101 protein-coding genes, 3 tRNA genes and 2 pseudogenes (1 of these 106 running past the window's edge) are annotated in these 115,343 nt (G+C 73.1%); 68 read left to right on the top strand and 38 right to left on the bottom strand.

Annotated features, from left to right (window positions below):
* Positions 1–1,092, top strand: the 3' portion of a protein-coding gene (locus Aru02nite_RS26450) for an MFS transporter (protein WP_203662257.1). Its footprint begins 117 nt before the window's first position; only the last 1,092 of its 1,209 coding nucleotides appear in the window; its start codon lies beyond the left edge, outside the window; it ends in the stop codon at positions 1,090–1,092.
* Between the two features lie 43 nt (positions 1,093–1,135).
* The gene (locus Aru02nite_RS26445) at positions 1,136–1,918 is read left to right on the top strand and encodes a GNAT family N-acetyltransferase (protein WP_203662256.1); all 783 of its coding nucleotides are present in this window, start codon (positions 1,136–1,138) and stop codon (positions 1,916–1,918) included.
* Positions 1,919–2,024: 106 nt separating this feature from the next.
* On the opposite strand, the gene Aru02nite_RS26440 is transcribed toward Aru02nite_RS26445, so the two are convergent.
* Together Aru02nite_RS26440 and Aru02nite_RS26435 are read right to left on the bottom strand one after the other, a co-directional pair.
* Positions 2,025–2,360, bottom strand: coding sequence for a VOC family protein (locus tag Aru02nite_RS26440; RefSeq protein WP_203662255.1), 336 nt, complete (start codon positions 2,358–2,360; stop codon positions 2,025–2,027).
* Between the two features lie 35 nt (positions 2,361–2,395).
* Positions 2,396–3,769, bottom strand: coding sequence for an NADP-dependent succinic semialdehyde dehydrogenase (locus tag Aru02nite_RS26435; protein ID WP_203662254.1), 1,374 nt, complete (start codon positions 3,767–3,769; stop codon positions 2,396–2,398).
* A gap of 63 nt (positions 3,770–3,832) precedes the next feature.
* On the opposite strand from Aru02nite_RS26435, the gene Aru02nite_RS26430 reads away from it, so the two are divergent.
* A complete protein-coding gene (locus Aru02nite_RS26430; protein ID WP_203662253.1) occupies positions 3,833–4,849 on the top strand; it encodes a uroporphyrinogen decarboxylase/cobalamine-independent methonine synthase family protein in 1,017 nt (338 codons plus the stop codon).
* A 47-nt stretch (positions 4,850–4,896) separates the two neighbouring features.
* Positions 4,897–5,448, top strand: coding sequence for a ferritin (locus tag Aru02nite_RS26425; protein ID WP_203662252.1), 552 nt, complete (start codon positions 4,897–4,899; stop codon positions 5,446–5,448).
* Here the strand turns inward: Aru02nite_RS26425 and Aru02nite_RS26420 are convergent.
* Positions 5,445–5,972 (bottom strand): type II toxin-antitoxin system PemK/MazF family toxin, encoded by a 528-nt coding sequence (locus Aru02nite_RS26420; RefSeq protein ID WP_203662251.1) that lies wholly within the window; start codon positions 5,970–5,972, stop codon positions 5,445–5,447. The two genes, Aru02nite_RS26425 and Aru02nite_RS26420, sit on opposite strands and share 4 nt — an antisense overlap.
* Before the next feature lie 129 nt (positions 5,973–6,101).
* Here Aru02nite_RS26420 and ligA point away from each other — a divergent pair, with 129 nt between their 5' ends.
* Entirely contained in the window at positions 6,102–8,267 is a 2,166-nt protein-coding gene (ligA, locus tag Aru02nite_RS26415; RefSeq protein ID WP_239076965.1) for an NAD-dependent DNA ligase LigA, read from the top strand.
* A gap of 252 nt (positions 8,268–8,519) precedes the next feature.
* Entirely contained in the window at positions 8,520–10,604 is a 2,085-nt protein-coding gene (locus tag Aru02nite_RS26410; RefSeq protein ID WP_203662250.1) for a putative bifunctional diguanylate cyclase/phosphodiesterase, read from the top strand.
* 1 nt (position 10,605) lies between these two features.
* On the opposite strand, the gene Aru02nite_RS26405 is transcribed toward Aru02nite_RS26410, so the two are convergent.
* Positions 10,606–11,334, bottom strand: a complete 729-nt coding sequence (locus Aru02nite_RS26405; RefSeq protein ID WP_239076964.1) for an alpha/beta fold hydrolase — start codon at positions 11,332–11,334, stop codon at positions 10,606–10,608.
* Positions 11,331–12,113 carry an alpha/beta fold hydrolase gene (locus Aru02nite_RS26400; protein WP_203662249.1) on the bottom strand — a complete coding sequence of 261 codons (783 nt, stop codon included), beginning with the start codon at positions 12,111–12,113 and terminating at the stop codon, positions 11,331–11,333. The genes Aru02nite_RS26405 and Aru02nite_RS26400 overlap by 4 nt, the downstream gene beginning before the upstream one ends.
* A 116-nt stretch (positions 12,114–12,229) precedes the next feature.
* Between Aru02nite_RS26400 and Aru02nite_RS26395 the strand changes: the two genes are divergently transcribed.
* The 5 genes from Aru02nite_RS26395 (at position 12,230) to Aru02nite_RS26375 (ending at position 17,346) form a co-directional block, all read left to right on the top strand.
* A complete protein-coding gene (locus Aru02nite_RS26395) occupies positions 12,230–12,772 on the top strand; it encodes a PadR family transcriptional regulator (RefSeq protein ID WP_203662248.1) in 543 nt (180 codons plus the stop codon).
* A gap of 197 nt (positions 12,773–12,969) precedes the next feature.
* Positions 12,970–13,269: an Asp-tRNA(Asn)/Glu-tRNA(Gln) amidotransferase subunit GatC gene (gatC, locus tag Aru02nite_RS26390; RefSeq protein WP_203662247.1), complete on the top strand. Its 300-nt coding sequence runs from the start codon at positions 12,970–12,972 to the stop codon at positions 13,267–13,269.
* Positions 13,269–14,771, top strand: coding sequence for an Asp-tRNA(Asn)/Glu-tRNA(Gln) amidotransferase subunit GatA (gene gatA, locus Aru02nite_RS26385; protein WP_203662246.1), 1,503 nt, complete (start codon positions 13,269–13,271; stop codon positions 14,769–14,771). The genes gatC and gatA overlap by 1 nt, the downstream gene beginning before the upstream one ends.
* 64 nt (positions 14,772–14,835) lie before the next feature.
* Positions 14,836–16,344 carry an Asp-tRNA(Asn)/Glu-tRNA(Gln) amidotransferase subunit GatB gene (gene gatB / locus Aru02nite_RS26380; protein ID WP_203662245.1) on the top strand — a complete coding sequence of 503 codons (1,509 nt, stop codon included), beginning with the start codon at positions 14,836–14,838 and terminating at the stop codon, positions 16,342–16,344.
* Positions 16,345–16,452: 108 nt separating this feature from the next.
* Positions 16,453–17,346, top strand: coding sequence for an SMP-30/gluconolactonase/LRE family protein (locus tag Aru02nite_RS26375; RefSeq protein ID WP_203662244.1), 894 nt, complete (start codon positions 16,453–16,455; stop codon positions 17,344–17,346).
* Between the two features lie 4 nt (positions 17,347–17,350).
* On the opposite strand, the gene Aru02nite_RS26370 is transcribed toward Aru02nite_RS26375, so the two are convergent.
* The 4 genes from Aru02nite_RS26370 to Aru02nite_RS37315 all read right to left on the bottom strand — a co-directional run bounded on the left by Aru02nite_RS26370 (position 17,351) and on the right by Aru02nite_RS37315 (position 21,920).
* On the bottom strand, positions 17,351–18,997 hold the full coding sequence (locus tag Aru02nite_RS26370; RefSeq protein WP_239076963.1) for a metallophosphoesterase: 1,647 nt from the start codon (positions 18,995–18,997) through the stop codon (positions 17,351–17,353).
* A 97-nt stretch (positions 18,998–19,094) separates the two neighbouring features.
* The gene (locus tag Aru02nite_RS26365) at positions 19,095–20,243 is read right to left on the bottom strand and encodes a PQQ-dependent sugar dehydrogenase (protein WP_239076962.1); all 1,149 of its coding nucleotides are present in this window, start codon (positions 20,241–20,243) and stop codon (positions 19,095–19,097) included.
* 114 nt (positions 20,244–20,357) lie between these two features.
* A complete protein-coding gene (locus tag Aru02nite_RS26360) occupies positions 20,358–20,819 on the bottom strand; it encodes a PH domain-containing protein (RefSeq protein ID WP_203662243.1) in 462 nt (153 codons plus the stop codon).
* 390 nt (positions 20,820–21,209) lie between these two features.
* The gene (locus tag Aru02nite_RS37315) at positions 21,210–21,920 is read right to left on the bottom strand and encodes a PadR family transcriptional regulator (RefSeq protein WP_275408719.1); all 711 of its coding nucleotides are present in this window, start codon (positions 21,918–21,920) and stop codon (positions 21,210–21,212) included.
* 631 nt (positions 21,921–22,551) lie between these two features.
* Here Aru02nite_RS37315 and Aru02nite_RS37310 point away from each other — a divergent pair.
* Both Aru02nite_RS37310 and Aru02nite_RS26345 read left to right on the top strand, forming a co-directional pair.
* Positions 22,552–25,242 carry a putative bifunctional diguanylate cyclase/phosphodiesterase gene (locus Aru02nite_RS37310; RefSeq protein ID WP_203662242.1) on the top strand — a complete coding sequence of 897 codons (2,691 nt, stop codon included), beginning with the start codon at positions 22,552–22,554 and terminating at the stop codon, positions 25,240–25,242.
* A gap of 44 nt (positions 25,243–25,286) precedes the next feature.
* On the top strand, positions 25,287–25,883 hold the full coding sequence (locus Aru02nite_RS26345; RefSeq protein WP_203662241.1) for a Pr6Pr family membrane protein: 597 nt from the start codon (positions 25,287–25,289) through the stop codon (positions 25,881–25,883).
* 46 nt (positions 25,884–25,929) lie between these two features.
* Here the strand turns inward: Aru02nite_RS26345 and Aru02nite_RS26340 are convergent, their stop codons facing one another.
* Positions 25,930–26,865 carry a LuxR C-terminal-related transcriptional regulator gene (locus Aru02nite_RS26340; protein ID WP_203662240.1) on the bottom strand — a complete coding sequence of 312 codons (936 nt, stop codon included), beginning with the start codon at positions 26,863–26,865 and terminating at the stop codon, positions 25,930–25,932.
* A 166-nt stretch (positions 26,866–27,031) separates the two neighbouring features.
* Here Aru02nite_RS26340 and Aru02nite_RS26335 point away from each other — a divergent pair, with 166 nt between their 5' ends.
* The 3 genes from Aru02nite_RS26335 (at position 27,032) to Aru02nite_RS26325 (ending at position 29,336) form a co-directional block, all read left to right on the top strand.
* Complete coding sequence (locus Aru02nite_RS26335) at positions 27,032–27,760, top strand: G1 family glutamic endopeptidase (RefSeq protein ID WP_203662239.1); 729 nt, start codon at positions 27,032–27,034, stop codon at positions 27,758–27,760.
* Positions 27,761–27,935: 175 nt separating this feature from the next.
* Positions 27,936–29,045, top strand: a complete 1,110-nt coding sequence (locus Aru02nite_RS26330) for a WD40/YVTN/BNR-like repeat-containing protein (RefSeq protein ID WP_203662238.1) — start codon at positions 27,936–27,938, stop codon at positions 29,043–29,045.
* A gap of 6 nt (positions 29,046–29,051) precedes the next feature.
* Complete coding sequence (locus Aru02nite_RS26325; RefSeq protein WP_203662237.1) at positions 29,052–29,336, top strand: MoaD/ThiS family protein; 285 nt, start codon at positions 29,052–29,054, stop codon at positions 29,334–29,336.
* A 42-nt stretch (positions 29,337–29,378) separates the two neighbouring features.
* Here the strand turns inward: Aru02nite_RS26325 and ilvD are convergent, their stop codons facing one another.
* The gene (ilvD, locus tag Aru02nite_RS26320) at positions 29,379–31,247 is read right to left on the bottom strand and encodes a dihydroxy-acid dehydratase (protein WP_203662236.1); all 1,869 of its coding nucleotides are present in this window, start codon (positions 31,245–31,247) and stop codon (positions 29,379–29,381) included.
* A gap of 390 nt (positions 31,248–31,637) precedes the next feature.
* Between ilvD and Aru02nite_RS26315 the strand changes: the two genes are divergently transcribed.
* From Aru02nite_RS26315 to ilvC, 3 genes are all read left to right on the top strand, one after another.
* Positions 31,638–33,467 carry an acetolactate synthase large subunit gene (locus Aru02nite_RS26315; RefSeq protein WP_203662235.1) on the top strand — a complete coding sequence of 610 codons (1,830 nt, stop codon included), beginning with the start codon at positions 31,638–31,640 and terminating at the stop codon, positions 33,465–33,467.
* Between the two features lie 79 nt (positions 33,468–33,546).
* Entirely contained in the window at positions 33,547–34,062 is a 516-nt protein-coding gene (gene ilvN, locus Aru02nite_RS26310) for an acetolactate synthase small subunit (protein ID WP_203662234.1), read from the top strand.
* A 17-nt stretch (positions 34,063–34,079) separates the two neighbouring features.
* On the top strand, positions 34,080–35,129 hold the full coding sequence (gene ilvC, locus Aru02nite_RS26305) for a ketol-acid reductoisomerase (protein WP_275408718.1): 1,050 nt from the start codon (positions 34,080–34,082) through the stop codon (positions 35,127–35,129).
* Positions 35,130–35,195: 66 nt separating this feature from the next.
* Here the strand turns inward: ilvC and Aru02nite_RS26300 are convergent, their stop codons facing one another.
* The gene (locus Aru02nite_RS26300; RefSeq protein WP_203662232.1) at positions 35,196–36,353 is read right to left on the bottom strand and encodes a hypothetical protein; all 1,158 of its coding nucleotides are present in this window, start codon (positions 36,351–36,353) and stop codon (positions 35,196–35,198) included.
* A gap of 1,040 nt (positions 36,354–37,393) precedes the next feature.
* On the opposite strand from Aru02nite_RS26300, the gene Aru02nite_RS26295 reads away from it, so the two are divergent.
* Both Aru02nite_RS26295 and Aru02nite_RS26290 read left to right on the top strand, forming a co-directional pair.
* A complete protein-coding gene (locus Aru02nite_RS26295; protein WP_373324981.1) occupies positions 37,394–38,428 on the top strand; it encodes a 3-isopropylmalate dehydrogenase in 1,035 nt (344 codons plus the stop codon).
* A 401-nt stretch (positions 38,429–38,829) separates the two neighbouring features.
* A complete protein-coding gene (locus Aru02nite_RS26290) occupies positions 38,830–39,957 on the top strand; it encodes a branched-chain amino acid aminotransferase (protein ID WP_203662230.1) in 1,128 nt (375 codons plus the stop codon).
* A 91-nt stretch (positions 39,958–40,048) separates the two neighbouring features.
* Here Aru02nite_RS26290 and ahpD read toward each other — a convergent pair whose 3' ends face one another.
* On the bottom strand, positions 40,049–40,591 hold the full coding sequence (gene ahpD / locus Aru02nite_RS26285; protein ID WP_239076961.1) for an alkylhydroperoxidase, AhpD family: 543 nt from the start codon (positions 40,589–40,591) through the stop codon (positions 40,049–40,051).
* Positions 40,584–41,138: a peroxiredoxin gene (locus Aru02nite_RS26280; protein ID WP_203662229.1), complete on the bottom strand. Its 555-nt coding sequence runs from the start codon at positions 41,136–41,138 to the stop codon at positions 40,584–40,586. The genes ahpD and Aru02nite_RS26280 overlap by 8 nt, the downstream gene beginning before the upstream one ends.
* A 322-nt stretch (positions 41,139–41,460) precedes the next feature.
* On the opposite strand from Aru02nite_RS26280, the gene cimA reads away from it, so the two are divergent.
* Positions 41,461–43,062, top strand: coding sequence for a citramalate synthase (gene cimA, locus Aru02nite_RS26275; protein ID WP_203662228.1), 1,602 nt, complete (start codon positions 41,461–41,463; stop codon positions 43,060–43,062).
* A gap of 46 nt (positions 43,063–43,108) precedes the next feature.
* Here cimA and Aru02nite_RS26270 read toward each other — a convergent pair whose 3' ends face one another.
* Positions 43,109–43,996 (bottom strand): 3-methyladenine DNA glycosylase, encoded by an 888-nt coding sequence (locus Aru02nite_RS26270; protein ID WP_203662227.1) that lies wholly within the window; start codon positions 43,994–43,996, stop codon positions 43,109–43,111.
* 155 nt (positions 43,997–44,151) lie between these two features.
* Between Aru02nite_RS26270 and Aru02nite_RS26265 the strand changes: the two genes are divergently transcribed.
* On the top strand, positions 44,152–44,940 hold the full coding sequence (locus Aru02nite_RS26265) for a fumarylacetoacetate hydrolase family protein (RefSeq protein WP_203662226.1): 789 nt from the start codon (positions 44,152–44,154) through the stop codon (positions 44,938–44,940).
* A complete protein-coding gene (gene gltX, locus Aru02nite_RS26260) occupies positions 44,933–46,420 on the top strand; it encodes a glutamate--tRNA ligase (protein ID WP_203662225.1) in 1,488 nt (495 codons plus the stop codon). Before Aru02nite_RS26265 ends, gltX begins: the two co-directional genes overlap by 8 nt.
* 884 nt (positions 46,421–47,304) lie before the next feature.
* Here gltX and Aru02nite_RS26255 read toward each other — a convergent pair.
* On the bottom strand, positions 47,305–47,784 hold the full coding sequence (locus Aru02nite_RS26255) for a hypothetical protein (RefSeq protein ID WP_203662224.1): 480 nt from the start codon (positions 47,782–47,784) through the stop codon (positions 47,305–47,307).
* 239 nt (positions 47,785–48,023) lie between these two features.
* On the opposite strand from Aru02nite_RS26255, the gene Aru02nite_RS26250 reads away from it, so the two are divergent.
* Positions 48,024–48,095, top strand: a tRNA-Gln gene (locus Aru02nite_RS26250).
* Positions 48,096–48,118: 23 nt separating this feature from the next.
* Positions 48,119–48,191, top strand: a tRNA-Glu gene (locus Aru02nite_RS26245).
* Between the two features lie 1,007 nt (positions 48,192–49,198).
* On the opposite strand, the gene Aru02nite_RS26240 is transcribed toward Aru02nite_RS26245, so the two are convergent.
* The 3 genes from Aru02nite_RS26240 to Aru02nite_RS26230 all read right to left on the bottom strand — a co-directional run bounded on the left by Aru02nite_RS26240 (position 49,199) and on the right by Aru02nite_RS26230 (position 51,882).
* A complete protein-coding gene (locus Aru02nite_RS26240; RefSeq protein WP_203662223.1) occupies positions 49,199–50,434 on the bottom strand; it encodes an RNA polymerase sigma factor in 1,236 nt (411 codons plus the stop codon).
* Positions 50,431–50,763 carry a YciI family protein gene (locus Aru02nite_RS26235; RefSeq protein ID WP_239076960.1) on the bottom strand — a complete coding sequence of 111 codons (333 nt, stop codon included), beginning with the start codon at positions 50,761–50,763 and terminating at the stop codon, positions 50,431–50,433. Before Aru02nite_RS26235 ends, Aru02nite_RS26240 begins: the two co-directional genes overlap by 4 nt.
* A gap of 111 nt (positions 50,764–50,874) precedes the next feature.
* On the bottom strand, positions 50,875–51,882 hold the full coding sequence (locus Aru02nite_RS26230; protein WP_203662222.1) for a LacI family DNA-binding transcriptional regulator: 1,008 nt from the start codon (positions 51,880–51,882) through the stop codon (positions 50,875–50,877).
* Positions 51,883–52,008: 126 nt separating this feature from the next.
* On the opposite strand from Aru02nite_RS26230, the gene Aru02nite_RS26225 reads away from it, so the two are divergent.
* Entirely contained in the window at positions 52,009–53,778 is a 1,770-nt protein-coding gene (locus Aru02nite_RS26225) for a glycoside hydrolase family 2 protein (protein ID WP_203662221.1), read from the top strand.
* An 89-nt stretch (positions 53,779–53,867) separates the two neighbouring features.
* Here the strand turns inward: Aru02nite_RS26225 and Aru02nite_RS26220 are convergent, their stop codons facing one another.
* The 4 genes from Aru02nite_RS26220 to Aru02nite_RS26205 form a co-directional block, all read right to left on the bottom strand.
* Positions 53,868–54,749, bottom strand: a complete 882-nt coding sequence (locus Aru02nite_RS26220; RefSeq protein WP_203662220.1) for a carbohydrate ABC transporter permease — start codon at positions 54,747–54,749, stop codon at positions 53,868–53,870.
* 1 nt (position 54,750) lies between these two features.
* On the bottom strand, positions 54,751–55,671 hold the full coding sequence (locus Aru02nite_RS26215) for a carbohydrate ABC transporter permease (RefSeq protein WP_203662219.1): 921 nt from the start codon (positions 55,669–55,671) through the stop codon (positions 54,751–54,753).
* Positions 55,672–55,741: 70 nt separating this feature from the next.
* Complete coding sequence (locus Aru02nite_RS26210; protein ID WP_203662218.1) at positions 55,742–57,136, bottom strand: extracellular solute-binding protein; 1,395 nt, start codon at positions 57,134–57,136, stop codon at positions 55,742–55,744.
* Positions 57,137–57,206: 70 nt separating this feature from the next.
* Positions 57,207–58,898, bottom strand: a complete 1,692-nt coding sequence (locus Aru02nite_RS26205; RefSeq protein WP_203662217.1) for a glycoside hydrolase family 43 protein — start codon at positions 58,896–58,898, stop codon at positions 57,207–57,209.
* Positions 58,899–59,235: 337 nt separating this feature from the next.
* Here Aru02nite_RS26205 and Aru02nite_RS26200 point away from each other — a divergent pair, with 337 nt between their 5' ends.
* Together Aru02nite_RS26200 and Aru02nite_RS26195 are read left to right on the top strand one after the other, a co-directional pair.
* A complete protein-coding gene (locus Aru02nite_RS26200) occupies positions 59,236–59,565 on the top strand; it encodes a hypothetical protein (protein ID WP_203662216.1) in 330 nt (109 codons plus the stop codon).
* A 121-nt stretch (positions 59,566–59,686) separates the two neighbouring features.
* Positions 59,687–59,759 (top strand) — tRNA-Glu (locus Aru02nite_RS26195).
* A 734-nt stretch (positions 59,760–60,493) separates the two neighbouring features.
* Here Aru02nite_RS26195 and Aru02nite_RS26190 read toward each other — a convergent pair.
* Together Aru02nite_RS26190 and Aru02nite_RS26185 are read right to left on the bottom strand one after the other, a co-directional pair.
* The gene (locus tag Aru02nite_RS26190) at positions 60,494–61,348 is read right to left on the bottom strand and encodes a S1 family peptidase (RefSeq protein ID WP_203662215.1); all 855 of its coding nucleotides are present in this window, start codon (positions 61,346–61,348) and stop codon (positions 60,494–60,496) included.
* A gap of 268 nt (positions 61,349–61,616) precedes the next feature.
* Positions 61,617–62,303 (bottom strand): IclR family transcriptional regulator, encoded by a 687-nt coding sequence (locus tag Aru02nite_RS26185; protein ID WP_203662351.1) that lies wholly within the window; start codon positions 62,301–62,303, stop codon positions 61,617–61,619.
* A gap of 66 nt (positions 62,304–62,369) precedes the next feature.
* On the opposite strand from Aru02nite_RS26185, the gene leuC reads away from it, so the two are divergent.
* From leuC to Aru02nite_RS26170, 3 genes and pseudogenes are all read left to right on the top strand, one after another.
* A complete protein-coding gene (gene leuC, locus Aru02nite_RS26180) occupies positions 62,370–63,764 on the top strand; it encodes a 3-isopropylmalate dehydratase large subunit (RefSeq protein ID WP_203662214.1) in 1,395 nt (464 codons plus the stop codon).
* Between the two features lie 14 nt (positions 63,765–63,778).
* Entirely contained in the window at positions 63,779–64,375 is a 597-nt protein-coding gene (gene leuD, locus Aru02nite_RS26175; RefSeq protein WP_203662213.1) for a 3-isopropylmalate dehydratase small subunit, read from the top strand.
* Positions 64,376–64,651: 276 nt separating this feature from the next.
* Positions 64,652–65,143, top strand: a pseudogene (locus tag Aru02nite_RS26170) (HU family DNA-binding protein); the annotation flags it as partial.
* Positions 65,144–65,281: 138 nt separating this feature from the next.
* Here Aru02nite_RS26170 and Aru02nite_RS26165 read toward each other — a convergent pair.
* From Aru02nite_RS26165 to cofC, 4 genes are read right to left on the bottom strand one after another with little or no spacing between them, the layout of a single operon-like run.
* A complete protein-coding gene (locus Aru02nite_RS26165) occupies positions 65,282–66,172 on the bottom strand; it encodes an NUDIX hydrolase (protein ID WP_203662211.1) in 891 nt (296 codons plus the stop codon).
* A 15-nt stretch (positions 66,173–66,187) separates the two neighbouring features.
* Positions 66,188–68,374, bottom strand: coding sequence for an RNA degradosome polyphosphate kinase (locus tag Aru02nite_RS26160; protein WP_239076959.1), 2,187 nt, complete (start codon positions 68,372–68,374; stop codon positions 66,188–66,190).
* Between the two features lie 60 nt (positions 68,375–68,434).
* A complete protein-coding gene (locus tag Aru02nite_RS36915) occupies positions 68,435–68,632 on the bottom strand; it encodes a cold-shock protein (RefSeq protein WP_239076958.1) in 198 nt (65 codons plus the stop codon).
* Positions 68,633–68,661: 29 nt separating this feature from the next.
* Complete coding sequence (cofC, locus tag Aru02nite_RS26155) at positions 68,662–69,294, bottom strand: 2-phospho-L-lactate guanylyltransferase (RefSeq protein ID WP_239076957.1); 633 nt, start codon at positions 69,292–69,294, stop codon at positions 68,662–68,664.
* Between the two features lie 140 nt (positions 69,295–69,434).
* Here cofC and Aru02nite_RS26150 point away from each other — a divergent pair, with 140 nt between their 5' ends.
* From Aru02nite_RS26150 to Aru02nite_RS26135, 4 genes are read left to right on the top strand one after another with little or no spacing between them, the layout of a single operon-like run.
* Positions 69,435–70,112, top strand: a complete 678-nt coding sequence (locus Aru02nite_RS26150) for a lysophospholipid acyltransferase family protein (protein WP_373324987.1) — start codon at positions 69,435–69,437, stop codon at positions 70,110–70,112.
* Positions 70,113–70,141: 29 nt separating this feature from the next.
* A complete protein-coding gene (locus Aru02nite_RS26145; protein ID WP_203662208.1) occupies positions 70,142–71,146 on the top strand; it encodes an NAD(P)H-dependent glycerol-3-phosphate dehydrogenase in 1,005 nt (334 codons plus the stop codon).
* A gap of 9 nt (positions 71,147–71,155) precedes the next feature.
* The gene (locus Aru02nite_RS26140) at positions 71,156–72,286 is read left to right on the top strand and encodes a cystathionine gamma-lyase (RefSeq protein ID WP_203662207.1); all 1,131 of its coding nucleotides are present in this window, start codon (positions 71,156–71,158) and stop codon (positions 72,284–72,286) included.
* Positions 72,287–72,291: 5 nt separating this feature from the next.
* A complete protein-coding gene (locus Aru02nite_RS26135; RefSeq protein WP_203662206.1) occupies positions 72,292–73,989 on the top strand; it encodes a sensor histidine kinase in 1,698 nt (565 codons plus the stop codon).
* Positions 73,990–73,993: 4 nt separating this feature from the next.
* Here the strand turns inward: Aru02nite_RS26135 and Aru02nite_RS26130 are convergent, their stop codons facing one another.
* Complete coding sequence (locus tag Aru02nite_RS26130) at positions 73,994–74,641, bottom strand: response regulator (RefSeq protein WP_203662205.1); 648 nt, start codon at positions 74,639–74,641, stop codon at positions 73,994–73,996.
* A 217-nt stretch (positions 74,642–74,858) separates the two neighbouring features.
* Here Aru02nite_RS26130 and Aru02nite_RS26125 point away from each other — a divergent pair, with 217 nt between their 5' ends.
* Complete coding sequence (locus Aru02nite_RS26125) at positions 74,859–75,950, top strand: D-alanine--D-alanine ligase family protein (RefSeq protein ID WP_239076956.1); 1,092 nt, start codon at positions 74,859–74,861, stop codon at positions 75,948–75,950.
* 12 nt (positions 75,951–75,962) lie between these two features.
* Here Aru02nite_RS26125 and Aru02nite_RS26120 read toward each other — a convergent pair whose 3' ends face one another.
* Together Aru02nite_RS26120 and Aru02nite_RS26115 are read right to left on the bottom strand one after the other, a co-directional pair.
* Positions 75,963–76,520: a DUF3515 domain-containing protein gene (locus Aru02nite_RS26120; RefSeq protein ID WP_203662203.1), complete on the bottom strand. Its 558-nt coding sequence runs from the start codon at positions 76,518–76,520 to the stop codon at positions 75,963–75,965.
* 85 nt (positions 76,521–76,605) lie between these two features.
* A complete protein-coding gene (locus Aru02nite_RS26115; RefSeq protein WP_203662202.1) occupies positions 76,606–76,839 on the bottom strand; it encodes an Lrp/AsnC ligand binding domain-containing protein in 234 nt (77 codons plus the stop codon).
* A 207-nt stretch (positions 76,840–77,046) separates the two neighbouring features.
* Between Aru02nite_RS26115 and Aru02nite_RS26110 the strand changes: the two genes are divergently transcribed.
* From Aru02nite_RS26110 to recG, 4 genes are all read left to right on the top strand, one after another.
* Entirely contained in the window at positions 77,047–77,988 is a 942-nt protein-coding gene (locus tag Aru02nite_RS26110) for a thiamine-phosphate kinase (protein WP_203662201.1), read from the top strand.
* Between the two features lie 90 nt (positions 77,989–78,078).
* Positions 78,079–78,522, top strand: coding sequence for a GNAT family N-acetyltransferase (locus Aru02nite_RS26105; RefSeq protein WP_203662349.1), 444 nt, complete (start codon positions 78,079–78,081; stop codon positions 78,520–78,522).
* 66 nt (positions 78,523–78,588) lie between these two features.
* Positions 78,589–79,650: a hypothetical protein gene (locus tag Aru02nite_RS26100; protein WP_203662200.1), complete on the top strand. Its 1,062-nt coding sequence runs from the start codon at positions 78,589–78,591 to the stop codon at positions 79,648–79,650.
* Positions 79,651–79,730: 80 nt separating this feature from the next.
* Complete coding sequence (gene recG / locus Aru02nite_RS26095) at positions 79,731–81,914, top strand: ATP-dependent DNA helicase RecG (protein ID WP_203662199.1); 2,184 nt, start codon at positions 79,731–79,733, stop codon at positions 81,912–81,914.
* Here recG and Aru02nite_RS26090 read toward each other — a convergent pair.
* Both Aru02nite_RS26090 and Aru02nite_RS26085 read right to left on the bottom strand, forming a co-directional pair.
* Complete coding sequence (locus Aru02nite_RS26090) at positions 81,877–82,530, bottom strand: nucleoside/nucleotide kinase family protein (protein WP_203662198.1); 654 nt, start codon at positions 82,528–82,530, stop codon at positions 81,877–81,879. The two genes, recG and Aru02nite_RS26090, sit on opposite strands and share 38 nt — an antisense overlap.
* A 138-nt stretch (positions 82,531–82,668) precedes the next feature.
* Complete coding sequence (locus Aru02nite_RS26085) at positions 82,669–83,700, bottom strand: LPXTG cell wall anchor domain-containing protein (protein ID WP_203662197.1); 1,032 nt, start codon at positions 83,698–83,700, stop codon at positions 82,669–82,671.
* Positions 83,701–83,981: 281 nt separating this feature from the next.
* Here Aru02nite_RS26085 and rsmD point away from each other — a divergent pair, with 281 nt between their 5' ends.
* The 9 genes from rsmD to mutM all read left to right on the top strand — a co-directional run bounded on the left by rsmD (position 83,982) and on the right by mutM (position 90,406).
* A complete protein-coding gene (rsmD, locus tag Aru02nite_RS26080) occupies positions 83,982–84,539 on the top strand; it encodes a 16S rRNA (guanine(966)-N(2))-methyltransferase RsmD (protein ID WP_203662196.1) in 558 nt (185 codons plus the stop codon).
* On the top strand, positions 84,536–85,021 hold the full coding sequence (coaD, locus tag Aru02nite_RS26075) for a pantetheine-phosphate adenylyltransferase (protein ID WP_203662195.1): 486 nt from the start codon (positions 84,536–84,538) through the stop codon (positions 85,019–85,021). Before rsmD ends, coaD begins: the two co-directional genes overlap by 4 nt.
* Before the next feature lie 79 nt (positions 85,022–85,100).
* On the top strand, positions 85,101–85,604 hold the full coding sequence (locus Aru02nite_RS26070; RefSeq protein ID WP_203662348.1) for a hypothetical protein: 504 nt from the start codon (positions 85,101–85,103) through the stop codon (positions 85,602–85,604).
* Between the two features lie 95 nt (positions 85,605–85,699).
* The gene (locus tag Aru02nite_RS26065) at positions 85,700–86,299 is read left to right on the top strand and encodes a YceD family protein (protein ID WP_308446280.1); all 600 of its coding nucleotides are present in this window, start codon (positions 85,700–85,702) and stop codon (positions 86,297–86,299) included.
* A gap of 130 nt (positions 86,300–86,429) precedes the next feature.
* A complete protein-coding gene (rpmF, locus tag Aru02nite_RS26060; RefSeq protein ID WP_203662194.1) occupies positions 86,430–86,603 on the top strand; it encodes a 50S ribosomal protein L32 in 174 nt (57 codons plus the stop codon).
* Positions 86,604–86,616: 13 nt separating this feature from the next.
* The gene (locus Aru02nite_RS26055) at positions 86,617–87,585 is read left to right on the top strand and encodes a phosphate acyltransferase (protein WP_203662193.1); all 969 of its coding nucleotides are present in this window, start codon (positions 86,617–86,619) and stop codon (positions 87,583–87,585) included.
* On the top strand, positions 87,582–88,331 hold the full coding sequence (rnc, locus tag Aru02nite_RS26050) for a ribonuclease III (RefSeq protein ID WP_203662192.1): 750 nt from the start codon (positions 87,582–87,584) through the stop codon (positions 88,329–88,331). Before Aru02nite_RS26055 ends, rnc begins: the two co-directional genes overlap by 4 nt.
* Before the next feature lie 19 nt (positions 88,332–88,350).
* On the top strand, positions 88,351–89,532 hold the full coding sequence (locus tag Aru02nite_RS26045; RefSeq protein ID WP_203662191.1) for a mannosyltransferase family protein: 1,182 nt from the start codon (positions 88,351–88,353) through the stop codon (positions 89,530–89,532).
* Between the two features lie 7 nt (positions 89,533–89,539).
* Complete coding sequence (gene mutM, locus Aru02nite_RS26040) at positions 89,540–90,406, top strand: bifunctional DNA-formamidopyrimidine glycosylase/DNA-(apurinic or apyrimidinic site) lyase (RefSeq protein WP_203662190.1); 867 nt, start codon at positions 89,540–89,542, stop codon at positions 90,404–90,406.
* Positions 90,407–90,408: 2 nt separating this feature from the next.
* On the opposite strand, the gene Aru02nite_RS26035 is transcribed toward mutM, so the two are convergent.
* Positions 90,409–91,125 (bottom strand): SDR family oxidoreductase, encoded by a 717-nt coding sequence (locus Aru02nite_RS26035; RefSeq protein ID WP_239076955.1) that lies wholly within the window; start codon positions 91,123–91,125, stop codon positions 90,409–90,411.
* 86 nt (positions 91,126–91,211) lie between these two features.
* Here Aru02nite_RS26035 and Aru02nite_RS26030 point away from each other — a divergent pair, with 86 nt between their 5' ends.
* The 6 genes from Aru02nite_RS26030 to Aru02nite_RS26005 all read left to right on the top strand — a co-directional run bounded on the left by Aru02nite_RS26030 (position 91,212) and on the right by Aru02nite_RS26005 (position 97,923).
* On the top strand, positions 91,212–91,829 hold the full coding sequence (locus tag Aru02nite_RS26030) for a TetR/AcrR family transcriptional regulator (RefSeq protein ID WP_203662189.1): 618 nt from the start codon (positions 91,212–91,214) through the stop codon (positions 91,827–91,829).
* Positions 91,830–91,957: 128 nt separating this feature from the next.
* On the top strand, positions 91,958–92,245 hold the full coding sequence (locus tag Aru02nite_RS26025) for an acylphosphatase (protein WP_203662188.1): 288 nt from the start codon (positions 91,958–91,960) through the stop codon (positions 92,243–92,245).
* A gap of 153 nt (positions 92,246–92,398) precedes the next feature.
* Positions 92,399–92,593: a hypothetical protein gene (locus Aru02nite_RS26020; RefSeq protein WP_203662187.1), complete on the top strand. Its 195-nt coding sequence runs from the start codon at positions 92,399–92,401 to the stop codon at positions 92,591–92,593.
* Positions 92,594–92,922: 329 nt separating this feature from the next.
* A complete protein-coding gene (gene smc / locus Aru02nite_RS26015) occupies positions 92,923–96,486 on the top strand; it encodes a chromosome segregation protein SMC (RefSeq protein ID WP_203662345.1) in 3,564 nt (1,187 codons plus the stop codon).
* Positions 96,483–97,112 (top strand): HAD-IA family hydrolase, encoded by a 630-nt coding sequence (locus Aru02nite_RS26010; protein ID WP_203662186.1) that lies wholly within the window; start codon positions 96,483–96,485, stop codon positions 97,110–97,112. Before smc ends, Aru02nite_RS26010 begins: the two co-directional genes overlap by 4 nt.
* Before the next feature lie 43 nt (positions 97,113–97,155).
* Positions 97,156–97,923: an SDR family NAD(P)-dependent oxidoreductase gene (locus Aru02nite_RS26005; RefSeq protein ID WP_203662185.1), complete on the top strand. Its 768-nt coding sequence runs from the start codon at positions 97,156–97,158 to the stop codon at positions 97,921–97,923.
* A gap of 139 nt (positions 97,924–98,062) precedes the next feature.
* Here Aru02nite_RS26005 and Aru02nite_RS26000 read toward each other — a convergent pair whose 3' ends face one another.
* Complete coding sequence (locus Aru02nite_RS26000) at positions 98,063–98,644, bottom strand: AAA family ATPase (protein ID WP_203662184.1); 582 nt, start codon at positions 98,642–98,644, stop codon at positions 98,063–98,065.
* Between the two features lie 257 nt (positions 98,645–98,901).
* Between Aru02nite_RS26000 and Aru02nite_RS25995 the strand changes: the two genes are divergently transcribed.
* On the top strand, positions 98,902–100,926 hold the full coding sequence (locus Aru02nite_RS25995) for a DEAD/DEAH box helicase (protein WP_239076954.1): 2,025 nt from the start codon (positions 98,902–98,904) through the stop codon (positions 100,924–100,926).
* A gap of 116 nt (positions 100,927–101,042) precedes the next feature.
* Here Aru02nite_RS25995 and Aru02nite_RS25990 read toward each other — a convergent pair whose 3' ends face one another.
* On the bottom strand, positions 101,043–102,095 hold the full coding sequence (locus Aru02nite_RS25990) for an alpha-hydroxy acid oxidase (protein ID WP_239076953.1): 1,053 nt from the start codon (positions 102,093–102,095) through the stop codon (positions 101,043–101,045).
* Positions 102,096–102,223: 128 nt separating this feature from the next.
* Here Aru02nite_RS25990 and ftsY point away from each other — a divergent pair, with 128 nt between their 5' ends.
* Both ftsY and Aru02nite_RS25980 read left to right on the top strand, forming a co-directional pair.
* Positions 102,224–103,405: a signal recognition particle-docking protein FtsY gene (gene ftsY, locus Aru02nite_RS25985; RefSeq protein ID WP_203662183.1), complete on the top strand. Its 1,182-nt coding sequence runs from the start codon at positions 102,224–102,226 to the stop codon at positions 103,403–103,405.
* Between the two features lie 23 nt (positions 103,406–103,428).
* Positions 103,429–104,217: a phosphotransferase enzyme family protein gene (locus tag Aru02nite_RS25980; protein ID WP_203662182.1), complete on the top strand. Its 789-nt coding sequence runs from the start codon at positions 103,429–103,431 to the stop codon at positions 104,215–104,217.
* A 15-nt stretch (positions 104,218–104,232) separates the two neighbouring features.
* Here the strand turns inward: Aru02nite_RS25980 and Aru02nite_RS25975 are convergent, their stop codons facing one another.
* Positions 104,233–104,688, bottom strand: coding sequence for an Lrp/AsnC family transcriptional regulator (locus Aru02nite_RS25975; RefSeq protein WP_203662181.1), 456 nt, complete (start codon positions 104,686–104,688; stop codon positions 104,233–104,235).
* A gap of 349 nt (positions 104,689–105,037) precedes the next feature.
* Between Aru02nite_RS25975 and Aru02nite_RS25970 the strand changes: the two genes are divergently transcribed.
* The 9 genes and pseudogenes from Aru02nite_RS25970 to Aru02nite_RS25930 all read left to right on the top strand — a co-directional run.
* On the top strand, positions 105,038–106,312 hold the full coding sequence (locus tag Aru02nite_RS25970; protein WP_373324986.1) for an ammonium transporter: 1,275 nt from the start codon (positions 105,038–105,040) through the stop codon (positions 106,310–106,312).
* 3 nt (positions 106,313–106,315) lie between these two features.
* A complete protein-coding gene (locus tag Aru02nite_RS25965) occupies positions 106,316–106,654 on the top strand; it encodes a P-II family nitrogen regulator (RefSeq protein WP_203662179.1) in 339 nt (112 codons plus the stop codon).
* The gene (locus tag Aru02nite_RS25960; protein ID WP_203662178.1) at positions 106,644–109,040 is read left to right on the top strand and encodes a [protein-PII] uridylyltransferase; all 2,397 of its coding nucleotides are present in this window, start codon (positions 106,644–106,646) and stop codon (positions 109,038–109,040) included. The genes Aru02nite_RS25965 and Aru02nite_RS25960 overlap by 11 nt, the downstream gene beginning before the upstream one ends.
* Before the next feature lie 106 nt (positions 109,041–109,146).
* Positions 109,147–110,697, top strand: coding sequence for a signal recognition particle protein (gene ffh / locus Aru02nite_RS25955; protein WP_203662177.1), 1,551 nt, complete (start codon positions 109,147–109,149; stop codon positions 110,695–110,697).
* Positions 110,698–110,830: 133 nt separating this feature from the next.
* Complete coding sequence (locus tag Aru02nite_RS25950) at positions 110,831–111,718, top strand: SGNH/GDSL hydrolase family protein (RefSeq protein ID WP_203662176.1); 888 nt, start codon at positions 110,831–110,833, stop codon at positions 111,716–111,718.
* A gap of 21 nt (positions 111,719–111,739) precedes the next feature.
* The gene (locus Aru02nite_RS25945) at positions 111,740–112,819 is read left to right on the top strand and encodes an amidohydrolase family protein (protein WP_203662175.1); all 1,080 of its coding nucleotides are present in this window, start codon (positions 111,740–111,742) and stop codon (positions 112,817–112,819) included.
* A 162-nt stretch (positions 112,820–112,981) separates the two neighbouring features.
* The gene (locus tag Aru02nite_RS25940; RefSeq protein ID WP_203662174.1) at positions 112,982–113,536 is read left to right on the top strand and encodes a P-loop nucleotide/nucleoside kinase family protein; all 555 of its coding nucleotides are present in this window, start codon (positions 112,982–112,984) and stop codon (positions 113,534–113,536) included.
* 11 nt (positions 113,537–113,547) lie between these two features.
* Complete coding sequence (gene proS / locus Aru02nite_RS25935; RefSeq protein WP_203662173.1) at positions 113,548–114,954, top strand: proline--tRNA ligase; 1,407 nt, start codon at positions 113,548–113,550, stop codon at positions 114,952–114,954.
* 144 nt (positions 114,955–115,098) lie between these two features.
* Positions 115,099–115,343 (top strand): annotated as a pseudogene (locus Aru02nite_RS25930) (ribonuclease FAU-1 family protein); the annotation flags it as partial.

Below are 115,343 nucleotides of genomic sequence, written 5' to 3'. Positions count from 1 at the left end.
CCGCTCTACTCGATCTACCAGCAGCGCTACGGCTTCGGCAGCCTGCTCACCACCGTCATCTACGCCGTGTACGCGGTCGGCGTGATCGCGGCGCTTCTGTTGCTGGGCAAGGCATCCGACGTGTACGGCCGGCGCCGGCTGCTGCTCGCCGGGCTCGCCGCGAGCGTCGCGTCCGGCGTACTGTTCCTGACCGACGCGGGGCTGCCGGCGCTGTTCCTCGGCCGGGTACTGTCCGGCGTGTCGGCCGGCATCTTCACGACCACCGCCACCGTCGCGCTGCTCGACCTTGCTCCGGCCCGGCTCCAGCGGCGCGCGGCCCTGGTCGCGACCGCCGTCAACATGCTCGGGCTCGGCTGCGGGCCGCTGCTCGCCGGCCTGCTCGCCCGGTACACGGCGGCGCCGTTGGCCTGGCCGTTCGTGGCGAACCTGGCGCTGCTGGTGCCGGCGGTGCTCGGCGTACTGCGGATGCCGGAGCCGGTGCGGCTGGTACCCGGGGCGCGGTTCCGGCCGCAACGGCCGGTGGTGGCGGCCGAGGCGCGGTCGGTGTTCGTGCCGGCGGCGGTGGCGGTGTTCGCGGCGTTCGCGGTGTTCGGGCTGCTCACGGCGGTCGAGCCGGGGTTCCTGGCCACGGTGCTCGGGATGCCGGACCGGGCGCTGGCGGGGCTCGTCGTGTTCACCATGTTCGCCGGGTCCGCGGCCGGCCAGGTCGGACTCGCCCGCGTGCCGACGCGCGTCGCGCTGCCCGCCGGCAGCCTGGTGCTCGTACTCGGGTTGGCGGGGATCGCGGTGGGGCTGGTCGGCCGGCTGTTCGTACCGATGCTGGTCGGGACGGTCGTGATCGGTGTCGGGCAGGCGCTGAGCTTCCGGTCCGGCATCGCGGCGATCACGGCCGCCGCACCGGAACCGACCCGCGCCGGTACGGTCGCGAGCTTCTTCGTCGTCGCGTACGTGGGGATCTCGATCCCGGTGATCGCCGTCGGCGTCGCCGCCACCGCGTACGGGCTGCGTACCGCGGGGATCGCGTTCACGGCGGTGGTGGCGTTCGTCGCACTGGCCGCGTGCGTCGCGGTGCTGCGTCTCGACCGGCGGTAAACGCGCTGGACACCCGGCTGCGGCGACACCGATCATCGGCGCCGTGGAGATTCGCGTACTGACCGCGGCCGACGTGCCGGCCTGCCTGCGCCTGTCCGCCGACCGCGGCTGGTCCGACTCCGACGTACGGTGGGCGCTGCTGGTCGAGGTGTCCGAGGTGTTCGGCATCGACGCGCCGGACGGCGGGCTCGCCGGCGCCGTCGTCCTCACCCGCTACGACACGTACGCCGCGATCGGCATGATGCTCGTCGCGCAACGGTACGAGCGGCGCGGGCTCGGCGGTCGGCTGATGCGGCACGCCATCGCCGCGGCCGACGGCGTCGTCGCGCTCACCGCCACCGAGTTCGGCCGCCCGCTGTACGAGCGGCTCGGGTTCGTCGGGCACGGCACGTCGGTCACGTACACCGGCGAGCTGCCCACCGCGCCGGCGACGACCCGGCCGACCGACCACGTCACCGACCTCCTCGCGTACGACCGGGCGGTGTTCGGGGCGGACCGGGCCCGGCTGCTCACCTCGCTGCCGGCCGGCGCCCGGATCCGCACCGCGCCCGCCGGGTACGGCGTGGCCTGGCAGAACGGCGGGACCACCGTGCTCGGGCCGATCGTCGCCGACGACCTCGGTACGGCGACGGCGCTCGCCACCGATCTCGCCGCCGACACCACCACTCCGGTACGGCTCGACGTCACGTCCGCGCAGCCGGCGTTCGCCGCGTGGGCCGCCGCGCGTCTCACCCGCCGCGAGTCCACCACCGTCATGTCGTACGGCGGCGCGGTGCCGGGCGACGCGACCCGCCTGTACACCCCGTTCTCCGTCGCGACCGGCTGACCGTCCGGCCGGCGCCGCGCGTCGGGCCAGGCGTGGCGGTCGCCCGTCCGCCGGGCCCGTGCGGCGCCGTGCCGCGCGTCGGGGCGGCGACCGCACGGGGCACGCGTCAGAGTTCGACGCAGAGTTCGTTGCCGTCGGGGTCGAGCAGGACGGTGTGGTCCGGGAAGGTGCGGTCGACCGTCGCGCCGAGCGCGACCAGCCGGGCCACCTCGTCGGCGACGGTGCCCGGCGCGCGCAGGTCGTAGTGCATCCGGTTCTTCGCGGTCTTCGGCTCCGGCACCCGGACGAACCACATGTTCGGCCCGCCCCAGCCCGGCGCCTCGACGTACGCCCGGTCGGCGGTGGCGTCCTCGTCCACGGTGGAGCCGAGGGCCGCCGCCCAGAACCGGGCCGCGACGAGCGCGTCGGCGCAGTCCACGGTGACGCTCTTGATGTAGCTCACCGGCCGACCGTACCGGGTCGCGGAACCGTTGCGGGTCAAGCGATCCACACCGTCTTGACGTTGCAGAACTCGCGGATGCCGTGCGCCGACAGCTCCCGGCCGTACCCGGAGCGCTTGACGCCGCCGAACGGCAGCTGCGGGTACGAGGTGGTCATGCCGTTGACGAAGACGGCGCCGGCCTCCAGCTCGTCGACGAAGCGGTCCCGCTCGACCGGGTCGGTGGTCCAGGCGTTCGAGCCGAGGCCGAAGCCGGTGGCGTTCGCGATGCGGATGGCGTCGTCCAGGTCGGCGGCCCGGTAGAGCGCGGCGACCGGGCCGAAGACCTCCTCGTGGTACAGCTTCATGTCCGGCGTGACGTCGGCGACCACGGTCGGCGGGTACCACCAGCCCTTGCGGTCCGGGCTGACGCCGCCGGCGAGTACGGTCGCGCCGCGGCCGACGGCGTCGGCGACGAGTTCCTCGACGTCGTCGCGGCCCTGCTCGGTGGCGAGCGGTCCGATGTCGGTCGACTCGGCCATCGGATCGCCCGTACGCAGCGCCTTCATCCGCGTCACGAACCGCGCGGCGAAGTCGTCGTACACGTCGGTGTGCACGATGAAGCGCTTGGCGGCGATGCAGGACTGGCCGTTGTTCTGCACCCGGGCCGTGACGGCGGTGGCGGCCGCGGCGTCCAGGTCGGCCGACGGCATCACCACGTACGCGTCGGAGCCGCCCAGCTCCAGTACGGTCTTCTTGATCTCGTCGCCGGCGATCGCGGCGACGGACCGGCCGGCGGGTTCGCTGCCGGTGAGGGTGGCCGCGACGACCCGGTGGTCGCGCAGGACGGCCTCGACCTGCTTGCTACCGATCAGCAGCGTCTGGAAGCAGCCGGCCGGGAAACCGGCCCGGGTGAACAGGTTCCCCAGGTACAGCGCGGTCTGCGGGACGTTCGACGCGTGCTTGAGCAGGCCCACGTTGCCGGCCATCAGCGCCGGCGCGGCGAACCGCACCACCTGCCAGAGCGGGAAGTTCCAGGGCATCACCGCGAGCACCACGCCCAGCGGCTGGTACCGGGTGTACGCGCGCCCCGCACCGACCGCCGCCGCGTCGCCCGGCTCGTCGGCGAGGAACCCGGCCGCGTGGTCGGCGTAGAAGCGCATCGCGGCAGCGCACTTGGTGGCCTCGGCCCGCGCCGACACGAGCGTCTTGCCCATCTCGGTCGTCATCGTAGCGGCGATGTGGTCGGCCTCGGCGTCGAGCAGGTCGGCCGCGGCGCGCATCCACTCCGCCCGCTGCGCGAACCCGGTTCCCCGGTACGCCCGGAACGTCTCGTACGCGCGGGCGATCCGTTCCGCCACCTCGTCCTCGTCGTACGCCTCGAACGTCTGCAGAGTCTCGCCCGTCGCCGGGTTCACCGTCGCGATCGCCATACGTACCTTCTTACCCGCCCGCGGTGCGGGGCCACACGTCGAACGGCGGTAGTGTCCGCGGTCGTGGGTGACGAGCGGTGGGTGTGGCCGGCCGGCGCGGCGACCGGGGTGGGTTCCCTGCCCGGTACCGACCCGGCCGAGGCATTGCGGACGGTCTTCGGCGAGCTGCCCGACCTGCCGTTCCTGACCGAGTTGCCGGGGCGCGGGCCGGGCGCCGAGCTGCTCGGGCGTACCGCCGGGCTGCTGGTCGAACTCCCCGTCGAGCTGTACGCCGCGCGTTGGAAGCTGACCGGCCGCCCCGGCCGCGACCTGCGCCGTACCCGGGATCTGCTGGCGCGCGACCTGGACGAGCTGGTCGAGGTCGCCGACGGGTACTCGGGGGTCCTGAAGGTCGCCGCCGGCGGACCGTGGACGCTCGCCGCCGGGCTCGACCTGCCGACCGGCGGCGCCGTCCTCCGCGACCGCGGCGCGCTGCGCGACCTGGCCGCGTCGCTGGGGGAGGGCGTCGCCCGGCTCGTCGCCGACGTGGCCGCCCGCGTACCGGGTGCGAGCGTCCTGCTCCAGCTCGACGAGCCGTCCCTCCCCGCCGTACTCGCGGGCCGGGTCGCCACCGAGAGCGGCTTCGGCACGTACCCGGCGGTCCCGGAGCCGGACGCCGCCGACGTCCTGCGCGGCGTACTGTCCGCCGCCGGCGTGCCGGCGGTCGTGCACTGCTGTGCCCCCGACGTACCGGTCGGGCTGGTGCGGTCGGCGGGCGCGGTCGGTGTCGCGGTCGACACCGCTCTGCTGCCGTCCGACGCGGCCGGGATGGACCGCTGGGGCGAGGCGCTCGACGCCGGACTGGGCCTGTTCGCCGGCGCGGTACCGGTCGCGCCGCGGCGCGGGGCGGACGCCACCGCCGCCGACACGGTCCGCACGTACTGGCACCGGCTCGGGCTGCCGGCCGCGACCCTGCCCGCGCAGGTGGTCGTCACCCAGTCCTGCGGCCTCGCCGGCGCCACCCCCGACGACGCCAGAGCCGCCCTCCGGTACGCCCGGGACGCCGCCCGCCGCCTCGCCGACGACCCCGGTACGGGCTGATCCGCCAAACCGGCCCCGGCGACGCGACCCCGCGGTACGGTCCGGGCATGGCCGTGCCCAAGAAGCTGCCTCGCAAGGGCTTCCACAACCTGCTGCGCGAACAGGTACGCAACGAGTTCACCGCGGCGCAGCAGTACGTCGCGGTCGCGGTGTGGTTCGACAATCGGGACCTGCCGCGGCTCGCCGCGCACTTCTACCGGCAGGCGCTGGAGGAACGCAACCACGCGATGATGATGGTCCAGTACCTGATGGACCTGGGGCAGCCGGTGACCGTGCCGGGCGTCGACGAGGTACGCAACGACTTCGACAACGCCGAGGAACTCATCGCTCTCGCGCTCCAGCAGGAACGCGACGTGGCCGACGAGATCGACGGGCTGATGGCCGCCGCCCGCGCCGAGGGCGACTTCAAGGGCGAGGAGTTCGTGCACTGGTTCCTGCGCGAGCAGGTCGAGGAGATCGCGCAGATGTCCACGCTGCTCAACGTGGTACGCCGGTCGTCGGGCAACCTGTTCGACGTGGAGGCGTTCGTGGCCCGCGAACGGGTCGGCGCCCAGACGGTCGACCCGGGCGCGCCGCGCGTCGCCGGCGGCGCCCTCTAGCGGTACCAGCCGGTCGGGTGGCTGCGGTTCACGAGCTGCCAGGTGCCGCCGTCGACGGTGCCGGCATGCCGGTCGAACGCACCGTCGGCCAGGGTGAACACCTGCCGCAGGTCGAGCCAGCTGTCGTGGTCGGCCTTCCGGTCCCAGCCCCGGGTCGGGATGCGGACGTGGTCGCGGCGGGCGCTCTTGTCCTGGCTGGTGATCTTGAGCGCCTCGATCCGGCCGGGCCCGGTCCGGACCACCAGGCACGGCCGTACCTTCGAGCCGGAGCCGTCGGTGAACGGCACGTCGGCCCACCAGATCTGGCCGGGCGCCGGCCGGTTGCGCCACTCCGGCGGCGCGACGGTGAGCAGCGCCGGGCGCCGGGTCGGTGGCCGGCCCGCCCCGCCCGGCCGCCGGTTCCGCAGCAGCCACCAGGCCAGTACGCCGCCGCCGGCGAGCGCCACGACCACCGCGACGCAGCACAGTACGGCGAGGGTGCCGTCGTACGACGGGACGGCCTCAGCGGCGAGAACTGACAGCACGGCCGCTCCTGTGGCTCGGGGACGTGCCACGCAGGTTATCGATCTTGGTCAAGCCGGCCGGGGAACCGCCGGTCCACGCCGGAACGTCGGCCGCGGCGGCTACGGTGTGGCCGAACGAGGAGGTCTTGCGTGGGTACCAGCGGGGACGAGTTGGACACGACGCCGACTGCCGAGCAGGAGGCCAGGGCGGGCGCCGAGCCGACGGCCGAGGCGCGCGAGCGGGCCCGCGCGCTCGCCGAGGAGATCGACGACCACCAGTACCGCTACTACGTGCTCGACGCGCCGACCGCCTCGGACGCGGAGTACGACGGGCTGATGCGGGAGCTGGAGGCGCTGGAGGAGCGCTACCCGGCGCTCCGTACGCCGAACTCGCCCACCCAGCGCGTCGGCGGGACGTACTCGACGCAGTTCACCGCGGTGGAGCACGCCGAGCGGATGCTCAGCCTGGACAACGCGTTCAACGCCGAGGAGATCGCCGCCTGGGCGGAGCGGGTCGAGCGGGAGGCCGGCGGCGCGCACGTGTCGTACCTGTGCGAGCTGAAGGTGGACGGCCTCGCGGTCAACCTGACGTACCGGCAGGGGAAGCTGGTGCGCGGGGCGACCCGCGGCGACGGCCGCACCGGTGAGGACATCACGCCGAACGTACGGTCCGTGGCGGGCATCCCGGACCAGCTGGCCGGCACCGACGAGTTCCCGCTGCCGGACCTGGTCGAGGTGCGCGGCGAGATCTACTTCCCGGTCGAGAGCTTCGGCGAGCTGAACGCGTCGCTCGTCGAGCAGGGCAAGCCGCCGTTCGCCAACCCGCGCAACGCGGCGGCCGGCAGCCTGCGGCAGAAGGACCCGCGGATCACCGCGCAGCGCCCGCTCCGCCTGGTCGTGCACGGGATCGGCGCCCGCAGCGGGTTCGAGCCGGCCCGCCAGTCCGAGGCGTACGCGGCGCTTGCGGCGTGGGGTCTGCCCACGTCGCCGCGCTGGCGGGTGGTCGACTCGCTGGCCGGCGTGCAGGAGTTCATCGACCACTACGGCGAGCACCGGCACGACGTCGAGCACGAGATCGACGGCGTCGTGGTGAAGGTCGACGAGGTGAGCGTGCAGCGCCGGCTCGGCTCGACCAGCCGGGCACCGCGCTGGGCCATCGCGTACAAGTACCCGCCGGAGGAGGTCAACACCAAGCTCACCGACATCCGGGTGAACGTGGGCCGCACCGGCCGCGTCACGCCGTACGCGGTGCTGGAGCCGGTGCGGGTGGCCGGCTCGACGGTGGCGTTCGCGACGCTGCACAACGCGTCCGAGGTGACCCGCAAGGGCGTCCTGATCGGCGACACCGTGGTGGTACGCAAGGCCGGCGACGTGATCCCCGAGGTCGTCGGCCCGGTGGCGGACCTGCGCCCGGCGGACGCGTACGCGTTCGAGATGCCGACGCGGTGCCCGGAGTGCGGCACGGAGCTGCGCCCGGAGAAGGAGGGCGACGCCGACATCCGGTGCCCCAACGCCCGGTCCTGCCCGGCGCAGCTGCGCGAGCGGGTGTTCCACCTGGCCGGTCGCGGCGCGTTCGACATCGAGGCCCTCGGGTACGAGGCGGCCACCGCGCTGCTCGCCTCCGGGGTGATCGCCGACGAGGGCGACCTGTTCGCGCTGGACACCGACGCGCTGGCGCGCTGCGAGTTCTTCGTCAACAAGGACGGCACGCTCGGCAGCAACGCGCACCGGTTCCTGGCGCACCTGGCGGAGGCGAAGACGCGTCCGCTGTGGCGGGTACTGGTCGGGTTGTCGATCCGGCACGTGGGACCGACGGCGGCGCAGGCGCTGGCCCGCGAGTTCGGCTCGATCGACCGGATCGAGGCGGCGGGGCAGGAGGAGCTGGTCGCGGTCGACGGGGTCGGGCCGACGATCGCCGAGGCGGTGCGCGACTGGTTCACCGTCGACTGGCACCGCGAGGTGGTGGCGAAGTGGCGGGCCGCCGGGGTGCGGATGCGGGAGGAGCGGGTCGACACGGGTCCGCGCCCGCTGGAGGGCGTCACCGTCGTGGTCACCGGCTCCCTCGACCGGTACTCCCGGGACGAGGCGACCGAGGAGATCCAGCGGCGCGGCGGCAAGGTGACCGGGTCGGTGTCGAAGAAGACCGGTTTCGTGGTGGTCGGCGAGAGCCCGGGCAGCAAGTACGACAAGGCGGTGTCGTTGCGGGTGCCGGTGCTGGACGAGCCGGGCTTCGAGGTACTGCTCGCGGACGGGCCGGAGGCGGCGCGGGCGGTGGCTCGGGTGGGCGACCCGGAGGTGTCAGAAGACGACAAGTGAGTACCTGTCGGTAGGTCACTCGAAGGTAACATTAAGGCCGAGTTTCTCCCTTTCTCGGCCGCCACCATGGGGCTCCCCAGATGACCGGTTCATACTTCGGCAGGACGCGTCACCGTCCCTGACCGACCTCGTTGCTCACCACAAGGCGTTCGGTGCGCGGAGTCCGGGACACGGCGCGGAGTCGGTGCCCGGTACACAGCGTGCGGGGGGCGCGCGTCGGCCCGGCGTCCTTCTCCCGTTTCGGAGGGGTGGATGGAGTCGACCGCACTGCGCAACTCGGCACCACTCAGGCACAAGCGGGTCTTCGTCGCGTATGTCGTGGTCACCATCGTCGCTGGCGTCGCCGTCACCGTGGCGAGCATCCCGAGCCTGGTCACCGCCGTCCCGTCGGCGCCGGTCGACTGCTGGCTGCTGATCCTGCTGGCCGCGGTCGCCGACTCGCGGCCGTTCACCCCGTCCCGGCGTTCGCGGCAGGCGTCCGGCGTGTTCCCGTCGGTGTGCTTCGGTTTCACCGTACTGCTGCTGTGGGGCATCGGGCCGGCGGTGCTGCTGAGCGCCGTCGCGGTGGCCGCCTCGTCGTGGCGGCTGCGGGCCGCGCTGTGGCGCGCCGCGTTCAACACCAGTCAGTACGTGTTGTCGTTCGGTTCGGCGTACCTGGTGCTGCGGGCGGCGCAAGCGAGCGCGCCGGGCGCCGCGTTCCGTACCACGGTGGGCAGTGCGGTCGCGGTCGTGCTGGCCGCGGCGACCTGGTTCGTGGTCAGCCACCTGCTCGTCAACAGCGCGGTGTGGCTGCGGTTCGGCGGCCACTGGTGGTCCAACGTCTCCGCCACCATGGGGTACGAGCTGCTCACCACCGGCGCGCTGCTCCTCCTCGCCCCCGTACTCGCGGGTGCGATCCGGACCAGCCCGTGGCTGCTCGGCCTGATCCTGGTGCCGCTGTTCGCGATGTACCGCAGCGGCCGGGTCGCCGCGGACCGGGAGCGCGAGGCGCTGCACGACCCGCTGACCGGGCTGGCGAACCGTAAGGGCGTGCAGGTCCGGATCGAGGACGACATCGCGGCGCGGGACCAGGGGGAGGCCCGGCTCGGGCCGTTGCTGCTGGTGCTGGATCTGGACCGGTTCAAGGAGGTCAACGACGCGCTCGGGCACGGCGTCGGTGACCGGCTGCTGGTCGAGGCGGGGCGGCGGCTGCGCGCCCGGCTGCCGGAGGACGTACTCGTGGCCCGGCTGGGCGGCGACGAGTTCGCGGTGGTCAGTTCGCGGGTGTCGGACATCGAGGTGGCGCGGGCGTTCGCGGAGAAGGTCGCGGCGGTGCTGGCCGGCCCGGTGCACCTGGACGGGATGCCGCTGGAGGTGGCCGGCTCGATCGGCGCCGCGGTGTACCCGAACCACGGCGTCGACTTCGACGAGCTGCTCCAGCACGCCGACGTCGCCATGTACGAGGCGAAGTCCCGCAACGACGCCGTCGCGGTGTACGCGCCGGAGGCCGACCACAACTCGGCGGCGCGGCTCGGCCTGCTCGGCGACCTCCGCCGTACGTTGGAGCGCCCGGACCGGCCCGACCTCGGCGAGCTGGGCGTGTTCTACCAACCGCAGGTGGCGGTGGACTCCGGCGAGGTGGTCGGGGTGGAGGCGCTGCTGCGCTGGCGCCATCCGGAGCACGGCATGGTCGGACCGGAGGAGGTCATCCGCGCCGTCGAGCACACCGCGGTGATGCGGCTGCTGACGTACCGGGTGATCGACGAGGTGGTGGGCCAGGTCGCCGCGTGGCGGGCGGACGGGGTGCGGCTGCGCGCCGCGATCAACGTCAGCGTCCGCGACCTGCACACGTCCGATCTGGTGGAGCACCTGTCCGCGCAGCTGGCCAGGCACGACGTGACGCCGGACCAGATCGAGCTGGAGATCACCGAGGGTGCGTTGATGGCCGACCCGCGCCGGGTACTCGCCACGCTGCGCCAGCTGGACCGGCTGGGCGTGGCGCTGTCCCTCGACGACTTCGGCACCGGGTACTCGTCGATGCTGCACCTGCGCCGCCTGCCGCTGTCCGAGGTGAAGATCGACCGGTCGTTCGTACTGGGTATGGGGTCGGACGACGACGATGCCGCGATCGTCCGTTCCATCATCGAACTGGCCGGTGCGCTCGGGCTGCGGGTGGTCGCCGAGGGCGTCGAGGACGAGCGGACCTGGCGCCGGCTGTCCACGCTCGGCTGCCAGGTCGCGCAGGGCTGGTTCTACGCGCGCCCGATGCCGGCCGCGGAGCTGACCAACTGGCTCGCCCGGTACCGTCCGCCGCGCGCGCTGCGCGGTGCGCTCGCCCAGGGCGCCGCGAACGCCTGAGTCAGGCGACCGCCGCGGCGAAGCCGTCCGGGTTGTCGAGCATGACGTTGTGCCCGGCGCCGTCGACCACGCGTACGTCGACGCCGGCGGCGGTCAGCCCGGCGTGCCCGGCCAGCGGACCGCTGCGCGCGCCCTGGACGTACACGGTGGGCATGGGCAGGGTGGTGAGGACGGCGCGCAGGTCGGCGGCGCCGAGCGACCGTTCGCTGCGGTGTACGGCGACGGGGTCGGCGAGCCGCATGGTGGCCGCCCAGTCGGGGCCGGCCGCGTCGAGCGCCGCGGCGAACCCGTCGGCGGCGAACGTGGTTTCGTCCGGCCAGTCGGCGATGCGGGGCCGCGGGGTCGGGTCGAGGTTCGCCTCGATCGCGACGAGCCGCGCCACCAGGTCGGGTCGCCGCGCGGCCAGCAGGATCGCGACCGAGCCGCCCATGCTGTGCGCCACGACCTCGGCCCCGCGTACGCCGGCGGTGTCGAGCGCGGCGGCGAGCACGTCGGCCTGCTCGGCGAGCGTGTACCCGAAGGTGGCGGGGCGGTCGCTGATGCCGTGCCCGAGCAGGTCGACGAGCAGCGAGCGCCGTCCGGCGAGCGCGGGATGCGTTGCCACGCCGGCAAAGTACGCGGGGGAGGTGGAGCCGAGGCCGTGCACGTACACCCGGGCGGGGTCGGTGCCGGGCAGCTCCACCCACCGCATCCGGGCGTCGGGCCGTACCTGCGCGTGGTGGATGGTCACAGCGTCTCCAGGAAGTCGGCCACCGCGTCGTGGAACTGCTCGCGGTGGGAGAGGTAGAAGTCGTGGCCGCCGCCGTCGACGGTGACCAGCCGCGTGTCGGGGCGGGCGGCGACCATCCGGTCGGCCACGTCCGCGTCGACGATGACGCTGGCGCCGCCGCGCACCAGCAGCGCCGGCTGGGTGCTGGCGGTCCAGTCGGCCCAGTACTCGCCGAAGATGTGCCGCTTGGTCTCGCGGATGTCGTCCGGGTGCCAGCGCATCCGCCAGCCGTCGTCGGTCTCGACCGCGCTCTCCAGGAAGTGCCGGGGGTCGCCGATCGTGACCCGGTCGGCGAGCACCCGGCGCATCTCGTCGAGGCTCGCGTACGTCGCGGGCAGGGTGTCGAGCCAGTCGCTGCTGTGCGGCGGCAGTTCGGCGGGGGCGTCGAGGACGACGAACGCGGCGACCAGGTCGGGCCGGCGCGCGGCGAGCTGGAACGCGTTGACGCCGCCGAGCGAGTGCCCGACGAGTACGCAGGGGGCGAGGTCGAGCTGCTCGATGACCGCCGCCGTGTCCTCGACGTACGCGTCGCGGCCGTAGTCGCCGGCGCGGTCGGAGTTGCCGTGTCCGCGCTGGTCGGGTGCGATGACCCGCCAGCCGGGGCCGAGCCGGTCGGCGAGCGGCAGGAACGGCCGGCCGCGGCCGAACGCGCCGTGCAGGGCGAGCACCGGCCGCCCGGTCCCGCCGCTCTGTTCGTACGCGAGGCGCACGCCGCTCGGGGTGGTCAGGTACGAGGTCATGGGGTTCCTCCGTTGCCTCGAATCGAGGTGCCTGTGTGCGAGGTGACTCTAATCGAGAGTCCTCGTATCGAGTCAACTCGTTACGATGCTGATGTGAGCCGACCGACAGGAGCGACATGCTGAGCCTGTGCATCCTCGGGTTCCTCGCCGAGGAGCCGCTGCACGCGTACGAGCTGAAGTCCCGGATCTCCGGGCTGTCCGGGCACATCCGCCCGGTCAGCGACGGCGCGCTCTACCCGGCCATCAACCGGCTGCGCGCCGCCGGGTACCTCGACCGGCGGGAGGAGAAGGGCGCCGGCGCCACACCCCGGCAGGTACTGTCGCTGACCGAGGCCGGCCGCCAGGAGCTGCTGCGCCGGCTGCGCGAGCCGGCCGAGGTGGAGATCACCGACCGCAACTCGTTCCTGATCCTGCTGGCGTTCCTGTCGCAGCTGCCCGACGTGGCCGACCAGCTCGCCGTACTCCGCCGCCGGCTCGACTTCTACACCCAGCCGGCCAGCTACTTCTACGATCACGGCCGCCCGCAGCGCGCCGCCGAGATGACCGACCGGTACCGGAAGGGGATGCTCACGATGGGCGCCGCGACCCGCAAGGCGGACAAGGAGTGGCTGCGGGCGACGATCGCCGAGCTGACGGCGGAGGAGTCCGGGACCGACTGAGCCGCGGGAGCGTCCGGGCTGGTGAGCGCGCGGGTACCGGCTGCGAGGCGGTGGCGGCCCGCGCAATAGACTCGCGGAATCGCCGAGATCGGTGGTCTGATCTCTCTCGCCCGGGAAACCCCGCGCCGAAACGAGAGGTTTCCCCGGCTCGGATCGGTGATCCACACGTCGAAGCCAGATACCCGGAGGAGCCAGTGATGGCCGCCATCTCCCGCGAGGAGGTCGCGCACCTCGCGCGCCTCGCGCGGCTCGCCGTGACCGAGGACGAGCTGGACACGTTCGCCGGCCAGCTGGACCAGATCCTGCACTCGGTCGCCCGCGTCGGCGAGGTCGCCGCCGACGACATCCCGCCCACCTCGCACGCGGTACCGCTGACCAACGTGATGCGGCCCGACGAGCCGCGCCCCGGGCTGTCCCGCGAGGCGGCGCTGGCGGGTGCCCCGGCGGCCGAGGACCACCGGTTCCGGGTTCCGCGGATCCTGTCCGAGGAGGGCTGATGAGCGAGCGTCAGCGAGCGACCCATCGTACGGCGGCGGAGCTGGGCGCCGCGATCGCGACCGGCGAGACGACCTCGGCCGAGGTGACCCGGGCGTACCTGGACCGGATCGGTGCGGTGGACGGCGCGGTGCACGCGTTCCTGCACGTGGCGGGGGACGCCGCGGTGGCGCAGGCGGAGGAGGTGGACCGGCGGATCGCCGCGGGCGAGAAGCTGGGCCCGCTGGCCGGCGTACCGGTGGCGGTGAAGGACATCCTCACCACGAAGGGCATGCCGACCACGGCGGCGTCGAAGATCCTCTCCGGCTGGCTCCCGCCGTACGACGCGACCGTGGTGCTGCGGCTGCGCGACGCCGGCCTCGTCGTACTGGGCAAGACGAACATGGACGAGTTCGCGATGGGCTCGTCCACCGAGTACAGCGCCTACGGGCCGACGCGCAACCCCTGGGACCTGGGGCGGATCCCGGGCGGTTCGGGCGGCGGCAGCGCGGCGGCGGTCGCGGCCCGCGAGGCGCCGCTGGCCATCGGTACGGACACCGGCGGCTCGATCCGCCAGCCGGGCGCGGTCACCGGCACCGTCGGCGCGAAGCCCACGTACGGCGGGGTCTCCCGGTACGGGCTGATCGCGTTCTCGTCGTCGCTGGACCAGGCCGGCCCGGTGACCCGGACCGTACTGGACGCGGCGCTGCTGCACGAGGTCATCGGCGGGCACGACCCGTGCGACTCGACCAGCATCGACGCGCCGGTACCGGCGGTCGCGGAGGCCGCCCGGCGCGGCGCGTCCGGGGACCTGACCGGCGTGAAGGTCGGCGTGGTGCGGGAGTTCGCGGCCGCCGAGGGCGCCGAGCCCGGCGTGGTCGCGGCGTTCGACGCGGCGGTCGCCACGCTGACGAAGCTGGGCGCCGAGGTCGTCGAGGTCAGCTGCCCGCACTTCGAGTACGCGCTGCCGGCGTACTACCTGATCGCGCCGAGCGAGTGCTCGTCCAACCTGGCCCGCTTCGACGGCGTCCGGTACGGGCTGCGCTCCGGTGACGACGGGACGCGGGCGCTGGAGGAGGTCATGTCGCTGACCCGGGAGGCCGGCTTCGGCCCCGAGGTCAAGCGCCGCATCATGCTCGGCACGTACGCGCTGTCCGCCGGCTACTACGACGCCTACTACGGGCAGGCGCAGAAGGTCCGCACGCTGGTGACGCGCGACTTCACCGCGGCGTTCGAGCAGGTGGACGTGCTGGCCGCGCCGACGACGCCGTTCGTGGCGTTCCCGTTCGGCTCGCGGACCGCCGACCCGACCGCCATGTACCTGGCGGACCTGTACACGATCCCGTCGAACCTGTACGGCGGGCCGGCCATCTCCGTCCCTTGTGGACTGTCGGAGGGCCTGCCGGTCGGGCTGCAGATCATGGCGCCGACGATGGCCGACGACCGGATGTACCGGGTCGCCGCCGCGCTGGAGTCCACCCAGGAGCCGCGCCTCGCGGACCAGACCCCGGAGGTGACCGCGTGAGCGGGGTCCGGAGGCAGCGGTCCGTACGAGTGAGCACGGTGATCGCCGGAGGATGGAGCGAATCATGAGTACAGCGTCCACGGCGACGGGCGAGCTTGCCGACGTGCTGAGCCGGTACGAGGTGGTGCTCGGCCTGGAGGTGCACGTCGAGCTGGGCACGCGGACGAAGATGTTCTGCTCGTGCCCGACGGTGTTCGGCGCGGAGCCGAACACGCAGATCTGCCCGGTGTGCCTGGGTCTGCCGGGCGCGTTGCCGGTGGTCAACGCGGTCGGGGTGGAGTCGGCGATCAGGATCGGCCTGGCGCTCGACTGCTCCATCGCCGAGTGGTGCCGGTTCGCCCGGAAGAACTACTTCTACCCGGACATGCCGAAGAACTTCCAGACCTCGCAGTACGACGAGCCGATCTGCTTCGACGGCGCGCTCGACGTCGACGTGGACGGGAAGACGGTCCGGATCGGCATCGAGCGGGCGCACATGGAGGAGGACACCGGCAAGTCGACGCACGTCGGCGGCGCGACGGGCCGGATCCACGGCGCGACGCACTCGCTGGTCGACTTCAACCGTGCCGGCATCCCGCTGGTCGAGATCGTCACCAAGCCCATCGTCGGTACGGGCGCGGACGCGCCGGCCGTCGCCCGGGCGTACGTGGCGGCGATCCGGGACATCGTGCGGGCGCTGGGCGTCTCCGACGCGCGGATGGACCAGGGTTCGGTCCGGGCCGACGTGAACGTGTCGCTGATGCCGATCGGCGCGTCCGAGTTCGGTACGCGGACCGAGACGAAGAACGTCAACTCGTTGCGCAGCGTCGAGCGCACCGTCCGGTACGAGATGGTGCGGCAGGCGCAGATCCTCGACGACGGTGGCGTGATCGTGCAGGAGACGCGGCACTTCAACGAGGCGACCGGCGAGACGGTCGGCGGGCGTACCAAGGAGACCGCCACCGACTACCGGTACTTCCCGGAGCCGGACCTGGTGCCCGTGGCGCCGGATCCGGCCTGGGTGGCGGAGCTGCGGGCCGCGCTGCCGGAGTTGCCGGCGGCGAAGCGGACCCGGCTGCGCGCCGAGTGGGGCCTGTCGGAGCTGGACATGCAGGCGATCGACAACGCCGGCGCGTTCGAGCTGATCGAGGCGACGGTGGCGGCGGGCGCGGGCCCGGAGTCGGCGCGCAAGTGGTGGCTGGGCGAGCTGTCCCGGCACGCCAACGAGGCGGGCGTGGAGCTGTCCGAGCTGTCGGTCACCCCGGCGCACGTGGCCGAACTTCAGTCCCTTGTGGACGGTGGCCGGCTCAACGACAAGCTGGCCCGTGGCGTCCTCGCCGGCGTACTCGCGGGTGAGGGCACGCCGACCGAGGTGATGACCGCCCGCGGCGTCGAGGTCGTCTCGGACACCGGCGCGCTCACCACCGCCGTGGACGAGGCCATCGCCGCCAACCCGGACGTCGCCGAGAAGGTACGGTCCGGCAAGGTCGCGGCGGCCGGCGTACTGGTCGGCGCGGTCATGAAGACCACCCGCGGCCAAGCCGACGCGAAGACGGTACGGGAGCTGATCCTGGGCCGCCTCGGCGTGCAGTAGCGGCGATTCCGCGACGGCCCGGCGACCTCGACAGGTGCCGGGCCGTCGCCGTGTCCGGCCCCGGTGCGTATCGTCACGTCCGTACGTCGTCGGTCGGGGGGAGCGGGCATGCCGGACGCGATCAGGTCCGAGTTCGAGGTACTGGACGAGCGGTTCCGCCGCTGCGGCGGCGACCAGTGGATCCAGGTACTGCACACCGGATGCCGCTGGGTGGAGGGCCCGACGTGGTTCCCCGCCGGGCGGTACCTGCTGTTCAGCGACATTCCCAACGACCGGATCCTGCGCTGGGACGAGACGACCGGCGCGGTCGGCGTCTTCCGCGAGCCCGCCGGGTACGCCAACGGCCACACCCGTGACGGGCAGGGCCGGCTGGTCAGCTGCGAGCAGGGCAACCGCCGCGTCACCCGGACCGAGCACGACGGTACGGTCACCGTCCTCGCCGACCGGTACGACGGGCGCCGCTTCAACAGCCCGAACGACGTGGTCGTGCATCCCGACGGCGCGGTCTGGTTCACTGACCCGGACTACGGCATCGCGAGCGACTACGAGGGGCACCGCGCGGACAGCGAGATCGGCGCCTGCCACGTGTACCGGATCGACCCGGTGGACGGGTCGGTGCGGGTGGTGGCCGACGACTTCGACCGGCCCAACGGCCTCGCGTTCTCCCCCGACTGGAGTTCGCTGTACGTGGTGGACACGCCGCGCAAGCACGTACGACGGTTCGCGGTCGGCGACGGCGGGAGGCTGTCCGGCGGCGACGTGTTCGGTACCTGCGACGCGGGCTCGTACGACGGCGTCCGGCTCGACACCGAGGGGCGGCTGTGGGCGGCGGCGCACGACGGCGTGCACTGCTTCGCCGACGACGGCACGCTGATCGGCAAGCTGCGCATCCCGGAGATCGTGTCGAACCTGACCTTCGGCGGACCGCGCCGCAACCACCTGTACCTGACGGCGTCGAGCTCGGTCTACGCGCTGCGCGTCACGGTCAACGGCGCGCGCTGACCGCTCACCGGGGCGTACCGGAAGGGCTGGGTGATCCGGTGCCGGACGGGCTCGTCGACCCGCTCGGCGTCGGGTTCGGCGACTTCACGAGGTAGCGCTGCAGGGTGACCTCGGAGCGGCCGGTGCCGCCCACACTGATCGAGTCGTACGCCTTGAGCGTGTCGGTGCGGTCGAAGTAGAGCACCGACAGGTCCATCGGGGTCGGCGTGGACTGTTCGAGGCCGCGCAGGCCGGCGGCGCCGGTGGAGCCCTCGATGAGCAGCCGCGTGTCGTGCGGCAGCATCTTCACCTCGCGGCGGTGCAGGTGCCCGGCGAGGACCAGCGGCACCTCGCCGGCGAGCGGTTGCGCCGCACCCGGGTCGTGCACCAGCGCGACGTTCACCGGCTGCTTCGCGTGGTCGGCGTCGTACGTGTGGATCGTGTCGGCGAGGCGGGTGCCGGAGTCGACGACGTCCTGGTCCTTCGGCTCGGGCGCCTTCGGGTTCGCCGGCTCGGTCTCCTTGTCCGGGGTGAAGCGCGGGTCGCCGATGCCGGCGATGGTCAGCCCGTGCACCGTGCGTACCTGGTTCTCCAGCACGATCGCGCCCTGCTTGCGGACCGCCGCGGCCGTCGCGTTCGAGTCGTGGTTCCCGCGGATGTACACGTACGGCACCTTGACGTTGCGGATGTTGGAGATGTACGCGTCCTCCTGCCGCGAACCCCAGTCCACGATGTCCCCGGTGTCGATCACCAGATCGATGTTGTACTGCTTGACCACCGTGTCGACCACGCCCCACGCGGCCGGGTTGAGGTGCATGTCGGAGATGTGCAGCACCCGCGTGGTGCCCTCGCTCGGCTCGTACACCGGCAGGTTGGAGACCGTGCCGTACAGCTTCGCCACGTTGTCGACGAGCCGCTGCAACTCCTTCGAGTACTGGCCGTAGTTGCTGACGATGCTGCGGGCGTCACCGACCACGGCGGGCGCCATCGTCAGCAGCCCCTCGTACCGGGGCTCCTCGATGGACTCCGGGCGGAACGTCGCGGCCGTGATCCCGCCCGTGACTCCGAGCAGCAGCACGCACATCCCGCCGGCCACGGTCACCTGCCGCCAGCGGCGGAACACCAGCGCGTTGAGCACCAGCCCGCCGAGCAGCGCGGCGATGCCCGCCTGTACGGCCAGTTCGACGATGCCGGTCTTCAGGTCGGCGATCGCGTGCCGGCTCGCGGACTGGATCCCGTTCGGGTCGCTGACCAGCGCCTCCGCCCGCTTACGGTCCAGCGAACCGAGGTTGATCGTCAGGTGCAGCGGCCCGTCGTGGCTGTCCAGCGACAGCGAGCCGAGCGGCGGGATCTCCACCGCCGTGCCACCCGTCAGGTCCGGCGTCACCGCCAGATGCGCCCGGAACGGCCCCACGTCCGCCGCCCGGTGCCCGCCCAGCAGCAGCCCACCCGCCATCCCGATCAGCGTCACCACCAGGATCAACAGGTACCGACCGGTGGTCCGGGCCGCGCGGCCGGTCAGCGCCGGACGGACCCGCCGCCACGCGTCGGACACCGCCCGCAACGCCGGCCGTACCCGCTCGTCGAGCGTACGGTCGGCCAGCCGGGTCGTCCCCGTACCCGGAGCCTGCGGTCCCCGGGGCTCGTCCGGATGCTCGGGCTCGCTCGGCACGCTGCTCACTCCGTGACTGGATCGGGGACATGCCGGCACCCATCATCGCCGAGGACGCCGCAACCCGCAGGCCAACGCTCCCGAGCCGTGATCCGCGTCAACTCTTGTCGACGCGGTTGCCCCCCGAGATCACCAGGCGCAGGATGCGGTCGTCGTCGGCGATCGGGGTGCCCCGGCCGTCCCGGTTCGACGTACTCACCCAGAGCGTGCCGTCCGGCGCCGCCGCGACCGCCCGCAGCCGCCCGTACTTGCTGTCCAGGGTGTGCTGCGGCGCGCCGAGCAGGCCGCCCTTGCCGTCGAGCTGCGCCAGCCAGATCCGCTGGCCGCGCAGGCACGCGGTGACCAGGATCGGGCCGGACACCCCGATGCCGGAACAGGACGCCTCCGCCGGCTTCAACGTCAGCAACGGGTTCGTGTACCGCGAGTCCTTGCCGGTGCCCTCGACGTCCGGCCAGCCGTAGTTGCGGCCCGCCCTGATCACGTTGATCTCGTCGTACCTGTCCTGGCCGAACTCCGTCGCGTACAGCCGCTTGCCGGTGTCCCAGGCGAGCCCCTGCACGTTGCGGTGCCCGTACGAGTAGACCAGCGAGTCGCCGAACGGGTTGCCCGGCGCCGGCCTGCCCGCCGTCGTCATCCGCAGGATCTTGCCGCCCAGGCTCGACTTGTCCTGCGCGGTGCGTGTCGACGAGCCGTCACCGGTGCCCGCGTACAGGTAGCCGTCCGGGCCGAACGCCAGCGCGCCGCCGTTGTGCACGCTGGAGTGCGGGATGCCCGTGACGATCGGCTTCGGCGTACCGCCCAGGGTCAGGCTCGCGATCCGGTTGTCGGACTTCGTCGAGTAGTACACGAAGATCGTCTTGTCCTTCGCGTACTTCGGGGACACGGCGATGCCCAGCAGCCCGCCCTCGCCGCCGGCCGACGCCTGCGACACGGTCTGCACCGTCTTCGGCGTGCCGCCGTTCGCCCCCAGCCGCACGATCGTGCGCTTGTCCCGCTGCGTCACCAGCGCCGTCCCGTCCGGCAGGAACGCGATGCCCCACGGCACGGCCAGCTTCTTCGCGATGACCTGGACGGTCGCGCCCCCGTCGTCGCTGCTCGGGGACGTGGACGGGCTCGGCAGCTTGGGCGGCGTGCCCTGCTGCGAGTCGTCCGGCGGACCGAAGGCGCAGCCCGCGGCGGCGACCAGCGCGAGCAGACCGGTGGTGGCGGCGGCGAGTACGCGGCGGCGGGGGGCTACGGGCGTCACCACACCAGCCTAGGAGGGCGCCGCCCGGGATGACGCCGGGGGCGCGGCCCGGCGCCGTACACCGACGGTGCGTCGACGAGCCGGTCCGGTACGTGACGGCCGCGCCGCGCGGTTCTACCGCTTCTGGTGCTGTTCGTCCGCCAACGCCTCGTCCGCCGCCCGCTCCGCGTCCCCGGTGGCCGCGGGCGCCCCGTCTTCCGTGGGCCCACTCACCCCGGGTACGTGCAGGCCGAGCGCGTCCGTCAGGTACGGCAGGCGGCCCCCCGACACGGCCGGCAACCAGTGCGTGCTGTCGTCGGCCAGGACGACCGACACCCGCCGGTGCGTGACGGTGAAGCCGCGGACCGACTTCGGGTCGATGCGCCGCGAACGGAACGGATAGCGCACCACCAGCTGCCCGTCCCGTACGTCCGCACCGGCGCGCCAGGCCCAGACGAACACCGCGAGCGGGACGAGCAGGACGAACGCCAGATACCACCGGCTCGTCGCAAGCGGGATCGCGCCGCAGAACGCCACGACGGCCGCGATCGCGAGAGCCGCGTTGTACCGGAAGCGTGCCGTCACCTGTCGTGCCACGCCTCCATGCTCCCATCCACGCCCCGCCCCGCGCCCGCTGGGCCGCCCCCGTTCCACCCAGCCGCATCGGTACGCCAGCGCGGGTGCGCCACGTGGCCGCGCCACCAGCGGAACCCCGCCTCGGACGGTCGGACCTCGGCGCGGCGCGCGCCACGCGGCCCGGCCACCACCCGGCCGCGGTACCGGTACGCCGGGGCGCGGGGCACCAGGTTCATGAGGCCGAAGCCACCACCACCCGGTCGCCGGTACCGGAACGCCGGACGCGGCGCGGCGTGCGCCAGTTCCGGGTGGCCCGGCCACCAGCGGGTACCGGAACGCCCGGACTCCCGGCGCGGCGTGCGCCAGGGTCCGGGCGTCCGGTGCGGAGCGGCGCCCCCGGCCGCCCGCCGGTCAGTCCTCGTCGGTCGGGTCGTCGGCGAGGATGCGGTAGATGTCGCGCCGGGCGGTGTCCAGCACCCGCCGCGCCGCGGTGGTCTGCGCGGACGTACCGGCCTGGGCGACCTGGACGGCGGCGGCGTGCACCGCCGACAGCGAACGCCACAGGTCGGTCGGCTCGTCGGACACCGTCTCCGCCGCGTTCGCCCACGGTGCGGCGAGTTCCTCGGGGTGGTCGTCCACGTACTGCCGGCCGGCGTCGGTCAGCTCGAAGTCGCGCCGGTTGCCGGTACCGCGGTCGCGGACCAGGTCCTCGTCCTCCAGTTGGGACAGCGCCGGGTAGACCGAGCCGGGGCTGGGCCGCCACACGCCGCCGCTGCGCCGGGCGATCTCCTGGATCAGCTGGTACCCGTTGCGCGGCTGCTCGGCGAGCAGGGCGAGGACGGCCGCGCGCACGTCACCCCGGCGTACGCGGGGGCCACGGCGCAGCCCGCCCGGACCGCCGAACGGTGGCACCACCGGTGGGAACGGCGGGTGGTGCGGCGGCCCACCGAACGGCGGAGGCCCCGGCGGCATCGGCGGCCCGCCAGGACCGGCGTCGGCGCCCCGCCAGTCGGCGGCACCGTCCACGTCGTCCGGCCAGTCGACCTCCTCGTCCGTACCACCGGGGAACCCGTACCCGTGCGGCCCGTGGTGGTCGGGATGCGGGTGACCGTGCCCGGGCACACCGGGCGGCGCCGGCGGCGCAGGGTGTCCAGGCAGTCCCGGCAGCCCGTGCGGACCGCCATGCCCGTGCGGCCCGTGCGAACCGTCATGCCCGTGCGGCCCGTGCGGCATCGGCGGTACCTCGTGCCCGTGCGGACCGTGTGGCGCCATCGGCCCGTCGTTCCCGTGCGGGCCGGGATGACCGTGCGGGCCGGGATGACCGTGCGGGCCGGGCGGGGTCGGCGGTGCCGCGTGCCCGTGTGGGCTGGGCGGCGCCGGTGGTGCCCCGTGCCCGGGCGGACCCGGTGGTACGGCGGGGAAGGGCTGGTCGGGTGGGCCCGGCGGGTGCGGTGGGCGCGGGTGCGGCGTGCCGGTGTGGGCGGACGGGGCGGCGGGGAACCCCTGCGCCGCGTCGCCGAACGGGCCGCGGTGTGGACCGAACATGATGCCTCCTCGACGGGTCGGAACTGATCGCGATGGGTCGACGATATATCGCGACCGCACGTCTGGCAACCGTTCGGTGCGACGTGACCGGAACCACCTCCGACGCCGGTCGTTGTCACCTGTGTCGGTGAAGTGCGCGCCCGGTCCCGGGTCGCCGGACGGCAGGTGGGGCGGACGGGCCCGGCCTGGCGGGGAGGTGATGACGGCGATGAGCACGGCCGTCCCGCGGGTACTCCGGCACTCCGCCTGGCCCACCGTGGCCTGGGTGTTCGTCGCCGTGGCCCCGGTCGTACTGGTCTGGTCGGCGGCGACGTCGCTGGCCGGCGCCATCCCCGTGCGGTACGGGCTCGTTGCCGCCGGCGTCACCGGTTCGCTGCTGTCCACGGTCCTGCTCGTACGGCTGGCGTTGGTGCTGCCGCACGGGCCGTGTCGCGGCGCCGGGATGCTCGGCATGGGCGCGTTGTGCGGGGCGGTCGGCCTGCTCGCCGCGCCGGCGGCACCGCACGGCTGGCGGATGCGGGTGCTGGCTGCGGCGTTCGTCGTCGCCGCCGTGCTGTACCTCGCGGGTCTGTTGCTGCTGCCCGGAACGGCGGCGGACTGGCGCGCCCGGATGCGCCGCGTACTCGACGGGTTGGGGATCGGGGTCAGCCTCTTCTTCGCCGCCTGGCTGCTGGTGATCGTGCCGCTGGCGGGGTCGGGGCCGGGGCCGGCGGGGCCGCGGGCGATGCTCGCCGTGGTGGTGTGGCTGGTCGCGTCGGCGTCGGCGACCTCGGCGATGCTGGTGACCGTCCGGGCGTACCGGTACCGGCGGTCGGCGTTGCTGTGCGGCGCGGGCGTGGTGCTGGCGCTCGTCGGGCACGCGCTGCTGGTGGTACTGCTGCTGGTCCGGGCGGCGCCGCCGGTGCTGTTCGCGGCGGTCGGCGGGATGGTTCTCGGCCCCGTACTGGTGTGGCTGGGCGCGGCGCGCAGCGGCGTACGCACGGATCCGCCGCACCCGGCGCAGGAGGCCGGCACGTTCGCGGGGATGCCGCTGCTGTCGGTACCGGTGGCGCTGGCGATCGTCGGCACCGTGTACCACCTGGCCACCGTCGGCAGCTTCGGCACGTACTCGGCGGCCCTGGGTGTGCTGGTGGTGTTGACGGTGGCGGCGCGGGAGTCGTTCGCCGTCCTCGACGTCCGGCGGTACGCGACGGAGCTGGCGAGCCAGGAGGCGCGGTTCCGGTCGATCGTGTCCGGTTCGACGGACGTGACGATGCTGCTGGACGAGAGCCTGGTGGTGCGGTGGCAGTCGCCGGCGGCGGCGCGTCGGCTGGGCCTGTCCGACGCGGACGTACTGGGGCGTGGGTTTCCGGCGCTGTTCCATCCGGAGGACGCGCCGACGCTGGCGGAGGCGCTGCGCGGGCTGCTCGTCGACCCACCCGACGAGCCGGTACTCGTCGCGGCGCGGATCCGGGACGGCTTCGGCAACTGGCGGCACACCGAGTCGACCGCGGCCGACCACCGTGCCGAGCCGGCCGTCGGCGGCCTCGTCGTCCACCTGCGCGACGTGGGGGAGCGGCGCGAGATGGAGCGCACGCTGGACCGGATGACGTTCACCGATCCGTTGACCGGGCTGCCGAACCGGCGCGCCCTGCTGCGTTCGCTGGCCGAGCTGCGGGAACGACCCGGCCCGGATCCGTGGCGCGGCAGCGTCCTGGTGCTGGACCTGGACGGGTTGAAGGCGGTCAACGACGCCCGCGGGCACGAGGTCGGCGACGCCGTCCTGGTCGAGGTCGCGCGCCGGCTGCGGGACAGCCTGGCGCCGGACCATCTGGTCGCCCGCCTCGGCGGCGACGAGTTCGCGGTACTCACGGCCGAGTCGGCGGCGTCCGCCCGCGCCACCGCCGGCCGACTGCTCACCGCGCTGGCCGAGCCGTACCTGCTGGACGGGGGGCGGACGTTCCTGGCGGCGAGCGTCGGGGTGGCCGAGTACGCGCCGGCGGCGACGCCGGACGAGCTGCTGGCCGGCGCCGACCTGGCGATGCGGCGGGCGAAGGCGCAGGGCAGCAACCGCATCGAGCGGTACGACGAGAAGCTGGAGTTCCAGTTGCTGCGCCGGTCGCTGCTGGCCGCGGAACTGCCGGGCGCGGACCGCCGCGGCGAGCTGGACCTGCTGTACCAGCCGATCGTGTCGGTGCCGGACCGGCGGGCGGTGGCGGCGGAGGCGCTGATCCGGTGGCGGCACCCGCAGCTCGGCACGGTCCTGCCGGACGAGTTCGTGCCGATCGCGGAGGAGGCGGGGCTGATCGCCGCGGTCGGCGGGTGGGCGCTGCACCAGGCGTGCCGGCGGCTGGCGGCGTGGCGGGCGGAGGGCCGCGACGTCCGCGTCGCGGTGAACGTGTCGGCCGCGCAGCTCTGCCAGCCGGACTTCGTCGCGGAGGTGGCCGCCGTACTCGACGCGCACGACGTACCGGCGGACACGTTGATCGTGGAGGTCGGCGAGGAGGACGTGGTCGCCGACGTGCAGAAGTCGGTGACGGCGCTGGCCGGCCTGCGCGCCCTCGGCGTACGCACCGCGCTGGACGACTTCGGCACCGGCCACACGAGCCTGACGTACCTGCGGCGGCTGCCGGTGGACATCCTGAAGGCGGACCGGGCGCTGGTGGCCGAGCCGACCGCGCACGGCGGTCCCGTCGCGCCGCTCGCCGACGTGGTGGTACGGCTGGGGGAGCGGCTCGGCATGACCGTGGTCGCCGAGGGCGTCGAGACCGAGGAGCAGCTGGCGGCGCTGGTCGCGGCCGGCTGCGACGCCGCGCAGGGGTACCTGTTCAGCCGGCCGGTGCCCGCCGAGCACGCCGAGGCGTTCTTCGACCTGTACGCCGACGGGGTGCCGCCGGATCAGTCCACAGTGGACATCTGAGCCGAACGCCCGGCGGCCACGGTCACCTCTCGTACGCTGACGACATGCACCGGGTGACCGTACTGGCGATCGGACGTCTCGCGGCCGCGGCCCTCGGCCTGTCCGCCGTGGTGTACGTGGCGCTTCGCGCGGGCCCCGTCGTGTTCAACTACTTCACCGTGCTGAGCAACGTGCTCGGCGTCGTCGCGCTCGCCACGGCCGCCGTACGCGGGCTGCGCGGCGACCCGCCGTCCGCCCGGTTCGGCCTGTTCCGCGGCGCCGCCGCCCTCTACCTCGCCACCACCGGCGTCGTCTACTGGACCCTGCTGTACGGCGCGGACGTCGACACCCCGGCGTGGTCCAACTACGTCCTCCACCTCGTACTGCCGGTCGTCGCGGTGGCGGACTGGCTGGCCGAACCGGCGCGCGTGGCGTACCGGCAGGTGGGGTGGTGGCTCGTCTTCCCGCTGGCGTACCTGGCGTACACGCTGGTCCGCGGGCCGTTCGCGGACTGGTACCCGTACCCGTTCCTCGACCCGCGCACCGACGGCGGGTACGCGAAGGTCGCCGGGATGAGCGTCGGCGTCGCGGTCCTGATCGTGGCGCTCGGACTGCTCATCGCCTGGCTGGCCGGCCTGCGCCGCCCGGCCTCCGCCAGGTAGCCGACCGGGTGTCGCCCGGCCCCCGCCACGGGGCACGTCGCGCGGCTCAGAGGAGACCGCCGCGGGCGGCCTGGAGCCCCGCCTGGAAGCGGTTTCCCGCGCCGAGCCGGTCCATCAGGCCGCGGACCCGGCGCTGCACGGTACGCAGGCCGAGCCCCAGGTGCGCGGCGATGCGCTCGTCGGTGAGGCCGGTCGCGAGCAGGGCGAGCAGTTGCCGGTCCGGGTCGGACAGGTCGCCGCCGGCGCCGCGGGACCGGGTGTCGCCGAACGGCACCGCGCGCTCCCAGTACGCGTCGAAGGTGGCGAGGAGCGCGTCGAACAGCGAGCAGGGCCGCAGTACCATCGCGCGTTCCGCCTCGGTGCCCTCGCTGATCGGCACCATCGCCCACCGGCGGTCCACGATGATCAGCTTGAACGGCAGGTCCGGCATGATGCGGGCCTGCTCGCCGGCGTTCTTCAGAGTGTCCACATCGGACAGTCGGCCGGGGCCGGTGAGCGCGGCGCGGGCGTACACGGCGCGGAAGCGGACCCGTTGGCCGAGCGTCGCCAGCTCCATCGCCAGGTCCCGCACCGGCCGCACGTACGGTGGCTTGTCGAAGCCGAGGATCTCCCGGCGCGCGCACCGGACGAGCTGCTCGTAGCGCAGCGCGACCTGCTCGGTACCGGTGACGACCTCGACCGGGTCGGCCGAGCCGGCGGCCTGCCGGTACCGGGTGAGCATCGGCTCGACCGCGGCGCGCGCCTGCCGTACGTGCTCCTCCTGGCGGCGGGCGAGCAGCTCGACGGCGAGGTCCGGGGCGACCGCGGTACAGCGCGCGTCGGGCAGCAGCAGCCCCGCCTCCCGCAGTTCGGTGACCGCGGCGGTGACGTGGTCGGCGTCCCGGCCGGTGGTGACGAGCGCGCCCGGCGCGGTGCCGGGACGGTCCAGCAGCTCCAGGTACAGCGCCTCCGCCGCGGCGGACAGCCCCAGTGCCTCGAACATCTCCGGTACGTCCTCCCGTCGGTCGCGCGCGCGGGCGGGTTGCCGCCGTCGGCAGGTTTCCGCCGACGCCCGCCCTTCCGCGGGGGTACGCGCACGGTTCACGATGCTGGTGTTGCGCAGCATGTCGTTGTTTGTCCGACATTGCAACGTGTGTGAGGAGGGATCGATGCCCGATCGTATTGTCCGGCGGTCCGTCGGCGGTGTGCTCGCCGTACTGGTCGCGCTGGCCGCCCTGCTGACCGCCGGTGCCGCACCGGCCGCCGGGTACGGGCCGGCCACCCCGACGCTGACCGACAACGTGTGGGGCGGGTACGTCGCCACCGGCAGCGGGTTCCAGTCCATCCAGGGCTCCTGGACCGAACCCGACGCGAGCTGCACGTCCACCAACGACCTGTACGCGCCGTGGGTCGGCATCGACGGCTACGGTTCGCAGACCGTCGAGCAGACCGGCGTCGAGACCAACTGCGAGAACGGCACGCCGGAGTACCGCGCCTGGTACGAGATCTACCCCGCGGCCCCGGTGTACTGGAACGATCCGGTGCAGGCCGGTGACGTGATCACCGGGAAGGTCGTCGCCCAGGGCGGCGGCAGCTACGACATCACACTCACCGACCAGACGGCCGGCTGGAGCGAGCACACCGTCCAGTCGATCGACGGGACGAACGTCAGCGCCGAGGCGGTCATCGAGTCGCCCACCGGCAGCTACCCGTCGTTCGCGCGGCTGGACTTCTCCGGCATCACCGTCAACGGTCAGGTGTTCGACGCGTACTCCCCGCAGGGTATCGACAGCGGTGGGTACGTGCCGGGTCCGCTGTCCAACGGCGCCTTCAGCATGACGCCGGGCGGCAGCGTGGGAGGCAGCGCGCACCACGTCACCGGCCCCGTCCGGTACTGACGTTCTGCGCGCCCGCGGGCCGGCTCCTTCCCTCGGGGGCCGGCCCGCTCGGCGTTCCGGTCGGTTTCGTCCCACCGGCGGCGCATACTGGCCCTCGACCGCCGGGCGGGTGCCGGTGCCGGCGCCCCCGGACGACCGATCGCGGCGGCACCGTGGCCGCCGGAGGGGATCGACGATGACCACGCAGAAGACTCCGCCGGGCACCGTCCTGTTGGCGGTGGGCACCGCGAAGGGCCTGTTCCTCGCCACCAGTACGGACCGCAGGACCTGGGAGTTCACCGGCCCCCACGTACCCATGAACGCGGTGTACGCGGTGGCCGTGGACACCCGCGCCGACCGTCCGCGGGTGATCGTCGGCGCCGCCAGTTCGCACTGGGGGCCCGGTGTCGCGGTCAGCGACGACCTCGGCGCCAGCTGGCACGAGCCGGACACGCCGCCGATCGCGTTCCCGGCGGACACCGGGGCGTCGCTGGAACAGGTCTGGCAGCTCGCGCCCGGTCCGGCCGACGAGCCCGACGTGATCTACGCGGGCGTCCAGCCGTCCGCGCTGTTCCGGTCGACCGACGGCGGCCGCAGCTTCGAGCTGGTCCGCGGCCTGTGGGAGCACCCGCACCGTCCACAGTGGACACCAGGGTTCGGCGGCATGGCCATCCACACCGTACTGCCGCACCCCGACGACCGCGCGCGGATGCTCGTCGCGATGTCCACCGGCGGCGTCTACCGCACCACCGACGGCGGCGTGAGCTGGCAGGCCAGCAACACCGGCATCCGGGCGAAGTTCCTGCCCGACGAGTACCCGGAGTTCGGCCAGTGCGTGCACAAGGTGGCGAGCCATCCGGCCCGGCCGGAGCAGTTCTTCGCGCAGAACCACCACGGCGTGTACCGCAGCGACGACGGCGGCTCGACCTGGTCGTCCATCGCCGACGGGCTGCCCAGCGACTTCGGCTTCGCGATGGTGACACACCCGCGGCGCCCCGGCGTGATCTACAACTTCCCGATCAAGGCCGACGAGTACCGGGTGCCGCCGGACGCGGCGTGCCGGGTGTACCGGAGCGAGGACGCCGGCGGCAGCTGGACCGCGCTGACCGACGGGCTGCCGCAGGAGCGCTTCTACCCGACGGTGCTGCGCGACGCGATGTGCGTCGACGACGCCGACGTGCCGGGGGTGTACGTCGGCACCCGCTCCGGCGAGGTGTACGGCAGCCCCGACGAGGGTGACCACTGGGAGCAGATCGCCGCCCACCTGCCCGACGTACTCTGCGTCCGCGCCGCGGTGGTGGGGTGAGGCGGGATGCCCGTCACGGTGCGGATCCCCGGCGTGCTGCGCGCCGACGCGGGCGGCGCCGCCCACCTGGACCTCGACCTGCCGCCGGACGTGCCGCTCTCGTCCGCGCTGGACGCGCTCGCCGCCGCCCATCCGCGGCTGGCCCGCCGGCTGCGCGACGAACGCGGCACCCTCCGCCGCTACGTCAACCTGTACGTCAACGGTGAGGAGTGCCGCGCGCTCGCCGGCCTCGACACGCCGCTGCCGGCCGACGCCGAGGTGCAGGTGCTCCCGTCGGTCGCCGGCGGCTGAGCCCGGACCGTCCGGGGCCCCGTGCGGGCCCCGGACGCGTCGTCAGCGGGCGATCTGGTCCACGTCGCGGTACGCGCCGTCGCTCGCCGCCGTCGCCATCGCCGCGTACGCCCGCAGCGCCGCGGACACCGGCCGCTCCCGGTCCACCGGGCTGTACGGCTTCGGCCGCGCCTCCTGCGCCGCGCGCCGCCGGTCCAGTTCGGCGTCGTCGACGAGCAGCTCGATCGAACGGTTCGGGATGTCGATCGCGACCTCGTCGCCGTCCTCCACCAGCGCGATCAGCCCGCCGCCGGCCGCCTCCGGGGAGACGTGACCGATCGACAGCCCGCTCGTACCGCCGGAGAAGCGGCCGTCGGTGACGAGCGCGCACGCCTTGCCCAGACCCCGGCCCTTCAGGAACGACGTCGGGTGCAGCATCTCCTGCATGCCCGGCCCGCCCTTGGGCCCCTCGTACCGGATGACGACGACGTCGCCGGGCTGCACCCGCTTGGTGAGGATCCCGTCGACCGCCTGCTCCTGCGACTCGAACACCCGGGCCGGTCCGCGGAACACCCAGACCTCCTCCGGTACGCCCGCGGTCTTCACGACGCAGCCGTCGACGGCCAGGTTGCCGTGCAGCACCGCCAGCCCACCGTCCGCCGTGTACGCGTGCGCCACGTCGCGGATGCAGCCGGTCTCCGCGTCGGTGTCGAGCCGGTCCCACCGGTTCTCCGTCGAGAACGGCTCCGTCGTACGGACGCCGCCGGGCGCCGCGTGGTACAGCTCGACGGCCTCGGGCGCGGGGTCGGCGGCGCGCACGTCCCAGTGGCCGAGCCACTCGTCGAGCGAGTCGGAGTGTACGGAGCCGACGTCGCGGTGCAGCAGCCCGCCGCGGTCGAGTTCGCCCAGGATGGCGGGGATGCCGCCGGCCCGGTGCACGTCCTCCATGTGGAAGATCTTTCCGGGCCCGGCGACCGACGGCGCCACCTTGGCGATGCACGGCACCCGGCGCGAGATCGCGTCGATGTCGGAGACGGTGAAGTCCAGCTCGGCCTCGCGCGCGGCGGCGAGCAGGTGCAGCACCGTGTTGGTGGACCCGCCCATCGCGACGTCCAGCGCCATCGCGTTCTCGAACGCGTGGCGTCCGCCGATCGACCGCGGCAGTACCGTCTCGTCGTCCTTGCCGTAGTACCGGTGGGCGAGGTCGACCACGGTCCGGCCGGCGCGCTCGAACAGCGCCTTGCGTGCGGCGTGCGTGGCGAGGGTGGAGCCGTTGCCCGGCAGGGCCAGGCCCATCGCCTCGGTCAGGCAGTTCATCGAGTTCGCGGTGAACATGCCGGAGCAGGAACCGCAGGTCGGGCAGGCGGAGCGCTCGATCGAGTCGAGCTGGTCGTCGGTGACGGTGTCGTTCGCGGAGGCGATCATCGCGTCGATCAGGTCGATCTTGTCGTGCACGATGCCCTCGATGGCGACCGTCTTGCCGGCCTCCATCGGCCCGCCGGAGACGAACACCGTCGGGATGTTCAACCGCATCGCGGCGATCAGCATCCCGGGCGTGATCTTGTCGCAGTTGGAGATGCACACCAGCGCGTCGGCGCAGTGCGCGTTCACCATGTACTCGACGGCGTCGGCGATCAGCTCGCGGCTGGGCAGCGAGTAGAGCATGCCGCCGTGGCCCATGGCGATGCCGTCGTCGACGGCGATGGTGTTGAACTCCTTGGCCACGCCGCCGGCCTCGGCGACCGCGCCGGCGACGAGCTGGCCGAGGTCCTTGAGGTGCACGTGCCCCGGTACGAACTGGGTGAAGCTGTTGGCAATGGCGACGATCGGCTTGCCGAAGTCGCCGTCGGTCATCCCGGTGGCGCGCCACAGGGCGCGGGCACCCGCCATGTTGCGTCCGTGCGTGGACGTCCTCGACCTCAGTTCAGGCATGTCGGCCAGTCTTCCACGCGAACCGGCCGGACGGACACCGGGATCGCTCCGTGAGTCCACTTGGCGGGACGCTGACTTAACCCTCATTCAGCCTGCAACGAGCGTGTGGGCCTGCGGCTCCGCCCATCGGAGAGTGGCGTGAACCACGATGTGGGACAGGTTGACGGACGGCCGGCGATGCGTCAGAGTGAACCCCATGCAGTCGAGTCGGCACATCCTCGTAGTACTTACCTAGCGCATCGTCACCCCGGTGACGGTGCGCGGCCTGTGTGCGTCTGGCACGCGGGCCTTTCTTTTTGTCCCGGTCCGGTGCATCCGCCGGACGGGACCGTGGCCCGAAGCACGCCGTTCCGCACCACCACTTCGACTCTGAAACCGGATCGGACTGCGATGACGAAACCCGCGACAGGCTCTCGGCACGAGAACCGAGCCGCCCGACCGGCCGCCCGCCCGGGCGCCGGCGGCGGCACACCCATGACCGGCGCACAGTCGCTCATCGCCGCGCTGGAGGCGCTCGGCACCGAGGTCGTCTTCGGCATCCCCGGCGGCACCATCCTCCCGGCGTACGACCCGCTGTTCGACTCGACCAAGATCCGCCACATCCTGGTACGGCACGAGCAGGGCGCGGGCCACGCCGCCGAGGGGTACGCGCAGGCGACCGGCAAGGTGGGCGTCTGCATGGCGACCTCCGGGCCGGGCGCGACGAACCTCGTCACGCCGCTGGCCGACGCGTACATGGACTCGGTGCCGGTGGTGGCGATCACCGGGCAGCAGACGACGCAGCTGATCGGTACGGACGCGTTCCAGGAAGCCGACATCTGCGGCATCACGCTGCCGATCATCAAGCACAACTACCTGGTCAAGGACGCGGCGGAGATCCCGCGGGTGGTGGCGGAGGCGTTCCACCTGGCGCTGTCCGGCCGCCCCGGCCCGGTGCTGGTGGACATCCCGAAGGACATCCTGCAGGCGCAGACCACGTTCGCCTGGCCGCCCACGCTGGACCTGCCGGGATACCACCCGACGACGCACCCGCACGGCAAGCAGATCCGCGAGGCCGCCCGGCTGATGCGCACCTCCCACCGCCCCGTCCTGTACGTGGGCGGCGGCGTACTGAAGGCGCACGCGTCGGAGGAGCTGCGCACCCTGGCCGAGCTGACCGGTATCCCGGTGGTCACGACGCTCATGGCGCGCGGCGCGTTCCCCGACTCGCACGAGCAGCACCTGGGCATGCCGGGCATGCACGGCACCGTCGGCGCGGTGTACGCGTTGCAGCGGTCGGACCTGATCGTGGCGCTGGGCGCCCGGTTCGACGACCGGGTGACGGGCCGGCTCGACTCGTTCGCGCCGGACGCGACCGTGGTGCACGCCGACATCGACCCGGCCGAGATCGGGAAGAACCGGCCGGTCGACGTGCCGATCGTGGGCGACGCCAAGCACGTGCTCGCCGAGCTGATCAGCGCGGTGCGTACCGAGATGGAGGCGAACGGCGGAGAGGGCCCGGAGCTGTCCGCCTGGTGGACGCAGCTGCGTGACCTGCGCGAACGCTACCCGCTCGGGTACGAGGAGCCGGCGGACGGCAGCCTGGCCCCGCAGTACGTGATCAAGCGGTTGGGTGAGATCGTCGGCCCGGACGCGATCTACGTGGCGGGCGTCGGCCAGCACCAGATGTGGGCCAGCCAGTTCATCCGGTACGAGCAGCCGCACACGTGGATCAACTCGGGCGGTGCCGGCACGATGGGCTTCGCGGTGCCGGCCGCGATGGGCGCCAAGGTCGGCCAGCCGGAGAAGACGGTCTGGGCGGTGGACGGCGACGGCTGCTTCCAGATGACCAACCAGGAGCTGGCCACCTGCGCGCTGGAGGGCATCCCGGTCAAGATCGCGCTGATCAACAACGGGAACCTGGGCATGGTCCGCCAGTGGCAGACCCTCTTCTACGACGGCCGCTACTCGCACACCGACCTCGGTACGCACAAGCACCGGGTGCCGGACTTCGTGAAGCTCGCCGACGCGCTCGGCTGTGTCGGCCTGCGCGTCGAGTCGGCCGCCGACGTCGACGCGGTCATCAAGCAGGCCAACGAGATCAACGACCGGCCGGTGGTGGTCGAGTTCGTGGTCGGCAAGGACGCGATGGTCTGGCCGATGGTTCCGCCCGGTGTCGGCAACGACGACATCCTGTTCGCCCGTGACGTTCGCCCCACCTTCGACGAGGACGACCTCTAGCCGGTACGTCCGGCGCCGGTGGCGGGCACTCCCGCCGGCCGGCGCCGGGGCGTACCGCGCTGGTAAGGAGACATGAGAGATGAGCAAACACACGCTCTCCGTGCTTGTCGAGGACAAGCCAGGGGTGCTGGCCCGGGTGTCCGGCCTGTTCAGCCGGCGCGGCTTCAACATCGACTCGCTCGCCGTCGGCGAGACCGAGCACCCGGGGATCTCCCGCATCACGATCGTGGTGAACGTGGAGTCCTCGCCGCTGGAGCAGGTGACCAAGCAGCTCAACAAGCTGGTCAACGTACTCAAGATCGTGGAGCTGGAGTCGGACGCCTCGGTGCAGCGCGAGCTGCTGCTGGTGAAGGTGCGCGCCGACGTGCAGACCCGTACGCACGTGATGGAGGCCGTCCAGCTGTTCCGGGCGAAGGTCGTGGACGCGTCGCCCGACGCGTTGACCGTCGAGGCCACCGGTACCGGTGACAAGCTGGAGGCGTTGCTGCGGATGCTGGAGCCGTTCGGCATCAAGGAGATGGTGCAGTCCGGGCTGGTCGCGATCGGCCGCGGTGCCCGCTCCATCACCAGCCCGACCCTGCGCTCCACCGCGTGACATCCACGGGAGTACCCGTGGCGAGAAGTAACACCACTGCAGAGAGGGAAACGATGACCGCCGAGGTCTTCTACGACGACGACGCCGACCTGTCCGTCATCCAGGGCAAGAAGGTCGCCGTGATCGGGTACGGCAGCCAGGGTCACGCGCACGCGCTCAACCTGCGGGACTCCGGCGTCGACGTCCGGATCGGCCTGCCGGAGGGCTCCAAGAGCCGGGTCAAGGCGGAGGAGCAGGGCCTGCGCGTGCTCACCCCGGCCGAGGCCACCGCCGAGGCGGACCTGATCTCGATCCAGGCGCCCGACACCGTGCAGCGCTCGCTGTACGCCAACGACATCGCGCCGAACCTGACGCCGGGCAAGACGCTGCTGTTCAGTCACGGCTTCAACATCCGGTACGGCTTCATCAAGCCGCCGGAGGGCGTCGACGTGGTGATGGTCGCGCCGAAGGGCCCGGGCCACCTGGTACGCCGGCAGTTCGCCGACGGCAAGGGCGTGCCGGACCTGGTCGCGGTCGAGCAGGACGCCACCGGCAACGCCTTCGCCACCGCCCTGTCGTACGCGGCGGCGATCGGCGGCGGTCGCGCCGGCGTCATCAAGACCACGTTCACCGAGGAGACCGAGACCGACCTCTTCGGCGAGCAGGCCGTACTCTGCGGCGGCACGTCGGCGCTGGTCCAGGCCGGTTTCGAGACGCTGACCGAGGCCGGCTACCAGCCGGAGATCGCGTACTTCGAGGTGCTCCACGAGCTCAAGCTGATCGTGGACCTGATGTGGGAGGGCGGCATCGCCCGCCAGCGCTACTCCTGCTCGGACACCGCCGAGTACGGCGACCTGACCCGCGGCCCGCGCGTGGTCGACGCCCACGTCAAGGCGGAGATGAAGAAGATCCTGGGCGAGATCCAGGACGGCACCTTCGCCAACGAGTGGATCGCCGAGGACGACAACGGCCGTCCGAACTTCACCAAGCTGCGCGAGGAGGGCGCCAACCACCCGATCGAGGTGGTCGGCAAGAAGCTGCGCGGCATGATGAGCTGGGTCGACCGTCCGATCACCGAGACCAACTGACCCGCACTCCGTGGTACGTGGGGCGCCGCCGTCGGGTGGCGCCCCACGGCGCGTTGTGGCCGGTGTTCAGCCCCGCCGGTCGTGGCTGGGCGCGTCCCGGCCGACGTAGCTGACCGGGCGCCGGGACCGGAACGGCCCGCGCCGCCGCGCCTTCACGTGCCGGCCCATCTGCTTGACCCGCTTGGGTTTCCGGCTCCGCGTACGCCGTCGCAGCTTCGGCAGTTTCGGCAGCGGGATCGTCACCGCCGGCAGCCGACGCCGCTTCGGCGGGTGCTGCTCCAGCCATTCGCGTCCGCGCGCCGCCAACCACCGCCGCGTACGCCGGGTGCGCAGCAGCCCGATCATGATCAGTACGAGCCCGACGTACAGGGTGAAGACGACGCCGAGAACCGTCCCCATCGGGCTCGGTACCAGCGGCTTGGACAGCACGCCCACGACCGCCACGACCACCGTGCCGGCCGCGCACAGCAACGGCGGCAGCGGGCTGCCGCGCCGAATCATGCGGATCCCGCCGAGCACCGAACACACCGCCATCGCCAGCAGTACCACCGGGAGCGGCAGGTCGCCGGTCGCCGCGAGCGCGCCGGCCGCGGCGAGCATCGGCACCGCGAGCAGCCCGCACAGTACGGCCGCGCCGTTGGCCTGGCTCGGCGGTGGTCCCGCGGGCCCCGCCTTCGCCGGCGCCACCCGGTACACGTTGGCCGGCTGCAACGTCGAGACGGTGCCCTCCCGCCGCCGTACTCCCTCGCTCGGCGGCAGCACCTCGTCCTCGTGCTGCTTCTCCTGGTCGTACACCCCGCCGTCGTACGCCCGGTCGGAGTCCGGGCGGCGTGGCGGCGGCTCGTCGTCGGCGGGCCGGCTCCACGGCGGGTCGGGTGGTCGGACGAACCCGGCCCCGGCGTCACCGAACGGATCCGTCGGCGGCTCCGCGTACCCGGGACCGTCGGTGGCGGGACGGCCCGGCCCGGGCGGGGGAGCGTTCGTGTACCGAGGGGGCCGTGCGTACCAGGTGTGCCCGTCGTCGAGGTCGGCCTCCGCGTACCCGGCGTCGGCGGGGTGCGGCGGCGCGCCGAGGTGCGGTCCGTCCGGGGCGGTGCGGGTGTCGGAGGGACGGTCGCTGCGCGGTGGGTGAGGGCCGAACGCCGGGCGGTCCGCTGACCCGTCGTGACCGTCGTCCCCGGACCACGGGCTCCGCGGCCAGCCGTCGTCCGATCCGGGCGGCATGCCGGGGCCGGAGGTATCCGCGCCGGTCGCTGGCGGTGGGGTGGTACCGCCCGGCCGGTGGGAGCGGTCGGCCGCGGGGCCAAGCCGGTCACCCAGCGTCACAGACACTTCCCTCTCGTGTGCGTGCCTGCTTGCGATCGTATCGGCGGATTGCGCCGGACAGACCGCGACAAGCGCGGGTTTCTCGCATTGTGGAAGCTACTCGCACCGCTCGGGCCGGTCTCGGCCATCTGCCCGAATCGGGTCGTACTCGGTGGTGTTCGGGTGGTGTGTCATCGGGGTGTACCGTGCCATGCGCCGTGCCTCGAACGGAAGGGCCGATCCGTATTCTCCGCGGAGAAGTGGTACCGGTTTGTTGCCGTCCGCTCCCATGATCCGTGAGCGGCGGCATTTTCGCAGGTCGATCGCTTGATCACGATTCCGACGCGCTGTGTCGGCGCGTGGTAACGATCACTCGGATACAACGCAGTGGCGTCCTACGCTTGCGCTGCGTCGTTATTCCGGATACCGTTCATGTCGGCTACACGATACAGAGACCCATCTGCCAGTTCTCGGGTCATTGTGGCGGTCCGTCACGGTCCGTCCGATGAGCCGGAAAGGTTCCGGAGCTCTGGAGCGTGCGGGCCTGCACCCCCCCGAAGCGCGACGCTCACCCCCCGCGTTCGCGCTCCCTGCCGGCCCCCGTGACCTGGCCGCGGTCGCGGGGGCCGTGCGTATCTCCCGGCCGATAATCGCGACGATGTTCGCTCCGGTTTCGCGGATCTCGAAGTCAATCTCTTCTCGAATGCAAGATGACTGTCCAGAATCCGACATCCTTCGCGCATTCCTTCTTTGTTTGGTACGAGGAAATGCCTGGTCTGGCGGGTGCGGGTGATTCGTGTCCGGGCCGATTCCTCGCCGGATCTCGCGGACCCCGGTACGACAGGGGCCGTTGATCTCATGATACGGGAATGGTGTATCGTTTCTTGGGATTGGCCGCGAACTGGCGGCTGGACGTCACGGGCCGGCGCCGGCCCGGTGCGGCGAACGTGGAGGTTGGCGTGACGGTACGGCTGGCGGTCATCGGTGGCGACGGGATCGGTCCCGAGGTGGTCGCCGAGGCGCGCAAGGTGCTCGACGTGGTGCTTCCCGGCGTGGACGCCACGGAGTACGACCTGGGTGCGGCCCGGTACCACCGGACGGGCGAGGTGCTGCCGGAGTCGGTGCTGCAGGAACTGGCGCAGCAGGACGTGATCCTGCTCGGCGCGGTCGGCGACCCGTCGATGCCGTCCGGCGTGCTGGAGCGGGGGCTGCTGCTGAAGCTGCGCTTCACGTTCGACCACTACATCAACCTGCGGCCGTCCAAACTGTGGGAAGGCACGGTCAGTCCGCTGGCCGGTGTGGCACCCGGCGAGATCGACATGGTCGTCGTCCGCGAGGGCACCGAGGGCCTGTACTGCGGGGCCGGCGGCGTGGTCCGCCAGGGCACGCCGGCCGAGGTGGCCACCGAGGAGAGCCTCAACACGCGGTACGGGGCGGAGCGCGCGATCCGCGACGCGTTCGAGCGCGCGATGGCCCGCCCGCGGCGCAAGGTCACGCTCGTACACAAGAACAACGTGCTGGTGAACGCCGGGCACATGTGGTCGCGCGCGTTCGCCGACGTGGCCGCGGAGTACCCGGAGGTGGAGACCGAGTACCAGCACGTGGACGCGGCGGCGATGTACCTGGTGACCAACCCGCAGCGGTACGACGTGATCGTCACGGACAACCTGTTCGGCGACATCCTCACCGACATCGCGGCGGCGGTGACCGGCGGCATCGGGCTCGCCGCGAGCGGCAACATCAACCCGACGCGGGAGTACCCGTCGATGTTCGAGCCGGTGCACGGGTCGGCGCCGGACATCGCCGGGCAGGGCGTGGCGGACCCGGCGGCGGCGATCCTGTCGACCGCGCTGCTGCTGGACCACCTGGGCCGCAGCGAGGACGCGCGCCGGGTCGAGGCCGCCGTCGGCGCCGAGGTGGCCGGGCGTACGCCGGGGGAGCCGGTCAAGACCGCCGCCGTGGGTGACGCGGTGGCCGCGCGGCTGGCCGACTGACCGCGCCGTAAGGGGAACGTCGCAGGGCAACGTCACAGGGCAACGGAGCGCCTCACGGTCGTGGGGCGCTTCGGCGTGCCCGCGTACCGGTGGCGGGGCTGTGACCTGGGCGAACGAGCGGTGTGGATCACGCCGGCCGGGCTGAGCGAGCGTTCAGGAGGTTGGCTATGCTGCTGGTGTCCGCGCGTGGCCGACCGGCCGGATCGCGGGCCGGGGTCGCCCTGCCGCGTTGTACCCGACGCGTGCCGCGCCCTTTCCTGACGATCCGTCCGTGGACCCCACCGGCCGCCGGCCGTCGTTCGGCCGACCCCTGCACCGTACGGGGAGCCTGAACGAGCGGTAGGTTTTCTGTGCGTGCGGCCGGTGCCGCGGTCCGAGAGTGCCTTGGAGGTACGAGAACGATGAGTGCTGGCGCCACCGGGAAGACGAACACGGCGGGCCTGGAGTTCGAGGTCCGTCCGAACCCGCGGCCCACGCCGCCGGACGAGCGGGCGGCACTGCTGGTCAACCCCGGGTTCGGCCGGATCTTCACCGACCACATGGTCACCATCCGCTACAGCGACACCAAGGGCTGGTACGACGCGCGGCTGGAGCCGTACGGGCCGATCTCGCTGTCGCCGGCGACGGCGGCGCTGCACTACGCGCAGGAGATCTTCGAGGGGCTGAAGGCGTACCACAGCCCGGACGGTGGCATCACGCTGTTCCGTCCCGAGGCGAACGCCCGGCGCATGCAGCTGACCTGCGACCGGATGGCCATGCCGCGGCTGCCGGAGGAGGAGTTCCTGACGGCCGTGCGGCTGCTCGTCGAGCGGGACCGCGAGTGGATCCCCACGCAGGAGGGCGGCAGTCTCTACATCCGCCCGTTCATGTTCGCCACCGAGGTGTTCCTCGGGGTGAAGCCGTCCTCGGAGTACCTGTTCTGCGTGATCGCCTCGCCCGCCGGGTCGTACTTCGCGGGCGGCGTGCAGCCGGTGGACGTGTGGGTGTCCGCGGAGTACACCCGGGCAGCGCCGGGCGGTACGGGCGCGGCGAAGTGCGCGGGCAACTACGCGTCGAGCCTGGTCGCGCAGGCGGAGGCGATCGAGGCGGGCTGCGACCAGGTCGTGTTCCTCGACGCCGTCGAGCGCCGGTACGTGGACGAGCTGGGCGGCATGAACGTCTTCTCCGTGTACGGCGACGGCGACGACGTCACGTTGGTGACCCCGCCGCTGGCCGGCACGATCCTGCCGGGCATCACGCGCGAGTCCGTGCTGGCGCTGGCCGGACAGTTCGGGTGGCGCGTCGAGGAGCGGCAGTACGCGGTGGACGAGTGGCAAGCGGACGCCGAGTCGGGGCTGCTGCGCGAGTCGTTCGCCTGCGGGACGGCCGCGGTGGTCACCCCGATCGGCCGGGTCCGCGGCGCCGACCTGGACTTCACGATCGGCGGCGGCGCCGAAGGCCCGGTCACCCGCCGGCTGCGCGAGACGCTGCTGGACATCCAGCACGGTCGCGTCGAGGACACCCACGGCTGGGTGCACCGCCTGGCCTGACGGCTGGCCGCACCAACTGGCCTCACCCAGCCCGACCTGCGACGCCCCCGGTACCGAGTGGGTACCGGGGGCGTCGGGTCGTACGGCGCCGTCAGGCGGTGAGGGCCTCCTCGGCCGCGAGCGTCGTCGCGGCGGCGGCCACGACGGACGCGACACGCAGCGCGTCGTGCACGGTGTCCCGGGAGACGCCCGCCTCGCGCAGCGTCCGCTCGTGCGACTCCAGGCAGGTGCCGCAGCCGTTGACCGCGCTGACCGCCAGGCACCACAGTTCGAAGTCGACCTTGTCGACGCCGGGGCGGCCGATCACGGACATCCGCAACCGCGCCGGCAGCGACTGGTACGCGTCGTCGCCGATCAGGTGCTTGGCCCGGTAGTACACGTTGTTCATGGCCATGACCGAGGCCGCGGCCTTGGCGGCGTCGACCACTTCGGGCTTGAGTCGGTCGAGCGCCTCGGCCACGATCTCGCGTACGACGGTGGCGTTGCCCGCGGCGATCGCGCAGGCCACCGCGGCGCCCCAGACCTGCTGGTCCGGTGCCTGGCTGGTGCCCAGCACCGAGCCGAGGTTGAGCCGGGTGTCCTTCGCGTACTCCGGAAGCGCGGCCCGGAGCGCGTCGAGCCCCACCTCAGGCACCTGCCAGCAGCTTCGTGGCGTCCAGCGTCTCGCCGCCCTTGTTCCAGTTGCAGGGGCACAGCTCGTCGGTCTGCAACGCGTCGAGTACCCGGAGGACCTCGGTGACGTTGCGGCCGACGGACCCGGCGGTGACCATGGCGAACTGGATCTCGTTGTTCTGGTCCACGATGAACGTCGCGCGCTGCGCGAAGCCGTCGTCGCCGAGTACGCCGCACGCGGCCGAGAGTTCGTGCCGGGAGTCGGCGAGCATCGGGAACGGGATGTCGCGGAGGTCCGGGTGGTCCTTGCGCCACGCGTGGTGGACGAACTCGGAGTCCACGCTGACGCCGAGCACCTGCGCGTCCCGGTCGGCGAACTCGTCGTTGAGCCGGCCGAACTCGGCGATCTCGGTCGGGCAGACGAACGTGAAGTCCTTGGGCCAGAAGAAGACGACGCGCCACTTGCCTTCGTAGGTCTTCTGGTCGATCTGCGCGAACGCGCTGTCCGCGTCGAGCGAGACGCACGCGGTCAGGTCGTACTCGGGGAAGTGGTCACCGATGGTGAGCACACGGCCTCCTTGCCGGGTTACTTAACTGGATCCGTTCCAGATTAAGGGTGGGTCCGGGGTGGCCGCGGGCCGGTGACCTGGAGGTGAGGTCGATCACGAGGCTGCCCGAAATCTGGGATGGACTCACCACGAGACGGACGGTGGTGGCAAGGTGGCGGACGTGACCCGGATCCTCTGCGGCCTGATTATTGGCACCTAGCGCGCACGCCGACGCATCCGTCGAGCCAGCGCGCAGACCTCCCGTGACCCGGGGGGTCTTTTCGTTTTCCGGGCCCGATCCGCCGCGAGCACACACTTCGACCTCCCCGGGAGGACAGACACCATGCGATCCGCCGACGAGTTCCACCTGTTCGACACGACGCTGCGCGACGGTGCCCAGCGCGAGGGCGTCAGCTACTCGGTCACCGACAAGCTCGCCGTCGCCGGCCTGCTGGACGAACTCGGCGTGCGGTTCATCGAGGGCGGCTGGCCCGGCGCGATGCCCAAGGACACCGAGTTCTTCGCCCGCGCCCGTACCGAGCTCGACCTCCGGCACGCCGAGCTCGTCGCCTTCGGCGCGACTCGCAAGGCCGGCGCGCGGGTGGCCGACGACCCGCAGGTACGCGCGCTGATGGACGCGGAGACGCCGGCGGTGTGCCTCGTCGCGAAGTCCGACGTACGGCACGTTGAGCGGGCCCTGCGTACCAGTCGCGAGGAGAACCTCGCCATGGTCGGCGACACCGTCGCGCACTTCGTCGCCGCCGGCCGCCGGGTGTTCCTCGACTGCGAGCACTTCTTCGACGGGTACGCCGCGGACCCCGGGTACGCGCTGGAGGTGGTGCGGACGGCGTTCGCCGCGGGTGCGGACGTGGTGGTGCTGTGCGACACCAACGGCGGGATGCTGCCGTCCGGGGTGGCCCGCACCGTCACCGAGGTACGCGAGAAGTTGGGCGGGTCGCCGCGACTGGGCATGCACGCGCAGAACGACACCTCCTGCGCGGTGGCGAACACCATCGCCGCGGTCGAGGCCGGCGCGATGCACGTGCAGGGCACCGCCAACGGGTACGGCGAGCGGCCCGGCAACGCCGACATCTTCGCCATCATCGGCAACCTCACCACGAAGCTCGGGCACAAGGTCCTACCGGACGGGTGCCTGGAGAAGATGGTGCGCGTCTCGCACGCCATCGCGGAGATCGCGAACATCGCCCCCGACACCCACCAGGCGTACGTCGGGGCCAGCGCCTTCGCCCACAAGGCGGGGTTGCACGCGAGCGCGATCAAGGTGGACCCGGATCTGTACAACCACGTCGATCCGGCCATCGTCGGCAACGACATGCGCATCCTGGTCACCGAGATGGCCGGCCGGGCCAGCGTCGAGCTGAAAAGTCGCGAGCTCGGCCTGGACCTGGCCGGCCGGCCGGACGTGCTGTCGGCGGTCACCGAGCAGGTGAAGCGCAAGGAGGCGGAGGGCTGGTCGTTCGAGGCCGCCGACGCGTCCTTCGAACTGTTGGTACGCGCCGCGCTCGACGGCGGGCCGGCGCGCCCGTTCACGCTGGAGTCGTACCGGGTGATCGTGGAGCATCGGGAGGACGGCGCCGTGGTCAGCGAGGCGACCGTCAAGGTACGGGTGCGCGGCGAGCGGGTGATCGCGACCGGGGAGGGCAACGGTCCGGTCAACGCGCTCGACGCCGCGCTGCGCGCCGCGCTGGTCCGGCACTACCCGGGACTGTCCACAGTGGACCTCCGGGACTACAAGGTACGGATCCTGGAGGGCAGCCACGGCACCGGCGCCGTCACCCGGGTACTCGTCGAGTCCGGCGGCGAGCAGCACAACTGGACCACCGTCGGCGTACACGAGAACGTGGTGGAGGCGAGCTGGCACGCGCTCGTCGACGCCCTCACGTACGGGGTGCGCAACGCCGAGCCGGCGCGCGCCGGGAGCTGACCGCGGGTCGTACCGCCGGGTCGGGCTGGCCCGGCGGTGTGTCCCGTCAGGCCGGGAGCAGCGCGTCGCAGGCGGCGACGAGGCGTTCGCGCAACGGTGCGGCGCGCTCGGACATGGCGCGCTGGGCCGCCGCGTACTCCGCCCGGCCGGTGGGCGTCTCGATCGGGATCGGCCGGTAGCCCAGCGCGGACAGGTCGTACGGCGAGGCGCGCATGTCGATCTCGCGGACCTGGCGGGCCAGCGCGAAGCAGTCCGCCACCAGGTCGCTGTCCACCAGCGGGGACAGCTTGTACGCCCACTTGTAGAGGTCCATGGTGGCGTGCAGGCAGCCGGGCTGCTCCAGCTCGGCCTGCCGTTCCCGGGTCGGTTGCAGCACGTTGAGCGGGCGGGCCGGCTCGGTGAAGAACCGGAACGCGTCGAAGTGGCTGCACCGTACGCCGCGCTCGGCGACGACGGCGTCGGTCTCGGCGGGGGACAGCCGCAGCGGCCAGCCGGCGTGCCGCAGCTCCTCGGCGCCCTGCCGGTACACCATCGCCCACTCGTGCAGCCCGAAGCACCCGAACTGCGCCGGTCGCCCCGCCGTACGCACCAGCAGGTCACGCACCCACCCGACCGTCCCGGTACGCCGGGCCAGCAGTTCGGCCGCGTCCAGCACGGCGCCGCCGTCGACCGCCACGTACTGCGGGCCGGCCTCGGCCGCGGTGGCGCCGTCCAGCAGGACGCCCGCACCGGGATGCCAGCGCCGCAACTGCGCGGGACGGTACGAGTAGTACGTGAAGAGGAAGTCCTCGACGGGGTGCCGGGCGCCCTTCCGGCGCCGGGCCAGGTGCGGGGCGGTCCAGCCGTCGATCCGCCGCTCGTGCGCCGCGCGCCGGCCGCGCCACTCCGCCGCGGACAGCACCACCCGGTACGTGGCGTTCGGCGGTGCGGACATGCACCCAGTCTGCCAGCGGCCGGTGCGTACGCCGACCGGCGGGCGGCGGCTCATCCCGTCGACGTGGTCCGGTTGCGGACCGTTAGATTCTCCAGAAGGCAATTCGCTCCGCGGCGGGCGCTGACCGGCCGCGGACCTCGACGGAAGGTTGTGTTGTGCGTATCGCACGGTTCGCCCACAGCGGCGGCATGTCGTTCGGGGTGGTCGAGGGCGACCCCGGCGCGGGGACGGAGGGGCTGACCGTCGCCCAGATCGAGGGGCTGCCCTTCGGGCGGGTGCAGACCACCGGGCAGCGTTGGGCGCTCTCCGACGTCCGGCTGCTGTCGCCGATCCTGCCGAGCAAGGTGGTGTGCGTCGGCCGCAACTACGCCGAACACGCCGCCGAGCACCAGGCCGAGGTACCGACGGAGCCGCTGCTGTTCCTGAAGCCGTCGACCTCGGTCGTCGGGCCCGGCGACGCGATCCGCCTGCCCACCCAGTCGAAGCGGGTCGAGCACGAGGCCGAGCTGGCCGTCGTGATCGGCATGACCGGCGCCCGCCGCGTCGACCGGGCCACCGCGCCCGCCGCGATCTTCGGGTACACCTGCGCGAACGACGTCACCGCGCGCGACCTGCAGCGCAGCGACGGGCAGTGGACCCGCGCCAAGGGGTTCGACTCGTTCTGCCCGATCGGCCCGTGGATCGACACCGACGCGAACGTCTCCGACGTCGAGGTGACCTGCACGGTCGGCGACGCGGTCCGGCAGCGCGGCCGTACCCGGGACATGATCTTCGACATCCCGACCCTCGTCTCGTACGTGTCGCACGTGATGACGCTGCTGCCCGGTGACGTGATCCTGACCGGTACGCCCGCCGGCGTCGGCCCGCTGGTCGACGGCGACACGGTGACGGTCACGATCGACGGCATCGGCACCCTGAGCAACCCGGTGGTGGACCTTGACTGAGCACTCCGTACCGACCGGCGCCGACATCCGGGTGCGTTTCTGCCCGTCGCCGACCGGCACCCCGCACGTCGGCCTGATGCGCGCCGGCCTCTACAACTGGGCGTACGCCCGGCACACCGGCGGCAAGCTCGTCTTCCGGATCGAGGACACCGACGCCGCGCGCGACTCCGAGGAGAGCTACCGGATGCTCCTCGACGCGATGGCGTGGCTCGGCATGGACTACGACGAGGGCCCCGAGATCGGCGGCCCGTACGAGCCGTACCGGCAGAGCCAGCGGCGCGAGATCTACGCCGACGTGGCGAACCGCTTGGTCGAGGGCGGCTACGCGTACGAGTCGTTCTCGACCGCCGAGGAGATCGAGGCGCGGCACAAGGCCGCCGGCCGCGACCCCAAGCTCGGGTACGACAACGCCGACCGGGACCTGACCGACGAGCAGAAGGCCGCGTACCGGGCCGAGGGCCGGGTGCCGTCGCTGCGGCTGCGGATGCCCGACGAGGACCTGACCTGGACCGACCTGGTACGCGGCGAGGTCACGTTCAAGGTCGGCTCGGTGCCCGACTTCGTGATCGTCCGCGGCACCGGCGACCCGCTGTACACGCTGGTCAACCCGGTCGACGACGCGTTGATGAAGATCACCCACGTACTGCGCGGCGAGGACCTGCTGCCGTCCACCCCGCGCCAGCTCGCCCTGTACCGGGCGCTCGTCGAGATCGGCGTCGCCGAGCGCACCCCGCAGTTCGGCCACCTGCCGTACGTGATGGGCGAGGGCAACAAGAAGCTCTCCAAGCGCGACCCCAAGAGCGACCTCTTCCAGTACCGGCGGGAGGGGTACCTGCCCGAGGGCGTCGTCAACTACCTGGCGCTGCTCGGCTGGTCCATCGCCCCCGACCGCGACGTCTTCAGCCCCGCCGAACTCGTCGAGGCGTTCGACATCACCGACGTCAACGTCAACCCGGCCCGGTTCGACCCGAAGAAGATGGCCGCGATCAACGCCGCGCACGTACGGCTGCTCACCCCGGACGACTTCGCCGCCCGCATCACGCCGTACCTGGCGGACGCCGGGCTCGTCACGCCGACCGACGAGCAGCGCGCCGTGATCGCCGCCGCCGCGCCCCTCATCCAGGAGCGGGTGCAGACCCTCGGCCAGGCCCCCGACATGCTCGGCTTCCTGTTCGTCGAGGACCTGGTACCCGACCCGGACGCCGCCGCCAAGGCACTCGGCCCCGACGCCGCCCCGGTACTCGACGCCGCGCTCGCCGCCGTCGAACCGCTGCCCGACTGGACCGCGCCGGCCCTGGAGGACGCGCTCAAGACCGCGCTCGTCGACGGGCTCGGGCTCAAGCCCCGCAAGGCATTCGCCCCGGTACGCGTCGCCGTCACCGGCCGTACCGTCTCGCCCCCGCTGTACGAGTCGATGGAGCTGCTCGGACGCGACCGCTCCCTGGCCCGGCTACGAGCCGCCCGTACGACCGCGGGCTGACCGTCCGTCGCGGCCCGGAACCCTCGGGCTCCGGGCCGCTTGGGTACCGGGCCGCTCAGGCCCCGGCCGCTTGGGTTCCGGGCCGCCTCCTTGCGGGCGCCGTGCCTTCGGCGTGGCGCCCGCCTTCGGTACGGGTTCCCGTTCAACGGTGCGTTTCGGCGCGGGCTCTCGTTATGGCGCGGCGGGTGCCCGCGGCGCGGGCGTTTCCGGTGCGGCGCAACGTTTCCGGGATGTCGCAGCGTGTCCGGTGCGGCGCGGGCGTATCCGGTGTGGCGTGGGTGTCCGCGGCGTGGCCGGGCTTTCCGGTGCGGCGCAACGTTTCCAGGGTGTCGCGGCGTTTCGGCGTGGCGCGGGCGTCCGGCGTGGCGGGTGCGCGCGTTGCTGGTGCGGCGCGGGCGTTTCCGGTGTGGCCGGGCCACGCATCCAGGTGACCGCGGGTCCGAGCGTCGCGGTGCCGGTGCTCGCCGGGCTGGGCGTTCTCGGTTCCGGTGTACGCCGGCGGATCGGTCTCTGGACCGGCGCCGTCCGCACCGCCCGGTGACCTGGCCACCGCGGCGCGAGCGTGAGTGACATGGTGCGGCTGCCGGGCGGTGGGGGCCGCTGCTGGCCGACGTCTCGTCGTACGTGCCAGAGGTGGACGACGCACTGCTGACCGCCGACGAGCGCGCCGGGCTGCTTCGCCGACTCGCTGATCTGGTTCGGCGTCCCCGGCGGCCTGCCGGTCCGGTACCGGTGGTTCGACGGCAGCCTCGTGCAGGCGGTCTACAACCGCACGTGCCTGACCATCCCGCTGCTGGTCGTCGCGGCCGCCGTCGGCGCCGCCGGGCAGTTCGATGCCGCCGGGCGGTTCCGTGCCACCCGGGCGGGTCGGTGCTGGCCGCGGCTCACCGGTTCGGGCCGCTGCCGCCGGTCGCGCGGCGGCGGGTGGCAAGGCCGCGCAGGCGTACCGCTAGACCCGCGACGGTCACCAGCGCGCCCGCCACCAGCAGTACCACGGCGGCGGTGGTCGGGAAGCCCACCGTCTGCGCCGGCGTGAACCCGTCCGCCACCGCGGCCCGTGTCCCGCCCCGCAACCCCGCGCCGAACGCCGCCAGCGCCACACCCGGCGCGGTCAGCCCGAGCGTCGACACGCCCGCCGCCCCCGCCGCCAGCCCGCTCATGATCGCCAGCGGCAGCGTGAGCCCGCGCACGTCGTTCGAGGCGCACGAACCGCCGCCACAGTCCCGGGCCATCCGGTCGACGTCGTGCGCGAACGAGTACGCGGCCCAGCACGACACCACCGTCAGCACCACGAACAGGACGGGCTCGCCACGAACCAGGAACCCCGCACGAGCCCGGACACCCGACGCCCCGCAACCCGTCATGACCCGAGAGTACGGGCAGCGCCGCCGGCCATCCCGCCGTCCGCCGCCCGTTCTGGCCGCAACCCGACGGGCCGGTACGACCCCGCCGCCGCCGTACCCACCAGCCGAAACGGGCACGCCGACCCGACGCCCGGACGTACCCCACCGGACCCGCCCACCACGACAGCGCGCCACCACGCCCCTGGTTTGGGGCCCGCGAACCCGGTCATGTACAGTTCACTCCGGTGCGCGGGCACCGATGGGGTATGGGGTAATTGGCAGCCCGACTGGTTCTGGCCCAGTTAGTCTAGGTTCGAGTCCTGGTACCCCAGCAACTGTCCGCGCACCACCCTAGGGCCCCGTCGTCTAGCGGCCTAGGACACCGCCCTCTCAAGGCGGCGGCGCCGGTTCGAATCCGGTCGGGGCTACACGGTCTGGTCGGCCTCTACTCGCGGAGAGCGCGAGTGGGGGCCGTTTCGCATTGCTCTGGGGGCGCGGCCCCCAGACCCCGCGCCGGGGGCGTAGCCCCCGGCACCCCCACGTCGCCTTGCTCCCCAGCGGTGTGCTGCCTTCGCTGCGCTCGGCCCCTTGCTGTGCTGCCTTCGCTGCGCTCGGCTTCGCTGGGCTCGGCTTCGCTGGGCTCGGCCCACTGTTCTGTGCTTCGGCTTGCCTACTGGGCCTCGCTGCGCTCGGCCTTGCTGTGCTTCGCTGTGCTCGGCACGTTGCTGGGCTTGGCTTCGCTGTGCTCGGTGCCTTGCCGCGCATGCCGTCGCTGCGCTCGGCGCGCCGCACTGCGCTCGCTGTGCTCCGTTTGAAGGCGCTGTCGCACGGCATTCGCTGCGCTCGGCCAACCTTGTTGCGCTTGGTTGGCGTGCTGGCCATCTTGTTGTACTCGCCTTGGCTGTTTTCGGCGGCATGGTTGCGCCGGGCTTCGCTGTGCTCGGTCTTGCTGTGCTGTGCTGTGCTGGCACGGCCTTCGCTGCGCTCGACCATGCGCCGCCCTTGCTTCGCCCTCGCTGCACTCGGCTCAGCTTGCTGGGCGGTCGTTGGTGGCCTCGGCTGCGCTCGGCTCTGTTTGCGCCTTGCTCTGTCGTCATCGGCCTTCGCCGCGCTGGGCCCGTTGCGCTCGCCCGTTGCGCTCGCTCGCTGTGCTCGCCCGTTGCGCTCGCTCGCTGCGCTGATGGCGTTGGTGTGTCCAGTTGCCTTGTGGTACTTGGCCTTTCGCGGGCGTACTCGGTGCGGTCGGCCCGTGTCCGGGCTTGGCTACGGCAGGGTGCCGGCTCGGTACTTCCGGCTTGTTGGGCTTGGTTGCGCTGCGGTCGGCCTGGCGCGTTGTTGTCGCAGGGTCAGGGTTCGGGTCTTGCGCGGCGGGCTGGGCGCGGGTGGCGTGCGGGGCGGGATGGGTTGGGGTGCTTGGGGTCTGGTGTGGTGCGGGTCAGGGGGGTGGGGGTGCGAGTTGGGCGCGGCGGCGGGTGAGGTGGGCGGTTTCGGCGGTGTTGCCGGCGAGGGCGATGGCCCGGTCGTACGCGGCGCGCGCCTCGTGGCTGCGGCCGAGGCGGCGGAGCAGGTCGGCGCGGGTGGCGTGGTAGGCGTGGTACCCGGCGAGTGGCTCGGCGAGGCGGTCGACGGTGGCGAGGGCCACGTCGGGGCCGTCGAGTTCGGCGACGGCGACGGCACGGTTGAGGGCGACGATCGGCGACGGGTCGAGGCGTACGAGGTGGTCGTAGAGGGCGACGATCTGGGCCCAGTCGGTGTCGCGGGCGTCGCGGGCGGAGGTGTGGACGGCGTTGACGGCGGCGAGGATCTGGTAGCGGCCGGGCGGTTCACCGGTGGCGAGACGCTGGCGTACCAGGTGGTGGCCTTCGGCGATGAGTGCGGTGTGCCAGGCGCCGCGGTCCTGTTCGGCGAGGGGGACGAGGGTGCCGTCGGCGGCGATCCGGGCGTCGCGGCGGGCCTCGGTGAGGAGCATCAGCGCGAGCAGCCCGGTGACCTCGCCGTCGGCGGGCAGCAGGGTACGGGTGAGGCGGATGGCCTCGGCGGTCAGGTCGTGGCGTACCGGGTCGGTGTCGGGGCCGGTGGAGAGGTAGCCCTCGTTGAAGACGAGGAACAGGACGGCGAGGACGCCGGAGACGCGGGCGGGGAGGTCGGCCGCGGAGGGCACGCGGTAGGGGATGCGCGCCGCGGCGATCTTGGCCTTGGCGCGGGTGATGCGCCGCCCCATCGTGTTCTCCTGCACCAGGAACGCGCGGGCGATCTCGGCGACGGTCAGGCCGCCGACCAGGCGCAGCGTCAACGCCACCCGGGCCTCCGCGGCGAGCGCGGGATGGCAGCAGGTGAAGATCAGCCGCAGCCGGTCGTCGTCGATGGCGCCGACGGGCTCGGCCGGTCCGTCGTCCGCCACCATCCAGGCCTCCCGGTACTTGTCGGCGCGTTTCCGTTCGCGCCGGATCCGGTCGATGGCCCGGCGGGTGGCGGTCGTGGTCAGCCACCCACCGGGATTCGGCGGTACGCCGTCGGCCGGCCACCGTTCGACCGCCGTCGCGTACGCCTCGGCGGTGGCTTCCTCGGCGATGTCGAGATCGCCGAACCGTTTGGCCAGGGCGGCGACGATGCGGGCCCATTCGGCGCGGTGGGCCCGGGTGATCGCCGCCCCGGCGTCGACCGTGTTCACCGGAACGGACGTACCTCGACGCGGCGGTTGCAGGCCCGCGACCCGTCGCTGGCGAGCGCGAGCGCCACGTCCAGGTCCGCCGCCCGGATGATCCAGAACCCCGCCAGGTACTCCTTCGACTCCAGGTACGGGCCGTCGGTGACGAGTGCGGCGCCGTCGCGGTTGTCGACGACGGTGGCGGTGTCGGGCGCGGCGAGGCCGCCGGCGAAGACCCAGTGGCCCGCGGACCTGAGCCGCTCGTTGAACGTGTCGATGGCGGCCATCTCGTCCGGGGTGGCGGTGCCGGCGTCGACGTCGAGTACGGAGAGCAGGTACTGCATCGTGATCATCTCCCGTGGTCGCGGGTGCCCCGGTGGGCGGCCCTCACCCCTGCCACGAACGCCCCGGCCCCGATCCGACACCACCGGGGAAGCTCGCGGGTACGGAATCGGCGAGAAACGTCAGCGGTCGGTGGACTCGCGGGGGACGAGGGTGTGCGGCGCCGTCGTACGGCGGGGGCCGGTGGGCGCGGTGCCGTCGATGCGGGCGAGGAGGAAGTCGACGGCGGTGGTGGCGATGGTCGGCTTGTCCGGGGCGATGGTGGACAGGCTCGGGGTGCTGTAGCGGCCGTCCTCGGCGTCGTCGAAGCCGACGACGGCGACGTCCTGCGGCACCCGGATGCCGCGGGTGGCGAGGCAGCGCAGGGCGCCGAGGGCGAGCGGGTCGTTGAAGCAGAACACGCCGTCCGGCGGGTCGGGCAGGGCGAGCAGGGCGGCCATCGCGGCGAAGCCGTCGGCCCGGTGGAAGCTCCGCGCCGGTACGACGAGGTCCGGGTCGTACGGCAGGCCCGCCTCGGTGAGGCTGGCGCGGTAGCCGCTGAGGCGTTGCCGGGCGGTGGCGCCGGGTCCGCCGGTCTGCGCGCCGATGGCGGCGATCCGCCGGCAGCCGATGGCGACGAGGTGCTCGGTGGCGTCCCGCGCGGCCCGTACGTTGTCGATGCCGACGTGGTCGTCGGGCCCGCGCGGGGCGCGCTCGCCGAGCAGTACGAGGGGGGCGCGGTCGGTGCGGGCCCGCAGGTCGGCGGCGGACAGCGCGAGCGGGCTGAACAGGACACCGTCGACGAAGTGGCTGCGGATCCCCTTGAGTACCACCATCTCCTGCTCGCGGCCGCCGCCGGTCTGGTCGATGACGACCGTGTACCCGCGGTCGGCGGCGGTCTCGACGACGAGCCGCGCCAGCTCCGCGAAGTACGGCACGTCGAGTTCCGGTACGGCGAGGGCGAGGACGCCGCTGCGGCCGGAGCGCAGCGAACGCGCGGTCAGGTTGGGACGGTAGCCGAGCTCGTCGATGGCGCGCTGGACCCTGTCGCGGGTGGCGTCCTTGACGTGGACGTACCCGTTGACGACGTTGGAGACCGTCTTGACGGACACGCCGGCGCGTTCCGCGACGTCTCTGAGCTTCGGTGGCACCGGCACCTCCCCGTGGACCCCGCAGCGTATCCCCGGCCCGGGAGAGCCTCGTCACCCGGGCGCATTTACAACGATGTAATAGACTGCCCGACGATCCGCCGAATCGCGTACCGCGCAAGGAGAATCATGGTGTCGAGCAGTGTTCCGCGGCCCGAGTACCCGAGGCCGCAGTTCGTCCGGACCGACTGGCTCAACCTCAACGGTACGTGGGGGTTCGAGACCGACCGCGGCGACAGCGGTCTCGCCCGCGGGCTGACCGACCGCGAGCTGTCCGACCGGATCGTCGTGCCGTTCTGCCCGGAGTCCGAGCTGTCCGGGATCGGCGACACCGACTTCCACCACGCCGTCTGGTACCGGCGGGAGGTCGAGTTCCCGGCCGGGTGGGCCGGCCGCCGGGTGCTGCTGCACTTCCAGGCCGTCGACCACGACACCACCGTCTGGGTCAACGGCACCGAGGTCGGCCGGCACCGGGGCGGCTTCACCGGCTTCACCGTCGACCTGTCCGGCGTGGCCGGGCCGGGGGAGCGGGCGGTCGTCGTGGTCCGCGCCCGCGACGCCAAGTCCGGTCCGCAGGCCCGCGGCAAGCAGTCCACCGAGTACGCCAACCACGACTGCGACTACACCCGTACGACGGGGATCTGGCAGACGGTGTGGGCGGAGCCGGTGCCCGAGGTGCACCTGCGCCGCCCGCGGATCACGCCGGACCTCGCCGCCGGCGCGTTCCACCTGGAACTGCCGCTGTCGGCGAACCGTACCGGTCACCGCGTCCGGGCCACGCTCACCGACGACGCCGGCACCGTCACCACCGCCGAGGTACGTGCCGACCTGGACCTCGCGCCGCGGCTGACCCTGGCCGTACCGGAGGGGCGGGTGCGGGAGTGGCTGCCCGGCGACCCGCACCTGTACGGGATCCGCCTGGAACTGCTCGACGCGGCCGGCGCGGTCGTCGACGCGGCCGACAGCTACGCGGGGCTGCGGTCGGTGTCGATCGACGGGAACTCCTTGCGGCTCAACGGTCGCCGCGTGTTCCAGCGCCTCGTCCTCGACCAGGGGTACTACCCGGACGGGGTGCTCACCGCGCCGGACGACGCGGCCCTGGTCCGCGACATCGAGCTGTCCCTGGCGGCCGGCTTCAACGGCGCCCGGCTGCACCAGAAGGTCTTCGAGGAGCGCTTCCTGTACCACGCCGACCGGCTCGGCTACCTGGTGTGGGGCGAGTTCGGCGACTGGGGCTGCAACGGGTACGGGCCGGACGGCGACAACCAGCGGCCCGACCCGAGCTACGTCGCGCAGTGGCTGGAGGCGCTGGAACGCGACTACTCGCACCCGTCGATCGTCGGCTGGTGCCCGCTCAACGAGACGCGGCAGCGCATCACCGACGACATCACCGTGCTGGACGACACGACCCGCGCGATGTTCCTCGCCACCAAGGCCATGGACAGCACCCGTCCGGTACTCGACGCGTCCGGTTACAGCCACCGGGTCGCCGAGTCCGACGTGTACGACTCGCACAACTACACGCAGGACCCCGAGGTGTTCGGCGCCGAGATGGCCGGCACGTACGTGAACGTCGGTGAGCGCGACGCGCCGTGGTCCCTGCCGTACCGGGGGCAGCCGTACTTCTGCAGCGAGTTCGGCGGGATCTGGTGGGGCGACGGCGACGAGTCCTGGGGGTACGGGGAGCGGCCGAAGGACGTGGCGGAGTTCCACGCGCGGTTCGCCGGGCTGGTGTCCGTCCTGCTCGACGACCCGTCGATGTTCGGCTACTGCTACACCCAGCTGACCGACGTGCACCAGGAGCAGAACGGCATCTACCGCTTCGACCGTACCGAGAAGCTGGATGTGGCGCGGATCCGCGCCGTACAGAGCCGGACCGCGGCCAGCGAGCGGGCGTGACGCGCGCGGCCGGCGCTCTCCACGGGGGAGCGCCGGCCGCGCGGTACGGAGACGGGGCGCCGGCGACGAACCGCCGGCGCCCCGTCGCGCTACTTGATGCCGGTGTTGGCGATGCCCGCCACGATCCGGCGCTGGAACAACAGGAACACCAGGAACAGCGGCAGCGCGCCGAGTACGGCCGAGGCCATCACCTGCGCCTGGTGGATGCCGTACGCGTCCTGCACGACGGACAACCCCACCGGGATCGTCATGGTGTCCGTACTGGTCATCACGAGCAGCGGCCACAGGAAACTGTTCCAGCTCCACACGAACGTGAAGATCACGACCGCGGACACCGCCGGCCGGCACAGCGGCATCATGATCCGGGAGTAGATGCGGAACCAGCCGGCGCCGTCCAGCCGCGCCGACTCGACCAGTTCGCCCGGCAGCCCGCTGAAGAACGACGCGAACACGAACACCGCGACCGGCGTCGGCAGCGCCGGCAACACGAGCGCCCAGTACGTGTTGAGCAGGTGCAGCCCGGCGAACTCCTGGAACTGCGGCATGATCAGCACCTGCGGCGGGATCATCAGCCCGGCCAGGATCAGCCCGGTGGCGGCCCGCCGGCCGCGGAACCGTACCCGGGCGACGGCGAAGCCGGCCATCGAACAGACCACCACCGTCAGCGCCGCGGTGAGTGCCGCGACCAGGAAGCTGTTCAGGTACCAGGCCGGCAGCCGCCCCGCCGACAACACGTGCCGGTACGCGTCGAGCGTCGGATGCGAGGTGAACCAGGCCGTCGGGTCGGTGGTGACCTCGCCCTCCGGGCGGATCGACGTGTCCACCGCCCACAGCAGCGGCACCAGCCAGACCGCGGCGAACACCACCAGGACGGACACGCAGAAGGCGGTGAAGTACCGGTGCCGGTTGCGGATCCCGACGCCGGTACCGGACGATCGGGTCTCCGGACGGGTGGCCGTCAGCGTCGCCATGTCAGGACCTCCTGCCGAGCCGGCGGTTCGCCACGAACCAGACCACGGAGACGGCCAGGATGACCACGAAGTACAGCATCGAGGCGGCGGCGCCGTAGCCGGTGCGGAAGTCGGTGAAGCCGACGTCGTAGATGTATTCGATGACCGGCCGGGTGGCGTAGTTCGGGCCACCCGAGGTGAGCAGGTAGATCTGGTCGAACACCTTCAGCGAGGCGAGGATCTGCAGCATCGTCACCAGCAGCGTGGTACGCCCGAGCAGCGGCACGGTGATCCGGCGCAGCTGCGCCAGGGGACTGGCCCCGTCCACCGCGGACGCCTCGTACAGCTCCTGCGGGATCTCCTGGAGGCCGGCGAGGTAGAGCACGAAGTTGAAGCCGATCGTCCACCACACCGTCATCAGCGCGACGGAGATCATCGCCCAGTTCGGGTCGGCGAGCCAGGCCGGCGCGGTCAGCCCGACCGACGTCAGCCACGACGAGTACAGGCCGGTCGGGGTGTACATCCAGGTGAAGACGAGCGCCACGCACGTCGCGGGCACCACGTACGGGGCGAAGAAGGCGAGGCGGAAGAACCAGCGGCCGTGCTTGAGCCGGTCCGCCAGCATCGCCAGCCCCATCGCCACGATCACCAGCGGTGGCGTGGTCAGCAGCGTGAACAGCACGGTGTGCCACATCGACGACCAGAAGTCGCTGCTGCCGAGCGCCTCGGCGTAGTTGCCGAACCCGGCGAACGACCCCAGCCCGGTGCGGACCGAACTCGCGTCGAAGAAGCTCAGCACCAGCCCGTACAGTGCCGGGCCGATCAGGAACAGCAGGTACAGCACGGCGAACGGGGCGAGCAGCCCCCACCCGGCCCGTGCCTCGTCACCCCGCGCCGTCTGCTCCTCGGTACGCGGCAGCGCCGCCAACGTGGTCGTCGTCATGAGGCGGCCTCCGATGCGGAGCGTCGCAGCGAGCGCAGCGAGTTGGGTGGGGAGCTGCCGGGGATCGTTGTCATGCGGTGCCTCCCACCGGTGCGGGCCGGCTGGCGTACCCGTTGAGCTTGGTGCGGATCTGGCGGACGGCGGCGTCCGGCGAGATCTGGCCGGCCTCGGCGGCGGCGACCGCGAAGCCCATGATGTTCTCGAAGTCGGACCCGGCGCCCGAGTACCAGCCGGCGGGGTCGTAGACGGCGGCCTCGGCGGCCGGCACGTACTCGGACTGCGGGCGGAGTTTGCGGAACGCGGCGGAGTCCTGCACGTTCTTCCAGGCCGGCACGTGGCCGCCCTCGGCCCACACCATGCTCGCGTCGAGCAGCCCGCGGACGAGTCCGAGCGACGTGTCGCGGCGGTGGGCGTCGCGGCCGGCATTGCGCGGCAGGATCAGCGCGTGCGAGTCGGCGAAGCAGTGGTACGCCCCGCCGAAGACGTTCGGCACCGGCGCCATGGAGAACTTCAGCTTCGTCGCCTGGTACGTGGGGAGCTGCCAGACGCCGTCGAACAGCAGGCCGACCTTGCCGTTGGCGAAGAGCTGGTTGACGCCGTTGCCGTCGATGTTGGACGGCATGAGCTTGCGGCCGACGGTGAGTTCCCGCTGGAACGCGAGTACCTGGGCGGCCTTCGCGTCGTCGAGCACGATGCGGGTGCCGTCGTCGGCGAGCACCTCGCCGCCGAGCTGGCCGTACAGGGTGTCGAACCAGCGCCAGCAGGTGGACGGGTCGGCGTTGACGTTGACCACCCCGCCGTACGCGCCGGTCACCTTGCGGCAGGCGGCGAGCGCGGCGACGAGCCCGTCGGTACCGGTGATGGGGGCGATGCGGCCGTCGGCGTCGAGCAGCCCGGCCTTCCGGCAGATGTCGACGTTGTAGAACATGACGAACGGGTGGGTGTCGAGGGGCACCGCGTACTGCTTGCCGTCGACCTGGCCCTTCCGCCACGCGGCCGGGGTGAAGCGGTCGGCGGTCATGCCGTGCCGGGCGAGGTCGTCGCCGCGCAGCGGTTCGAGCAGGTTGCCGGCGGCGAGGGTGGGCAGCCGGCTGAGGTGGGTGACGGCGACGTCCGGCGGCCGGTTGCCGAGGATGGCGAGCGCCAGCTTCGTGTAGTACGGCGTGCCCCAGCTCAGGGTGACCGCGTTGAGGTGGACGTCCGGGTGCTGCTTGCGGTACCGGTCCTCCATCTCGACCATGTGGCTGCCGTCGCCACCGGTGAAGAGGTTCCAGTACGTGAGGGCGTCGGCCGGCGGTCCGGTGCCGGCCACACCGGCGAGCACCGAGCCGCACCCGGTACTGGCGCCGAGTCCTGCGACGCCGAGCGCGGCGAGTGCCGCGCGCCGGCTGATGCCCGACGGACCGGTGGGGGACCGTCGACGGCTCGGTTCCCCACCGGCGTCCGAAGTTCGGGGCACGGTCATCGCCACCTCCCGCTCGACTGTGCCCCAGTTTTTACATCGTTGTAGAACCCCTGTAAAGACCGAGCGCCGATCAGTACGTGTCGGTCACGGCGACGTTGCGGTAGTCCGCCGCGGTGTCCTCGGTGACCAGCCCCGGCTGCCCGTTCAGCAGCACCGGGAACGTCGAGCCGGTGAACGTGCGCCGCTGCGCCTGCGTCCCGTCCAGCAGGAACGTGTACGTCGGACCGCCCTTCACCACCCGGATCGTGTGGTACTGAGCCGGATCGAAGCCCGCCGGCAGCGGCGAGTTCTGCCACGGCTGCTCGACGCCCTGCACCACCGCGTGCGTCGCCAGCACCCCGTACTGCCGGTCCACGAACACCTCCACGTGGTTCGCCCGGTCCGCGTACGAGGCGTAGATCCCGTACTTCGGGTACGCCGACGTGCTGCCCGTCGCCGTCCACCGCACGTCCGCCGACACCGTGAAGTCCTCGTAGTTCGGGTTCGACGCGTAGAACAGCTGGGACCACGCGGTACCGCCGGGTGTCGTGACGCTCGCCGTCCGGGTGTCGGTCACCGTCCAGTCCCCGGTACGCCGGCCGTCGGTGGCGTCGCCCTCCGCCGCGTCACCGAACGCGTCGCCCCAACCCGAGGCGTACGGATCGGTGTTCGGCACCGAACCCGGTTCCCCCGACGGCACCGGCAGCTGCACCCCGTCGTCCACCGGGTACCCAAGCAGCGGCGAGCCGTCCCGGGCGTCCCAGTACAGGGGCTGGAGGCGCAGCCGGCGGCCCGGGTCGCAGCCGGTCGTGTTGTCGTGCACGACGAACCAGTCCGCCGTCCCGTCCGGCGAGGTGACCGGCGCGAACGACGCCGTCCCGATCTCCTTCCCGTGGTACTTCAGGATCGGCCCGGTCTTCGTCCACGACGCCGCGTCGGTCAGGTCGCCGGAACCGTTGGTCAGCAGGCCGACCGCGTAGCTGCGGGTGCCGCAGAAACTCGCCGAGTACGTGATGTAGGTCTTCCCGCCGTGCCGGAAACCGACCGGCCCCTCGTTGACCGGGAAGTACCCGACGGAGCCCTGGTCCGGCTGGTCCGGGTTGCCGACCGTCTCCCACGGGCGGGTCGGCGCCGCGATCTCCACCCGGTCGGACGAGACGTGCAGCGGGTCGCTCATCCTCGCCAGGTAGATGCGCTGCGCGGTGTCGCTGGTGCTCCGCCAACCCGACCACACCGCGTACAGCGTGCCGTCCGCCGCCGGGAACACGCTCGGGTCGATCGCCCACTGGTCGCTCGACTCGTGCAACTGCCCGTGCGGGTACCCGGTGTCCGCCTCCGCGTACGCGCCGGTCGGGTCCGACGTCGTCGCCTGCAACACGTACATCCGGTGTGCCGCACCGGTTCCCGCCGTGTAGTAGATGTAGAACGTGCCGCCGATCTGGTGGATCTCCGGCGCCCACACCTCCGTCGAGTTCGGCGCGCCGGACGGGATCTGCCACACCGCGTGCTTCTCCGCCGAACCGAACCCGCTCAGCGTCGCCGACTTCCACACGCACAGCCAGCCGCCGTCACAGCCGTCCGTACTCGTCAGGTAGTAGTAACCGCCGGCCCGGATCACGTACGGATCGCTCACGGTGTTCCGGACCGGGTTCGCGAACGTGGCGCCGGCGTGCGGCTTCGGCTTCGCGGCGGCGCCGGCCGGCAGCAGCGCCGTCAGCAGCACCGCGACACCGACCAGTGCGGTACGCGCCCAGGATCGGCGCCGTCCGGGGATTCTGACCATGCTCTCCTCCGTTACGAGGTGGATGGTGCGGAACGTCCGGAATCTACAACGTTGGAAACGGTCCCGTCGACACGAACCACCGCCGTACGACTTCGCCACCCGGCGTCTCATGGCGACCGCTGGCACCACGGCCGCCCCGAGCACGATGCGGCGGGGCTCTCCCCCGAGCAGGTGGTACGGAAGATGGCCGAGGAGGTCGTGAAGCGGTCGGGTGGACGGTGCCTGCGGTGGGCGTCGACGACTCGCCCGATCGGGGCCGACGCGCCGCGAGCGGTGCCCCGACCCGGCCGGAAGCGGCACACTGGAGACGTCGTCACCGACGGCGGAGGTGAGCAGCATGCGCATGCCCTGGAAGCGCGAGGACCGCAATGATCGCGAGGGCCACGGCGAACCCGAGGTCCGCGGCGGGCGTACCGATCGCGGCGACCGTCCGGCGCGCGGCGAACGCGAGCCGCTCGGCGTCGACGAACGGTTCTACGAGGGCGGCGAATCCCGCCGCGGCGGCAGCATGCGCGTCGGTCGACCCGTACAGGAGGCGCTCTCCGACGACGCCGGCCCCTCCTCCCCGTTCGGCGCCGTCACCCTGCCCCTGCCCCCCGAAGACGTCGCCTACGAGCTGCCCGACGACGGCCCACCATCCGAACACCCCGTCCACACGGAACTCTGACCGCCCCGGGTACCGCCGCCAGGCATCCCGTACGCGCCGGCCGACCCGGACAAACCGGACCCCGACCCCACCCGTACGGCCCGCCCACGCCGCCCGCTAGAGTGGTCCACGCAGTACCTGGGGCCCCGTCGTCTAGCGGCCTAGGACACCGCCCTCTCAAGGCGGCGGCGCCGGTTCGAATCCGGTCGGGGCTACACGGTCTGGTCGGCCTCTACTCGCGGAGAGCGCGAGTGGGGGCCGTTTCGCATTGCTCTGGGGGCGCGGCCCCCAGACCCCGCGCCGGGGGCGTAGCCCCCGGCACCCCCACGTCGCCTTGCTCCCCAGCGGTGTGCTGCCTTCGCTGCGCTCGGCCCCTTGTTGTGCTTGCCTTCGCTGCGCTCGGCTTCGCTGGGCTCGGCTTCGCTGCGCTCGGCCCACTCTTCTGTGCTTCGCCTTGCTGGGCTTGGCGGCACCGTCGCTTCGGCTGTCGCTGCGCTGGCCTTGCTGTGCTTCGCTGTGCTGGCACGGCCTTCGCTGCGCTCGGCGAACCTTGTCGTGCGCGCCTTCGCTGCGCTCGGCCCGGCCCGCTGTGCTTCGCATTGCTGGGCTTGGCGGCAGGCCCTCGCTGTGCTCGGCTTCGTTGTGTTTCGCTTTGCTGACAAGGCCTTCGCGGCGCTCGGCGAATCTTTCTGCGCTTGCCTTCGCTTTGCTCGGTGCCTTGCCGTGGTTGCCTTCGCTGCGCTCGGTCCGGGCTGCTGATCGGTACGGTGTTGCGCGGTTTCTGGTGGTGGGTGGTCGGTGCGAGCCTGTGCCCGCTGGTGCCCGTCGTGGTGGCGGTGCGGTCCTGATGTCCGCGCGGGGTTGACGGCACACCACCCGGTCCGGCGCAATGGTCCGGCGTGACGACGGATCCGCGGGTACGCCGGGCGTACCCGCGGATCCGTGGCGGTCACGGCTTGGGCAGCGCGCAGTTCGGGTCGTCCAGGTTTACCGTACTGCCGGTGATGCAGCGGGCCAGCAGGTAGGTCTCCTCGGCGTACCCGGTGCCCTCGTGCACGGTGACGGTGCCGTTCTCGTCGACCTCACACGGGTTGTTGAGGGTGCACTGTTCGCCGTTCTCGTTGGTGGTGTTGTTGATCGCGACGACGGTGCCGGTCGCGGTGTCGACCACCGGCGAGCCCGACGTACCGCCGATCACGTGGCACGGCTCGGTGTAGCGCACCGAGTCCTTCCACACCCAGTCCGACTCGTGCAGCTCGTACGCGAAGCCGTCGACGGCGCAGGTGTACTGCTGCTTCCAGTACCCGCTGACCACGGCGATGTCCGTCCCGGCCGTGGGGTGGTCGGCGGACAGCGCCAGCGCGTCGATCCCGTACTCCTGCTTGATCTGCGCGTACGTGTCGCTGAGCTGGTACAGCGTCACGTCCGTGTCCGTCATCGTCGAGTACTCGACGGAGGTGGCGTGCAGGGTGCCGAGGGTGCCCTGGCCGTCCGCGGTGAGCAGCGAGAAGGTACGGCTGGACGGCTGGTCGACGATCACCTGGCCGGGGTCCGGCATCCCCGACTCCAGGCAGTGGCCGTTGGTGAGCACCAGCGCCTTGTCGGTGTCCGCGGCGTCCGCGACCCGCACCACCGAGCCGGAACAGTTGGACAGCGCCACGGTGCCCGCGAAGGACACCGCCGTGGTGGTGGGCCGGTGCCGCGCCGGCGCGACCGTACCCGCGTGTGCCGGCAGGGCGCCGGCCAGCGTCGCGGCGCCGGCCAGCGTGCCGGCCGCGAGCAGCCGGGCCAGTCGTCGTCTCATGTCGTGGCCTCCCCAGGGGATCACCGGCTCGACCCGTCTGCCGACCCGGTCCGTATTCGCCGGCTATCGGCGAATAGATGTGGGTCGTTATGTTAGGTGGCGGATCGGATGCCGGACAACCGTGGTGGTGGCGGTTTCCCGCCGGCACACGGGAACCGGCCGCCGCGCGTGCCGCGCGACGGCCGGTCGGTGTACGAGGGCCGGACCGAGGTCGCCGGCCGGATCGCCTGCTGCCGGCCGGATTTCCCGCTACCGGCCGGGCTGCCTGCTACAGGCCGGAGAGGCGCTGGCCGCCGCGGACGACGGCCATCGCGTGCCGGTCGCCGGGTCGCCGGCCCAGCCGCTCGATCGGTCCGGACACGCTGACCGCGGCGATGACCCGCCCCGTACGGTCGCGCACCGGTGCGGACACCGACGCCACGCCCGCCTCGCGTTCGGCGACGCTCTGCGCCCAGCCGCGCCGACGCACCTCGGCGAGGGTACGGGCGGTGAACTTGCACCGGGGCAGCAGCGGCAGCACGGCCTCCGGCGGCTCCCAGGCGAGCAGGATCTGTGCGGCGGAACCGGCCGTCATCGGCAGCACCGAACCGACCGGCACGGTGTCACGGAGCCCGCTGGCCCGTTCGGCGGCGGCGACGCACAGCCGCTCGTCGGCGCGCCGCAGGTACATCTGGGCGGACTCGCCGGTCTGGTCGCGGAGCGCGGTGAGGACCGGGTCGGCGGCGGTGAGCAGCACGTCGGGCGCGGAGTTGGCAAGCTCGCCGAGGCGTGGGCCGGGACGCCAGCGGCCCTGCTGGTCGCGTACCAGCATGCGGTGCGTCTCCAGCGCCTGCGCGAGGCGGTGCGCGGTGGCCCGCGGCAGTTTCGTGCGGTCGACGAGCTCGGCGAGGCTCGCCCCGTCCACACATGCCTCAAGGATCACGATGGCCTTGTCGAGAACCCCGACACCACTGATACTCTGTCCCACGAGCCGAAACATACCTCCCATCATTCGGGAAGTCCATATCGTGGGAGAAGTGAGATGGGGCGCACACTCGCCGAGAAGATCTGGGACGCGCACGTCGTACGGTCCGCCGAGGGCGAACCCGACCTGCTCTACATCGACCTGCACCTCGTCCACGAGGTGACCAGCCCGCAGGCCTTCGACGGCCTGCGGATGGCGGGTCGTGGCGTCCGACGGCCGGACCTGACACTGGCCACCGAGGACCACAACACACCGACCGACAACCTGATCACGATCGCCGACCCGGTGTCGCGCACGCAGGTCGAGACGCTGCGGCGGAACGCCGAGGAGTTCGGCGTCCGGCTGCACTCGCTCGGCGACGCGCAGCAGGGCATCGTGCACGTGATCGGACCGCAGCTCGGCGCCACCCAGCCGGGCATGACCATCGTCTGCGGCGACTCGCACACCTCCACCCACGGTGCCTTCGGCTCGATCGCCTTCGGCATCGGTACCAGCGAGGTCGAGCACGTGCTGGCCACCCAGACACTGCCGCAGGCCACCCCGAAGACCATGGCCGTGAACGTCACCGGCGAGCTGCGGCCCGGCGTGACCGCCAAGGACCTGATCCTGGCGCTCATCGCGCAGGTCGGCACCGGCGGCGGCCAGGGCCACATCGTCGAGTACCGCGGGGAGGCGATCCGGAACCTCTCGATGGAGGCCCGGATGACGATCTGCAACATGTCGATCGAATGGGGCGCCAAGGCCGGACTCGTCGCACCCGACGAGACCACCTTCGCGTACCTGAAGGGTCGGGAGTACGCGCCGGCCGGCGCCGACTGGGACGCGGCGCTGGAGTACTGGCGGGGGCTGGTGACCGACGACGACGCCACCTTCGACACCGAGGTGACGATCGACGCGGGCACGATCGAGCCGTTCGTGACCTGGGGGACGAACCCGGGGCAGGGCGCGCCGCTGTCGGCGAGCGTGCCGGACCCGGCGTCGTTCGAGGACGCCTCGGAGCGGTCGGCGGCCGAGCGGGCGCTGGCGTACATGGATCTGACGGCCGGCACGCCGCTGCGCGACATCGCGGTGGACGTCGTCTTCCTCGGCTCCTGCACGAACGGGCGGCTGGAGGACCTGCGTGCGGCGGCGTCGGTGCTGAACGGCCGGAAGGTCGCCGACGGCGTACGGATGCTCGTGGTTCCGGGCTCCGCCAAGGTACGCGAGGCGGCGGAGGCGGAGGGCCTGCACGAGGTGTTCACCGCCGCGGGCGCCGAGTGGCGGTTCGCCGGCTGCTCGATGTGCCTGGGCATGAACCCGGACGTGCTGACGCCCGGCCAGCGTTCCGCGTCCACCTCGAACCGCAACTTCGAGGGACGGCAGGGCCGCGGCGGGCGTACGCATCTGGTGTCGCCGCAGGTGGCCGCGGCCACCGCGGTCGCCGGTCACCTGGCCGCTCCGGCCGATCTGTGAAGGGAGCAGACACGATGGAGAAGTTCACCGCCCACACCGGGACCGGCGTGCCGCTGCGCCGTTCCGACGTGGACACCGACCAGATCATCCCGGCGGTCTACCTCAAGCGGGTCACCCGCACCGGGTTCGCCGACGGACTGTTCTCCGCCTGGCGCGACGACCCAGACTTCGTCCTCAACAAGCCGGAGTACGCGGGCGGCACGGTGCTCGTCGCCGGCCCCAACTTCGGTACCGGTTCCTCCCGGGAACACGCCGTCTGGGCCTTGCAGGACCACGGTTTCGCCGCCGTGATCGCGCCGCGCTTCGGCGACATCTTCCGCGGCAACGCGCTCAAGGGCGGGCTGCTTCCGGTACAGCTCCCGCAGGACGCGGTGGACACGCTGTGGCAGGCCGTCGAAGCCGATCCGGGTACGGAGATCACGGTGGACCTGGCCGCGCGCCAGGTACGCGCCGCCGGTCACGCGTGGGACTTCACGATCGACGACTTCACCCGCTGGCGGCTGATGGAGGGACTCGACGACATCGGCCTGACCCTGCGGCACGAGGCCGACATCACCGCGTACGAGGCGGGTCGGGCGTCGTTCCGGCCGCGCATCGCCACGCCCGCCTGAGTTTCGTCCCGGCACGGCCCGGCGACCGGATGACCGGTCACCGGGCCGTTTTGCCGTACCGGAATCGGGCATGGCGCGAACAGCCGGCACATCCCGGGGGTACTATCCCGTTGCTGCCCAAGGGAAAGGGCAACAGGGGGAAAGCTTCCGGCGGCTGCCGGAGCTGGCCATGGGGGGCCGTGAAGCCGTTGCCACACCACAGTTCCGCGCTGGCGGTTGGTGCCCCGGTGGTCGCGCGTTGCGTGCCGTACGGGCCAACGACTTCGGGAGGGGACAATGAACAAGGCTGAGCTGGTCGACGAGTTGACCGGTCGCCTCGGCGACAAGAAGACCGCGACGGCGGCGCTCGACGCGGTGCTGGACGAGATCCAGCGCTCCGTCTCCAAGGGCGACAAGGTGTCCATCGCGGGGTTCGGCGTCTTCGAGAAGCGGGTGCGCGGTGCACGCACCGCCCGCAACCCGCGGACCGGTGAGGCGGTCAAGGTGAAGAAGACGTCGGTGCCGGCGTTCCGTGCCGGACAGGCGTTCAAGGACGTGGTGGCCGGGAAGAAGAAGGTCGCCGCGGCGAAGAAGACCGCCACCAAGAGCACCGCGGCCAAGAGCACGGCGAAGAAGACCACGGCCAAGGCGACGGCGAAGAAGACCACCGCCAAGGCCGCCGCGGCCAAGAAGACCACGGCCGCGAAGAAGACGACCGCGAAGAAGGCGGCCACGAAGAAGACGGCGGCGAAGAAGACCACCGCCCGTAAGACGACCGCGCGCAAGCGCTGAGTCCGACAGGTCGGAAGGGGCGTGCCCGCAACGGGTGCGCCCCTTCCGCGTACCCGAGGGCGGTGCACCCGGAGGCCGCGTACCCAGGGGACGGTGCGCGAGGTCGTGTGGCGCGGGGGATGGGGCGCGCGGGGTTCAGTGGCGCCTGACGCTGAACGGGTCGGCGGCGATGAGCCGGCTCCCCGCGAACGACAGTACCCAGCCGGCCGCCTTCGGCGTCCGCACGCTCGGCACCGGGACGCCGTCGGAGTCGGCCAGCAGCGCCACGGTGTCCGGGATCAGCCCGCCCTGACTGCACACCAGCGTCCGGTCGCGGGCGCCCGCCAGTTCGCGTACCCGGTGGGCGGCGCGTTCCGGATGCACCGCGTGCGCGGTCTCGTCGAAGACGCGCTCGGCGACCGGGGTGAGGCCCAGCCGGGCCGCGGCGGGGCCGATGGTCTGCCGGCAGCGCAGCACCGTGGCGGTCAGTGCCCGTTCCGGCGCGAACAGCGGCAGCAGGTCGGCGAGCAGCGCCGCCTGCGCGCGTCCCTTGTCGTCCAGGGGGCGGCGGTCGTCCGGGCCGGTCCAGTCGTCCCGGCTACCGGCGCTGGCGTGCCGCACCAGCAGGACAGTCGCGGTGATCCGGGGCAGCGCGGCGAACGCGGCCACGACCGGCGCGTAGTCGTCGTCGGTGAGCGCCGCGGTCACCGACTCCAGGCGTACCCAGCGGACGGCGTCGATCTCGTCGTTCGGGGTGAAGTCGTCCGTCGGTCCGGCCGCCATGGCCCAGAAGTCGACCACCTTGTCGTCCGACCCGCCCGGCACACCCACCCGGTACGACACGGACGGCAGCCGGGGCCCCAGGACCGCGCGTACGCCGGCCTCCTCGGTGACCTCGCGGGCGGCGGCGAGCATCGGGTGCTCGCCCGGGTCCAGCTTCCCCTTCGGCAGCGACCAGTCGTCGTACTTGGGCCGGTGCACGAGCGCCACCCGTACGCCGCCGTGGTCCTCCCGCCAGACCAGCCCGCCCGCTGCCCGGATCACCACCTGCGTGCCCGCCCGTCAGGTCTCGTCGACGATGTCGCGCAGCAGCGTGGTCTGCATGTCGTGCAGGCCGCCGTCCCGGCGCCGCCACGAACCGTCCGGCAGCAGGTCGAACCCGGCCGTACCGTCGGCCATCGCGAGGTCCACCACGGCGGCCAGGTCGCGCTGCACCGACGGGTCCGTCACCTGGACGAGTGCCTCCACCCGGCGGTCCAGGTTGCGGTGCATCAGGTCCGCGGAGCCGATCCAGAACTCGTCGGTCCCGTCGTCGGCGAACCGGAACACCCGCGAGTGCTCCAGGAACCGGCCCAGCACCGACCGCACCCGGATCCGCTCCGACAGCCCCGGTACGCCCGGCCGCAGCGCGCAGATCCCGCGTACCAGCAGGTCCACGTGGACGCCGGCGCGGCTCGCCCGGTACAGCGCGTCGATCACGCGCTCGTCCACGATGGAGTTCACCTTGAACTGGATCCGCGCCGTACGGCCCGCGCGGGCGCGCTCGGCCTGCCGTTCGATCCGGTCCACGATGCCGCGCCGTACGCCGTGCGGCGCCACCAGCAGCCGCCGGTACGACGTCTGCCGCGAGTACCCGGTGAGGACGTTGAACAGGTCGGTGGCGTCCGCGCCGACCTCCGGATCGGCCGTGAACAAGCCGAAGTCCTCGTACGTCCGGGCGGTCTTCGGGTTGTAGTTGCCGGTGCCGATGTGGCAGTAGCGGCGGATGCCGCCCGCCTCGGCCCGAACCACCAGCGCCACCTTGCAGTGCGTCTTCAGGCCGACCAGCCCGTACATGACGTGGCAGCCCGCCTTCTCCAGCTTGCGGGCCCAGGAGATGTTGGCCTCCTCGTCGAACCGGGCCTTGATCTCCACCACCGCCACCACCTGCTTGCCGGCCTCGGCCGCGGCGATCAGCGCGTCGATGATCGGCGAGTCGCCGGACGTCCGGTACAGCGTCTGCTTGATGGCGAGGACGCCCGGATCCTCGGCGGCCTGCTCGATGAAGCGCTGCACCGTCGTCGAGAACGAGTGGTACGGGTGGTGCACGAGCACGTCCCCGGCCCGCAACGTGGCGAACACGCTCTTCGGCGTCTCACCCTCACCGAACGCCTGCGGCGTCGCCGGTACGAACGGCGCGTCCTTCAGGTCGTCCCGGTCGGCCTGGTCGTAGATCTGCCACAGCGCGGTCAGGTCCAGCAGCCCCGGTACCCGCACCACGTCGTGCTCGTTCATGTCCAGCTCGCGGACGAGCAGGTCGAGTACGTGGTCGGAGATGGTCGACGCGACCTCCAGCCGTACCGGCGGGCCGAAGCGGCGCTGCGCCAGCTCCCGTTCCATCGCCTGGAGCAGGTCCTCGTCGCGGTCCTCCTCGACCTCCAGGTCGGCGTTGCGGGTCACCCGGAACAGGTGGTGGTCCACCACCTCCATGCCGCCGAACAGCTGGTCCAGGTGCGCCGCGATGAGGTCCTCCACCGGCAGGAACGCCGACTCGCCCGCGCTCGCCCGGCGCACCGTCACGAACCGGGGCACGTTGTTCGGCACCTTCACCCGGGCGAACCGTTCGCCGCCGCCGCCGGGCGAGCGCACGATGACCGCCAGGTTCAGCGACAGCCCCGAGATGTACGGGAACGGGTGCGCCGGGTCGACCGCCAGCGGAGTCAGTACGGGGAAGACCTGGTCGCGGAAGTAGCCGCGGAGGCGCTCCTGGTCGGTGCTGGTCAGCTCACCCCAGCGCAGGATCCGGACGCCCTCCTTCGTCAGCGCCGGGCGTACCTCCTCGGTGAAGCAGCGGGAGTGCCGCCCCACCAGGTCGGCCGAGCGCTGCGCGATCCGCTCCAGCTGCTCGCGCGGCGGCATCCGGTCCGGCGTACGCAGGGTCAGGCCGGTGGACAGCCGGCGTTGCAACCCGGCGACCCGCACCATGTAGAACTCGTCGAGGTTGCTGGCGAAGATGGCCAGGAACTTGGCGCGTTCCAGCAGCGGCGTCGACGCGTCCTCGGCGAGCGCCAGCACCCGGGCGTTGAAGTCCAGCCAGGACAGTTCGCGGTTGAGGAACCGGCCGTCGGGCAGCTGGTCCGGCTCGGCCGAGGTGTCCGCCGGAACGGGCTCCGGCGCGGTGCGCAGGGCGGCCGGCGTCGCCGTGAACCGCCCGTCCGCACCGCGCGGCGGAACCTGGTTCGGAACACTGCTCTCGGTGGCTCGGTCCATGCGTACCATCATGGCCCGAGTTGCCGGAACGAGCGAGAAACTGCAGGTAACGTCCGGTGTTCAGGGCATGGTCAACAGGGTCACCCGGACCACCGCGCCGTCCTCGTCCGTTTCCAGCCGGACCCGCTGGCCGACCCGCAGGTGCCGCAGCCCGCCCGCCGCGAACGCCGCCGCGCCGAACGTCACCCGCGTCCCGTCGTCGAGCAGCACCGCCCCGTCCCGCACGTCCACGTCGAACGTCGCCACCGTCCCCTGCATACCGCGACGGTACCGGTGGGTCCGCCGGATCAGGCGGTACGGGCGGTGAGCAGCACCGTGGTACGCGGGCCGAGGCCGAGCCCGGCGGCGGTGGCGAGATCGGCCGGGGTGTCCACGTCCCGGCGCAGCGACGGCCAACCCCCACCGAGCGGTACGGCACCGGTCGCGGCGTGCGCGGCGGCCGAGCCGGGGCCGAACCGGGGGTCGAGGTCGGCGCCGGTCGCGGCGAGCAGCGTGGTCCCGGTGCCCTCCGCGTCCGCCACGTACGCCCGCGCATCGCCGGCGGCGGCACGGTCGGCGGCCGCGGCGAGGGCGGCGGCCAGGTCGTCCGGCCGCAGCGCCGGCAGGTCGGCGGTGAGCGCGGCGACCCGCCGGGCACCCCGCCCCAGGGCGTACGCCGCGCCGTGCCCGACCGCCGCGTTGAGTCCCTGATCGGGACGGTCCGGGAGGACCCGGGCGCCGAGCCGGGTGGCGGCGTCGGTGACGAGCGGCTCGTCGGTGACCAGGTAGAGCCGGTCCACGAGCGGGCAGGAGAGTACCGCCGCGACCGTGTCGAGCGTGACCGCGAGGGCCAGGTCGTGGTGGGCGACGCCGGGAAGGGCGCCGCGCAGCCGGCTCTTGGCCGCGGACAGTCGCTTGACGGGCAGAACCGTCGACCACATGTCGTCATCCTCGGGTACGGGTGGCCGGTGCCGGGTCGGGCGGCGGCGGCGTGCATCATCGGTGCGTACCCGACCGACGGGTACGCATCCGATCGTAGGGAGGTGCGGTGGCGCGTCGAGGCTTCTGGGTCCACGCGGGCATGGGCGTGATCCGTTCCACGCTCACCGTGTTGAGCCGCCACACGTGGCGCGGCGCCGAGCACATCCCGGCCACCGGCGGGGCGATCGTGGTGGCGAACCACCTGTCCCAGATCGACCCGATGGTCATGGCCCGCTTCGTGTACGCGACGGGTCGGGTGCCCCGGTTCCTGACGAAGGCCGCCGTGCTGGACGCGCCGCTGGTCGGCAAGGCGTTGCGTTCCACCGGCCAGATCGCCGTGTACCGCGGCAGCATGAACGCGGCGAAGTCGCTCGTCGAGGCGAAGGCGGCGCTGAAGGCCGGTGACGTCGTCGTGCTGTACCCGGAGGGCACCACGACCCGCCAGCCGGACTTCTGGCCGATGCGTGGGCACACCGGTGTGGCGCGGCTGGCCCTCGCCACCGACGTACCGGTGATCCCGGTGGCGCAGTGGGGCGCGCAGCACATCCAGGACCCGCAGGCACACAAGCTCAACCTGCGCCCGCGTACGCCGGTGACGGTGGTGGCGGGGCCGCCGATGGACCTGTCCGAGTGGCGGTCGGCGTCGGGTGGCGGTGCCCGGGGTGACCTGGCCGGCCTGACCGACGCCATCATGTACCGGATCCAGGATCTGCTCGCCGGCATCCGTGGCGAGCAGCCGCCGTCCGAGCTGTTCGAGTGGACGTCGAAGCGGTCCTGAGCGAAACCCCCCTGGCGAAAGGCGTGCGCATGACGGACATCAAGCGGGCGGTCGTACTCGGTGCGGGCTCGTGGGGCACCACGTTCGCCAAGGTGCTGGCGGACGCGGGCCGCGAGGTGACGCTGGTGGCCCGGCGCGTCGAGGTGGCCGAGGCGGTCACCGAGCGGCACGTGAACCCGGACTACCTGCCCGGGATCCGGCTGCCCGACGGGCTGTCCGCGACGACCGACGCGGCCGACGCGCTGGCCGGCGCCGACCTGGTCGTCCTCGCGGTGCCGAGCCAGACGCTGCGGCAGAACCTCACCGACTGGGCCGGTCTGCTCGACCCGTCGGCGACGCTGGTGAGCCTCGCCAAGGGCATCGAACTGGGCACGTTGCGCCGGATGAGCGAGGTGGTCGTCGAGGTCACCGGGGTACCGGAGAGTTCGATCGCGGTGGTGACGGGGCCGAACCTGGCGCCCGAGATCGCCGACGAGCAGCCCACCGCGAGCGTCGTCGCCTGCGTGGACCCGGCGCGCGCCGAACTGGTCCAGCACGCCGTCGCCAACCGCTACTTCCGGCCGTACACGAACGTCGACGTGGTCGGCTGCGAGCTGGGCGGCGCGATCAAGAACGTCATCGCCCTGGCGTACGGGATGCTCACGGGGCTGGGGATGGGCGACAACACGAAGGCCACGCTGGTGACGCGGGGGCTGGCGGAGATGGCGCGGTTGGGCGAGAAGCTCGGCGCGGACAGCCGCACGTTCTCCGGGCTGGCCGGGCTGGGCGACCTCGTCGCCACCTGCGCGTCCCCGCTGTCCCGCAACCACATCTTCGGCGAGCACCTGGGCCGCGGCGACAGCCTGGCCGCCGCGCAGCGCGCCACCCGGCAGACGGCCGAGGGCGTCAAGAGCTGCCGGTCGATCCGTGACCTGGCCCGGCGGTACGGGGTGGAGATGCCGATCACCGAGCAGGTGGAGCGGGTCTGTCACGAGAACGTACCGCCGCGGGTGGCGGTGACGGAGCTGATGAGCAGGGACCTGTCCGCCGAGTAGTCTGCGCCGGTGACCAGCGACGACAGCACCTCCTCGTACGGCGACGGGACTCGTTCGGTGCACGCCGGGCAGCCCGCGCCCGAGCCCGGCCGGCCGTTCCTGCCGGGCCCGACGTTCGCCGCCCCGTACCACCTGGCGCCGGACGGGCCGCGGCCGGACACCGACGCGTACGGGCGGACGGACAACCCGACGGTGCGCGCGCTGGAGGCGGCGATCGGCGGGCTGGAGGGCGGCGAGGCGGTCGCGTTCGCCTCGGGCATGGCGGCGATCACCGGCGCGCTGCTGGCGTTCCTGCGACCGGGGGACACCGTGCTGGTGCCCGCCGACGGCTACTACAAGACCCGCGCCTTCGCCGAGGACGTACTGGGTGCCCGCGGCGTGACGGTGCGCGCGGTGCCCACCACCGGCCCGTACGAGCTGTCCGGGGTCCGGTTGGTACTCGTGGAGACACCCGCGAACCCGGGGCTCGACGTGGTCGATCTGGCGGCCCTGGCCGGGCAGGTGCACGCGGCCGGCGCGCTGCTCGCCGTGGACAACACGACCGCCACGCCGCTCGGCCAGACGCCGCTGGCGCTCGGCGCCGACCTGGTCGTCGCCAGCGGTACCAAGGCGCTGACGGGCCATTCCGACCTGATCCTCGGGTACGCCGCGGCGACGGACCCGGCGACCGTGGCGGCGCTGCGCGACTGGCGGGCGATGACCGGCGGGGTGCCCGGCCCGTTCGAGGCGTGGCTGGCGCACCGGTCGATGGGCACGCTCGACCTGCGGCTGGCCCGGCAGGAGGCGAACGCCGCGGCCGTCGCGGAGTACCTGGCGGGTCGGGCCGGGGTGACCGGACTGCGCTGGCCGGGCCGCCCCGCGGACCCCGGGTACGCGACGGCCCGTGCCCAGATGCGCCGGATCCCCGGTGTCGTCACGTTCGAGCTGGACTCGGCGGAGCGGGCGACCGCGTTCCTGGCCGCGACGACGCTGGTCGCCAGCGCCACCAGCTTCGGCGGGCTGCACAGTTCCGCGGACCGGCGCGCGCAGTTCGGTGACCGGGTGGCGCCGGGGCTGATCCGGCTGTCCTGCGGCTGCGAGGACGCGGCCGACCTCGTCGCGGATCTGGCCGCCGGCCTCGACGCCGCGCTGCGACACTGAACCGGATGAGCGCGCCGCGCGGGGACGGGCCGGGCATGGGGCCGTTCACCGGGCTGTCCGGACCGTTCGCCCGGGTACGGAACCGCAGCCGGTTCGCCGACATGCTCGTCGCGGTCGTCGGCATCGCCGGCGAACTCGACCTCCGCGCCGTACTCCAGCGCATCGTGGAGCTCGCCGCCGACCTCGTCCCCGCCCGGTACGGCGCGCTCGCGATCGCGGCGTCGGACGGCGAGCTGGAACGGTTCTTCTGGACGGGCCTGAGCGCGGACGAGGCGCGCGCGATCGGCCCGTTCCCGCTCGGCCGCGGGCTGCTGGGCGAGCTGCTCACCCGAGACGGGCCGCTGCGGCTGGACGACCTGACCGCGTACCCGGCGGCGGCCGGCTTCCCGCGGCACCATCCGCCGATGCGCACGTTCCTCGGCGTACCGGTGACCGACGGGGAGCGCACCCTCGGCAGCCTGTACCTGACGGAACGGTCCGACGGGGAACCGTTCTCCGCGGAGGACGAGAGCCTGCTCCAGCTGTTCGCCGCGGCGGCCGCCATCGCGCTCAGCAACGCCCGGCGGTACGAGGCGAGCCGGGAGCAGGAGCGCTGGCTGACCGCCAACTACGGGCTCACCCACGACCTGCTCGCCGGCACCCACCCGGACAGCCGGCTCGACACGATCATCCGTACCGCGCGGCAGCTCACCGACGCCGACTACGCCGTGCTGTTCCACATCGACCCCACCGGCGAGCACCTCGTCGTACGGGTGGCGGACGGGCCGGAGGCGGACAGCACGATCGGCCGCGTACTGCCGATCGAGGCGTCCCGCGCCGGTCAGGTGTTCACCACCGGCAACCCGATGGTGGTACGGGATCTGTGGCGGGACACCCGGCGCGCGCCGTGGCTGTCCGACACGCTGCCGCAGCTAGGCCCCGCCGCCCTGGTACCGCTGGGGTTGGCGGACAACGCGTTGGGCGTGGTGGTGGTGACCCGGCTGCGGGACCGGTTGCCGTTCCCGGACGGCACGCTGCGGATGCTGGAGTCGTTCGCGCACCAGGCGGCCGTGGCGCTGCACCTGGCCCGGGAACGTACCTGGCGGGAACGGGTCAGCGTGTACGCCGACCGCGAGCGCATCGCCCACGACCTGCACGACCAGGTGATCCAGCGGCTGTTCGCCACCGGGATGCTGCTGCAGGGCACGGCGCGCCTCACCGTCCGCCCGGAGGTACGCGAGCGGCTGTCGCGGGCCGTGCACGACCTGGACGAGACCGTCCGGCAGATCCGGGCGACGATCTACGAGCTGGAGAACCCGCCCGTACGGACCGGGGACGACGTGCGCGCCGCCCTGCTGGCGGTCACCGACCAGGCCGTCGACACCCTCGGGTACGCGCCGCTGGTGCGGTTCTTCCTGCCCGCCGACCTGGCCGTACCGGCGGGGGTGCGGGAGAACCTGGTCGCCGCGGCCCGCGAACTGCTGGCGAACGTGGCGCGGCACGCGTCGGCCGGCCGGGTCGAGGTGGAACTGGCCGCGGACGGCGGCGTGCTGACCCTGACCGTCACCGACGACGGCGTGGGGCTTCCGGCGAGCGGGCGCCGCAGCGGCCTGCGTCACCTGTCCGAACGGGCCGCCGCGCTGGGCGGCGAGCTGGTCGCCACCGCCCGCCCGGCCGGTGGTACCGAGGTGGTGTGGCGGGTGCCGCTGGATCCGGAGACGTGAGCGGTCAGGTGTCGGCGTGCCGCGGCCAGATCCGCGTCGCGAGCACCGCCGCCTGGGTACGCCGGTGCAGGCCGAGCTTCGTGAACAGGTTCGACACGTAGTTCTTGACGGTCTTCTCGGCCAGGTAGAGCCGTTCGCCGATCTGGCGGTTCGTCAGGCCCTCGCCGATGAGCCGCAGGATGTTGCGTTCCTGCGCGGTGAGACCGGCGAGCTGCGCGTCCCCGCCCGTACCGCGGCGCACGGCCTCGCGGAGCGCGTCCGCCCGGATCGCCGGCGCCAGCATCGAACCGCCGGCCGCGACCCGGCGTACCGCGTCGACGAGGTCGTTGCCGAGGATGTCCTTCAGCACGTACCCGGCGGCGCCGGCGAGCACCGCCCGGACCAGCGCATCGTCGTCGTCGTACGAGGTGAGGATGAGGCAGCGCAGGTCGGGGAGCTGGCTGCGCAGGTCGCGGCAGACCGTGACGCCGTCACCGTCGGGCAGCCGTACGTCGAGGACGGCCACGTCGGGCCGGACGGCCGGCACCCGGTCCATCGCCTGCCGCGCGGTCCCGGCCACGCCCGCGACCTCGATGTCCGGCTCGGTGGACAGCAGGTCGGCGAGCCCGCGCCGGACCAACTCGTGGTCGTCGAGGAGGAACACCCGAATCACCTCGTCAGGGTACGGGGCGGTGACGCGCGGTGGCCGGCGGTCGTGCCCCGGCCGGGTGACCCGGCCGCCGGCACCGGCGCTGTGCGGACACTCCGGAACGGGTACGTCACCGGACGGCGAGGTTCGGCGCCCGCGGGAGGTTCGTCCCGCCCCCGGTGGGGTGCGTTGCCCGGATGCGACGCGGGAACGGCGAGTACGTCGAGTAAGGTCCCGGGGCGTGAGTACGCCACGCAAGCCACGGGTCGCCGTCGTCTTCGGCGGTCGGAGCACCGAGCACCCGATCTCCGCCGTCAGCGCGGGATCCGTGCTGTCCGCGATCGACCGGGACGAGTTCGAGGTGATCCCGGTCGGCATCACGCGCGAGGGCCGATGGGTACTCACCGACGGTGATCCGGGCGCGCTGGCCATCGAGGGGCGCCGGTTCCCGGAGATCACCGAGGGCGCGGGCCGGGCGGTGGCGCTGCCGGCGGACCCGGGCGGCCGGCTGATCGCGCTGGACCCGGCCGAGGGTGCCGCCGCGCTGGCCGACGTGGACGTGGTCGTGCCGCTGCTGCACGGCGCGTACGGCGAGGACGGCACCATCCAGGGCCTGCTGGAGATGGCCGGCCTGCCGTACGTGGGGGCCGGCGTGCTGGCGTCCGCCGCCTGCATGGACAAGGAGTTCACGAAGAAGCTGCTGGCCGCCGAGGGCATGCCCGCCGGGCCGTACGCGGTGCTGCGCGCCGGCCAGTCGCTGTCCGACGCCGACGCCGAACGGCTCGGGCTGCCGCTGTTCGTCAAGCCGTCCCGCGCCGGGTCGTCCATGGGCATCAGCCGGGTCACCGACCTGGCCGACCTGCCGGCCGCGATCGCCACCGCCCGCGAGGTCGACGACAAGGTCCTCGTCGAGGCCGCGTTCCAGGGCGTACGCGAGGTCGAGTGCGGCGTACTGGAAGGCGAGTACGGCGGGGAGCCCGAGGCCAGCCTGCCCGCCGAGGTGCACATCGACCCCCGGCACTCCTGGTACGACCTGGAGGCCAAGTACCTGGACGCGCCGGAGCTGGACATCCCGCCGGCGCTGCCCGACCACGTGGTCGAGGAGATCCGGGCGACGGCGTGCCGCGCGTTCACCGCGCTGGACTGCGCCGGCCTGGCCCGGGTCGACTTCTTCGTCACGCCCGACCTGGACGTGTACGTCAACGAGATCAACACGATGCCGGGCTTCACCGCCGCGTCGGCGTTCCCGAAGATGTGGGCGGCCAGCGGGCTGGAGTACCCGAAGCTGATCTCGCGGTTGATCCGGACCGCGCTGCACCGCCGCAGCCGCTGACCCCGGCGCCGGTCAGCCGCAGCCGCTGGGCGCCTTGGCGAGCGACTTGACGGAGTTCGCGATGGTGTCGGAGAACTCGGCGGCCCACTGGCCGGAGCCGCTGTCGCCCGGCACCGTCACGGCCACCGGTACCTGCCGGTCGACGGTCGTCCACACGGTGCCCGCGGACGTCTTCGTCGGCAGGTAGCAGACGCCGGACAGGGCGTACACGGTGGCGGTGGGCGCGACCTTCGGCGCCGGTACGCCACAGGCCACGGTGACGGGCGGCTGCCCGTACGCGGCGTTCTGCTCGGGGCCGGCGGAGACGGGGCGCCGGATCTTGCCGCGGACCGTGCCGGGCAGCTGCGCGATGAAGCCGCGGCAGACGGTCGTGGCCGGCTCGGCCAGGGTGCGCGGCGGGACGGCGACCGTCGTGGACGGCTGCGGCGTGGGGGACGGCGACGCCTTCGGCTTCGCGCCGCCACCGAACCCGCCGAGCAGCCAGAAGGCCAGTACCCCGGCCAGCAGGGTGATCGGCAGGGCAACCAGTGTGGCGGTCTTCGCCGCGCTGCGGGAGACCTCGTCGGCCACCTGCGACACCTCCGTACGGCTCGCGTGGACTGCGCACCGATTGTGCCGCGGGGCGTTCCGGCGCCCGGAGCCGGGAGGCGGGTCGCTACAGGTGCACCACCGAGCACGTGACGGTACGGGTGATACCGGCGACGGACTGCACCTTGCTGACCACCATCTTGCCCAGTTCGTCCACGTTACGCGCCTCGGTCAGCACGACCACGTCGTACGGCCCGGTCACGGCGTCCACCCGGACCACGCCGGCGACGCCCGCGATCGTGCCCGCCACGTCACGCGCCTTGCCGACCTCGGTCTGGATGAGGATGTACGCCTGAACCACGACGAGTCTCCTTTGCCGTCTGTGCCGCCGGTGTACGCGCAGGAGTGGGTGACGGGTGGCCGGAACAGAACGTACCGTACGGGCCCCGGCCGCGTCGGCTGGCCGGGAGATCATGCCGGTCCCGCGCACGCCGTACGCCGGGTGGCAGGATGCGCATCAGGCCGCACGGCACGGGGCCGACGAGCGGGCAGGCCGGTGGGAGGCGCAGTGACGATTGCCGATGTGGGGGAGTTCGGCCTGATCAGCAAGGTCACCGCGCGCATGGCGATGGGCCCGACCTGCCTGCTCGGACCGGGCGACGACGGCGCCGTGGTCGCCGCCTCGGACAACCGCGTCGTGGTCAGCACCGACGTCCTCGTCGAGGGCCGGCACTTCCGCCGGGACTGGTCGAGCGCCGAGGACGTGGGGCACCGCGCCGCCGCGGCGAACCTGGCCGACATCGCCGCGATGGGCGCCACCCCGACCGCGCTGGTGGTCGGCCTCTGCGCGCCGCCGGAGCTGCCGGTGTCGTGGGCGGAGGGGCTGGCCGACGGGCTGGCCGCGGAGGCGGCGCTGGCCGGCGCGAGCGTGGTCGGCGGGGACACGGTGGCGAGTCCGACGCTGACGATCGCGGTGACGGCGCTGGGCGACCTGCGCGGCGCCGATCCGGTGACCCGGGCGGGCGCCAAGCCGGGCGACCGGGTCGCGGTCGCCGGCCGGCTCGGCTGGTCCGCCGCCGGGTACACGGTGCTGTCGCGGGGATTCCGGTCGCCGCGGGCGCTGGTCGACGCGCACCGCCGCCCGATCGTGCCGTACCACTGCGGGCCGGTCGCGGCGCGGCAGGGCGCCACCGCCATGATCGACGTGTCGGACGGGCTGGTCGCCGACCTCGGACACCTGGTCGACGCCAGCGACGTGGCGATCGACCTGCACCGCACCGACTTCGAGGTACCGGCGCAGATGGCCGACGCGGCGACCGCGCTGGGCGTCGACCCGTACGCGTGGGTGTTCGGCGGGGGCGAGGACCACGCGTTGGTGGCGACGTTCCCGCCGGGCAGCGTGCTGACGCCGGACTGGCGGGTGGTCGGCGAGGTGGCCGCCGGGCACGGCGTGACGATCGACGGCCGGCCGTACACGGCGGGTCCAGGTGGCTGGGACCACTTCCGCTGACCGGTTGAGGTTGCTCACACGTACTCGCCGGCGGGTCGTCGCGGCTGCTGTCATGGCGGCGTGCAGAGCGAGCAGCGGACGGCGCCGGAGCTGACCACGGTGGCGTACACGGACCCGGTGGCGCGGCGGCTGGTCACGGCGGCGCTGGCCGACCTGGGCGCCCGGTACGGCGGGGAGGGCGACGCGACGCCGGTCGACCCGGCCGAGTTCGTGCCGCCGGCGGGCGTGTTCCTGGTGGCGTGGCGCGGCGACGAGCCGGTCGGTTGCGGCGCCTGGCGTACGCACGGGCCGGACGCGGAGCTGAAGCGCATGTACACGGTGCCGGCGGCGCGGGGGACGGGCGTGGCGGGCGCGGTGCTGGCGGCGCTGGAGGACGACGCGCGGCGGGCCGGCCGGACCCGGATGGTCCTGGAGTGCGGGGCGCGCCAGCCCGAGGCGATCGCGATGTACGAGCGGTTCGGCTACCGGCGCATCCCGAACTACGGCTTCTACGCCGACGCTCCCGACTGCCTGTCGTACGCCCGGATGCTCTGAGTCACGGCCGGTGCCGATTCACCCCCTCACCTGGGCGTACCGGGCGGCATTGCTTACCCTCCCCTGGTGACGTACCCGCCGCAGCCCCCCGGTCCGGGCTGGCCGGACCAGCCGGGCGGCCAACCCCCTCAGCAGCCTCCGTACCCCGGTGCCGACCAGTCCGGCGCGCAGCCGCCCCAGCAGTACGAGCAGTACAGCTTCGGCGACCAGACCTGGCAGAACCAGCCGCAGCAGTACGAGCAGTCGCCGTTCGGGCAGCCGATGGCGGGCACCCCGATGTCCGGCCCGCCCATGTCGGGGCCGCCGGTGTCGGCGTCGCCGATGTCGGGCGCGCCGATGTCCGGGCAGCCCATGTCGGGGCAGCCGATGGGCGCCCAGCCGATGTACCAGCCGCCCGGTTTCCCGCCGCCCACGCCGAAGAAGCGCTCGCCGCTGCCGTTCGTGCTCGGCGGCGTGGCGCTGGTACTGGTGGTGGGGATCGTGGTCGGGGTGGTGGTGTTCGCGTCGAAGGGCGGCAAGAAGCCGGCCGCCGACGACTCGGCGTCCCCGCGTACGAGCAGCAGCGCGTCGGCCTCGCCGACCCCGTCGTCGTCGCCGAGCAGCGTGCCGGGTGACGGCGTGCAGGGCGACAAGATCGTCGACCAGGCGACCGGCTGGGGCTACACGATGGCCAAGTCGCCCTGGAAGAACGAGGTCAACCCGCACGCCAAGGAGATCGAGGGCGCGGTCGGCCAGTCCGTCGAGATCAGCAGCAACGTGTACGCGACGATGCAGCTGGGTCAGCTCGCCGACTCGTTCGGCTACAGCGGGCCGGCCGACCTGAAGCAGACGAAGTCGGACCTCGCCACGGCGATGCTCAAGCAGTACTACGGCGACGGTGCGAAGGTCGACACGAGCCAGAAGCACGTCGACGAGCAGCTCACCCAGTACGGGCACAAGGCGTGGCTGTGGGCGTTCGAGGTGAAGTACACCGACAACGGCAAGTCCACCGGGGAGTACGTGGTGCTCGCGGTGCTGGACGCGGGCGGCGGCAAGGCCGGCGCGTTCTGGGGTTCGGTGCCGGACGGGCACGACGACCTGAAGAAGCAGATGGTCGACGGCGCGAGCTCGCTCAAGCCGACCTCCTGACCTCTCGTACGGCGGGCGTCGTGGTGGGGCGCCCGCCCGGTCCGGCGTGGACTGTCGGTACGGCTCGCTAGGCTCGGGCCATGGCGACGTTGATCACGCCGTTGCGGCAGGTGGTGGGCGACAAGACGGCCACCGCCCTGGCCGAGACGCTGGGCCTGGCCACGGTCGGTGACCTGCTCTACCACTTCCCCCGGCGGTACGCGGAGCGTGGCGAGCACACCGACCTGTCCGCGATCGAGGTCGGTGAGCAGGTCACCGTGATGGCCCAGGTCCAGCGGGTCAACGTGCGGCCGATGCGGCAGCGGCGCGGGAAGCTGCTGGAGGTGACGGTCGGGGACGGGCAGCGCACGCTGACCCTGACGTTCTTCAACCAGGCGTGGCGGCAGAACCAGCTCACCGTCGGACGGTGGGGCCTGTTCGCCGGCAAGGTCACCGAGTTCCGCGGCAAGCGGCAGCTCAACGGCCCGGACTACCAGCTGCTCGCCACGCCGGGGCAGGCCGAGGAGTCCGGCGAGATCGAGGAGTTCCTCGGCGCCCTCATCCCCGTGTACCCGGCGGCCGCGAACATGCCGACGTGGACGATCGCCCGGTGCGTACGGGTGGCCCTGGACGTACTGGAGGAGCCGCCGGAGCCGCTGCCCGCCGAGATGCGGGCCGGTCGCAAGCTGGAGGGGCTGGGCGCCGCGCTGCGCGGCATCCACCGGCCGGAGAGCCACCAGGCCCTTGCCGCCGCGCGCCGCCGGCTCACCTGGGACGAGGCGTTCGCGTTGCAGCTGACCCTGGTGCAGCGCAAGGCGCGGGCGAGTGACTGGCCGGCGGTACGACGGCCGCGCCGCGACGACGGGCTGCTCGCCGCGTTCGACGCCCGCCTGCCGTACGAGCTGACCGACGGGCAGCGGCAGGTCGGCGAGGAGGTCGCGGCGGATCTGGCCGAGCCGCATCCGATGCACCGGCTGCTGCAGGGCGAGGTGGGCAGCGGCAAGACGGTCTGCGCGCTGCGCGCGATGCTCCAGGTGGTCGACTCGGGCGGGCAGGCCGTGCTGCTGGCACCGACGGAGGTGCTCGCCGCCCAGCATCACCGCGGGCTGTCCGACCTGCTCGGTCCGCTCGGCCGGGCGGGCGAGATCGACGGCGACCCGGAGGGCACGAGGCTGGCCCTGGTGACGGGTTCGCTCGGGGCAGCCGCCCGCCGCCGGGTACTCGGCGAGGTGGCGTCCGGCGCGGCCGGCATCGTCGTCGGCACCCACGCCCTGCTGTACGAGTCGGTCGGGTTCGCGGACCTCGGTCTGATCGTGGTCGACGAGCAGCACCGGTTCGGTGTCGAGCAGCGGGATGCGTTGCGGGACAAGGCGAACCAGCCGCCGCACGTCCTCGTCATGACCGCCACCCCGATCCCGCGTACGGTCGCGATGACCGTGTTCGGCGACCTCGCGGTGTCGTCGCTGACCGAGCTGCCGCGCGGCCGGTCGCCGATCGCGAGCCACGTCGTACCGGGGGACCGGGAGCGGTGGATGGAGCGCACCTGGGCCCGCGTACGGGAGGAGGTCGGCGCCGGCCACCAGGCGTACGTGGTGTGTCCGCGGATCGGCGACGACGGCTCCGACGACGTACCGTCCGATGTGGACGGTGCCGGCGGCGAGGACGGCCGGCGGCCGCCGATCGCGGTCACCGACGTCGCGCCCGGCCTGCGCGACGGGCCGCTCGCCGGGCTGCGCCTCGGCGTGCTGCACGGCCGGCTGCCGGCGGACGAGAAGGACGCGGTGATGCGCGAGTTCGCCGCCGGCAAGCTCGACGTACTCGTGGCCACGACGGTCGTCGAGGTCGGCGTCGACGTACCGAACGCGACGGTGATGGTGATCCTGGACGCCGACCGGTTCGGCGTCTCGCAGCTGCACCAGCTGCGCGGCCGGGTCGGCCGGGGTCAGGCGCCCGGCCTGTGCCTGCTGGTCAGCGAGGCCGAGGCGGGCACCCCGGCGCACGAGCGGCTGACCGCGGTGGCGTCCACAGTGGACGGTTTCCGGCTGGCCGAGCTGGACCTGGAACAGCGCCGCGAGGGCGACGTACTCGGTGCCGCGCAGTCCGGCCGGCGCTCCAGCCTGCGGCTGCTGTCGCTGCGTCGGGACGCCGCGCTGATCGCCGACGCGCGCGCGGAGGCGATCGAGGTCATCGCCGCCGACCCGGAGCTGACCGACCATCCGCTGCTCGCCGCCGCGGTCGCCGCGCTGGTCAGCGAGGATCGCGCGGAGTATCTGGAGAAGGGTTGACGAGGGCGGGCCGGCGCGGGTCGTCGTAGCGCACCACGACGTCCGCCCAGTCGGCCGGCGCCACCTCGTCCACGTACCGGCGGTACGCGGGCAGCGTCCACCGGTCCGCCTCCGCCGTCCGCCGGTCGAGTACGGCGGGGGACACGTCCAGGTGCACGACCAGGTCGGCGGCGAGGCCGGTGCCGAGCAGCAGGTCGCCGTCGAGCAGGAGTACGGCGGAGTCGGCAGCGTCCACATAGGACGCCCGGCTGGCGCGGTCCGCGGCCGCGTCCCACAACGTCGGCAGGTACCGCCGGGTTCCGTTCGGCCCCAACGGATCCAGCACCTCGCGCGTGAGCCCCGCGACGTCCAGCCGGTCGGTGTAGTACGCGTCCGGGTCGTGCCGGCCGTGCTCGTACCGCAGGGAGGCGGGGCGCAGGAAGTCCGCGGCGGAGACGCGCACCACCGGCCGCCCCCGCGTACGCAACGGGTCGACGAGCGCGTCGGCCAGCGCGCCGGGCCGGGCGGGCGGCGGCCCGTCCACGAGCACCCGTACCGGATGCGGGACGGAGACGGCCTCGATCCGCGCGACCAGCCGGTCGACGAGGAGGTCCGGGCTCACCGGCTCGATGCGCACGCCGTCATTCTCGCCGCGCCGCCGGCGCCCGCCCCGCACGGGGCCCGGCGGCGGACACCGAACGGGGCGGCGCCCGGTGGGCGCCGCCCCGTCGTGGCGCGGTTCGGGCCGCTCACCGACCCGGATGTACGACCGGTGTCACTCCGCCGGCGTGGCGCGGCGCTTGCGGGCCAGTACGAACAGCGCGGCACCGCCGCCGATCAGTACCACGGCGGCCGCGATGAACGCGGTCAGCGAGGTGCCGGTGACGGGCAGGCCGCCGCCCGCGCCCGGCGCGGGGGAACTGGCGACCGGGGCCGCGGAGGTGGCCGACGGCGACGCGCTCGGCGACACGGACGGCGAGGTCGAGGCGACGACGCACGCGGTGCTGCCGCCGTGGTACGCGCCGAAGTCGCCCTTCGACAGGTTGCCCGGCGCGCCCTTGCTGCCCAGGATCTTGCTGCCGTACGTCGGGGAGCCCTTGGTGAAGCCCGGCAGCACCTCGGCCTTGCCGCCCCAGATCAGGTCGACCTGCACGTAGCAGTCGGGCAGCTTGACGGTCAGCGTGACCGAGGTGTGCTTGGCGTCGATCGTGCCGGAGTCCTGGTCGAACAGCGTCTGCGGCAGCGACGAGGCGAAGTCCCCGGCGCTCTGCGCGGTGTACGACGCGAGCGAGAAGTCCTGGCTGGAGTCCTTGCACAGCTTCTGGCCGTCGGCCAGCGAGACGGTCGCCGTGCCCTTCGCCCCGTCGAACGTGTGCTGGTACGACGCGGCCGACGCCGCGACGCAGTCCGGCTTCGGCGTGCAGGTGCCCGGCAGCGTCACCGTGCCCGACTTGTGCATCGAGTACCCGTCGGACCAGCGGGCGGTGAAGTCGAGCGTCGCCTGCTTGGCGTCCGCCGGTACGGCCGGCTGGGTGGCGGTGGTGCTGCTCTTCGCCGCGACGTCGGCGACGGCCGCCTTCAGGTCCACCGGGGCGGCCTTGACGTCGGTGATCGAGGCTGCGGAGGTCCAGTCGTTGGCGATGGTCCACGTGACGGTGTACGTGCCGTCCGACTGGCAGTCCGCGGTGCCCTTGACGGCCGCGTCGTGCGCGCTGGCCGGTGAGCTGATGAGGAACGCGCCGAACAGGCCGATCGCCGCGGCGGCGATCAGGCCGAGAAACCGACGCGCGGGAAGCGTGCGTGGCAAGAGGTACTCCGCGAGGGGTGAGTAGGGAACATCCCGGCGCGCGTCGACAAGCCGTGCCCGTCGGGGGACCGAGGGACATCCGCGCGCGCGAAGCAAGACCTTAGCCATCCCGTACCGCCGGTGGAAAGTCCAGTGGGCGGATTGGGATGGTTGTGTCGCGTGTCGCAACCGGTGTGCGGTTCGTCGATCACGGTGGGTCGACATTTCGCCCGGCGGGGCCGTCCGGGATCCGGCCCGCGCGCGACGGACGGTAGCGTCAGCGACGTGTACGGGGGTGTGCGGTGACGCGGATCGTGGCCGGCGAGCTCGGCGGCCGACGCCTCGTGGTGCCGCCCGGTCGCGGTACCCGACCCACCGCCGACCGCGTACGCGAGGCGTTGTTCAGCGCGCTCGGCACGATGCTGGAGCTGCCCGGCGCCCGGATGGCCGACCTGTACGCCGGGTCCGGCGCGCTCGGTTTCGAGGCGCTGTCGCGGGGCTGCGCGCACGCGCTGTTCGTCGAGTCCGATCCGCGCGCGGTGGCGACGCTGCGGCGCAACGTCGCCGCGCTGGGCGTCGGGGCCGGCGCGCAGCTGGTCGGCGCGCCGGTGGAGCGGGTGCTCGCCGACCCGCCGGCCGAGCCGTACCACCTGGTCGTCGCCGACCCGCCGTACGCGCTGGCCGACGAGAAGCTCACCGCGGTACTGGCCGCGCTGGCCGACGGCTGGCTCGCCGACGACGCGGTCGTCGTACTGGAGCGCGCCACCCGGTCGGGCGAGCCCACCTGGGTGCCCGGGATCTCGCCGGTCCGCTCGCGTCGCTACGGCGAGACCACCCTTTGGTACGGTCGCCGATCATGAGGCGTGCCATCTGCCCCGGTTCGTTCGACCCGGTGACGAACGGACACCTGGACATCATCGGCCGCGTGGCCGACCTGTACGACGAGGTCGTCGTCGCCGTGTTCGTCAACCAGGCCAAGACCGGCCTGTTCGGCCTCGACGAGCGGATCGAGATGCTGGAGTCGGTCACCGCCCGCTACCCGAACGTCTCGGTCGACTCGTTCCAGGGCCTGACCGTCGACTACTGCCGGGAACACGGCATCTCGGTGATCGTCAAGGGCCTGCGCGCGGTCAGCGACTTCGACTACGAGTTGCAGCAGTCTCAGATGAACCTGGGCCTGGCCGGCGTGGAAACACTCTTCATGGCCACCAACCCGCTTTACTCTTTTCTGTCGTCGAGTTTGGTCAAGGACGTCGCGAAGTGGGGCGGCGACGTGTCGCCGCACGTACCGGACGTCGTGGCCGAGAGGCTCGCCGCCCGGCTGCGCCCGACGGGGGCCTAGACGACTCGGCCGTCGCCCTACACGGCCGGTACGCGAGCGAGGCAGGCGGTGCACGCCTGGCAGGAGGGAAGTGACCGGGTTGGATCCGCTGGAGCGTATCGACGAGATCATGTCGTACGTGGAGGGCGCCCGTTCGGTGCCGATGTCCTCGCGGAACTGCATGGTCGACCGCGGTGAGCTGATCGCGATGCTGGACGACCTGCGCGGCGAGCTGCCCGCCGAGCTGCGCCGTGCGCAGGCGCTGCTGGAGGAGCGGGACAAGATCATCGGTGCCGGCCAGCGCGAGGCCGAGCGCATCATCACCGAGGGCGAGGCCGAGCACGCCCGGCTGGTCTCGGCGAACGAGGTCGCGGTGTCCGCCGAGCACGAGGCGAGCCGCCTCGTCGGCGAGGCGCGCGAGGAGAGCCAGCGCCTCCGCGAGGAGTGCGAGGAGTACGTCGACACGACGCTCAGCAACTTCGAACGGCTGCTCACCAAGTCGCTGGCGACCATCGAACGCGGCCGGGACAAGATGCACGCGCTGCGCGAGATCGGGTCGTACGCCCCGGACGACGAACCGGAGAAGGAACCGTTCGTGTCCTGACCCGACACGGATTCGACGGTGCGCCGGGCGCCGGGTAACCTGGCACGTCGGCCCGGTGCGTGCAGATTCGCCGGGCGGTCCCCCCTGTGAGTGCGATGCCGACGAGGGCTGCCGAGAAGATCATGTCCGAGAAGAACCACCCGCTGGACCCCGCCAACCCGTTGGTGCTGTCCACCCGGGAGCTGCCCCGCGGTGCGGGCGAGATGCGCGAGGTGGTGCGCGAGGCGCCCGCCCCGGCCGACCTCGGCCTCCCGCTCATCGGCGCACCGGAGGGCGCGCCGCTCGCGCTCGACCTGCGGATGGAGTCGGCCTCGGAGGGCGTGTTCGTCTCCGGTACGGTCACCGCGCGCGTCGAGGGTGAGTGCGGCCGGTGCCTCCGGCCGATCGGCGAGACGGTCGTCGGGCACATCGGGGAGCTATTCGCCTATCCGGGCAGTACCACGGAGGAGACGACCGACGAGGACGAGGTCAGCCGGCTGCACGACGACCTGGCCGACCTGGAGCCCGCGGTCCGGGACGCGATCGTGCTGGACCTGCCGAGCACCCCGCTGTGCCGGCCGGACTGCCCGGGGTTGTGCCCCGAGTGCGGCCAGCCGTTCGACGACCTGCCGGCCGACCACGCGCACGAGCAGGTCGACGCGCGCTGGTCGAAGCTGGCCGAGCTGCGGGACCAGGGGGAGTCCGAGGGGTCCTGACCTCACCCGGCGCGGGAGCGTCGGGGCCGATGGGACACAATAGCCCGGGTGGCTCGTGCGACCCGAGCGGTGCCGTGTGTCGTCCACACGGTGCTCCAGACCAACGAGTAGATCATCAGGAGTGAGTGACGTGGCCGTTCCGAAGCGCCGGATGTCGCGGAGCAACACGCGGTCCCGCCGCAGCCAGTGGAAGACGAGCGCGGTGGCGACCCAGCCGTGCCCGCAGTGCAAGTCGCCCAAGCTTCCGCACGCGGCCTGCGGCGTCTGCGGCACGTACAACGGCCGTCAGGTCGTGGAGGTCTGATCCTCCCGAGGACATGACGCGATCCGAGCGGCGTGCCGCGCGGATCGCCGTCGACCTCCTCGGCGGGGACGACGCCCCCGCCGTCGTGGTTGACGGCGCTCTGCTGGCCCTGGACGCCGATGCCAGTCTCCGGCTCGTGCCGGTCGGGCCGCCGTCCGTCGTTGACGGGCTGCTGGCCCGGATTCCCGCTGCCCTGCGGTCCCGGGTCGATCCGGTACCGGTGGACGAGGGCGAGCGCACCCCGGTGCGTACCGCGGTGGGATTGGTGGCGGCCGACCGGGCGGATGCGGTGATCTCGGCCGGTTCCACGGCCGCGACGGTCACCGCCGCCGTGGCGTACTGCGGGCGTTATCCGGGGTTGTCCCGTCCCGCCCTCGCCGTGACCGTACCGGCGCGGCGAGGTCGGTTGATCCTTCTCGACGTCGGGGCGTCGCCCAGCCCGGACGCCGCCGACCTGGTGCGCCACGCCGTCCTCGGCGCGGCGTACGCGCAGGCCACGTTGGACGTACCGGAGCCGCGGGTCGGCCTGTTGTCGATCGGCAGCGAGCCGGGCAGCGGCGACACGCTGCGGCGTACCGCGGACGGGTTGCTGACCGCCGCGGACCTGCCCGCCGGGCGCTACGTCGGCCTCGTCGAGGGCCACGACGTACCACTGGGTGGGGTCGAGGTGGTCGTCACCGACGGATTCACCGGAAACGTACTGCTCAAGGGCGTCGAGGGCACGCTGCGGCTGGCCGGTGGCCGGCACGCGGAGGGGGTACCCCGCGCGGCGGCGCTGCTGGGTGTCGGTGGCCCGGTGGTGGTGTGCCACGGCGCGGCCGGCGGGCCGGACCTCGCCTCGGGCATCGCGTTCGCCGCCCGCCTGGTCACCGACGGGGTGACCGACCGGGTGGCACGCATCGATCACGCTTTCCTCCGACAGGACCGGGCACCAGGGGTGCCCGACCGTGAGTGGACGACAGGCACCGGAGGCCGCCGATGAGTAGCGTCCCACCGCCCGCGGCGTCGCCGGCCGGGCTGACCGCCGCCCTCGGCGTCGAGCTCGAACCGGGTCTGCTGGAGCGCGCCCTCACCCACCGCTCGTACGCGTACGAGCATGGCGGGTTGCCGACGAACGAGCGGCTGGAGTTCCTGGGTGACGCGGTCCTCGGGCTGGTGATCACCGCCGCGCTGTACCGGGACCATCCGGATCTGCCGGAGGGGCAGCTCGCCAAGCTGCGCGCCAGCGTGGTGAACATGCGGGCGCTGGCCGAGGTGGCGCGTGGGCTGGGCCCGCGCGGTCTCGGGGCGTACGTGCGGCTCGGCAAGGGCGAGGAGACCACGGGCGGCCGGGACAAGGCGAGCATCCTCGCCGACACGACCGAGGCGCTGCTCGGCGCGGTGTACCTGGAGCACGGCCTGGACGTGGCCGGCGAGCTGGTGCACAAGCTGTTCGACCCGCTGATGGCGGACGCGTCGCGGCGCGGCGCCGGGCTGGACTGGAAGACGAGCCTGCAGGAGCTGACCGCGAACCAGGGCCTCGGCGTGCCCGAGTACCAGGTGGCGGAGGAGGGGCCGGACCACGCGAAGACGTTCACGGCGTGGGCGGTCGTGGCGGGCGAGCGGTTCGGTTCGGGCACCGGCCGGAGCAAGAAGGAGGCCGAGCAGCGGGCGGCCGAGCTGGCCTGGCGGCGGCTCAACGACCGCGCCTCGGGCGACGGTGGTACGCCCGACGCCGGCCCGGCGTGATCCGGTGCACGGTGGCCCGGTGACGTCCGGGGCGACCGAGCGGGTCGGCCCGCCGGCCGGTGACGCGGTCGGTGCCCGCCGCGAGTTCGTACTGCGGCACGTACTGGTCCCGTTGGTGATCTTCGCGGCGAACCGGTTCGTACAGCTGCTGCTGGTGTGGGCGCTGGTCAAGCCGGACAGTTCGGTGTCGTCCCGGTTGACCATCTGGGACGCCGACTTCTTCCTGCGCATCGCCCGCGACGGCTACGACCGCGGCTTCCAGTACGACCCGTCCGGGCACCTGGTCGGGAACACGCTGGCGTTCTTCCCCGGGTACCCGATGTGCGTGCGGGCGCTGGCGTTCCTGGGCCTGCCGTACGCGCTGGCGGGGATCGTGGTGTCGTTGCTGTTCGGTGCGGCGGCGACGGTGCTGATCCACCTGCTGGGCCGGCGCCTGCGCGACGACCGCTTCGGGTACGTGCTGGCCGTGCTGTTCTGCGCCCAGCCGATGTCGATCATGTTCTCGATGGCGTACTCGGAGGCCATGTTCTGCGCGCTGGTACTCGCGATGCTGCTGGCGATGCACCACGGGCGGTGGCTGACGGCGGGCGCGTTCGGGGTGCTGGCGGGGCTGACGCGGACGACGGGGCTGGCCGCCGCGCTGGCCCTCGCGGCGTACGCGGCGTGGTCGATCTGGACCGGTCGCCGGGAGCCGGGCACGCCCCGGGTACGACCGGCGGTGGCGGCGCTGGCCGCGCTGGCGTCCGTCCCGGCGTACTGGCTGTGGGTGGGGCTGCGGCTGGGCCGGCTGGACGGCTGGTTCGTGCAGCAGTCCCAGGGCTGGGGTACGAAGATCGACTGGGGCGCCGCCAGCATCGACTTCGTGACCAGCACGTTCCGCACGTCCGACGGGCTGGTTCCGGTCGCGGCGGCGCTGATCCTGGTCGGCACCGGCGTCCTGGTCGTGGCCGCGGTCCTGGCCCGGTTCTGGTGGCCGATGACGCTCTACGGCCTCCTCGCGTACGGGACGGTCGTGGGCGCGGCGGGATACTTCAACTCACGGCCCCGGCTGCTCGTACCGGTGCTGTCGGCGCTGCTGCCGGTGGGCGCGGCGCTGGTCACCGCCCGTACCCGGGTGCTGGTGCCGTGTCTCGTCGGGATCAGCCTGCTGGGCTGCTGGTTCGGCGCGTACATGATCACGGTCTGGCCGTACACGATTTGAGGTTGTTGTGCCTGAGCTGCCCGAGGTGGAGACCGTCCGGTCCGGCCTGGCGAAGTGGGTGACGGGTCGCCGCGTCAGCCGGGTCGAGGTGCACCACCCCCGCGCCGTACGCCGGCACGCGCCCGGCGCGGACCACTTCGCCGCCGGCCTGGTGGGCCGGACGATCACCGGCGTGCGCCGGCGCGGCAAGTACCTGTGGCTGCCGTTGGACGGGCCGGGGGAGCCCGGTGACGCGGTGCTGGCGCACCTGGGCATGTCCGGTCAGCTGCTGGTCCAGCCCGCGGACGCGCCGGACGAGAAGCACCTGCGGGTGCGGGTCGGGTTCGCGGACGGCGGGCCGGAGCTGCGGTTCGTCGACCAGCGCACGTTCGGCGGGCTGTCGCTGTCGGCCGGCGGCGCGGACCTGCCGGCGGAGATCGCGCACATCGCCCGCGACCCGGCGGATCCGGAGTTCGACGACGAGGAGTTCGTGACGGCGCTGCGGCGCCGGCACACCGGGGTCAAACGGGCGCTGCTCGACCAGACCCTGATCTCCGGCGTCGGCAACATCTACGCCGACGAGGCGCTGTGGCGGGCGAAGCTGCACTGGGCCCGGCCGACGGAGACGATGACCCGCCCCGCCGCCCGGACCCTCCTCGGGTACGTCCGCGAGGTGCTCGGCGAGGCCCTGCGCGCCGGCGGCACCAGCTTCGACACCCTGTACGTCAACGTCAACGGCGAGAGCGGCTACTTCGACCGTTCCCTCAACGCGTACGGGCGGGACGGGGAGCCGTGCCGTCGGTGCGGCACCCCGATCCGGCGCGAGCCGTTCATGAACCGCTCCTCGTACCGGTGCCCGCGGTGCCAGCCGCGGCCCCGCCACCCGCGTACCTGACGCTACCGGCCGGTCGCCAGGTGCACGCCACCGGCGACCGGCAGCACCGTACCGGTGAGGAAACCGTTGGTGGCGACGGCAAGTACGGCCTGGGCGATGTCGTCGGGTTCGCCGATCCGGCCCACCGGCAGGGACTTCTCGTGCGCGGCGAACATCTCGTCGCGCATCTCCACCGGCAGCCGGTCCCACCACGGCGTACGCACGATGCCGGGGGAGACGGCGTTGACCCGCAGCGGCGCGAGTTCCACCGCGAGCGGCGCGACCATCGCCTCCAGCGCGCCGTTGATCGCCGCGAGCCCCGCCGTACCGGGGAGGGCGGCGCGGGCCGACGCGGCGGTCAGGAACGTGAGCGAGCCGGTGAGGCGGGGCAGCGCGGCCTGCGCGGCCGCGACGTGCGCCCAGAACTTCCGCTCGAACCCGTCGCGCAGTGCCGCCAGGTCGAGCGTGGCGAACGGCCCCGCGCCGGCCGCGCCGCTGAGCGCGAGGACGAGGTGGTCGTAGCGCGTGTCGGCGGCGAAGAACGCGGCGACCTCGTCGGGTGCGGTGCCGTCGACCCGGTGCGCCGTGGCCCCGGTACGGGCGGCGACGGCGGCGAGGCGCGCCTCGTCCCGTCCGGTGATCACCACGTCGGCGCCCTGTGCGGCGAACAGTTCCGCGGTGGCCGCGCCGATGCCGGAGCTGCCGCCCATGACGAGGACCCGCTGACCGGTGAGTGACACGGTTGCCTTCTCTCATTTGTCGAGTCGTACCGTCTCGACAAGTGTTTGTCGAGACAAGCCGTCTCGTCAAGAGGTACGGTGGGCGCATGGCTGGAGATCCGAGTCACCCCGACCTGGACGGCACCCGACGACCACACACCGGGCGCCGCCGGAACGAGGCGGCCCGGCAGGCCGTCCTCGACGCCGCCCTGCGCGTCGTCGCCCGCCCCGACGTGGCCCTCTCCGTCGAGTCGATCGCCGCCGAGGCCGGCGTCGGCAAGCAGACGATCTACCGCTGGTGGCCCGGGAAGTACGCGGTGCTGCTCGACGCGGTCGCCGCGCGCGCCACGCGGGACGTACCGGAGCCGGACACGGGCAGCCTGCTCGGTGACCTGACCGACTTCCTGACCGCCACGTTCCGGGGGGCCGACCGTGGCCCCACCGCCGCCGCGTTGCGGGCGTTGGTTGTTGCGGCGCAAGGAAACCCCGACACCCACGAGGTACTGGCCGCGTTCGTCGGCGCGCGCCGCGACGCCCTCCGCGCCCTGCTCGTACGCGGTCGGGACCGTGGCGAACTGGCCACCGACGCCGACCTCGACGTACTCGTCGACCAGGCGTACGGCCTGCTCTGGTACCGGCTGCTGCTGCGGCACGCCCCGCTGACCGGCGACGTGGCGGCGAGTCTGGCCCGTTCGCTGGTGGGGTCGGGTGGCGCGGCCGGGTGACACCGGGACGAACGGGGCGCCGTCACGCTGCGTCGGTATTACTCTGGGCAGCGATGGGAGTGCGCCCAGTTCTCTTCCGGCGGAGGCATCGGGACGTCGCCGACGCGGTCGGATTCGCGGAGGCGGTGATGGGCGGTGTCGTGGGAGCCGTACGCCTGGTCGCGCTCGTACGCGGTCGCGTACAGGGGGTCGGCTTCCGCTTCTGGACCCGGTCCCGTGCATTGGAACTGGGGCTCTCCGGTTGGGCGAGGAATCTCGCGGACGGTCATGTCGAGGTGGTGGCCGAGGGCAGTCGTGATGCTTGTCACGCGCTGCTCGCCGCGCTGCGCGGCCCGGAGGCGCCGGGACGGGTGGATGCGGTGGTCCCGAGCTTCGAGGTGCCGCGGGGTGATCTGGATGGCTTTGTGACGGGGTGATGAAGTTGAGTCCACCAGGCTCATGCCATCCTTGACGTTCTCCGCCGATCGGGCACACTATGGGGACGTCGCCATCCGCACCCGACCGGCGTGCCTATCTGGTAACGGGGTGTGCTCTACGGCCACCCGGCGACGCATTCGCAAGGAGACACCATGGCGAAGGCCCTCTACGGCCACGTCGGCAACGCGCCGGACCGGCGCCTGCTCGACGAGGTCACCCGACTGCGTGCCCGGGTCCGGGCGCTGGAGTTCGAGGCCGCTCGGTTGCAGGCCGAAAACGACCGGCTGACCGCGGCCGCCCAGGCACCCGACGAGCTGCTCAGGATCTCGGAACCCGCGCTGACCTGACGCTCACCCGAGCCGCCCGACCGCGCGCCGACGCTGCCCAGTGTCGGCGCGCAGCTTTGTGTCCACCGCCGAACTTCCTCCCCGGGCCGGTTCCGTCGGCCCCGGTCGGCGCGTCGGACGAACCCCGGCCCGCCCGGCGGACAGCGCGTCGCCGCAGCCCGGCGACGGTCCACCGGCAGGTACGGGGCGCGCCGGTCACCCGCTGATGTCTGGTTGCCACTGACCGACGGGGTAACCTCCCTCGGATAGCCGTCTGCCCAGTGGGCGCCGCCGGCAGCCCTTCCCCGGCGCGCGGTCAGTACCCCGCCTCGATGGAGGATCGACAGGCAGTGCATCTCAAGAGCCTCACGCTGAAGGGCTTCAAGTCGTTCGCCACGGCCACGACGCTGAAGCTGGAGCCGGGCATCACCTGCGTGGTGGGCCCGAACGGGTCCGGCAAGTCCAACGTCGTCGACGCCATCGCCTGGGTACTGGGCGAGCAGGGCGCCAAGGCGCTGCGCGGCGGCAAGATGGACGACGTGATCTTCGCCGGTACGTCCGGCCGCGCGCCGCTGGGGCGCGCCGAGGTCACGCTCACCATCGACAACACCGACGGCGCGCTGCCCATCGAGTACACCGAGGTGTCGATCACGCGGCGGCTGTTCCGGTCGGGCGACGGCGAGTACGAGATCAACGGGGACCGCTGCCGGCTGCTGGACATCCAGGAACTGCTGTCCGACTCGGGCATCGGCCGGGAGATGCACGTGATCGTCGGGCAGGGCCAGCTCGACGCCGTACTGCACGCGAAGCCGGAGGACCGGCGGGCGTTCATCGAGGAGGCGGCGGGCGTCCTGAAGCACCGTAAGCGCAAGGAGAAGGCGCTGCGGAAGCTGGACGCGATGCAGGCCAACCTCAACCGGGTGCAGGACCTGACCGGCGAGCTGCGCCGGCAGCTCAAGCCGCTGGGCAAGCAGGCCGAGATCGCCCGCCGCGCCGCCGGCATCCAGGCCGACCTGCGGGACGCGCGGCTGCGGCTGCTCGCCGACGACCTGGCCACGCTGCGCGGATCGTTGCAGCAGGAGGTCGCCGACGAGGAGTCGGTCCGCGGCAGCCGCGAGCGTACGGAGCGGGACTCGGCGGAGGCGGAGCGCCGGCTGACCGAACTGGAGGCCGAACTGGCCGCCGACGCACCCGTACTGGCCCGTGCGCAGGAGACCTGGTACCGGCTGTCGGCGCTGGAGGAGCGGTTCCGGTCGACCGGACAGCTGGCGGCCGAACGGCTGCGGTTCCTGTCCGCGGACCGCGAGGACGAACGCCCCGGCCGCGACCCCGACGCCCTGGAACGCGAGGCCGAGCGGGTCCGCGAGCAGGAGAACGAACTGCGGTTCGCGCTGGAGGAGGAGAAGGCGCGGCTGGCCGAGACGGTCGAGTACCGGCAGCAGGTGGAGTCGGACCTGCAGGACGCCGAACGCGAGCTGGTCGCGGCGGTCAAGGCGGTCGCCGACCGGCGCGAGGGCCTGGCCAAGCTGACCGGGCAGGTCAACGCGGTGCGGTCGCGTTCGCAGGCGGCGCAGGACGAGATCGCCCGGGTGTCGGCGGCGCTGGCCGAGGCGCGTGCGCGGTACGAGACGGCGGCCGAGGAGCTGGCCGAGGCGCAGGAGCAGGCCGACGGCATCGAGTCCGGCGACGCGGACCTGGCGACCCGGCTGCAGACCGCCCGGCAGGACCGGCAGGACGCCGAGGCACGGGTCAAGGAGCTGACCGACGCGGAACGTACGGCCGAGCGCGACGTCGCCCGGTGGAAGGCGCGCGAGGAGGCCCTGGCGATGGGCCTGCGCCGGAAGGACGGGGCGGGCGCGCTGCTCGCCGCCGGTGACCGCGTCCCCGGCGTACTCGGCAGCGTGGCGGCGTTGCTGGCGGTGGAGCCGGGCTGCGAGGCCGCGGTCGCCGCCGCGCTGGGGCAGTACGCGGACGCCGTGGCGGTGCACGCGGTGGACCACGCGGTCGCCGCGGTGGAGCTGCTGAAGGCGGACGACGCCGGCCGGGCCACGCTGCTCGTCGGCTCGACGTCCGACGTACCGGTGGGGGCGGGGTCGCTGCCGGGCGGCGCGCGGTGGGCGATGGACGTGGTGAAGTCGCCGGCGGAGCTGCGGCCCGCACTGACCGCGGTGCTCGGCCGGACCGTACTGGTGCCGGATCTGGCCGCGGCGCGCAGCCTGGTCGCCGACGACCCGACGCTGCGCGCGGTGACCGCAGACGGCGACGTGCTCGGCGCGGACCTCGCGGCGGGCGGGTCGGCGTCGGCGCCGAGCTTCATCGAGGTACAGGCGGCGGTCGACGAGGCGAAGGAACGCCGGGCCGAGGCCGAGCAGCGGGTCGAGACGCTGGGTGCGCAGCTGGACGGGGCGCGCGCCGAGGTCGCCACCCGCCGGGACGCGGCGAAGGCGGTCGAGCAGGCGCTGCGCGAGGCGGAGCAGCGGCACAACGCCGCGTCGCGCCGGTTGGCGGAGCTGGGTGCGGCGGCCCGGTCGGCGCAGGGCGAGGCGGACCGGCTGGAGGCGTCCCGGCAGAAGGCGGAGCATGCCCGCGACGCCGATCTCGCCGGCCTGGCCGACCTGGAGGAACGTCTCCGGCTGGCCGAGGACACCCCGGTCGACGAGGACCCGGACAGTACGCGGCGGGACGAGTTGGCCGCGGCGGTCGGGCCGTCCCGGCAGGCGGAGATGGAGGCGCGGCTGGCGGTGCGTACCGCGGAGGAGCGGGTGCGCGCGCTGTCCGGCCGGGCGGACGGGCTGGCCCGGCAGGCCGCGCAGGAGCGGGCGGCGCGGGAGCGTGCCGCGGCGCGCAAGGCGCGGCGGGAGCGGGGCGCGGCGGTGGCGCGCGCGGTGTCGCTGGCGGCGCAGGCCACGCTGCACCGGATCGGCGAGTCGCTGACGGCGGCGGCGGCCGAGCGGGACGCGGTGGCGGCCGCCCGGGTGGGCCGCGAGGCCGAACTGCGGGAGGTACGCGGCCGGGCGAAGGAGCTGGCCGCGGAGCTGGAGCGGCTGACCGACGCGATGCACCGGGACGAGGTGGCCCGCGCCGAGCAGCGGATGCGGATCGAGCAGCTGGAGGGCAAGGCGGCCGAGGACTTCGGCATCGACCTGGACACCCTGCTCGGGGAGTACGGGCCGGACCAGCCGGTACCGCCGTCCGCCGCCGAGCTCGCCGCGGCCGAGGCGGACGGCAAGCCGGAGCCTGCGCCGAAGCCGTTCGACCGGCCGGTACAGGAGAAGAGGGCGGCGCGGGGTGAGCGGGAGCTGGCGCTGCTGGGCAAGGTGAACCCGCTGGCGCTGGAGGAGTTCGCGGCGCTGGAGGAGCGGTTCAAGTTCCTGTCGGAGCAGTTGGAGGACCTGAAGGCGACCCGTCGCGACCTGCTGACCGTGGTGAAGGAGGTCGACGACCGGATCTTGGAGGTCTTCCGCACCGCGTACGAGGACACGGCGCGGGAGTTCGAGACGGTGTTCTCGGTGCTGTTCCCGGGTGGCGAGGGCCGGCTGTCGCTGACCGACCCGGACGACCTGCTGACCACCGGCATCGAGGTGGAGGCCCGCCCGCCGAACAAGAAGGTGAAGCGGCTGTCGCTGCTGTCCGGCGGGGAGCGGTCGCTGACGGCGGTGGCGTTGTTGTGCGCGATCTTCCGCGCCCGCCCCAGCCCGTTCTACGTGATGGACGAGGTCGAGGCCGCCCTCGACGACGTGAACCTGGGCCGCCTGCTGGACGTGATGAAGCTCCTGCAGAACGAGTCCCAGCTGATCGTCATCACCCACCAGAAGCGCACCATGGAGATCGCCGACGCGCTGTACGGCGTGACCATGCGCGGCGGCGTGACGCAGGTGATCAGTCAGCGGCTCAACGATGCGGAGATCGCGTGAGACGGGAGCGGTGTCGGGCGTTGCTGCTCGACCTGGACGGCGTACTGCGACGGTTCGACCCGGCGCGGCAGCGTGCCGTCGAGTCCGAGTACGGGTTGCCCGAGGGGATGCTGTCGGACCTGGCGTTCGCACCGGAGCGGCTGCGGCCGGCGGTGCTCGGCGCGGTACCGGACGCGGAGTGGATGGCGGGAGTGACCGACGCCGTCGCCGCCGCGACCGAGGACCCGGACCGGGCGGCGCGCGCGGTCGCCGCGTGGCGGGAGTACCGGGGCGAGGTGGTGCCGGAGGTGCTGGCCGCGGTGCGCGAGGTGCGCGCGTCGGGGGTGCCGGTGGCCCTGGGCACGAACGCGACTGACCGGCTGGACGCGGATCTGGCTCTGTTGGGCCTGACCGGCGAGGTCGACGCCATCCTCAACTCCTCGGTACTCGGCCACGCGAAGCCGTCGGCGGAGTTCTTCGCGGCGGCGTGCGCGCGGCTCGACGTGCCGGCGCGGCTGTGCCTGTTCGTCGACGACGACGACCGGAACGTACGGGGTGCGCGCATCGCGGGCCTCGCCGGCTTCCGCTACGGCGGACCCGCCGACCTGCGGTACCTGTCGGCGACGCTCGCGCAGCCCGCCGCCTGACCCCTCCGCCGTGCCGGGCCGGCGGGCCCCTACCGTGGCCGGCATGGACACGGGACTGGCGGGCCGGCGGGTACTGGTCACGGGCGCGACGGGCGGCATCGGCGGCGAGATCGTCCGCGCGTTCGGTACGGAGGGTGCCCGGGTCGCCGTGCACCACCGGTCGGGCGCGGACCGCGCGCGGGAGCTGGCCGCGGCGTACGACGGGGTGGCGCTGGGGGCGGACCTGACCGTCGAGGCCGAGGTGGACGCGCTGGTCACGGGGGCGGTGGCCGGCCTGGGCGGGCTCGACGTCCTCGTCGCGAACGCCGGGAAGTACCCGGTGCCGGCGGTGCCGCTGTGGGAGATGGACGCGGCGCGCTGGCGTACGACGATGGCGGCGAACCTGGACGCGGTGTTCCTGGTGTGCCGCGCGTTCCTGCGGCACGTGGCGACCACCGGTGTCGGCACGGTCGTCCTGGTCGGGTCGACGGCGGCCCGGTTCGGCGAGGCCGACCACGCGGACTACGCGGCGGCGAAGGCCGCGCTCACCGGGCTGGCGTTGAGCCTGAAGAACGAGATCGTACGGATCGCGCCGGCGGGCCGGGTCAACATCGTCGCGCCGGGCTGGACCGCGACCGACCGCAACGCCGACCGGCTCGACGACGACGACTTCGTACGGGCCCGTACGGCCACGATGTCGCTGGCGAAGCTGGGGCGCCCGGCCGACGTCGCCGCCGCCTGCCTCGTACTCGCCTCGGACCGGCTGTCCGGCCACGTCAGCGGCGAGACGGTGACCGTGGCCGGCGGCATGGAGGGCCGCGTCCTGCGCTGACCCGTGCGCGTGCCCCGCTGGTACGGCTCCTTCGGCGGTGACCGCGCCGTCGCGCCCCGACGAGGTGCGGCGCGTCGATCGGCAGCAGCGCTGGTACGACGACGGGGCGGATCGTCGCGCCGGGACGACGACGGCGGGATCAGTCGACGCGGGCGGCGGGCAGGTCGGCGAGGATCGCCCGTGCCGTTTCGGCGGCGGTCTGCCCGGTGGTGTCGAGCCAGCGGCCGAGGCGCGGCGTGGCGCGCAGTTCCCCGTCGAGAATCTCCGGGGTCCACCCGCCGGCGTACCCGGTCTTGGCGCGCTCGCGGTCCCGTACGGCGACGGCGGACGGCGCGGGCGCCAGGACCACCAGGTACCGCGGTCGGGTGCGGAGCCGGCCGAGGTAGGCGGGCAGGTCGGCGCCGAGGATGATGTCCTGAACGACGGCGGTGAACCCGGCCGCGGCGTACTCGTCGGCGGTTCGCGCGGACAGCCGGTACCGCAGGTCGAGCTGGTCGCGGACGGCGGCGTCGGGCGTACCGGGCGCCGGGTCGGCGCGGCCGCTGACGACCATCCGCCGGAACACGTCGCCGCGGACGTGCGCGGCGCGCGGCAGTGACTCGGCGATGAGCTGCGCCACCGTCGACTTGCCGGCGGCCATGATCCCGGTCAGTACGATGACCTCACCCACGCCGGAGAATCCTGCCGGTACGGCGTCGGCGGCGGCAAACGGTTTCGCCACGTGACCGGGCGTACCCGGAGGTGATCGTCACACGGGGCGATCCACGGTGATCAACTCGCCGTCGACCGGCTAGACTCATTCGGTACCTGTCATCGGCGCACCCCGCGCCGGGCTCGTCTTGTTCATCCCGGTGGCCTGTCCACGCACTCGGTCTGCCACCCGGTGATGGTTTCCCGTGGTGTTGCCGGGCCCGTTGGCCCTGGCCGGGCCGCGGAACCTTCGAGGAGAGACGCGCCCTCTTTTCGGAAGGTTCTGTCTTGACGAGCTCTGCTGCGTCCGTTCACGAGGAGAATTCCCCGTCCTTCGCCGATTTCGGCCTGCCCGACCGGTTGGTGTCGGTGCTGCACCGACGCGGCATGGCCGCGCCGTTCCCGATCCAGGCGGCCACCCTGCCCGACTCGCTCGCCGGGCGCGACGTGCTCGGCCGCGGGCGTACCGGGTCGGGTAAGACCCTGGCGTTCGGCCTGCCCACCCTGGTGCGGCTCGCCGACGGCCCGGACGCCGCGCCCAAGCGGCCCCGCGGCCTGGTCCTGGTGCCCACCCGCGAGCTGGCCATGCAGGTCCGCGACGCGCTCGAACCGCTCGGCCGCGCGCTCGGCGTACGCATCGCGGCGGTCGTCGGCGGCGCCCCGTTCCTCAAGCAGGTGAACCAGCTGCGCCGCGGCTCCGAGCTGGTCGTGGCGACACCGGGCCGGCTCGCCGACCTGATCGAGCAGCACGCCTGCGACCTGTCCGACGTGGAGATCACGGTCCTGGACGAGGCCGACCAGATGTGCGACATGGGCTTCCTGCCCGCCGTCACCGAACTGCTCGACCAGGTACGCCCGGACGGCCAGCGGATGCTGTTCTCCGCCACGCTCGACGGCGAGGTCGACAGCCTGGTCGAGAAGTACCTGACCGACCCGGTGACGCACTCGACCGACCCGGGTACCGCGTCGGTGTCGACGATGGAGCACCACCTGGTGTTCGTGGCGCCGCGCGACAAGGCGATCGTGACCGCGCAGATCGCCGGACGGGACGGCCGCACGCTGCTGTTCGTGCGTACCCGGACGTTCGCGGACCGGCTGGAGGAGGAGCTGCGCGCCGTCGGCGTACGGGCGCGCGCCCTGCACGGCGGCAAGACGCAGGCGGTGCGCACCCGTACGCTCGGCGAGTTCCGGGAGGGTCGGGTCAACGCGCTGGTCGCCACCGACGTGGCCGCCCGCGGCATCCACGTCGACGACGTCAGCCTCGTACTGCACGTCGACCCGGCCGGCGACCCGAAGGACTACCTGCACCGCGCCGGGCGTACCGCGCGGGCCGGTGGCTCGGGCACCGTCGTCACGCTCGTCACCCCGCGGCAGCGCCGCGCGACCGAGTCGATCACTCGGCAGGCCGGGGTCGACGCCAAGCGCCTCCGCGTACGGCTGGACGAGGACGGGATCGACCCGATGCTCGCCGAGGTCACCGGCGCCCAGGCGCCCAGCGGCGTCCCGGTGCCCGTTGAGCCGGAGCCGTCCCGCCGGCCCCGCCGCGAGTCCTCCGGCGGCCGGCCGTACCGGTCGGGTCCGCGCCGCGACGGCGACGGGTTCCGCGGCTCGCGCGGCGACGGTTTCCGCGGTACGCGCCGCGACGATGACGGTTTCCGCGGTACGCGCCGCGACGACGACGGTCCGCGCCGCGACAGCAACGGGTTCCGTGGCCAGCGTCGCGACGGCGAGGGTTTCCGTGCTACGCGTCGGGACGACGACGGTCCGCGCCGCGACGGCGACGGGTTCCGCGGTCAGCGTCGTGAGGACGGTGGCTTCCGCGGTCAGCGTCGTGACGGCGAGGGTTTCCGTGGCCCGCGTCGTGAGGACGATGGCTTCCGTGGTCAGCGTCGCGACGAGGGCGGCTTTCGCGGTCAGCGTCGTGACGGCGAGGGTTTCCGTGGCCCGCGTCGTGAGGACGGCGGCTTCCGTGGTCAGCGTCGCGACGACCGCGGTGCCGGCGGCCAGCGCCGTACCGACGGGGGGTTCCGGCCGCCGCGGCAGCGGGACGGCGCCGACGACCGCGGCAGCCGGTACGAGGACCGTGGCGCCCGCTCCGGCGACGCCGCGCACCGTACGCCGCGCCGCGACGAGCGGGGTCCGCGCGACCGCACCCAGCGGTACGAGGAGCGCGGCCCGCGCTTCGACGACCGCCGCCCGCGGTACGACGAGCCGCGGCAGCGGGGCGAGCACCCGCGTGGCGACGCCCGGCACCCGGGCAAGCCGCCGCGCAGCGAGCGTAAGCCCCGGTGGAACTCCCGCCGCGGCAACTGACCGCACCACCGGACCGGTCCGCAGCGGCGCCTGACCGCGGCGGGCCGACTCGCCGAGGCGACAGATCCGTACGACGTACCGCCCGCCGTGTTCGTTGACGGCGGGCGGTCGTGCGTTCAGGGTCGGGGTGGGGCGGTGTCGGCGAGGAGTCCGTCGGGCAGGTCGGTGGGGGAGGTCGCGCCGGCGAGCGCGAGCGCCTCGGCCAGGTCGGTACGGACGGCGTCGAGTGCGGCGGTGACGCCGGTGGCGCCGTCGGCGGCGAGTGCCCACAGGATGGGCCGTCCGAGCAGTACGGCGTCGGCGCCGAGCGCGAGCGCGGTCAGGACGTCGCGCCCGGACCGGATGCCGCCGTCGACGAGGACGGGTGCCCGGCCGGCGACGGCGGCGACGACATCGGGCAGCGCGTACGCGGTGTCGACGGCGCGGTCGAGCTGCCGTCCGCCGTGGTTGGACACGATGATGCCGGCGGCCCCGGCGGACAGGCAGTCGACGGCGTCGTCGCCGCGCAGCACCCCTTTCGCGAACACCGGTACGCCCTGGTCGGTCAGGTCGTGCAGGGTGTCGAGGGTGCAGGCGGGATCCTGGCTGGTGGCCGTGTCCGGGTCGGTGCCGGCGGCGAGGTGCTCGCCCAGGTTGACCAGATACTCCCGGTCGGTCACCGGTGGTCCGCCGCCGCGTGCCTTGGTCCCCGTGTACGGCGTGTCCACGGTGAGGACGAGCGCGCCCGCGCCGGCCGCGACGGCCCGCCGGGCGAGATGCCGGGACAGTGACGGGTCGGCGAGCACGTACACCTGGAACCACCAGGGGCCGGTCGCGGCGGCGGCGACGTCCTCGATACGGCGGGACGAGCGGGACGACAGCACCAGCAGCGACCCGGCCGCTCCGGTACCGCGGGCGGTGGCGACCTCGCCGTCCGGGTGCAGGCCGCCGTGGAAGGCGGTCGGCGCGACGAGGACGGGGGCGGCGAGCGGCGCATCGAGCAGGCGTACCGCGGTGTCGACGTGACTGACGTCGCGCAGCACCCGCGGCCGGTACCGGTGGCGCAGCCAGCCGGCCTCCGCCTCGCCCAGCGTGACCTCCTCGCCGGACCCGGTGGCGTAGTAGTCGTGCACGTCGGCGGGCAGCCTGTCACGTGCGGTACGTGCCTGCTCGGCCAGCAGTCGCAGCACATGTCCTCCCTCGTACGGCGCCGCCAACGTACCGGCGGCGGGTGTGTCCGGTCACGCGAACCGGGACGGTTCGGCGCGATCGGCGGCGTGCCCGCGATCGGGCGGCAGGCGTCTGTCAGGATTTGGGCATGGAGTATCTGCTCATCGCGGTCGGCGTCGTCGTGGTCCTGGCGCTCGTCGGCCTGTTCGCGTTCGTGCTGCCGCGCCAGCGGCGGTCCCGGGAGGCGCCCGAGGAGACCGCCGCGCCGACCGTGCGGCCCACCGGCCGTACCGAGACCGCGCCGCCCGCGGAACGTGGCACCGCGCAGCCGCAGGCTCCGCCGGAGGAGACCGCCGAGGAGGCGGCCGCCCCGCCGGCGATCGAGCGGCCGGAGCCGACGGCGGGCCGGCTGGCCCGGCTGCGCGGCCGGCTGGTCAAGTCGCAGAACCTGCTGGGCCGCGGCCTGCTGGCGCTGCTGTCCTCGGACAAGCTGGACGCCGACACGTGGGAGGAGATCGAGGACTCCCTGCTCACCGCGGACGTCGGGATCGAGGCGACCACGCAGATCGTCGAGCACCTGCGCGAGCGTACGAAGGTGCTGGGGACGCGGTCGGCGGGTGAGCTGCGGTCGATGCTGGCCGACGAGCTGGTCGACGCGCTCGGTGCGGACATGGACCGGTCGCTGGCGACCACGCCGCACCCGGAGCGGCCGGCGGTGACCCTGGTAGTCGGCGTCAACGGGTCGGGCAAGACGACCACCTGTGGCAAGATCGCGCGGGTGCTGGTCGCCGACGGACGCAGTGTCCTGCTGGGTGCCGCGGACACGTTCCGCGCCGCCGCGGTGGACCAGCTCGCGACCTGGGGCGAGCGCGTCGGCGCCGAGACGGTACGGGCCCCGGAGGGTCGCGACCCCGCCGCCGTGGCGTACGACGCGGTCCAGCGCGGGATCGAGACCAAGGTCGACACCGTACTGATCGACACCGCGGGCCGGCTGCAGAACAAGGTCGGCCTGATGGACGAGCTGGGCAAGGTCAAGCGGGTCGTGGAGAAGCACGGCCCGGTGGACGAGACGCTGCTCGTACTGGACGCCACCACCGGCCAGAACGGCCTCGCGCAGGCGCAGGTGTTCACCGAGGTGGTCAACGTGACCGGGGTGGTACTGACCAAGCTGGACGGCACGGCCAAGGGCGGCATCGTGATCGCCGTACAACGTAAGCTGGGCATTCCGGTGAAACTGGTCGGTCTGGGCGAGGGCCCGGACGACATGGCGCCCTTCGACCCCCGCCAGTTCGTCGACGCGCTGCTCGGCGAACCGGCGGGGACGAGTTGACGTCAACCCCCCCGAGGTGGTCGGTGACGCAACATGAGGTCCAGCTCCACGGCGGCAACACCAGCACGGTGGTCCGTGTCGGTGACACCGTCCGTCGCAACGCCGGTCCCTGGACGCCGGCGGTCCACGCCCTGCTCCGCCACCTGGAGGCGGTCGGGTTCACCGGCGCGCCCCGGGCGCTGGGCATCGACGAGCAGGGCCGCGAGGTCCTGTCGTACCTGGAGGGCGAGTGCGGGGAGTACCCGATCGCCGAGCACTGGGCGACCGACGAGGCGCTCGTGACGGTGGCCAAGATGCTGCGCATGTTCCATGACGCGCAGCGTGGCTTCCGTCCGCCGGCGGGCGCGGTGTGGCGTTCGTTCGGTCCGCCGCCGCCGGACACGGAGGTGATCTGCCACCACGACGCCGCGCCGCACAACGTCGTGTGGCGGCCGGACGGCACGCTCGCGCTGATCGACTTCGACCTGTCCAGCCCGGGTTCCCGGATCTACGACGTGGCGTACGCGGCGTGGACGTGGGTGCCGCTGTTCAGCGACCGCGACTCGTACACGCTGGGGTGGAAGCGGCCGAACCGGCCGCGCCGGCTGCGCATGTTCGCGGACGCGTACGGGTTGACGCCGCGGGACCGGCACCGGCTGGTACGGGTGATCCGGAAGCGGATCGTCGACCACGTCGAGGGCATCCGGCGGATGGCGGCCGCGGGCGAGCCGGCGTTCGTCCGGATCGTCCACAAGGGACACCTGCGCCGGCCGATGCGCGACCTGCGCCTGATCGACCACGAACGCCAGCTCCTGGAGTACGCGCTGCGCTAGGCCCACCGGCCCCGGTCAGGTGAGGCGCTTGAGGGTACGGATCACCGGCGCGGTCTCCACGCCGGTGATCCCGTCCAGCGCGGCGACCCGCCCGGTGAGGTAGTCGTACAGGGCGGGCGTGTCGGGGCAGGCGGCGACGGCGACGAGGTTGGTGGGGCCGGTCGTCGCGGCGAGGAACGTCAGCTCGGGGTGCCCGGCCATCGCCTCGGCGACCGCGACGAGCCGGTCCGGCCGTACGGACAGCCACAGTCGCGCCTCCGTCCGGCACCCGAGGACCGCCGGCGGCACGTCCACCGGGAACGTCAGCGCGCCGGCCCGGCGCAACTGCTCGACACGCCGCTGTACGGCGGACTCGGAGCGGCCGGTGCCCGCGGCGAGCCGTGCGTACCCGGTGCGGCCGTCGGTGGCGAGCCGGCCGCCGGGTCCGCCGCAACGCCGGCCGAGTCGACGCCCCGTACTGCCCGCGGGCACCGGGCCGTACCGGGATGCCGTGGTGGGTACGGAATCCGCCGCGGCGCGCGGTACGTGGCGAGCGCGGCGGCGTACCGAGGTCGTGTGACACGCCGGAAACAAATCATCACGTGCGCGCAACACCCGGGCGGCGGCGCAGAAACACCGCGCGACTTAGCTACCGCGCAACCGGCGTGCGGGCAACGGTGCCACAGGGGCTTGCCGGTACCCCGGCGTCGAGCGGGCGACAGCGCCGCGCCGCCGGGGCGGAGGGATTCGAGTCAGGGAGGTCGGCGTGCCCCTCGCGGCAGCGACACTCGACAGCGGCAACACCAGTTGGCTCCTGGTCTCGACGGCGCTCGTGCTGCTGATGACGCCGGGCCTGGCACTGTTCTACGGCGGGCTCAACCGCGCCAAGAGCGTGCTCAACATGATGATGATGAGCTTCGCGAGCATCGGCCTGGTGTCGGTGCTGTGGCTCCTCTACGGCTTCTCGCTGGCGTTCGGGACCAACGGCAGTTCGGGCGCGAACACCGTCATCGGCAGCTTCACGCAGTACCTGGGCACGAAGACGTTCATTCCGGAGATCTGGTCGTCGGCGGGCACGTCGACCGGCATCCCGACGTACGTGGTGCTGGCGTTCCAGATGATGTTCGCGGTCATCACGGTGGCGCTGATCAGCGGCTCGATCTCGGACCGGACGAAGTTCGCGGGCTGGCTGGTGTTCGGCTTCGGCTGGTTCACCCTCGTGTACGTCCCGGTCGCGCACTGGGTGTGGGGCGGCGGGTTCATCGGCGCGAAGATCGGCGCGCTGGACTTCGCCGGCGGTACGGCGGTGCACATCAACGCGGGTGCCGCCGCCCTCGCGCTCGCCCTCGTACTCGGCAAGCGGGTCGGGTGGCCGCGCGAGTCGTTCAAGCCGCACAACGTACCGATGGTGGCGTTGGGCGCGGGGCTGCTGTGGTTCGGCTGGTTCGGCTTCAACGCCGGTTCGGAACTGACCGCGGACAGCACGGCGGCGATCGCGTTCGTCAACACGCAGGTCGCCACCGCGGCCGGACTGCTCGGCTGGATCGTCGTGGAATGGATCCGGGACGGGAAACCGACCATGGTCGGCGCGTCCTCGGGTGCCGTCGCCGGCCTCGTCGCGATCACCCCGGCCTGCGCGTTCATCGCCCCGTACGCCGCGGTCCTGCTCGGCCTGGTCGCCGGCGCGGTGTGCGCGCTGGCGGTGAGCCTGAAGTACAAGCTGGGGTTCGACGACTCGCTGGACGTGGTCGGCGTGCACTTCGTCGGCGGCTGGATCGGCTCGTTGTGGATCGGCCTGTTCGGTACGCACTCGGTGAGTTCGCTGGTGGCGCACGACGGCCTGGTGTACGGCGGCGGCGTGGGCCAGCTCGGCCGGCAGGCGCTGGCCAGCCTGATCGTGACGGTGTGGTCGTTCGGCATCGCCTGGCTGCTCGGCACGCTCATCCAGAAGACGATCGGGCTGCGCGTCGACAAGGAGGTCGAGGTGGCCGGCATCGACCTCGCCGAGCACGCCGAGACCGGGTACGACCTGGCCGGGCTCACCGGCGGCCACCCGGTCGCCACCCGGCTCACCGCCCGGCCGGCGACGGCACCGGCGACCTCGGGGAAGGAGTAGGCGATGCAGCTCGTCACGGCGGTGGTGAAGCCGTTCCAGCTCGACGCGGTGAAGGACGCGGTGCAGGCGATCGGCGTCGCCGGGATGACCGTCACCGAGGTCAGCGGGTACGGCCGGCAGAAGGGCCACGTCGAGGTCTACCGGGGCGCCGAGTACTCGGTGGACTTCGTACCGAAGGCGCGGGTCGAGGTGCTGGTCGACGACTTCGACGTGGACAAGGTGGTCGACGCGATCGTCACCGCGGCCCGGACCGGGCGCATCGGCGACGGGAAGGTCTGGGTCACCGAGGTCCGGGAGGTGATCCGGGTCCGGACCGGCGAGCGAGGCGTCGATGCGCTCTGAGCCGGCCGCCCCGGACGGTCTCCGCGGCCCGGCCGACCCGGGTACGTCACGGGTCGACGGCGGTGTCCCGCCGCCGGTGGTGGACGGGATCGGGCCGGCGGCCCGGTCCCGCCGGGCGGACGCGCTGGACGCGTGGCTCGCCCGGCTGCTGCCGCCGGTACCGGGGGTGGCGCTGCTGGCGGTGGGCGGCCTGGGCCGGCGCGAGTGCCTGGCGTACGGGGACCTGGACCTGATCATCGTCCACAGTGGACGGCCGGACGTGTACCGGGTCGCCGACGCCGTCTGGTACCCGGTGTGGGACGCCGGCCTCGGCCTCGACCACGCGGTACGCACCGTGCCGGAGGTGCTCGCCGTCGGCCGGGACGACGTGAAGGCGGCGCTCGGCCTGCTGGACGCGCGGTTCGTGGCCGGCGACCGCGGCCTGGCCGAACGCATCCGCGCCGCCGTACGGGTCGACTGGCGGCGCCGCGCGCCCGCCCAGCTCGCCGCGCTGTACGAGATCACCGCGGCCCGGTGGGAACGCTTCGGCGAACTCGCCTTCGAACCCGAGGGCGACCTCAAGGAGGCGCGCGGCGGGCTCCGCGACGGCGTGGCGCTGCGCGGGGTCGCCCTGGCCCAGCTCGTACCGGGGCCGCGCGGTGCGGTGGCCGCGTCGTACCGGCGGCTGCTGAACGTCCGGGAGGCGCTGCACGCGCGGGCCGGGCGGCGGCTGGACCGGCTCGTCGCCGAACTGACCGACCCGGTCGCCACGCTGCTCGCCGGCGCCGGGCCGGACCTCCCGCCGGACGACCGGGTCCTACCGGTGGGACGGCCGGCGGACGTCACCGACTGGCGGCGCATCAACCCCGGGCTCGCGCTGCGCGCCCAGATCGCCGACGACGCCCGGACCCTGTCGTACGCGGCGCAGGACGCGTGGCGGTCGGTGCGCCGGCTGCGGCAGGGGCGACCGCTGCTCGGCCGGCGCGGTCGCGTCACCCGCCGCCCGCTCGACGACGGCGTCGTCGAACAGGACGGCGAGGTCGTCCTGGCGCGCGCCGCGCTGGCCCCGGACCGCGCCGACCCGGCGCTGCCGATCCGTACGGTCGCGGCGGCGGCCCGGTCCGGCCTGCCGGTGGCCGGGCCGACGCTCGAATGGCTGGCCGCGGCCTGCCCCGCACCGCCCGACCCGTGGCCCCCGGCCGTACGCGAGGCGTTCCTGCGGCTGCTCGGCGCCGGCCCCGGCCTCGTCGAGGCGTGGGAGGCGGCCGACCGGTACGGCCTGGTCGAACGCTGGATCCCGGAATGGTCCGCGGTCCGCAACCTGCCGCAGCCAGGCCCGGTGCACCGGCACACGGTGGACCGGCACCTGGTGCAGACCGTGGTGTGCGCCGCCGAGGCGTCCCGCGCGGTGGCCCGGCCCGACCTGCTGCTGCTCGGCGCGCTGCTGCACGACGTCGGCAAGGGCCGCGGCGTGGACCACTCCGCGGCGGGCGCCGCCATCGCCGAACGCGTCGGCGTACGGATGGGCCTGGCGCCGGCCGACGTGACCGTACTGGGCCGGCTGGTCCGCCGGCACCTGCTGCTGCCGGACACCGCGACCCGGCGCGACCTCGCCGACCCGGTGACGATCGGTACGGTCGCCGAGGCCGTCGACACCACCGACCTGCTGGACCTGCTCGCCGCGCTGTCCGTCGCGGACGCCCGCGCCGCCGGGCCGATCGCCGCGTCCGCGTGGCGGCTCGCGCTGATCGACACCCTGGTCGACCGGGTACGCGCGGTGCTGCGGACCGGTGAGCTGCCCGTACCGGCGGTCCCGGCGCCCGCGGTGGTGGCGCTCGCGGCCGGCCCGCTGCCCGCCGTCGAGGTCACCGACGAGACCGTACGGGTGGTGGCGGCCGCGGACGCCGGCCTGCTCGCCGCCGTCGCCGGCTGCCTCGCCGCCCACCGCCTCACCGTGCAGAGCGCGGACGTGGCGTCGCTGCCCGGATCCGCCGCCGTCGCCGTCGAATGCGTGGTACGTCCCGACTTCGGTACCGGCCCGGACCCCGCCCGGCTGGCCGCCGACCTGCGCCGCGCCGTGCGCGGGGAACTGCCCGTCGCGGAACGCCTCGCCGCCCGGGAACGCGGGTACGAGCGGGCAGCGGCGAGCACCGCGCCGCCCCGTGTCGTGTGGCACGACGGCGTCGCCACCGGCGCGGTCGTCCTGGAACTGCGCGCCGCGGACCGCATCGGCCTGCTGTACCGGGTGGCCCGCGCGCTCGCCGGCACGGACGCCTGGGTACGCGCGGCCCGGATCAGTACGCTCGGCGCGGCCGCGGTCGACAGCTTCTACCTCGTGGGCGAGTTCACCCGGCCGGCCCGGCGGGCCGCGGTGGCCGACGCGGTACTCGCCGCCGCGTCGGGATAGGCTCGGTGGGGCACACCTGCGCGCCCACCGGCCGTCCAAGAGGTACTGACAGGATGCGAACACCCATCCGGTCGGCGCCTCTGCGTACCAAGAGGGACCTTTCGTCGTGTTCGATTCGCTGACCGACCGGCTGTCCGGCATCTTCACCCAGCTGCGTGGCAAGGGCCGGCTGTCCGAGGCCGACATCGACGCCACCGCGCGCGAGATCCGGCTGGCGCTGTTGGAGGCGGACGTCGCGCTGCCGGTGGTCAAGGAGTTCATCAGGAACATCAAGGAGCGCGCCCGTGGCGCCGAGGTCTCCCAGGCGCTGAACCCGGCGCAGCAGGTCATCAAGATCGTGCACGAGGAGCTCGTCGCCACGCTCGGCGGCGAGGAGCGCCGGCTCAACTTCGCCAAGCAGCCGCCGACCGTGATCATGCTCGCGGGTCTGCAGGGCGCCGGTAAGACCACCCTGGCCGGGAAGCTGGGCCGCTGGCTGCGCCAGCAGAACCACACCCCGCTGCTGGTCGCCGCCGACCTCCAGCGCCCCAACGCGGTCAACCAGCTCCAGATCGTCGGCGAGCGCGCCGGCGTCGAGGTGTACGCGCCGGAGCCCGGCAACGGCGTCGGCGACCCCGTACAGGTGGCGAAGGACTCGATCGAGCACGCCAAGCGGGTCCAGCGCGACGTGGTCATCATCGACACCGCCGGCCGGCTCGGCATCGACGCGGAGATGATGGCGCAGGCCGCGGCGATCCGCGACGTGACCGACCCGGACGAGGTCCTGTTCGTCATCGACGCGATGATCGGTCAGGACGCGGTGGCGACCGCCGAGGCGTTCCGGGACGGCGTGGGCATCAGCGGCGTCGTACTGTCCAAGTTGGACGGTGACGCCCGCGGTGGCGCGGCGCTGTCGGTGCGGCAGGTGACCGGGCAGCCGATCATGTTCGCGTCCACCGGCGAGAAGCTCGAAGACTTCGACGTCTTCTACCCGGAGCGGATGGCCTCGCGCATCCTCGGCATGGGCGACGTGCTCACCCTGATCGAGCAGGCGGAGAAGGTCTTCGAGGCCGACCAGCAGGAGCGGATGACCGCGAAGCTGGTCGGTGGCGAGCAGTTCACCCTGGACGACTTCCTGGAGCAGCTGATCGCCATCCGCCGGATGGGGCCGATCAGCAACCTCCTGTCGATGATGCCGGGCATGGGTCAGATGAAGGACCAGATCGCCGACATCGACGACAAGCACCTCGACCGGGTCACCGCGATCATCCGTTCGATGACCCCGCAGGAGCGCACCACCCCGAAGATCCTGAACGGGTCGCGCCGCGTCCGCATCGCCAACGGTTCGGGTACGTCGGTGACGGATGTGAACCAGCTGCTGGAGCGCTTCACCGAGGCGCAGAAGATGATGAAGCAGATGGGCGGCATGATGGGCCTGCCCGGCCGGCGCAAGGCGACGAAGTCGCCGAAGAGCAAGCGCAAGGGCAAGAAGGGCAAGCAGCAGAACCGTCAGCCGCGCGGTGGCGGGATGCCGGGTCTGCCGGCCGGGTTCCCCGCGCTGCCCGGTGCGGGGAACGGCGCCGGCAACGGCGGGCAGGGCGACGACAAGGACGCCGCGGGTCTGCCGCCCGGCTTCCAGATGCCCAAGATCGACTTCTCCAAGTTCGGCAAGAAGTAGCGGCGGCCGTCCCCGCGTACGCCGAGTGGCCGGTGACGCCGCTGGGCGACGGCGGGCGGAATGTCCCGCCGGGTGAGGGTGATCTCGCCGGTCGGTTGAGCCGGGAGGGGCGCGGGGTTTCTAGGCTGATCTTGTGCTTCGTCGAATTCTGCGCGGTACGGCGGTGGTCGGGGCGGGTCTCGCCCTGGTCGCCGCCGTCGCCGTCTCCGTACCCGCCGACGCCGGGTACGTCGGGCAGTTCCATGTCGCCTTGGGTGACTCGCTGTCGGTCGGGGTGCAGCCACGCCTGGCCGGTGTGGCGGCCGGCAACCGGCACACGCCCGACGGGTACCCGAACCAGTTGGACGGGGCGCTGCGGAAGGCGGGCGCGCGCGTACGGCTGGCCGGCTTCGGGTGTTCGGGTGCGACGTCGACGGAGCTGGTGGCGGGCGGCCGCTGCGCGTACCAGGGGGCGGTGTCGCAGTTGGACGCGGCGCTGCGGTTCATCGGGGCGCGCCCGGACCGGGTGTCGCTGGTGACGGTGGACATCGGCATCAACGACGTGATGCGGTGCCTGGCCGGCCAGCGGGTGTCGACCCCGTGCGTACGGCGCGGGCTGGCCGCGGTGCGCCGCAACCTGCCGGTGACGTTGCGCCGGTTGCGTGCGGCGGCGCCGACCGCGCCGGTCGTCGCGATGACGTACTACGACCCGATGCTGGCGACGTATCCGAGCACCCCGGCGTACGCGCGGCGGACCGGTGCGGTGTTCGCCGAGCTGAACGGCATCATCACGGCGGCGTGCCGGCGGACGGGCGCGCGGGTCGCGGACGTGGCCGGGGCGTACGGAACGACGGAGCTGACGCGCACCGAGGTGCTGCCCGACGGCCGGACCGTACCGGTGGCGACGGCCCGGGTGTGCCGGTGGACGTGGATGTGCGCGGCGCCGCCGGTCGGGCCGAACCTGCACGCCAACACGGCCGGCTACCGCACGATCGCCCGGGCGTACGGGGTGGCGTCGGGTCTGCCGACCGACTGGGGCTGACCGGGCGATACGGTCGGCGGCATGGTGCTTCACGTACGCGGGGTGCTGCTGCCCGACGACGAGGTACGGGACCTGTGGCTGGTCGGCGACCGGGTGACGTTCGAGCCGGTACCGGGGGCGGAGACGGTCGCGGCGGCGGGGTTCGTACTGCCGGGCCTGGTCGACGCGCACTGCCATCTCGGCATCGCGCGCGGCGCCTCCCCGGTCACCGACCTGGACACGGCGCGGGCGCTGGCCCGTACCGACCGGGACGCCGGGGTGCTCGCGATCCGTGACGCCGGCTCGCCCCTGCACTACCCGGAACTGGCGGACGAGCCCGACCTGCCGCGCCTGGTCCGCGCCGGGCGCCACCTCGCCCCGCCCAAGCGGTACCTGCGGGGCGTGGCCGCCGAGGTGACGGCGCAGGAGCTGCCCGCGGCGGCGGCCGAGCAGGCGCGGCGGGGCAGCGGCTGGATCAAGCTGGTCGGTGACTGGATCGACCGCGGCGAGGGCGACCTCGGCCCCACGTACGACGAGGAGACGGTGACGGCCGCGGTGGCCGCCGCGCACGCCGCCGGCGCCCGGGTCGCGGTGCACACGTTCAGCGAGGAGGCCGTCGCCTTCCTCGTACGCGCGGGTGTCGACTCGGTCGAGCACGGCACGGGCCTGACGCCGGACCTGGTCGACGAGATGGCGCGGCGCGGCACGGCGCTGGTGCCCACGATGATCAACATCGAGACGTTCGACGGCATCGCCGCCCAGGCCGACCCCAAGTTCCCCGTGTACGCCAGCCACATGCGCCGGCTGAAGCACACGTTCCCGCGGCTGGTGGGCGCCGCGGTCGACGCGGGCGTCCCGGTGTACGTGGGGACCGACGCCGGCGGCGGCATCGACCACGGGCTCGCCGCCGAGGAGATGCTGCTGCTGCACGACAAGGCCGGCCTCGCCGCCCTCGACGTACTCGCCGCGGCGTCGTGGCGGGCGCGCGAGTGGCTGGGCATCCCGGGGCTGGTCGAGGGCGGACTCGCCGACCTCGTCGTCTACGACCGCGACCCGCGTACCGACCTGTCGGTGGTGCGCGAGCCGTCCCGCATCGTGCTGCGCGGCCGCGTCATCCGCTGACGACCCGGCTCGCGGCAGATCGCGGCGTCGACGGTCGCGTCGAACCGCACGGCCACGGCGGGTCGGTGGTCGCCCGCGGCGCTCCCGCCGGGCTTGCGGCCGCCATGGTCGCGGGCGTACTCGGGGCGTCGCGGCCACCGCGCGGTGCCGTACGGTCGCCGGATGCCTGTCGTACTCGTGAACGGGTTGTCCGGCGCCGGGAAGTCGACCCTGGCGCGGCGGCTGGCGGAAGCCCTGCGGCTGCCGCTGTTCAGCAAGGACGTGGTGAAGGAGACGCTGGCGGACGCGCTCGGCGAGGACGCCTGGCGGGACGACCCGGTCGCGGCGCGGCGGCTCGGCGTCGCCGCGTCCGAACTGCTGTGGTCGCTGCTGGCGGACGCGCCGGCCGGAGCCGTCGTCGAGTCCGCGTGGATCGGCGTACGTGACCTCGCGGCCGCCGGGCTGGCCCGCGCCGGCGTGGCCCGGCCGCTGGAGATCTGGTGCGACGTCCCGGTCGAGGTGGCGCGGCAGCGGGTGGTGGACCGTTGGCCACGGCACCCGGTACACGTCGGCGAACCGCACGGGGACGACCGCTGGGCGGACTGGGCGGCCGCGGCGGAGCCGCTCGCGCTGGGCCCCGTGTACCGGGTGGACACCACGAAGCCGGTCGATGTACCGGCCCTCGCCGCCTGGATCGTGGGCAGTACCGGCGGAAGCTCGGCCGCGGCGTACGCCTAGGATGACCGGTCATGGCGCGAGTGCTGACCCCGCAGGCGGAGGACTTTCCCCGCTGGTACCAGGACGTGATCAACAAGGCCGAGCTGGCCGACAACGGGCCGGTCCGCGGGACCATGGTGATCCGACCGACGGGATACGCCCTGTGGGAGCGGATGCAGGCCGAGATGGACGACCGGATCAAGGCCGCCGGCGCGCAGAACGCGTACTTCCCGCTGTTCATCCCGGAGAGCTACCTCAAGCGTGAGGCCGAGCACGTCGAGGGCTTCTCGCCGGAGCTGGCCGTGGTCACCCATGCCGGCGGCAAGGACCTGGAGGAGCCGGTCGTCGTCCGGCCGACGTCCGAGACGGTCATCGGCGAGTTCATGGCGAAGTGGGTCCAGTCGTACCGGGACCTGCCGCTGCTGCTCAACCAGTGGGCGAACGTGGTGCGCTGGGAGCTGCGCCCGCGCGTCTTCCTGCGTACCAGCGAGTTCCTGTGGCAGGAGGGGCACACCGCGCACGCGACCGAGGCCGACGCCCGGGCGTACGCGCGGCGCATCCTGCACGAGGCGTACGAGGACCTGATGGTCAACGTGCTGGCGATCCCGGTGATCGTGGGGTGCAAGACGGCCGCCGAGCGGTTCGCCGGCGCGACGAACACGTACACGCTGGAAGCGATGATGCGGGACGGCAAGGCGCTCCAGATGGGCACCTCGCACGAGCTGGGGCAGAACTTCGCCCGCGCGTTCGACATCGACTTCAGCGCCGACTCCGGTTCCCGGGAGTACGCGTGGACGACGTCGTGGGGCACCTCGACGCGGATGGTCGGCGGGCTGATCATGTGCCACGGCGACGACAACGGCCTGCGCGTACCGCCGGCGCTGGCGCCGATCCAGGCGCAGGTGATGGTGGTCAAGGCCGGTGACGGGGTGGTCGAGGCGGCCGCCAAGCTGCGTGACGCGCTGCGTGACGCGGGTGTCCGGGTCGGGTTCGACGACCGTACCGACACGCCGTTCGGCCGGCGCGCCGTGGACGCCGAGCTGAAGGGCTACCCGATCCGGGTCGAGGTGGGTCCGCGCGATCTCGCCGCCGGCAACGTGGTCCTGGCCCGCCGCGTCCCCGGCGACAAGACCCCCGTCCCGATCGAGAACGCGGTGGCCGAGATCCGCGCCGCGCTCGACGCCGACCACCGCGCGCTGTACGACTCGGCCCTGGCGTACCGGGAGGCGCACACGGTCGACGTGACCAGCCTGGACGACGCGGTCGCCGCCGCGGCCACCGGCTTCGCCCGCATCCCGTGGTCGACCGTTGGCCCGGAGGGCGAGGCGGTGCTGAACAAGCAGGCCGTCACGGTCCGCTGCCTGGTCCGCGCCGACGGCTCGGTGCCCGACTCGGTCGACGAGCCCGACCTCACCGCGTACGTCGCCCGCTCGTACTGACGGGCGTTCCGCGTCCGGCCGGCTCACCCGGTCGGGCGCGGGGTGGCCGGTGCCGCAACGTCCGTCGGGCGGGGTCGGTGGCGTCCGGGTGAGCATGCCCACGAACGCTGGCCCGCCACCGGCCGGGGCCGGGATGCTCCCCGGATGACTGGTTTCTTCGCCCCCGGCGACACCGTCCGCTACCGCTCGTACTTCGGCGGCACGCTGATGTCCGTCACCCCGGTCCGGGTGGTACGTCACGACGACGGCGGCCTGCTGACGTGGACGGCCGGCGACACGCCGCTGTGGCGGCGACGCGACGCGGCCGGGCGCGCGCTGCGGGACGTACCGCGGGGCGAGTGGCCGGCGGCGCTGTCCGAGGACGTCTGGTTCGGCCACGGCGTCCTCGT

The organism is Actinocatenispora rupis (assembly GCF_016861975.1).
Classification (GTDB): Bacteria; Actinomycetota; Actinomycetes; order Mycobacteriales; family Micromonosporaceae; genus Actinocatenispora; species Actinocatenispora rupis.
The sequence above is the reverse complement of the archived record's forward strand: the minus strand, read 5'-3'. Positions and strand labels throughout refer to the sequence as shown.

Coding starts and splice junctions, on each gene's coding strand:
- Aru02nite_RS26435 (WP_203662254.1), bottom strand. CDS start 3,769: ATGGCGATCGCGACGGTGAACCCGGCGACGGGCGAGACTCTGCAGACG.
- Aru02nite_RS26425 (WP_203662252.1), top strand. CDS start 4,897: ATGGCCGTGCCCAAGAAGCTGCCTCGCAAGGGCTTCCACAACCTGCTG.
- Aru02nite_RS26410 (WP_203662250.1), top strand. CDS start 8,520: ATGGAGTCGACCGCACTGCGCAACTCGGCACCACTCAGGCACAAGCGG.
- Aru02nite_RS26400 (WP_203662249.1), bottom strand. CDS start 12,113: ATGACCTCGTACCTGACCACCCCGAGCGGCGTGCGCCTCGCGTACGAA.
- Aru02nite_RS26395 (WP_203662248.1), top strand. CDS start 12,230: ATGCTGAGCCTGTGCATCCTCGGGTTCCTCGCCGAGGAGCCGCTGCAC.
- gatC (WP_203662247.1), top strand. CDS start 12,970: ATGGCCGCCATCTCCCGCGAGGAGGTCGCGCACCTCGCGCGCCTCGCG.
- gatA (WP_203662246.1), top strand. CDS start 13,269: ATGAGCGAGCGTCAGCGAGCGACCCATCGTACGGCGGCGGAGCTGGGC.
- gatB (WP_203662245.1), top strand. CDS start 14,836: ATGAGTACAGCGTCCACGGCGACGGGCGAGCTTGCCGACGTGCTGAGC.
- Aru02nite_RS26375 (WP_203662244.1), top strand. CDS start 16,453: ATGCCGGACGCGATCAGGTCCGAGTTCGAGGTACTGGACGAGCGGTTC.
- Aru02nite_RS37310 (WP_203662242.1), top strand. CDS start 22,552: ATGAGCACGGCCGTCCCGCGGGTACTCCGGCACTCCGCCTGGCCCACC.
- Aru02nite_RS26345 (WP_203662241.1), top strand. CDS start 25,287: ATGCACCGGGTGACCGTACTGGCGATCGGACGTCTCGCGGCCGCGGCC.
- Aru02nite_RS26340 (WP_203662240.1), bottom strand. CDS start 26,865: ATGTTCGAGGCACTGGGGCTGTCCGCCGCGGCGGAGGCGCTGTACCTG.
- Aru02nite_RS26335 (WP_203662239.1), top strand. CDS start 27,032: ATGCCCGATCGTATTGTCCGGCGGTCCGTCGGCGGTGTGCTCGCCGTA.
- Aru02nite_RS26330 (WP_203662238.1), top strand. CDS start 27,936: ATGACCACGCAGAAGACTCCGCCGGGCACCGTCCTGTTGGCGGTGGGC.
- Aru02nite_RS26325 (WP_203662237.1), top strand. CDS start 29,052: ATGCCCGTCACGGTGCGGATCCCCGGCGTGCTGCGCGCCGACGCGGGC.
- ilvD (WP_203662236.1), bottom strand. CDS start 31,247: ATGCCTGAACTGAGGTCGAGGACGTCCACGCACGGACGCAACATGGCG.
- Aru02nite_RS26315 (WP_203662235.1), top strand. CDS start 31,638: ATGACGAAACCCGCGACAGGCTCTCGGCACGAGAACCGAGCCGCCCGA.
- ilvN (WP_203662234.1), top strand. CDS start 33,547: ATGAGCAAACACACGCTCTCCGTGCTTGTCGAGGACAAGCCAGGGGTG.
- Aru02nite_RS26300 (WP_203662232.1), bottom strand. CDS start 36,353: ATGCCGCCCGGATCGGACGACGGCTGGCCGCGGAGCCCGTGGTCCGGG.
- Aru02nite_RS26290 (WP_203662230.1), top strand. CDS start 38,830: ATGAGTGCTGGCGCCACCGGGAAGACGAACACGGCGGGCCTGGAGTTC.
- cimA (WP_203662228.1), top strand. CDS start 41,461: ATGCGATCCGCCGACGAGTTCCACCTGTTCGACACGACGCTGCGCGAC.
- Aru02nite_RS26270 (WP_203662227.1), bottom strand. CDS start 43,996: ATGTCCGCACCGCCGAACGCCACGTACCGGGTGGTGCTGTCCGCGGCG.
- Aru02nite_RS26255 (WP_203662224.1), bottom strand. CDS start 47,784: ATGACGGGTTGCGGGGCGTCGGGTGTCCGGGCTCGTGCGGGGTTCCTG.
- Aru02nite_RS26235 (WP_239076960.1), bottom strand. CDS start 50,763: ATGATCACGATGCAGTACCTGCTCTCCGTACTCGACGTCGACGCCGGC.
- Aru02nite_RS26225 (WP_203662221.1), top strand. CDS start 52,009: ATGGTGTCGAGCAGTGTTCCGCGGCCCGAGTACCCGAGGCCGCAGTTC.
- Aru02nite_RS26220 (WP_203662220.1), bottom strand. CDS start 54,749: ATGGCGACGCTGACGGCCACCCGTCCGGAGACCCGATCGTCCGGTACC.
- Aru02nite_RS26215 (WP_203662219.1), bottom strand. CDS start 55,671: ATGACGACGACCACGTTGGCGGCGCTGCCGCGTACCGAGGAGCAGACG.
- Aru02nite_RS26210 (WP_203662218.1), bottom strand. CDS start 57,136: ATGACCGTGCCCCGAACTTCGGACGCCGGTGGGGAACCGAGCCGTCGA.
- Aru02nite_RS26205 (WP_203662217.1), bottom strand. CDS start 58,898: ATGGTCAGAATCCCCGGACGGCGCCGATCCTGGGCGCGTACCGCACTG.
- Aru02nite_RS26200 (WP_203662216.1), top strand. CDS start 59,236: ATGCGCATGCCCTGGAAGCGCGAGGACCGCAATGATCGCGAGGGCCAC.
- Aru02nite_RS26190 (WP_203662215.1), bottom strand. CDS start 61,348: ATGAGACGACGACTGGCCCGGCTGCTCGCGGCCGGCACGCTGGCCGGC.
- leuC (WP_203662214.1), top strand. CDS start 62,370: ATGGGGCGCACACTCGCCGAGAAGATCTGGGACGCGCACGTCGTACGG.
- leuD (WP_203662213.1), top strand. CDS start 63,779: ATGGAGAAGTTCACCGCCCACACCGGGACCGGCGTGCCGCTGCGCCGT.
- Aru02nite_RS26160 (WP_239076959.1), bottom strand. CDS start 68,374: ATGGACCGAGCCACCGAGAGCAGTGTTCCGAACCAGGTTCCGCCGCGC.
- Aru02nite_RS36915 (WP_239076958.1), bottom strand. CDS start 68,632: ATGCAGGGGACGGTGGCGACGTTCGACGTGGACGTGCGGGACGGGGCG.
- cofC (WP_239076957.1), bottom strand. CDS start 69,294: ATGTGGTCGACGGTTCTGCCCGTCAAGCGACTGTCCGCGGCCAAGAGC.
- Aru02nite_RS26150 (WP_373324987.1), top strand. CDS start 69,435: ATGGGCGTGATCCGTTCCACGCTCACCGTGTTGAGCCGCCACACGTGG.
- Aru02nite_RS26145 (WP_203662208.1), top strand. CDS start 70,142: ATGACGGACATCAAGCGGGCGGTCGTACTCGGTGCGGGCTCGTGGGGC.
- Aru02nite_RS26135 (WP_203662206.1), top strand. CDS start 72,292: ATGAGCGCGCCGCGCGGGGACGGGCCGGGCATGGGGCCGTTCACCGGG.
- recG (WP_203662199.1), top strand. CDS start 79,731: ATGGCGACGTTGATCACGCCGTTGCGGCAGGTGGTGGGCGACAAGACG.
- coaD (WP_203662195.1), top strand. CDS start 84,536: ATGAGGCGTGCCATCTGCCCCGGTTCGTTCGACCCGGTGACGAACGGA.
- Aru02nite_RS26065 (WP_308446280.1), top strand. CDS start 85,700: ATGCCGACGAGGGCTGCCGAGAAGATCATGTCCGAGAAGAACCACCCG.
- Aru02nite_RS26055 (WP_203662193.1), top strand. CDS start 86,617: ATGACGCGATCCGAGCGGCGTGCCGCGCGGATCGCCGTCGACCTCCTC.
- rnc (WP_203662192.1), top strand. CDS start 87,582: ATGAGTAGCGTCCCACCGCCCGCGGCGTCGCCGGCCGGGCTGACCGCC.
- Aru02nite_RS26030 (WP_203662189.1), top strand. CDS start 91,212: ATGGCTGGAGATCCGAGTCACCCCGACCTGGACGGCACCCGACGACCA.
- Aru02nite_RS26025 (WP_203662188.1), top strand. CDS start 91,958: ATGGGCGGTGTCGTGGGAGCCGTACGCCTGGTCGCGCTCGTACGCGGT.
- Aru02nite_RS26020 (WP_203662187.1), top strand. CDS start 92,399: ATGGCGAAGGCCCTCTACGGCCACGTCGGCAACGCGCCGGACCGGCGC.
- Aru02nite_RS26005 (WP_203662185.1), top strand. CDS start 97,156: ATGGACACGGGACTGGCGGGCCGGCGGGTACTGGTCACGGGCGCGACG.
- ftsY (WP_203662183.1), top strand. CDS start 102,224: ATGGAGTATCTGCTCATCGCGGTCGGCGTCGTCGTGGTCCTGGCGCTC.
- Aru02nite_RS25970 (WP_373324986.1), top strand. CDS start 105,038: ATGACGCCGGGCCTGGCACTGTTCTACGGCGGGCTCAACCGCGCCAAG.
- Aru02nite_RS25965 (WP_203662179.1), top strand. CDS start 106,316: ATGCAGCTCGTCACGGCGGTGGTGAAGCCGTTCCAGCTCGACGCGGTG.
- Aru02nite_RS25960 (WP_203662178.1), top strand. CDS start 106,644: ATGCGCTCTGAGCCGGCCGCCCCGGACGGTCTCCGCGGCCCGGCCGAC.
- Aru02nite_RS25945 (WP_203662175.1), top strand. CDS start 111,740: ATGGTGCTTCACGTACGCGGGGTGCTGCTGCCCGACGACGAGGTACGG.
- Aru02nite_RS25940 (WP_203662174.1), top strand. CDS start 112,982: ATGCCTGTCGTACTCGTGAACGGGTTGTCCGGCGCCGGGAAGTCGACC.
- proS (WP_203662173.1), top strand. CDS start 113,548: ATGGCGCGAGTGCTGACCCCGCAGGCGGAGGACTTTCCCCGCTGGTAC.